The following is a 111,918-nucleotide window of genomic DNA, read 5'->3' on the forward strand; positions in this document are numbered from 1 at the left end:
TCGCTGGCCATAACCGCGCCGTCGGCGTCCTTGCCGTCGGCGTCGCGGTCGGCTTTCATTGTGGCGATTTCAACGGCGTCCACGCGACTGACCTGTCCCGCGCCGATGCCGACGGTTTCGGTGCCTTTGGCGAACAGGATGGCGTTGGACTTGACGTGCTTGATGGTCTGCCACGCGAAGAGTAGGGAATCGAGTTGTTCGTCCGTGGGTTCGCGTTCGGTGACGATTTCGAGGTCGTCGCGGGAGGGTGCTTGGAGGTCGCGCTCCTGTACGAGTCGGCCGCCGACGAGGTCCTTTTCCTTGTGGCTCTCCGTGATCTCGCCGATTTCTTCGACATCGAGCACACGGAGGTTCTTCTTCTCGCAAAGCGTTTCGAGCGCGTCGTCGGTGTAGCCCGGCGCGACGACGACTTCCTTGAACGAGTCCACGATTTGCGTCGCGGTTGCCTCGTCACACTCACGATTGAGGGCGACGATGCCGCCGAACGCGCTCTTCGCGTCGGTGGAGAGCGCGCGCTCGTAGGCTTCGGCGAGTTCTTCCGCGACGGCACAGCCTGCGGGGTTCGTGTGCTTGATGACCGCGGCGGCGGGTTCGTCGAACTCCTTGACGAGGTTGAGCGCGCCGTTCGCGTCGTTGTAGTTGTTGTAGCCCATCCCCTTCGCGCCCTCGTTCAACTGGGGCGCGTGGACCACGCTGGCCTCCTCACAGGTCGCGTCGGCGTACAGTGCGGCGTCCTGGTGCGGGTTCTCCCCGTAGCGGAGGTCCGCGGCGCGGTCGGCGGTTTCGACCTTCCGGACGGGCAGTTCCTCGGCCGTATCGTCGGCGACGTGCACCTCGTTCGCTTCGAAATCGACGTCGACCTCGCCCTCCGCGAACCAACGGACTGCACGCGGGTACGCCTTGAACTCGCCCTGATAGAGGACGCGCTCCTTCAGCGTGTCCGTCGTGTCGCCCTCGTACACCGGAACCGGTTCCTGCGTGAGGATGGGGCCGGAATCGACCTTCGACTCCTCGACTTCGCCAGACTCGTCCGTCGCGTCGGTGACGACGTGGACGGTGCAACCGGTCATGCTCACGCCCGCGTCGAGCGCGTCGCCCCACGCGTCCATTCCGGGGAACGACGGGAGCAGGGACGGGTGGACGTTCAGCGTCGTCGGCGCGTCGTCCAGGAACTCGTCCGTCAGAATTCGCATGTAGCCGTCGAGGCAGACGAGGTCGAAATCGTACGCCGCCAACGCGTCCAGAACGCGGCTCTCGTGTTCTTTGCGCGATTCGTCCTCACCCAGTTCGACGACTTCCGTCGGAATTCCGCGCTTTTCGGCCTCGTCCAACACCGGCGCGTCCGCGCTGTTCGTGAGGACGACCGCCAGTTCGGCCCCGCCCGGCGCGAGGTCCGCGATGTGCATGAGGTTTCGACCACGGTTTCCGGCCATACCCGCAATCCCTGTCATGGGGGAAAGACGGCGCGGCGAGGGCAAAGTAGTTGCGGTCCAGCGACGAATTCTGTGCAACTTCGTGTATATATTTCACAGTGCATTCGTTATTTTTCCGTTTTGTATGCACACTTGTGCGTCACCGGACCGACACGCTTTTGCCGAACCGAACGGCAGGCACAGGTATGGATTCCCTTTATGCCGTCTCACCGATAGACGGGCGCTACGCGGGTCGAACCGCGCCGCTCCGCGAGTACGCGAGCGAGGCCGCACTCATGCGTGCCCGCGTGCGAGTCGAAATCGAGTATCTCATCGCGCTGTCCGACCTCGACGTGACGCCGTTCGAGGTCGCGGCGGACGACCGCGAGGAACTCCGCACCGTCTACGAGGAGTTCGACGAGGAGGACGCCGGGATCGTCAAAGCGCTCGAAACCGAGGGCTACGAGGACTACCCCGCGACGAACCACGACGTGAAGGCGGTCGAGTACTTCGTTCGGCGCTCGCTTCCGGATGGATTGGACCTCGGGTCGTGGATCCACTTCGCGCTGACCAGCGAGGACGTGAACAACCTCGCCCACCGACTGCTCGCTAAACCCGCCGTCGAGGAGGTCCTGCTCCCCGAACTCGCCGCCGTCCGCGACGAACTGGCCGACATGGCCCGCGAGTACCGCGACGTGCCCATGCTCGCGCGGACCCACGGCCAACCCGCGACGCCGACGACGTTCGGCAAGGAGATGGCCGTCTACGCTGCCCGACTCGGCAAAGCTGTCGGCGAAATCGAGCGCGCGGCCGAATCGCTCTCCGGAAAGCTCGCGGGCGCGAGCGGCACCTACGCGGCCCACGTCGCGGCGTACCCCGACGTGGACTGGCAAGAGTTCTCCCGCGAGTTCGTGACGAACCTCGGACTCGACCACACCGCGCTCGCCACGCAGGTCAACCCGTGCGACGACCTCGCGGCGCTGTTCGACGCGCTCGGCCGGGCCAACACCGTCCTCCTCGACATGGACCGCGACATCTGGCTCTACGTCAGCGACCGCTACCTCGGTCAACTGTCCACCGCGAGCGAAACCGGCAGTTCGACCATGCCGCACAAGGTCAACCCCATCGACTTCGAGAACTCGGAGGGAAACCTCTCGAAAGCTAACTCCGACCTGACGTTCCTCGGCGACTACATCACCACCTCTCGACTCCAGCGCGACCTCTCAGATTCGACCGTCAAGCGCAACATCGGGGCCGCGTTCGCCTACTGCCTGCTCGGCTACACTAAGGCACAGGACGGCCTCGGCAAGGTCGTCCCCAACGAGGAGGTCATGCGCGAGGAACTCGAAGCCACGCCAGAAATCATCGGCGAAGCCGTCCAGACCATCCTCCGCAGGGAGGGCCATGGCGACGCCTACGAGCGCGTCAAAGCCCTCACCCGCGGCAAGCGCGTCACCCTTGACGACTTCCGCGACCTCTTCGACGAGTTGGACGTGGACGAGGACGTGCGCGAGGAACTGCACGCCCTGACGCCCGCGGGATACACCGGCATCGCCGACGACCTCGTCGCCGACATCGACTGAACGCGTCGAACCAGCCCGAACGGTTTCCTTTTCGTCCGTCGTTACCGGTTGCATGCCCTCGAAGTACGAACGACGTTCCATCATCGCATCGCTCATCGCAGTCGTAACGATCGTGTACTGGTTGTTCGTTCGGCCGTGGCACCTGCGTTGGGGCACAACCGACGAGGAGGTCGATATGACTCTTCCCGGTGACGACATCCTTCGAACACCCGAGTCGCAGGTCACCCACGCCATCACCATCGATGCTCCGGCCGAGACCGTTTGGCCGTGGCTCGTCCAAATCGGGCAGGGCCGCGCCGGGTTCTACAGCTACGATTGGCTCGAAAACCTCGTCGGCGCGGACATTCACAACGCCGACCGAATTCTCCCCGAACAACAGGACCTCCACGTCGGCGATACCGTTCGACTCGCACCCGAGGAGTATTCGGTGCAGACCCCCGAATCGGCTCCCGAAGTGGCGGTTCTCGACGCCGAGCGGGCACTGGTGCTCCGACCGCCGGGACCTGAACCGCGATGGACATGGGCGTTCGTCCTCCGGCCGATGAACGACGGGACGACACGATTCATCGTTCGGATGCGAACGCAGGGGAAGGAAACCGTTCGAGGCAAGATAACCGACTACCTGTTCTGGGAACCGGCACACTTCGTCATGGAGCGAAAGATGCTCTGCGGCGTGAAGGAGCGAGCGGAAGGAACGGGAGAGACGAAAGGGAGCGAGAACTGAGCACGCTCCGTCTCGATTACTTGTAATAATCGCGCTTGCTGTAGATGTACGCCAATATCAGGATACCGACGACGAGGCTGATGATGGCGCTAAAGTCACCCACGAGCAACTGGAACAGGTCGCCCACGATTCGGAGTCCGTACACGATGATCGTGAGCGTCCACGCCCACGATTGGAGCGTCCATAGCCCCCACGCAACGACGATCTGACCGATGGCGAGGACGATGATGACGAGTCCGATGATGAATCCAAAACCACCCGTCAGTAGCGTCCCAAGCCCGCCAATGAGACTCAGAACACCGACAATTACGCTCAGAAAACACAGAATCTTGATCCCGAGCGGAGCGGTGTTCGGTTTGTTTCCGTACGTGGAATGGTTAGTACCCATAGTAGTCGATGTGAATCGAGGAGTAATAAGTTTCAGTGACGTATCGACCACGAAGTATTTAGTGACTCGCTACACACTCCCCGCTGTATGGACCCCGATACACACGATACCTCTGGCTGCCCGAAATGCGGTCACACCGAAGCCTCCACGGACTCCATCTCGACCACCGGTGGCGGACTGAGCAAGATGTTCGACATCCAGACGAAGAAGTTCACCGTCGTCTCGTGTGACAACTGTGGCTACTCGGAACTGTACAAAGACGTCCGCAATCGCGGAAGCGACGTGGTGGACGTCTTCTTCGGTTGAGAGTACACGCACCGTTTTTTACCGAAACAAATACTACACACATGTCCTCCAACAACACGTTCGTCAACTCGCTCATCGGTGCCGTCGTCACCATCGTCGTCTCGTTCGTCCCGCTATCGCCGATCATCGGCGGTGCCGTGGCGGCGTATCTCAGCGATGTACCAACCGACGAGGGCATCCGAATCGGTGCCATCTCGGGTGCGATCGCCACGGTTCCGATGGCACTTTTCGGATTCTTCGTGGTCAGTATCCTCCTCTTCGGATCCATGCCCGGTGGATTCCTCGTGATCCTCTTGCTGTTCGGCGTGATTGCGCTACTGTACACCGTGGGATTGAGCGCACTGGGCGGGTACCTCGGTGCGTACTTTCGGGCTGAAAGGGAGACGAGGGAAGTGGACAGGTAACGTCCGCGGACCGCCCGTAGGTTCAAATACGAACACGAAACCACCCCATGGCGTGACGCCCGAACCTGTTGCGTCGATACTCGTCCTCATCGCGTTCATCGTGTTCATCTCGTCCATCGCTCCCATCGACGAGCGACGCGATTCATCGCGTCGAACATCGACGCCATCACGGAAATCGGTCGTCACACGGCAACCGGTAGTCCTCTTCGACCGACCGCCTCCCGAATCGATCCACTCGAAGCGACTGCTCGCAATCGATGGGACGACAGTGCCAACAGTATTCCGACTCGCGGACGAGAGGACAAAACTAAAACTACTGGACGAGCGTCCGAAGCGTCCGGGTTACTGCGCTCGCGGCCGCGGTCACCTCGTCGACATCCACGTACTCGCCCGGGGCGTGTGCTACTGCACCCTCGTCGTCGGACAACACGCCCGGTCCGAACACGACCGTCGGCGCGGCTTGCGCGAAATAGGACGCTTCAGTGGCCGCCCCGAACGGCCGTACCTCGCCGCCGCTCGCCTCTCGAAGGGTCCGAACGAGCGTCGAATCGGCAGGGGTCTCGAAGGCTTCGAGAAACGGCGTTTCCCGTTCCGCCAGCGAAACGTCCACCGTGACGGATTCGGATGCCGCCGTCCGAAGATGGGCTTCGAGCGATTCCCGAAACTCGTCCGCGCCTTCCGGCGGGACGCTGCGTCGGTCGATGACGAACGAGCAATCGGCCGGGATCTGGTTCGTCGCCGCTCCGCCGGTAATCGTTGTCGGAGTGAGCGTCGGTGCACCGAGGTCGGGATGCACCTCGTCCGTATCGAACGTGGAAAGTGCCGACAAGATCGGGGCGGCCCCGCGAATCGCATTGACACCGGCCTCGGGATGTGCGGCGTGGGCGTTCTCCCCGTACACGGAGACCGTCCCCTGAAACCGACCCCGTGCGGCGTTGCACACGTCGAGGCCGGTCGGCTCACCGACGATGATAGCGTCGGGGGGCGATAGCGCTTCGTCCGAGAGCAGTTCGAGCGCGGCCGCACCGGTCGAGTCGGTTTCCTCGTCCGGCGTTACGGCGAGCGTCAGCCGACCGCACTCCGGTTCGACGGTCAGAAACGCGTCGAGAAGCACCGCAAGCGGCCCCTTCGCGTCACACGACCCCCGCCCGAAAATTCGGTCGCCGTCACGCGAAAACGGAACGTGCGGCGGGACGGTGTCGATGTGCGTGTTCAACACGACGTGTGGGCCGTCCCCCTCCCCGACGCGCTCGGCGAGGACGTTTCCGGCGTCGTCGACGGACACATCGACGCCCGCCGCTTCGAGGGTTTCGACGAGCAGCGTCCGCATCTCGTCGGGCGATTCGTGCGACGGCGTCCGTACCGCCGATTCGAGGAACGAAATCGGATCGAAGTCGTCCGCGCTCATCGAATCACGCCTCCAAATCGAGGCGTCCCGCGTTCGAGACGTGCATGTCGCCACCGAACTCGCGCTCGACCGGTCCGGTGAGCGTCGCGGTTCGGTCGCCGACTGTCACTTCGAGGTCGCCACCCGGCGGCGACACCGATACCTGGTCGCCGTCCACGAGTCCGAGACGGCGGGCAGCGGCCGCGATAGCGACCGCGCCGGTTCCACAGGACTGAGTTTCGCCTTCGACACCGCGTTCGAACGTCCGCTGGTCGAACCCACCCTCGCAACGTGAAGCGAAGGTCACGTTCGCACCGCGTGGGAACACGTCCGCGTGCCGAATCGGCGGCGCATCGTGTTCGAGGTTCACGTCGTTCACGTCGTCCACGAACGCGACGGCGTGTGGAACGCCGGTGTTCACCGCCGTTACGTCGTAGTCGCCGACGCGCGACTCGACGAGCGGTTCGTCCCCCGCGAGCGGAACGGCGTTCGGGTCGAATTTCGGCGCACCCATCTCGATGGTCGCGCCACCGTCGTGAATGGTTGCGTGGCGCGTCCCGGCGAGGGTGTCTATCATCACTTCGTCCGCGTTCGCCTGCTTGGCAGCCCAGACGGCGGCACAGCGAGCGCCGTTGCCGCACATCTCGGCCGTGCTTCCGTCGGGTTGGACGAGCGTCATGATGACTCGCGGCGGGCGGAAGTTCGGTTCGAGCGACAGAAAGAGGACACCGTCCGCGCCGATTCCCTCCGCCCGGTCACAGACGCTACGGGCGAACCGTGCTCGGTGAGGAACACACGCGTTCTCGTTCACGATGACGAAGTCGTTGCCGGTTCCGTGGTACTTCTCGAACGAGAGGTTCATTCCCACGTCACCTCCGTCTCGGTCGCGGTAACGTCCGCGATGGTTTCGCGTCGATGGGCGACCGCGGTCCGGTCGCCGTCCACGACGACGACCGCCGGGCGTGGTCGGGAGTTGTACTGGCTCGCCATCTCGTAGCCGTACGCTCCAGCGTTACCGATCGCGAGCACGTCGCCGCGCGTCGGGTCGTCGAGCATGTGGGTGCCGAATGTGTCCGAACTCTCACAGATCGGACCGGCGACGGTCGATTCGACGGGGTGGCCGTCCTCCCCGACGGACCTGATGTGATGGTACGAATCGTACAGTGCGGGGCGAGCGAGCGTGGTCATCCCCGCGTCGATGCCGACGAGCGTGGTTTCCGGCGTTTCCTTGACGGTGTTCACCGCCGTCAGGAGGACGCCCGCGTCGGCGACGAGGTAGCGACCGGGTTCCACGACGAGCGTGGCGTCCACGTCACCGAGTGCGTCGCGCGTCGCCGCCGCCACGGAATCGAGGTCGAGCGGCGAGTCGTCGGGATGGTACGGAACGCCGAATCCGCCGCCGACGTCAACGAATTCGAGCGGCAGGTCGATGGTTCGCGCCAGTTCTCCCATCCGCGAGACGAGTTCCCGGTGGTTGCCGAGGTCGTCGCCCGAGATGCCGCTTCCGGCGTGAGCGTGGATGCCGACCACGTCGAAATCGTCAGCAGCGGATTCGAGGAGTGGGGCGGCCCGGTCGTACGGGACGCCGAACTTCGCGTCCGCGCCGGTTCGTACCTTCTCGTGGTGGCCTGCACCGACGCCGGGGTTGACGCGGAGACAGAGTCGCCCGTCGTAGCCGCGCTCGGCCAGTCGGTCGATGGTATCCTCTGCACCGACCGTGATCGTCAAGTCCTGCTGTTCGGCGGCCAGTTCGACGACCCTGTCGAGGTCCCCCCCGGGTGGATTGACGGCGGTGTAGTGGACACGCTCGCCGGAAAAACCGGCATCGAAGGCCCGGACGGTCTCGCCCGCTGACGCGCATTCGATGCTCGCGTCTTCGGCTTCGAGCGTTTCGAGCACCGCCTTCGAGGTGTTGGCCTTCGCGGCGAAGTGAACGTCCGCGTCCGGGAACGCGCGGGAGAGCCGTCGGTAGTTCTGGCGGACACGCTGACAGTCGATGACGTACAGCGGCGTTCCGTGTTCGTCCGCGAGCGCTTCGAGTCGGGCGTCCGACCAGTCGGCGAGTCGCCGTACCGGCGGATTGTCGCTCTCGAGTGCAGGAGTCATCGAAGGGCCTCCTCACGCTCGACCTGTGCGAGCGTATCGTCCTCCACGTCGAGGGCGACGACCGCGGGCTTGTACGCCCCGCCGTCGAACAGGTCGTGATCGCCGAGGCCGGATTCGACGAATCGGGTGAATGCGCGGCGGTTCGGTGGAAGGTGGCCGTAGATGACCTCCTCGTCCACGAGGTCGTAGACGGGGATTCGTGGCGTGAGAAGCGTGTTTTCCGCGACGATACTACCCTCACCGACGACGAACCCGGACGTGACGCGACAGCCAGCGCCGAGGCTTACGTCGTCCTCGACGATGACCGGCGTTCCCTCGACGGGTTCGAGGACGCCGCCGATGAGCGCGTTCGCGCCGAGCTTGACGTTCTCGCCGATCTGTGCACAGGAACCGACCGTATCACAGGAGTCCACGAGCGTCCCGTCGCCGATGGAGACGCCGATATTGACGAAACTCGGGCTCATCAGGATGCAGTTCGACCCGACGTGTGCGCCCCGTCGGAGGACGGTTCCGTCCGGCGTGTTCCGGGTTCCTCTCCCGGGAAGGTCGTCCGTCTCGCGGAGCGGAAGCACGTCGTGGTACGTCACATCGCCGTATTCCCGGCCTTCGATGTTTCGCAGGCCGAAGTTCAGTAAAATGCCGTGTTTGACCCACTCGTTCGCTTCCCACTCCCCGTCGCGCTTTTCGGCGGCGCGAACCTCGCCCGCTTCGAGCGTGTCGAGGAAGGTTTCGAGGACTTCCAGTTCGTTCGCTCCGACACCGTCCGCGTCGATCTCGCCGGAGTCGTATCGTTGCCACAGTTCCCGTACGTCGTGTTCTAAGTCGCTTCGGCTCATGCCGTAATTACCTCGTCAAATCCGTACCAGCCGGGCGTTCGCCCGGCCAGCCATACCGCTGCATCGAGTGCGCCATCGGCGAACACGGCCCTGTCGGCCGCCCGATGGGCGAGTCGCAGTTCCTCGTGGTCGTTCGCCAGCAGCACCTCGTGTTCGCCCGCAATCCCGCCCGCTCGTCGGGCGTGGACACCGATTTCGTTCTCCTGACGCGGGGCGTCTCCCTCGCGTCCGTGAACCCGCTCCTCGGGACCGCCAGCGGCGGTGATACGGTCGAGGACCGTCTTCGCCGTCCCGCTCGGTGCGTCCCGCTTGCCGTTGTGGTGGGTTTCGGTCAGTTCCACGTCGTAACCGGGCAAGTCGCTGACGGCCCCTTCGACGGCGCGGAGCAGTGCTTGCACGCCGCGCGAGAAGTTGCTCGCCACGAGGACGGGCGCGTGTTCGCTCGCTTCGCGGAGGGCGACTTCGTCGTCCTCCGTGAACCCGGTCGTGCCGACGACGCAGGGTACGCCCGCGTCGGCACATTCCGTCACGAACTCGACGCTCGCGTCGGGTACCGAAAAGTCGATCAGTACGTCGGGATCGTACTCCGAAAGCACGCTCCCGAGTGCGTCGGCCGGTTCCACCGGAACCCCGTCGATTTCGCCGGATTCACGGCCCACGCCAGCGACGACGTGCACGTCGTCGCGAGCGCTCGCTTCCGCGATGACGGAACGGCCCATTCGTCCCGTCGCACCCAAAACGAGCACCCGCGTCATGCGGTTTCCTCCAGTTCGTCGAGTATCGCCGCGAGTTCCGCACGGTTGTCGGGGGATATCTCGGACAGCGGGAGTCGCAGTTCGCCCGGTCCGTAGCCGCGGTGTTCCATCGCGGCCTTCACCGGAATCGGGTTCGTCTCGGAGAACAAGGTGCGGAACAGCGGTCCGAGTTCGTACTGGAGCTCCTGTGATCGACCGTAGTCGCCCGAAAGCGCCGACTCGACCAGTTCACAGGTCCGTTCGGGTTCGATGTTCGCCGCGACGCTGATGGTTCCCGCTCCACCGATGGAAAGCACCGGGAGCGTCAGGGCGTCGTCGCCGGAGAGGACCGCGAACGCCTCGTCCTGAGTTCGTTCGATGATTTCGCTGATCTGGCCGAGGTCGCCGCTCGCGGCTTTGTACCCCACGATGTTCTCGTGTTCGGCCAGCGAAACGGTCGTCTCGACCGCGATGTTGCGTCCGGTTCGGGACGGGACGTTGTAGACGATCTGCGGGAGGTCGACCTCGTCCGCGATCGTTCGGTAGTGCGCTTCCATCCCCGCCGGTTCGGGCTTGTTGTAGTACGGAGAGATGAGAAGGAGTCCGTCCGCCCCGGCGTCCGCGGAGCGCCCCGCCAGTTCGAGGGCTTCGTGCGTCGCGTTGCTCCCCGCGCCAGCGATGACGGGGATGTCGACGGCGTCCACGACGGTCTCCACGGCCTCGACGTGTTCGTCGTGGCTCAGGGTCGCGCTCTCGCCGGTCGAACCGACCGGAACGAGGCCGTCGACTCCGGCGCGTTCGAGGCGCTGGGCGTCGTTGTAGAGGAGTTCGTGATCTATGCTTTCGCCCTGGAAGGGCGTTGTCATCGCGGGATAGACCCCGCGAAACGGTGTGTCTGTGTCTGTCATCGGTGTGTGTCGGAAATCGGTTAGCGCGCGGTGCAAAACGAGGATGGCTCGAAACGGGGGTGCCACGCCCGCCACGAACCTCATGCCGCGCGTTTTGTGCGTTTTCCGACGACGCCGGTGCTCATCCGCTCGTAAACGAACGTAGTGAGCGCACCAGCATGTGGCATATCCAATTGGGTGTGGCGTGAGAACTTATGCCTTGCGCCGACGGCAGAGTCTGCGAATCCGAGTAGGGTGGGATATCACCGCGGACGAATTATTATATATACTGACATCATTGATCGGGTATGAACTGGTCGCTCGTGCGGCGTTGTGGCCTGCGCTACACGCTCGTCTATGCTGGACTGACGGTCGTGGTCGTGTTCGCCCTCACGAGGTCGCCGCTCGTTCTCATCGGCCTGTTCGGACTCGGACTTGCCAGCTTGGTGTTCGCACTCGGCGGCACCAAAAAGATCCGGATGGGAACGGCGGTGACGAACGCACAGTCGATCGGTCTCCAAAGTACCATCGCAGACCCTGCTGATGACCGACCGACGGCGTTGGCGAACGACATCAAACTCCTCTTCTACGGTGTCGGACTCGTCGTCTTTGCGACCATCACGCTCGTCGCAACCGGATGACACGAACTGTAACGTCGTGAGAATACGATCCGTCGGTCTTATCACACCTCCGTACATATTTTTCGGAGATGCTCGTCCTCGGAGACGCTCACGCCGACGAACACGCCCACCGTCGCGCGCTCTTTGCGGCCTACCGCGAGGCAGACCCAGACGTAACTCTGCAGTTAGGTGACCTGATGTTCTACGATCTGCCCGCACCGACGTGGTTCATCGGCGGCAACAACGAGGATTTCGACGTCATCGAAGCACTGCGAAACGGATTGGTCTCCAACTCACGCGTGAGAAACGCACATCTCCTCGCCAGCACCGCCGTCGAACTCGATGGCCTCCGAATCGCCGGGCTGTCGGGTAACTTCGCGCCGACACAGTACGACCGCCCGCGTGCGAACCTCGTCGGCGAACGCCGTCGCCACTTCACGTACGAGGACGTAGAGCAAGCGATGGAACTCGGCTCCGTGGACGTACTGATGACCCACGAGGCACCACACGGTCTGCCGGTCGCCGAGGATTACGACGTCGGCTGCTCGCACATCGACGATCTGCTGGAGGCGCTGTCGCCCGACCTCTGTCTCATCGGGCATCACCACCAACACGCGGAGACGACGATCGGCGATACACGGGTGGTCAGCGTCGCGCCGACGTGGGAACGGTATTACATGTTGGACCCGGATTCGATGACGCTTACGTGGCACAAGACACCGACATCGTGACAGTATCGGACAAGCAACTTCTTTATGCCAGTAGTTATCACACTAACGTATGACGGAGATACATCCCTCTCAGCGCGTCACGGTGTTAGCTGACGCGCAAAACCTCTATCACACTGCTCAAAGCGTCTACAGCCGAAATATAGATTACTCCTCTCTCCTCTCGAAAGCGACACAGGAACGGGAGCTAACGCGTGCCATCGCCTATGTCATTCAGGCCGATAGCCCGGACGAGGATCGCTTTTTCGACGCACTCACCGAAATAGGGTTCGAGGCGAAGATCAAGGCGATAAAGACGTTCGGCGACGGGTCGAAGAAAGCCGACTGGGACGTCGGGATCTGTCTCGATGCGATCACGCTCGCCCCGAAAGTGGATACCGTCGTTCTCTGTACCGGCGACGGCGACTTCGCACAGCTCGCCACACACCTCCGTCACGAGGGAGTGCGCGTGGAAGTGATGGGGTTCCAAGAATCGTCCGCCGAAGAACTCATCGAGGCGGCAGACAGCTTTATCGACTTGAGCGAACGAACCGAGACGTTCCTGCTTTAGACCGGACGGCCTTCTTCGCCCGTCCCGTACAGCAGCGCACCGGCAGCGAGTGCGACCGTGGCGAGTGCCGCGAGCGCGTTCCCGACGAAGGTGCCGATCATCGAAATGACGCCGAAGATCACGACACACCCGATGAGGAGGAGTGCGATTCCCAGCATTTCTTTCGTGTTCATACTGCCGCTTTGGGACTGACACCTAATAAATCGTCCTCAAATCGATAGCCAGCATGGTATTCGTCACCATATAACAAAGGTTGCGGCCGCGTGTCGAAGGGCTTTCACCCCCTCGCGCGAAATCCGGCGCAATGACAGAGGATTTGCCCGCACTTCGCACGACGGCGGACTATCAGTTCGGCGCGGGTGCCGGTACCGCGTTGTTCCCACCGGAAGAGGACCTCGAAGTTCGCCACTCGTCGTCCGGGCGACCCCAACAGGTTCACGCCGACGGACGCCGACTCGTCACCTACGCCACCGACGGGCGTTTCACCCTGGGTCTCGCGGGGGGACACCGCATCGCCGACGCGCTCGACGCGCCTGATGGTCGCGTCATCGTCGGCGACGAGAGCGAACCGTTCGTCCGCGACGGCAAGAACGTCTTCGCCAAGTTCGTCGCCGACGTCGATTCCGACGTTCGCTCCGGTGACGAAGTGCTCGTAACGCACGAAAACGGCGACCTGCTCGCCGTCGGCCGTGCGGAACTCGACGCCGACGCGATGTTCGATTTCGACAGCGGAATGGCCGTGAAGGTTCGGGACGGCGCGGGCGAGTAATCGAAAAGCGACGTCCGACGGCCACTCGCAAAATAGATTTTCACGCATTGCTCGTTCCGGGAACGAAGACGAGTGAGCGGACCGTTTGCGTCACGTTTTTGCCTCTTCGTTCCGACGGTTCGAGTATGTTTGGAGGAGGCGGCGGCGGCGGTGGGCTCGACCCACGCAAGATGCAACAGATGATGAAGCAGATGGGTATCGATGTGGACGACATCGATGCCGAAGAAGTGATCATCCGCACAGCGGACGGCGAGGAACTGGTTTTCGACAGTCCGGACGTCACGCGGATGGATGCTCGCGGACAGCACACGTACCAAATCGTCGGCGACGCCGAGACGCGCGAAGCGTCCGGTTCGTCCGAAACGGCCGGTGCGGTCGAATCCGGATCCGGCGGTGCCGAAGAGATTCCGGACTCCGACGTGGAAATCGTCGTCCAGCAGTCGGGCGCGACGGAAGACGAGGCCCGCGAGGCGCTGGAAGCGGAGAACGGCGACCTCGCGGCGGCGGTAAACCGACTGAAGTGACGGTTTTACTCGTTCACGGCGACCGCGAGTATCTACGCGACCCTGGCGAGGAACTCCAGACCGACCTCGGCGTCCTCACCGTTCCCGAGGACGTCGAACCCGGAGACGTCCTCGCCACCCACTTGGACGAGGAGTTCACGGTGCGGCGACTTCGCGGCCCGGACCTGTTCCACCACTTCGATCGAACCGGCGCACCGATGCTCCCGCGGGATATCGGCCTCGTCGTCGGGGAGACGGGTGTCTCCGCGGGCGACCGAGTGCTCGATGCAGGGACCGGAACCGGCGTTCTCGCCGGTTACCTCGGCCGAATCGGCGCGGAGGTCGTCACCTTCGAGCGGAAGGCCGACTTCGCCGAGGTGGCCCGCGACAACATCGAGATGGCCGACGTGGCCGAGTCGGTGGACGTTCGGACGGGCGACATCACCGAGAACCTCGACGACCTCGGCGAGTTCGACGTCCTCACCCTCGACACCCCGGACGCGGCGGAGGTCGTCGCACACGCGCCCGACCTGCTCGCGGACGGCGGATCGCTCGGCGTTTACGCGCCGTTCGTGGAGAGCGCCCGGGAGACCGAACTGGCCGCACGCGAGGTGGGCTTGGAGAACGTCCGAACGATGGAAACCATCCAACGCGAGATGGACTTCGACGAGCGCGGCACGCGCCCGTCTACGAGTCCCGTCGGGCACACCGGCTATCTCGTCTTCGCGCGAAAAGCGTAGACTCCCGGCGACTGCCGGACGATCTTTTACTTTCGAGGAATCGAAGCGACCGCTACCGTCTGGTGTCGTACTTGTATGTCGCCTCGTCGGGGTCGATACCGAACTCCTCGGCCATCTCATCGACATCCTCGACCGGTTCTTCCGCCGCGTCGTGCGGCCCGGCCTCTTTGAATTGTTCGCGCAGGTGTGGAGGCACCTCGAAGGAGCCGATGTCGAGCACCATCGGCATCGCGTCGGTTTCGATGGTTTCGCGTTTCGTGCCGAGGCGGTGGCGAAGGTCCGGCGGTAGTTCTTCGGTATCGATGTGCTCGAATCCGAACTGGGCGAGGTACTCGGGCACGCCGACGAGCGCGTACACCCGTTCGAAACCGTCGTCGCTCGCCTTGTCGATGAGGCGTTCGATGACGTGTGCACCGACGCCCTGCCCCCGCCACGATTCGACCACGCCGATGCTCGTCAGCTCACAGATTTCGGGGGCATCCTCGGGCTTGTGAATTCGAACCCGCCCGAACCCGGCTTTTTCGCCCGACGTTTCATCCACGACGACGACGTAATCCCGGGATCGGAAGGCGGTCCCGTCGAGTCCCATTGCCTCGATATTATCGAGCAACCAGACCTCCTCACGGTTTTTGGCATCCCGGACGTACATGCTGGGAGATACGTTCGGGAGCCACAAAAAGTCATCCGTGGTCGGGACGTTAAAGTGAGCCGTCGAGAAACGGCAACCATTCAATGGATTGGTCGAAGGGCGGAGAACGGTGGGAAATAACCCTCCTGATGGTGCTGCTCGTGGTGCAGCTAGTTCTCGAAGGGTACGGGATGGTAACGAACAACGGAACGGCCGGGTTCATCGGTCATCTCGTGTTTTCCACCCTTTGGATCGTTTTCGGTTACGCGACGTTTCGCCACTACGGGACGACCCCGCGGTCGATGCTTACGGTGACGCTACTGATCGGCGGCGGACTGCTGAACGGGTACGCCCTCCTCGCCTCGAATCCGATGGCGGGAGAAGGGATAGCCGAGATTCTGGAGGGGTCAGGTGCCCTGCTGTACGCGTCTCGCCTGCGGGAGACGTCCTCAGAGCCCTTCCAGCGAACGTAGCTTCTGTTCGACGTCCGGCGGTGCGGCGCTCGGACCGTCGCGGACGCGATGGTCGGGCACCAGAATCGGCGCGGGGTTCGCGTCGAGTGCGGTCCTGACGAGTTCCAAATCGGCCTCCTCCGTGTGGTCGATACCGGAAGTCATCCGGGCGACCGTTTCGACGTTCACCTGGTCGCCGTAAGGGATGTTTCGCACGGCCTCCAACACGCCGCGCTGGTCGGTCGGAACGGTCAGTGCGACCTGTACGTCCGAGAAGTCGTCCTCGACACCTTCCAGATACGCCATGATTCGGTCGAGTACGGCGTGTTCGGGAAGTGCGTCGTCCTCCGCCTCGTTCGGAAACGTCACGCGCAACACGCGCCCGCTGGCGACGCCGACCTGAACGAATCGCTCCAAGTACGGCGACTCCTGCGCGTAGATTCCGGCAGTCTCGTCCATACGGACGCGAACGAACCTCACGACCTTCAAGATTCGTCCCCCGGACGCAAGTCTTATGTACAAACTAGTCCGTTGATGTACTACAATGAACGTAGATGGTGCGCTCGCACCCGCGGTCGAGTCCATCCTCCGGACCGCTCGGGAGCGGGTACCGGACGAGGAGACCGAACGGGTGTCCGTGACTCCCCGTTCGTTTCCGGACGCGCTCGCGGCGGCGGCGGACGACGAACGGGTGCCGCTGATCGCGGAGGTAAAGCCGACCAGTCCGACGACGGAGGGCGAACGAAGCGACGACCCCGTCGAACTGGCCGAAACGATGGTCGAAAACGGGGCGGCCGCCCTGTCGGTGTTGACCGAACCGGACCACTTCGGTGGCGATCCGGAAAACCTCCGGCGAATCCGCGAGGCGGTCGACGTTCCCGTTCTCCGCAAGGATTTCATCGTTCGGGAGGAGCAACTGGACGTCGTGGAGGCCGACCTCGTCCTCCTCATCGTGCGATTCGTTGACGATTTGGCGGGTCTGCTTTCGGCCGCCGAAGAGCGCGGCTTTCAGGTGCTCGTCGAAGTTCACAGCGGGGAGGAGTTGGCGGAAGCGCTCGACGCCGGTGCGGACATCGTCGGCGTGAACAACCGTGACCTCGCACGACTGGAAGTCGATCTGGACACCTTCGAGTCGGTATCGCCCGCGGTACCGAACGACGTAACCCTCGTCGCCGAAAGCGGTATCACCACGACGGAGGACGCCCGTCGAATGCGGGATGCGGGCGCGGACGGCCTGCTTGTCGGAAGCGCGATCATGGACGGCGACGTGGCCGAGAACACGCGGAGGTTGGTCAACGCATGAGTGAGACGAACGAAGCGAACGAGAGGAACGCGATGAACGAAGCGAACGAAACGAAATTCGGCGAATACGGCGGCCAGTACGTTCCGGAAGTGCTGATGCCCGCCATCGAGGAGTTGCAATCGGCCTACGAACGCTACGTCCTCAATAACGAGGACGGTTTCATGGACGAGTTCCGCCGCCACATGCGGGACTTCGGCGGACGACCGACGCCGCTCCAGCGTGCGGACGCGCTGAGCGAGCGCTACGGGAAGGAAATCTACCTCAAACGGGAGGACCTGGTCCACGGCGGCGCGCACAAACTGAACAACGCGCTCGGTCAGGTCCTGCTGGCGAAGTACATGGGCAAGGAGCGAATCGTCGCCGAAACGGGCGCGGGCCAGCACGGCACCGCGACCGCGATGGCCGCCGCCTACCTCGATATCGACTGTGAGGTGTTCATGGGCAGAACCGACATCAACCGCCAGCGCCCGAACGTCTTCCGGATGCGAACCCACGACGCCGATGTCATCCCCGTCGATGTCGGGTCGGGGACGCTGAAGGAGGCCATCAACGAGACCATGCGCGACTGGGCGACCAACGTCGAGGACACCCACTACGTCATCGGGAGCGTCGTCGGCCCACACCCGTTCCCGAAGATGGTCCGTGACTTCCAGTCGGTCATCAGCGAGGAGTCCCGCGAACAGATCCGGGAACAGGCCGGACGACTGCCCGACAGCGTCGTCGCCTGCGCTGGCGGCGGGTCGAACACAATGGGCGCGTTCCACAACTTCGTTCCCGATGAGGACGTTTCCCTGTTCGCCGTCGAAGCGGGCGGGTCGGGACTGACTATCGACGAGGACGAGGGCGTCGCACCGAATTCGGCCTCGCTTTCGACCGGCGAGGACGGCGTGCTCCACGGGGCGCGGACGAAACTGCTCCAGAGCGAGGACGGACAGATACTCGAATCCCACAGCGTGAGTGCAGGACTCGACTACTCCGGCGTCGGCCCGGAACTCGCTCACCTCGTCGAAACCGGCCGCGTGACGCCGGTCAACGTCGACGACGACGCGGCGCTCGAAGCGTTCCACCGACTCTCGAAGTTGGAGGGGATCATTCCCGCGCTGGAATCGAGTCACGCGGTTGCTTTCCTCGAAGAGGTAACGGACTTGGACGAGTTGGGCGACCTCGTGATCGTCAACGTCTCCGGACGCGGCGACAAGGACCTCGACACGGTCATCGAGGAGAGCGAGAAACGTGGCATCGACGCGGCACCGAGCATGGAGGTTTTTGAATGAGCCACTCGAAATCAGACCTCGAATCGGCCTTTGCGGACGAACCGGCCCTGATTCCGTACGTCGTCGCTGGCGACCCGGGTATCGAGGAGACGAAGGAGTACGTCCGGGCACTCGTCCGCGGCGGCGCGGATGTGATCGAACTCGGCCTGCCGTTCTCGGAACCCATCGCGGACGGCCCGACGATTCAGAACGCCATCCAGCGCGCGTTGGACGGCGGGATGACCCCGCAAAAATATCTCGGCCTCGTTTCGGAGTTGGACGTGGACGTTCCCATCGTCTGCATGACCTACTACAATCTGATTTATCAGTATGGTTCCGAGGAGGGCGTCGAAGCGTTCGTCTCCGCCGCCGCCGATGCCGGTATCGCGGGACTCATCGTTCCGGACCTCCCCGTGGAGGAGAGCGGTCCGCTCCGACTGGCGTGTGACGAATACGGACTCGATCTCGTGTTCATCGTCGCGCCGACGACGACCGACAGGCGCAAGCGACGCATCTCCACGCAAGCGTCCGGATTCGTCTACGTGCAGGCTCGGATGGGAACGACGGGCGCACAGGCGGACGTGAGCGGCGATACGCACGAGAGCCTCCAACGACTGGCTGGAAGCGACTTGCCGAAGGCGGTCGGGTTCGGCGTGAGCGAAGGCGAACACGCCCGGGAGATCGTCTCGGCGGGCGCGGACGGCGTCGTCGTCGGGAGCGCGCTCGTCGACATCGTCGCCTCCGGTGAGGACGTCGCGGAACGCCTCGAAACCAAAGCCGCTGAACTCAAATCCGGGGCACGCGAAGGGAGACAGGATATACCGGAACCGGAACGAACTTCAAACTAGATTGGGACTCTTTAACATACTATGGACACAGGAATCACAGCACGACTCGACCGAATCGGGTCCGACGGGCGCTACGTTATCGTCCCGATGGACCACGGCATCACACTGGGCGCGGTAAAGGGACTGAAAGACATCGAATCGACCATCGACGCGGTGACACGGGGCGGTGCCGACGCCGTCCTCACCCAGAAGGGAATCGCATCGCGCGTCCACGACCACAAGAACGACGCGGGGTACATCGTCCATCTGAACGCTTCTACCGTTATCGGCCCGGACTCGAACGACAAACGAATGACCGGAACGGTACAGGAGGCCATCGCGGCCGGGGCCGACGCCGTGTCCCTCCACCTCAACGTCGGCAGCAACTACGAACCCAAACAGATCACCGACCTTGCGGAGGTCTGCGATACGGCGAGCAAATTCGGGATTCCCGTCCTCGCCATGTCCTACGCTCGCGGACCGGGGATCGACGAACACGACGCCGAAAGCCTCGGCCACGCGGTACGATTGGCGGAGGAACTCGGCGCTGACGTGGTGAAGACGGCCTACAGCGGTGACCCCGAAAGCTTCGAGCACGTCGTGGAATCGACGCGCCTCCCCGTCGTCATCGCCGGTGGTGCGCCCGAGGGCGACAAGGCGACCCTCGAAGCGGTTCGCGGCGCGATGGACGCCGGGGGCGCGGGCGTCTCCATCGGCCGGTCGGTCTTCCAGCACGACGATCCGGAAGCCATCGCACGGGCGGTTTCGGGCGTCGTCCACGACGACCTCTCCGCCGAGGACGCGCTGGACGAAGCGGGGCTGTCGGTCGAAGTCTGATTTCTACAGGATAGTCGGAAATTCCGCGAGCGACGGGAGCGTGTACGTCGGTTCGGGGGTTGGATTCGTGACCCGTTCTTCGTAGGGGACCCACACGGAGTCGATACCGAAAGCGTTCGCCCCGGCCACGTCCGCGCGGAGTGAATCGCCGACATGGATCGTGTTTTCCGCGTTCACATCGAGTTCGCTCAGGGCGCGCTCGAACGGCGTCGGGTCCGGTTTCGGCGGAACCCCGCCACGAGGGTCGACGAATACGTGCGTGTCGAAGACGTCGGTAATTCCGAGCGCCTCCAATTTGACGGTCTGGGTCTCCTCGTCCCCGTTCGTCACGAGGGCGACGTTCGTCTCGCTGGCCGCTTCCAGCGCCGCTTTCGCGCCGGGGCGAAACGAAACCGCGGAATGGTCGAGACACGCCTCGTACGCGGAGGCGAGTTCCGAAGCGTGTGCGTCCTCGACACCCGCGTTTCGAGCGGTGGCGTCGAAACAGAATTCGTAGAACTCGTGTGGCGTTTCGGCGGTCGGGATGCCGTCCACTGCCGCGACGATATCGTCGAGCGTACAGTACTGTTCGACGGAAACGCGGTCGAACGCCTCCGCGACGAGTGCCTCCTCGTCTTGGTCCGAGACGCACAGCGTCGAATCGAGGTCGAAGAGAATCGCGTCGAAATCGGTCATTTGGTAGTGATATTCGAGGCGGAAGAAAAACCTACTGAGTACGAACTTGCGACGACAGCGATAGCGAGAAGTTGCGGATTCCGCCACGTTCAAGCCATACGACTGCGAGCGATTCAGCATGACACGCTCCGTATGGTTGAAAGCCGACGACAGCGTCGGCGATTGGGAGACTCGACGCAAACGCATCACGGCCGGTTTGGAAGCCGGTGTGGACTGGATTTTGGTCGACGATGACGATGTCGAGCGCGTTCGAGAACTCGGTGACGTGAACGTGGCGGCGTTCCATAGCGATGGGGACATCCACGTCTTCGACGCGGAGGAGGACGGAGGCGAGCGCGAGCGCGCTGACGCCCGAATCGTCGGAAAGAACGGCGAAGGAGATGGGACGGTAGACCTCCCCTCGGATTTCTCCGGCTCCGCCGACCTCTCGACGCTCAGGCGTGAGGACGAGGCGGAAGGTGCCTACGTCCGAATTCTGGGCGAGGAGTACGAATCGTTCGCCCAAGCCGCGGCGGAGGACGCCGACTATACCGTCATCGTCGGCGAGGACTGGACCATCATCCCGCTCGAAAACCTCATTGCGCGCATCGGCGAGGAGACGGAACTCGTCGCGGGTGTCACGAACGCCGAGGAGGCACGGACCGCCTTCGAGACGCTGGAACTCGGCGCTGACGCCGTGCTGTTGGACAGCGACAACCCGGACGAAATTCGCTCGACGGTGGAGGTGCGCGACGCCGCCGAACGCGAGACACTGGAGTTGGAGTGGGGTGAAGTCCTCGCCATCGAACAGACCGGCAGCGCGGACCGCGTCTGTGTGGATACCGGATCGTTGATGGAACACGACGAGGGGATGCTCGTCGGATCGATGTCCCGCGGTCTCTTCTTCGTTCACGCCGAGACGGCCGAATCGCCCTACGTCGCCTCGCGCCCCTTCCGGGTAAACGCGGGCGCGGTTCACGCCTACGTCCGCGTCCCCGACGGCGGGACGAAATACCTCGCTGAACTCCAAAGCGGCGACGAGGTCCAGTTGGTGGATACCGACGGCAACACCCGCGAAGCGGTGGTCGGTCGGGTGAAGATAGAGAAACGGCCCATGTTCCGGGTGCAGGTGGAAACGAAGGACGGCGACCGGGTGGAGACGCTACTGCAGAACGCCGAAACCATCAAAGTCGCCACGCCGGACGGGAGAAAGGCCGTGACGGACCTCGACGTCGGCGACGAGGTCAAACTTTTCTTGGAGGGCGGCGCACGGCACTTCGGCGAGAGCGTCGAAGAGAGTATTATCGAGCAGTAGATTCGGCGTCTATCGACGACGAACACCACTGACAGAAGTCGAACTCCGGATCCACTTTCCGGCCGCAGTTGGGACAGCGTACCGTCCCGTCCACCGCCTCTTGGACGACGCGGTTGTTCCGAACAGCGGACCAGTACGCGTCGACGATGTTGCAGACCGATACGAACAGGAGCGGGAGGGAGACATCGAGGCCGAGGTTCTGGGTCGCCTGTGAGTAGGCGGCCATGTCGTTGTTCTGAATCGCGACGGATAGTTCGTTAGCCACCGCTGGAGGGATGAAGAAGTAGGCAGTGAGCAACATGAATCCGAACCAGAGGAACCCGCGAAGCCACTGACGGAGGTAGAAATGCCCCAATCCCGGATAGACGAAGGAACCGAGGGCGGCGAGCCATGGGCGTTTTTTCTTCCGTGTCACTAGTCGTTGATAGCTGACGGAGTGTGTTAAACTCTTCCGATGTGGTGAGTTGCCCAAGTATTCCCTCGAAAAACGGAGTCAACGAACGTAGTGAGGGGTGGTCGGTTCAGTGAAAGTGCCGTCCGGCGGCCTCGCCGAACTCGCGGAACGTCCTCCTGACGGCGCTCAGGCCGAAGAGGTTCGCGAGTCCGAAGACCACGAAAAGGAGGCCGCCGAACGCATAACTCGGGTCCGCAGGTTGGGCGAGGGTCGTCCAGAGGAGAACCATCACACCGGTCGCCGCGAAGGGGAGCGAAACCGCGCCACGATAGCGAGACGTGTGGCGAACTTCGAGGAACGCGACGCCGATAGCTGCGAGGAGGGAGACGAGTCCGACGTTCGATGCGTGGAGTCCGGCGGCCGCACCGAGGAAAACGCCGAACCCGCCGACGAGGGTGGCGACTCCGCTCAGGTGGGAGCGACGCCGTTCGATGGTATGAGCAGGGACCATATGTTCGGGTACGATTCAGTTCATTATCATTTTTTCCCTCGATGGCCGGCGTGTGACAATCGATTCGTCGCGCGCGACGGTCACGGATAGGGAGCAGGCGTCTCCCGAGCTATTTCCCTCCCAACTCGTCCACAAGCCGCGACAGGGTGGCCAAATCGTACTGTCCCGGCGCGGTCGCGTCGGCCAGGTCGAGGGGTGCGTAGCCGATTTTCGACCCGTAGATGGGGGCGACTGCCCGCGAGTGGCGACCGGATTCGCCCATGGCGAGGGTGGCGACGGTTCGGCCGTATTCCGTGAGGAGGTTCGTCACGCGGAGTACGTCGAGCACGTCCGAACGGGAGTGGGCGGTGACGGCGAGTTTTCCCACGTCGGCGTGGTCGGTGCAGTTTTCGAGCAGTTCGCGCATCCGTTTCTGGGAGGGTGTCGCCTCGAAATCGTGGACCGAAGCGACGACGTGCGCGTCGTTGTCGCGTGCGTGGGCGGCGGCTTCCTTGCCCTGCTCCGTGAGCAGAGTTTCGAGTTCGACGTCCACCGCGACGACTGACGGATGTTCGGCGGCTATAGCCAGGTCGTCCAGTCGCTCGTCACCGGTGGCCTCGCCGCCCTCCCACGCGGCGCGGTTGGTGGCGATAATGGGGAGTTCACCGTCGTAGGCGGACAGCGACGGGAGCGGGTCGTCCGCGAGGTCCATTCGAAACTCCACGAGATCGGCGTGGTCGCGGGCAGGAGGTTCGTCGCCGAGGTCGGCCGTGCTCACGGCGAGCGAAAAGGAATCGAAGTTCATGGCTTCGAATTCGCGTCGATGAATAAAAGATTACTCGGAGTACGGTTCGTGTGTGGCGAAAAATCGCGTCCCGTCGCGTTCCACGCCGCTCACCTCGTACAGCAAAATATCCCGTTCCTGGGCGGTCTTGACGGGGAAGTCGTAGTTACGGGCGTCATATTTGAGCTGTCCGTCGTGGTCGGAAACGAACTCGCGGTGGTCGTCGAGTCGTTCGCCGACGATTTCGCGTGAGAGTTCCTCGACGGCGGCGACCCGCTCCGCGAACAGTTCCGTGAAGTCGGCTTCGAGTTCGTAGCCGACGGAATTTCGCCCGGCGACCATCGCGGCGAGCGAGGTGGTTCCAGTCCCCCAAAACGGGTCGAAAACCGTGTCGCCGTAGACGGAAAACATGGAGATGAGGCGGTACGGGAGTTCGAATGGGAACGCCGCCGAACGCTCGCGGAGGTCGCCGTGGTCCAGCAACTGCTCCTCGCCGCGGACGTTCGTCCAGAGGTCGGAAAACCACTCGTTTCGCTCCTCCCAGAAGTACACCGACTCGTAGCGGTGGTCGATACCGGGTTCGAATTCGCGGGTGTCGCCGTTACGGAAGACGAGGAGGTATTCGTGTTCGAGCGCGGTGTACGCGTTCGGCGGGAGCATCCCCGACCCCATGAACTTCGTCAGGCGGTTCGACGGCTTGCGCCAGAGGATGTCGGGGAGGGGTTTGAGTCCCCGCTCGCGGAGATGGCGGAGCACTCGGGCGTGGTTGGGAAACGACTGGAAGGTTCCGTCCACCTTTCGCGTCGCATCGCCGACGTTTACCACCGCGATTCCGCCGGGCTTCAACACGCGAGTGACTTCGGCCCAGACGGCGTCGATTTCGTCGTGCATCAACTCGAATGCGGTATCGCCGTCGCCTCGCTCCAGCGCGGTTTCGATGGCGGAGTTCACCTCGCCGAACAGGTCGTCCCACATCTCGATCATCGGATAGGGGGGCGACGTGACGACGAGATCCATCGAATCGTCGGGAAGCGAGTTGTCGCGTGCATCACCGACGTGAATCTCGTGCTCGGTTTCCATTGCAGTAGCTTCCTGAATGTATCGGCGCGGCGTAAAAACCTCTTTTCAAACTCGTCTACAGCGCAACGGTTCCTTCTTCGGCTTCGAGCAACTCGTGGTAGCGGTTTCGGATGGTGACTTCGCTGATGTCGGCCACGTCGCTGACCTCGGCCTGCGTGGTCTTCTCGTTGGTCAACAGCGCGGCGGCGTAGACGGCGGCGGCCGCGAGTCCGACGGGCGATTTCCCGCTGTGAACGCCCTGTTCCTTCGCGTTGCGGAGGAGTTCACGGGCGCGATGTTCTGCCTCGTCCGAGAGTTCGAGTCCGGACGCGAATCGTGGGACGTAGCTCTCGGGGTCGGCGGGTTTGACTTCGAGGCTGAGTTCGCGCACGACGTAGCGGTAGGTTCGTGCGACTTCGCTCTTCTCGACGCGGCTGACCTCGGTGATCTCGTCCAAACTGCGCGGCACACCGGCCTGTCGGGCGGCGGCGTACACGCACGAGGTCGAAACGCCCTCGATGGAACGGCCCGGTAGGAGGTCCTCGTTCAGTGCACGGCGGTAGATGACGCTGGCCATTTCGCGGACGTTGTCCGGGAGGCCGAGCGCGCTCGCCATGCGGTCGATTTCGCCGAGTGCCTGCTTGAGGTTGCGTTCCTTGCTGTCGCGGGTGCGGAAGCGCTCGTTCCACTTGCGGAGGCGCTGCATCTTCTCGCGCTGGCGGGAACCGAGCGAATTACCGTAGGCGTCCTTGTTTCGCCAGTCGATGTTGGTCGAGAGCCCCTTGTCGTGCATCGTGTTCGTCGTCGGCGCGCCGACGCGGGACTTCTCGTTTTTCTCCTTGGCGTCGAATGCGCGCCACTCCGGTCCGCGGTCGACGTTGTCCACTTCGACGACCAGACCACAGTCCTGACAGATGGTTTCGCCGTGGCCGGAGTCGGCGATGAGCTTACCGCTACATTCGGGGCAGGTTTGGCCTTTCTGCCCGCTTTTCTCTACTTCGGATTCGTTGCTTCTCGTTCGAATACTCGTGTTTTGCATGTGCAGTACCTCCTCAGAGGGAGCGTCGGCTACCGGGCAGGTTAATCCCGAAAAACCCGGATACCGCAGTCTTAACTCGTGGTTATGACGAAAGGTACTTAAAGAATTCGTTTTTGACGCCCCGTGTGTTCGTGAAACAGTCACACGGGGCGTGAAGTCGCCGTTTGGCGTCAACCGAGCGAAATGTTTAAGAAGGGATTACCGGCCGGTAACGAACTGTTTACCCACAACGGAACGAATCGATTCCCATGGAGTCAACCCGCGTCGTGTCGCTCGCACCGAGTGTCACCGAAATCGTACGGGAACTCGACGCGACAGACATGCTCGTCGGCGTCACGCACCACTGCCGAGTCGATTCGGACGACGTTCCCGCGGTCGGCGGGTGGCTGAACCCGAATTACGAGGCTATCCGAGCGTGTGACCCGGACCTCGTCGTTACGACCGACTCGTTACAAGCGGACGTGCGCGACGAACTCCGTGACCGTGACCAGCGCGTCGTCCACGTCGACCCGCGAACGCTCGGCGACGTCATCGACTCGTTCGCGACGGTCGGCCGGGCACTCGGGAAACCGCAAGCGGGACACGACCTCGCGTGGCGTGCCCGGAGTCGTATCGAACGTGTTCGCCGATTGGTGCGCGGGCGGCCGAGACCGACCGTCTACTGCGAGGAGTGGTCCGAGCCACCGACCGCCGCCGGAAACTGGGTTCCCGACGCGGTGCGGGCCGCTGGCGGGGAGTATCCGTTTCTGCCAGCGGGGGAGCGCTCCCGCGAAGTGGATTCGGCGGACGTCGAGGCGGCGAACCCGGAACACGTGTTCCTCCACGTCTGCGGACGAGGGGAGCGAAGCGACCCCGAGGCCGTCCTCGACCGTGAGTGGGAAATTCCAGCGGTCGAGAACGATGCCGTCCACGTCCTCGACGACTCGCTGTTGAACCAGCCGAGTCCGCGACTGCTCGATGGCATCGAGACGATGGCCCGGATACTGCACCCGGACGCCATCGAGCCAGCCGACGACTGAGTAGCAATCACCAAGTCGGCGGACGAGAGACGACGACCATGCGAATCGGAGTCGGCAGTGGAAACCCAGTGAAAGTGGCCGCAGTGGAAGCCGCCCTCGGTGGGCGATTCGACGCTCGCGTCGAATCCCTCCCCGTCGAGTCGGGGGTCGCGGAACAACCGTTCGGAGAAGGAGAGACCGTCGAGGGAGCGGAGAATCGCGCCCGGCGAGTCGTCCGTTCCGGGGAGTACGACCTCGGCGTCGGTTTGGAAGGCGGCGTCGCCGAGGTTTCGGGAACGGACGGATTGTATCTCGTCATGTGGGCCGCCGTGACGGACGGCGAGACGATGGGCCACGGTGCCGGACCGCGACTACAGCTTCCGGAATCGATCGCCGAACGGATACGGGACGGCGAGGAACTCGGCCCGGTGATGGACGACACCCTCGGCGAGGACGACGTGGCGAAAAAGCAGGGTGCGGCGGGAGCGCTCACGGACGGAATCATCGACAGACAGGAAGCGTTGGAACACGCGGTGGCGGGGGCGCTCGCCCCGTTCGTCACCGAATTCTATTAATCGTCGAGCGAGGCCGGTTCCTCGACCGACACGTCACGACCCTCCTCGACCGCTTGGGTCAGCGAGACGTTGAGCGAGAACATCGACCCGACGCCGCCGACGAGCGTGACGACGTTCTTCACCGCGTGGTCGACGATGGCCGCGCCGAGTGCGACCTCCCACGGAATCGGGGTCAGACCCGCGACGAAGACCGTGAACGCGGCCTCGTACAGGCCAACGCCGCCGGGTGACAGCGGAAGGACCTTGGCGAGGTTGCCGACGCTGACGGCGAAGAAGCCGATGGCGACCAGCGTGACGAGGGTCAGCGACACGTCGCGGAACGCGGTCAGCACGAGGATGGCCGTCAGCACGTCGAGCGACCAGATCGCGAGACTGCTCAGACCGACGCTCGCGAAGGCTTCACGGTCGTTTGCGACCATCTGCACGTCGCCGGTGAAGCGCTCCACGATGCCCGCGATGTGGTTCGCGTACGAGTCGGAACTGACCCGCGTGACGAACGAACGGACGAGGTTGCTGTCCGAACGCGCGCTGGCGATGATGACGGCGACTGCCGCGATTGCGAGGACGCCGACACCGGCGGCGACGTACACCGCGGTTCGTGCCGCTTCCGCGTGTTTCGCACCGGTGACGGCCTGTACGATGGTGGCCGCCTGTCCCGTCACGGTCAGTCCGATGAGGACGACACCGGCGAGGACGGTTATCGTCAGCAGGTCGAACACCCGTTCGACCGCGAGCGACGCAAAGCCGGACGGGTACGGGATGCTGCGCCGAGCCTTCATCACGTAGGCACGGACGCCGTCACCGAGTCGGGCGGGGAACACGAGGTTCCCGGTCTGGCTGATGAATATCGCGCCGGTGAGGAAACCGGTGCTTTCGGTGTAACCGAGTTTTTCGAGGATGTTCTTGTACCGAACGCCGCGGAGCGGCCACGAGAACACGTACACCACGGCCGCGAGAGCGACCAGTGCGAGGTTCGCGTGCTCCATCTGGTCGAGCACCTTCCCGAGCGGGAGGTATCGACCCATCAGCGCGACGGCGATGATGGTCAACAGGACCCCGACGGCCATGGAGACGCCGCGGGTGATTCGCGGTGCGACGGTGAACTCCCACCAGCAGCGACCGATCTGGCTCCCCATGCCGAACACGTCGCGGACGAGGTCCACCTTCGTGTCGCCCTTCGGCGTCCAGTCCACGGAGAACTCCTTGATTTTGTAGCCCTTGCGCTGTGCCCGAACGAGGACTTCCGTGTCCCAGAACCAGTGGTTGTCCCCGACGTCCGCAAGCACGTCGAACAGGGCGGTCCGGTCGAACGCCTTGAACCCACACTGGTGGTCACGAAGGTCCGAACGGAGGAACAGACGCGTCAACCCGTTGAAACCACGGCTCGCAACGTCACGTTTCGCCGGGCGGTCGGCGACGTTTTCGGGCATCCACCGCGACCCCGTTGCGAAGTCGTACTCGCCGGAACGGACGCTCTCGACCAATTCTTCGAGATGTCGCATGTCCGTCGCGAGGTCGGTGTCGAAGTAGACGAGTGTCTCTCCGTTTGACTCTTCGAATGCGCGATTCAATGCTCCTCCGCGTCCCAACCGTTCGTCACTGTGGAAGTGGCGAACCCGTTTGTCCTGGGCCGCCATTCGATCTGCGATTTCCGGCGTTCGGTCGTCACAGCCATCTTCGGCAACGATCACTTCGAAACTATCTGGAGGGAGAAACGATTCCAATGTGTCGAGGGTTGTCTCGACGGTATTCTCTATGGTCGCCTCCTCGTTGTACGACGGAAGGACGACGCTCACCTCTACAGAACCACCGCTCATTATGGAACTGTCTCACCCTCGCACCGTAAGTAGCTTCTGGGCCACGGTTGTCATGAGTCAGAGCGACACATGCCGCGAAACGTGGCGTTAACCAACCGTACCAACCACCCCCGCGGGAGGAATTATATTCACATATATTTTCACAGAAATCACAAGAGGGCGTGGCGTTAACCGCTCGTACCAAACCCACTAAGGTCGTATCCATCTTCTACAGTAGTATGAGCACCACGACTGCTGGTACGACGACGCTTACTGACAAACAACAGCGAATTCTCCGTTACCTTCGTGAAAACGGCACGACAAAAACCTACTTCAAGTCCCGACTCATCGGCGACGAACTCGGACTGACCGCGAAGGAAGTCGGCACGAACATGACCGCAATCGCGGACGGAAACTTCGACGTGGAAGTCGAGAAGTGGGGCTACTCCTCCTCCACGACGTGGAAAGTCAGCGCATAATCGCGACGCGTCGTCCCAGTCGGTTTTCCGCCCGGCACCGGCCGGGCCCGTCATCCATTCGTCTTCACGAAAGTCGTTACTCCCAAACGAAACGGAAACGACGATGAGATGTCGAGAAACGGCCGATTTTCAGGGATCGAACGAAATCAGATTCGATGCTTCACCGGCGAACTGCTCCGCGTTCGCACCGAACGAATCAGCGTAGCGGACCAGCAGCGTGATGAGCGTTTCCGGGTGTCGAACGGCGTAGCCGTTCTCACGCGAGAGCAGGCCTTTTTCGTCCAAATCGGCGGCGTATTTGCTCACCGTCGGTCGGGAGACGTCGAGCGCGGCCGCGAGGTCACTGCCGGTCGCATCGGGGTTGCGGAGCAGTTCGATCATCATTCCGCGCGGCGTGTCCCGTCGGAGATAGCCCAACGCGACCTGTTCGAACGCCGAAAACTGTTTGGCCGGGAAGAATCGCCGGTAATCGCCATCCCGGTGACTTTCGACCACGCCGAGTTCCACCAGTTGCCGGAGGTGGTGTTGTGTCTCGCCGGTGCCGAGTTGCAGGTCGTCGCGTATCTTCGAGAAATGAGCGCCCGGTGTCGTCGTGACGTAGCCCGCAATCGCGTCGCGGGCTTCGCTCTGCCCGCCGGAATGGTTCCCCTCGGCGAGTTTTGCGAGCGGCGCGGCAGCCCCTAAAACCGCAAAGCGGCGGAGGGTGGCGCGCTTATTTTCATCGACGTTCCCGTGCTTAACCATCTATACATCGGTACAACCGGGGAACGTAAAACAGCTTCGTTTGGGAGACAATTACAATCGAGTGGTTCCGAGCAGGGCGAGAAGTACGATAGGGGTCAAAACATCAGTAATCAAAATCGCGACACGATTGCATTATCCGGACTGCGGTCGTCGTTCACTCGACCGTCACGGCGTGAGCCATATCGGCGTGTGAAAACGGCGTCGCAGTCGATACGCGGAAAAACGGAGGGAGGGCAGTTTACTCGACTTCGGTTTCGAGTTCGGTCTCTTCTTTCGACTCGGAATCCTCGTCTTGATCGGATTCCATCTCGCCGCCCATCTCGGCGTCCATCTCCTCGATGACCTCGTCGGCGCTCTTGATTTGGGCCTTGTCCTCGCCTTCCTTGATGGCCTGTGCCTGTTTCTCCATCTCCTCGACGTCCATCTCGGCTTCCTCGTCGATCTGTCCGAGGATTTCGTCGATGTCGTCGAGACCGAGCAGTTCGCGGGTCTCGCCGTCGAAGTCGAGGCTGTCCAACTGCGACTCTCCTTCTTTCACGTCGCTTCCGGTCAGGTGCTTGCCGTAGCGGCCGACCAGCGAGGAGAGTTCCTGCGGGAGGACGAACGTCGTGGACTCGCCCTCGCCGATGGCTTGGAGCGTCTCCATTCCCTTCTCGATGACGGCGCGTTCACCCATCGACTCGGCGGACTTCGCGCGAAGCACGGTCGAAACCGCGTCACCCTGTGCTTCGAGAATCTGGCTCTGCTTTTCACCTTGCGCGCGGATGATGTTGGACTGCTTGTCACCCTCCGCCGTCTCGATGGCGCTGCGGCGTTCACCCTGCGCTTCGAGAATCATGGCACGGCGTTTCCGTTCGGCGCTGGTCTGTTGCTCCATCGCCTGCTGGACGTCCTTGGACGGGTTGACCTCACGGACCTCGACGCTCTCGACGCGAATTCCCCACTCGTCCGTGGGTTCGTCGAGTTCGCGGCGGATCTTCGCGTTGATCTCCTGTCGCTTGTTGAGCGTGTCGTCGAGTTCCATGTCACCGAGGACGGCACGAAGCGTCGTCTGGGCGAGGTTCGAGACGGCACGCTTGTAGTCCTCGACTTCGAGGAACGCCTTCTTCGCGTCCATCACCTTGATGTAGACGACGGCGTCGGCGGTCACGGGCGAGTTGTCGCGCGTGATGGCCTCCTGTCGCGGCACGTCGAGCGTCTGAGTCCGCATATCGAAGCGGTAGGTCTTGCTGACGAACGGCGGCACGAAGTTGATACCCGGTTCGAGGAGTTTGCGGTACTCCCCGAAGACGGTTAGAGCGCGCTTCTCGGTCGCCTGCACGATTTCGACGGCCTGCCAGACCGTAACGATAACGAGCAGTAACAACAACAGTGCGACGATCATTAGCCCCCCAGTCAGTGGGGCGCTCTGCAGGGGTATTGTGGGCAGCATTACGTCCTGATGTTGGGATACATACTTGTTAAGTATTCTGCTACTTTATCCTATATGATCCGACAATAAAAGGGAAGAGAATTACAGTTCCTCGGTTTCCCGCTCCGCACGGTCCGTCTCGGATCGGTTCGCGTCGGTTCGCCCGCGTGCGAGTTCACGGTCGATAGGGTCCTCGATGAAATCGACGGGTTCGACCGTGACGACGTTCCCGCCGCCGGGGTCCATGACCATCACTTCCGTTCCTTCCGGAATCTCGCCGTCCATGGTTCGGGCGGCGTAGTAGGGGTTGAAGCCGCCGCTGTCCAATTTCACCTGTCCTTCCGAACGCGTCACGCGTTCGGTCACGTGGCCGGTGGTCCCTTTCAAGGAGTCCGAGTCCTTCGTCCTCCCGGACCCCTTGCCGCCGTAGAGGTCGAGGTGACGATAGCCGTAGAACGATATCGCGCCGAACGCGAGGACGAGGAACGAGAGCACGAACGGTTGGGCGAGCGGCGGAAAGAGGAACGCGACCAATCCAGCGAGCAGGAGCGCGATGCCGACGACGATGAAGTGTGCGCCGGGAATGAGCGCTTCCGCAAGCGTGAGCCCCGCGCCCGCGATGACGAGCAAGAGCGCGAGCGAATCGAAGGGCGATGCCATGATTGGGGATTGGTGTCGAACGATTAAGGGTTTGTGGGTTACGCGACCCCGATGGCGTGGAGAAAGACGTACAGAACGGTAAGGGCACCGAGGAGAACGAACAGCACGTTCTCGGCCGATGGGGACCCCGGTTCGAGGGGTTCTTCCTCGGAGAATATGTCGGATGGCGTGTCGTCGGCATCTTCACCGACGTCCTCCACGTCGTACTTCCAGTCGGACATACGTCAAGATACGCGACGGGCAACCAAAAGGCTGGCTACGAAAGGATGGACGACGAAAAAACGGATTACGACCGGTCGGAGGAGCGGACGTCGCCCTCGTACACGACGCCGCGTTCGGCGTCGAGGGTGATCTCGTCGCCGTCGTCGACGGTCGGGCCGAGCGGTGCGCCGCTTATCATCGGGATGTCGAGTTCGCGCGCGACCAGTGCCGGGTAGCCGGTCATCCCCGGGCGGGAGTCCACGATACCAGCGATACGTCCGGTATCGCCGGTGAACTCGCCGTCGAAGTCCGGTTCGAGGACGAGAATCCCGCCGTCGGTGATCTCCGAGAGGTCGCCGGTCGAGGAGCGCGAGACCGGACCGGCGGCCTGGCCGCGAACGACACTGCGTCCGGTGGCGATGGTTTCGGCGGCGACGTGGACCTTCAGCATGTTCGCCGTATCCGAGCCGTCGAGTTCGCTCATCATACCCGTGAGGACGACGACGGTATCGCCGCTTTCGGCGACCCCGGCATCGAGCGCGGCTTGGACGCCGTCCTCGACGATGTTCTCCACGCTGTGACCGAGGTCGGTGTACTGGGCGTTGACACCCCATGACAGGGCGAGCGTGCGTCGAACCCGGTCGTTCGGCGTCGTCGCCACGATGGGCACGCCGGGGCGGAACTTCGCCACCTTCAGCGCGGTGTACCCGGATTCGCTGGCGGCGACCACAGCACTCGCGCCGATGTCACGGGCCAGATAGCGGGCGGAGCGAGCGATGGCGTCCGTTCGTGTCTCGTCACCGGCCGGAACGCGCTGTTCGAGCGTCTCCGCGTACTCGTCGCTCCCTTCGGCTTCGCGGACGATCCTGTCCATCGTCTCCACGACGCGGACGGGGTGCTCGCCGATCGCCGTCTCGCCCGAGAGCATGACGGCGTCGGTGCCGTCGAGGACGGCGTTGGCCACGTCGGAGGCCTCCGCGCGCGTTGGGCGACGGGAGTGAACCATCGAATCCAGCATCTCGGTCGCGGTGATGACGGGGACACCTGCTTGCTGGCACGTCCGGATGATGCGCTTTTGGATCATCGGCACGTCCTCCATCGGGCACTCGACGCCGAGGTCGCCGCGCGCGACCATCACGCCGTAGGCCGCGTCGACAATTTCCTCCAGATTGTCGACCGCGCCGCTCCGCTCGATTTTGGCGATGATGGGGATGTCGGCACCGAACTCCTCCAGCACCTTGCTGATCTCGTAGACGTCGTCCGCGTCACGGACGAAGCTCGCGGCGACGAAGTCCACGCCCTTCTCGGCCGCGAGTTGCAGGTCGTTTCTGTCCTTCTCGGTGACGACGCTCAGCCCCAGTTCGACACCGGGGACGTTGACGCCCTTTCGGCTGCTGAGGTCGCCGCCGCTTACGACGTGCGCGACGACGGCGTCTCCGTCGATCTCCTCGACTTCCGTCTCGATCCGGCCGTCGTCCAGCAGGACGGTGTCCCCCGGTTCGGCGTTCGTGATGGAAACCGAGAGGCCGACTTCCTCCGGCGTCGCGTCCTCACCCTCCACGAACCGAACCGTCGAGCCGGTTTCGAGCGTGATTGGCTCGTCCACTTCCGCCGTTCGAATCTCCGGACCTTGCGTGTCGAGCATGGCCGAAAGCGGATTCTCGGTCGCTTCGTCGACCTTCCGAATCGTGTCGATGATCTCGGCGCGGTCCTCGCGTGAGCCGTGGCTCGCGTTCACCCGCGCGACGGTCATTCCCGCGTTCGAGAGTTCCCGAACCATGCTCCGAGAATCGGAAGCGGGCCCGAGGGTACAGACGATTTTCGCATTTCTCATGAACGGCAATTGGTGTGGACACTCAAAAAAACCCCACAGTTAACTCGCAGACGAGTTTATTCCGTAGCATCCCTGGCCACAATCGATATTTGTGTTGCCTTCGAAACGATGAAATATGTCGAAGTACGCGTCGCTCGTTACTGTCGAGCAGAACTATCAGAACGTTCAAGAGCTGGCGTCGATCTGGGGAGACATCCGAAACGAACTGGAGACGCACGAGACGACCCTCGAATCGACCTACGCGATCCTCGGGGAGTACGACTTCCTGCTCATCATCGACGCCGAGGACCGCGATGCGGCGTATCGAGCATCGCTGTGCATCGAGCGCTACGGGCTCGATATGCAGACGATGGAAATCCTTCCGATGGAGGATTTCGCGGGACTGGTCGAAGACCTCTAAGTTCGGTTACTTGATCTTCGTTCCCGGTTCGGCGTCGGCGTGCGTCGTCAACAGGTCGGCGTCCTCGCCCGCCGCGAGAACCATTCCGTCGCTCTCGACGCCGAACAGTTCGGCCTTTTCGAGGTTGGCGACGACGACGATTTTCGTGCCCGGCAACTCGTCCACGTCGTGGAGTTGTTTGAGACCGGCGACGATCTGTCGCGTCTCGCTGCCGATATCGACTTCGAGTCGCAGGAGTGCGTCGGCACCCTCGATCTCTTCGGCCGACTCGATGCGGCCGACGCGCAGGTCGAGATCCTGGAATTCGTCGAAGCTGATCCTGTCGTCCGAGATGGGTTCTTCGTCGCTCACGGTTTCATCTTCGTCTTCCTCGTCGTCGGTTGTAGCCGCTTCGATACGCGCATCGAGCGTCTCGTTCAGTTCCTCGACGCGCTCGTCCTCGATCTTGGCGAACAGTTCTGTCGGCTCGCCGAAGTCGCCGCGCGGCGCTTCGAGCGCGTCCGCGACCTCGGTTCCGTGGACCGACCCGTCCTCGCCGAGTTGCGTCCAGAGCGCTTCGGCCTTGCCGGGGAGAATCGGCTCGAACAGCACGGCGAGCGCCTTGGAAACCTGTACGCAGTCGTAGATGACCTGTTCGGCCCGCTCGGGGTCCTCGTCGGTCAGCTTCCACGGTTCGTTGCGCTGGATGTACTCGTTGCCGAACCCGGCCAGTGCGGTCGCGGCGTCGCCGAGGTCCTTGAGCGAATAGTCGTTGACGGCCGCGGTGAACTCCTCCACGGCTTCCTCGATTCGCTCCGTCACCTCGTCGCTCGCCTCGGCGTCCGGCGCGCCGTCGTAGTTCCGCGCCGCGAACAGCAGGCTTCGATAGACGAAGTTGCCGACCGTTCCGACGAGTTCGCCGTTGACGCGCTCCTGGAACCGGTCCCACGAGAAGTCCACGTCCTGCTGGAACCCGCCGTTGGTGGCGAGGTAGTAGCGCAGCAGGTCCGGGTCGAAGCCCTCGTCGAGGTAGTCGTCGGCCCAGACGGCGCGGTTGCGACTGGTCGAGAAGCCCTTGCCGTTCAGGTTGACGAAACCGCTCGCCATGACGGCGCGGGGTTCGTTGTACTCCGCGACGTGGAGCATCGCTGGCCAGAAGACGGTGTGGTGCTGGATGATGTCGCGGCCGATGATGTGGACGATTTCGCCTGCGTCCTTCCACGTCTCCTCCCAGTCGTAGGTGTCGGGGCCGACGCGCTCGGTGTACTGTTTCGTGCTGGCGATGTACTCGATGGGTGCGTCCACCCAGACGTAGAGCACGAGGTCTTCCGTCCCATCTTCCTCCCCAGGATAATCGATTCCCCAGTCCATATCGCGGGAGATACACCAGTCCTGGAGTTCGCCCTCGATCCACTCTCGGGGCTGGTTCTTCGCGTTGCTCGTCCCTTCGAGTCGGTCGATGAACTCCTGCAGGTACTCCTGCAGGTCCGAGACGCGGAAGAACTTGTGCGTCCGCTCGCGATACTCCGCCGGGTTTCCGGTGCGGGTGCTCGTCGGGTCCTCGATTTCGCCGGGTTCGAGGTGCCGTCCGCAGCCCTCGTCACACTCGTCCCCGCGCGCGTGGGCACCACAGTACGGGCAGGTCCCCTCGACGTAGCGGTCGGGGAGCGGGTCGTCCTCGATGGGGTCCCACGCGACCTTGATCTCCTTCTCGTAGATGTACCCTTCCTCGTCCAGTTTGCGGACGATTTCCTGGGTGAGTTCCGTGTTCGTCTCGTCGTCCGTATGGCCGTAGTTGTCGAACTCGATGTTGAACTTCGGGAACGTCGCCTCGTACTTCTCGTGGTGGCGAAGCGCGAATTCCCGCGGCGAAACGCCCTCCTTCTCGGCGTTCACGGCGACCGGCGTGCCGTGCATGTCGGACCCCGAAACGAAGGCCGTTTGCTGGCCGAGCGTGTCGAGGGCGCGCGAGTAGACGTCACCGCCGACGTAGGTTCGGAGGTGTCCGATGTGGAGTTCCCCGTTCGCGTAGGGAAGCCCACACGTCACCACCGCCGGTTCCTCGGTGGGAAAACTGTCGTGGCTCATACTATCGTCTCCTTCCTTGCGGGTGTAAAACCCGCCGATTTCGTGTGTTCGTCATTGATGATGTGGTCGCTGCTGCGTGATATTCGTGTAGCGGTCGCTCTCGAAAACCGGAATCGACGGGTTTCACCCCCGAAAACCGACCGTGGCCGGCCCAGAAGGATTCACCCGACGCTATCGGCGCATGCGCATAGCGAATCGGGTGAGGTGGGCCGTCGAACGCATACCACGCAGTAGGTTCGTTATCGTATATAAACACTTGGCCGCGAGGAGGATTTTGGTTTTCCGTGACGACGGAAAGAATCGTCTTCAGCCCCGAATTTACTCTCGAGAAATCACACTCACGATCGCAAAACGCCACCCAATTCGCAACACCCGTTCTCGCCGTTCAGATCGACAGAACGCCTTTGGTGATGAGCAACACCAACACGAGCCGTCCGACGCTGCCCGCAAAGGACGCCAAGGCGAACTTCACGTAATCCGTCTCCAGGATCGAGAAGGCGTAGATGGAGATGGTATCGGGGAAGCCGGGGACACATAGCGCGCCCGCCAGGCCGAAGTAGCCCCAGCGTTGGGCGAGTGCGACGGTCTTCCGTTCGGACCACTCCACGATGTCGATCCGCGAACGGCGGAGTGCGCGGATGACCGGGCCGGACTCCTTGGCCTCCTGGCCGATGTGGAACGCGAACACGCTTCCGGCGGCCTTGCCGAACCCGCTGACGAGAATGATGAGCGAGTACCGTCCGATTTTCCCGATGCCGAGGTCGAGGGGGGCGAGGAGGACGATTTCGCTGGGGAGGGGCAGGAGGAACGAGATGAGAAAGGAGTAGACGGCGATGAAGACGACACCGACCCACCCGGTAGCGGTTTTCACGGCGGCTTCCAACCCGCCGAACGACCCGAGAACGACGCCCCCGGTGAGGGTAGGGGAGAGCGGAATAAGGGTATCGAGCACATCAGTAGGTCGGCAACCGACCGACGTAAAGGTTGAGCTTGAAACCCGGGAGACGACGGGCTGAGCGCCGATAGTGGCAAACAGACTCATGGCGGACGAAAACGAACCGAAACGCGTGAACTCGGACAGAGAATATCGCGTCACGGTTCATCCGACGCTGCAAGCGCGGGTAGCGTACACGGACGACCGCTCGGCGATGACGGTGACGGTCGAGTACCGACGCAACGGGAAGTGGGAGGAATCGGCGGGAGACATCGAACTCCGGGGGCGGCAGATCGCCATCACCCGCGATGGCGAGTCGCTGCTGGAGAAGCAGTTCGACGCCGAACTCATCGAGGAGTACGGCTCATCGGTCGTCGGATTGGTCCGGCGACTTACGAACCGGGGCAAACGGACAGTAGAGTCGGAGGGGAAACGGGACGAAGACGAGAAAAGTTCCGAACCGGACTCGTGGCCCGTCGCGGTCACACAGGACGACGGGAGCGTCGTGGAAGCGCTGCGCCCGCCGGCACAGGCGACGTTTCAAGTGTACAAAGATCACGCCGGGGAGTGGCGCTGGCGGCTCGTCCACCGAAACGGCAACATCATTGCCGACGGCGGCGAGGGCTACTCGTCGAAACGCGCCGCGAAAAACGGAATCAAGAGCGTCAAGCGGAACGCCATCGGCGCACCGATGGAGGAGACGGAGGAACCGGCCGAATCATAGGTTCAGCGAATCTAGGTCGGCGACGAACGTCTCCAGCATCGAACGGGTGACGTGCGGCATGCAAACGATTCGGAGTTCGCCCGACCCTGTCGGAGAGACGCGCCAGCCACGCTCCTGGAGTGCCTCGACGGTCTTTCGGGGCACGTCGATGGCGACCAGCGGGAGCACCGGGTCGACCACATCGTAGCCGCGGGATTCGAAGGCGTCGGCCACCCACTCGGCGTTGGCTTGAGAGCGTTCGTACTGCTTTCGGTAGCCGTCGGACCACAGTTCGTCCATCGCGGCCCACGCGCTGGCTACCCCTGCACCGCTCCGCGTTCCGGTCAGCGTGGCTTGCGAAGTCGATTCGAGGTACGGCGTTTCGACGGCCAGCGCATCGAGCACGCGGGATTCGCGGGCCACGAAGCCACCCGCCGGAACCGCCGCCTGTCCCATCTTGTGTGGGTCGATACCCATCGTATCGACCGCGGCGTGGTCGAAGTTCCACTCGTGGTCCGTGAACGGGAGGACGAACCCACCCCACGCGGCATCGACGTGGAGCAACGCTCCGGCGTCGTGTGCGATTTCGGACAGCGCCGGAATCGGATCGACGCGCCCGTATTCGGTCGTCCCAGCGATGCCGACGACGAGAACGGTATCGTCGTCAACCAGTTCCGCCATCGTATCGGGGTCGGCGCGCCGGTCCCCGTCCACCGAACCGAGTCTGAGTTCGACGCCCAGTACGTCCGCCGCCTTCTGGAAGCTGAAATGTGCGCTCTCGGGGGCGACGACGTTCGGGTCGTCGCTCTCGGCGATGTTCCGCGCGGCGCGGACGGCTTGGATGTTGGCTTCGGTCCCGCCGCTCGCTATGTAGCCGTGCGGGTTCGACAGCCCGGTTATTTCGCCGAGCAGCGAGACGGCTTCGTCTTCGAGCGCGGAAACGGTCGGGTACGTCGTCGGGTCGCCCGGGTTCGACGCCAGAAACCGTTCGGCGGCGTCACGGGCCGCTGGATGGGGTTCGGTGCACATCGACGAAAGGACCCGGCGGAACGACTGACTCGCGGCCACCTGCATACCGAAAAATTCGACGGGACGGGTTTATCGGTTCCGTTATGCACTGCCCACGCGGTTGTACCCCTCGATCTCCTCGATCTGTGACTGGAGTTGGCGCATCGCCGCCTCGGGCATCATTCCGCCCGAATACGCCTCGTGGACGAGTTCTGCTATCTTCGTCGATTCCTGTGTCCACGCGACCGTCACCGGCCGCGGAATCGCGTTGGCTCCGGCGATTCTGAGCGTGTCGACGTGATCGCCGACGACGGGAACCTGCCGGGCCGCCTTCGACTCCAGCACGCTGACCTCCGGCGGGAGGAGTCCGATGTTCTCGAACAGCATCAACTGAATCCGCTCGTCGGTCATCGCCTCCATAATCCGGAGCACCGCATCCAATTTCTCCGTGTTCGGGTTGACCGCCATGTGCCATCCGCCGAGGGCCGACGTCGAACCGCCGATGCCGGGGTATTCGGATTCCTTCTCGCTCACCGCGTACGGTATCGGCATCACGCCGAGTCGGTCGCCGAGCACGCCCTCGGCCCCCGCGCTGGCGATGGCGTACGGCCAGTTGCGGTGCATCACGGCGTCGCCCGCCGTAAACGGACCGAGCGAGGAATCCTCGATCCACTGGAGGACGCCGGTCGGCGAGATTTTCCCGGCGTAGCCGTCGAGCGCGGCGGGGTCGCCCTGCCCCCAGATGAACGTCCGAATCATCCGAATCGAATTCATCACGCCGGGGTCGTCGATGGTCACCGGGCGCTCGCCGATGGGACCGAAGAGGTCCTTTCGCCCGCCGAAGTACGCACCGCCCCACGAGGTCATGAACTCGTTGAAATCACAGCATGACAACCCCTCGTAGAGGTCGGCTTGAAACGTGTAGCCGTACGGCACTCCCGACTTGTCCATCGCGTCCTTCGTCGCGTGCGAGAACTTCCGCCACGAGATGGGGTTTTCCGCCCAGTTCTCCGCCTCCGGTTCGTATCCCGCCTTCTCGACCAAGTCCTTCCGATACAGCATCACCCCGAAATCCGGATACAGCGGAATCGCGTACAGGTCGCCGTTCGGTCCCGTCGCGGTCGAAACGCTCGCCTCGAAGTAGCCGTTTTTCACCCGGTTCACCAGCGATTTCGGCAGGTGCTGATCGAGGTTCAGCAGTTGGTCGCGGACGACGAAGTTCAGCGTCCATCCACTGTCGGTGAGCAGCATATCCGGGTTGGCGAGGTTCCCCGACAGCCATCGCGTGTACTGTTCCTCGCGGATGTCCGTCTCCTCGGTTCCGGCGATGACGTCGATGTTGATATTTCTCGGCAGGCCGACCTCCCACAACAGTTCCTGAAGCGGTCCGGCGACCGACGCCAAATCCGAGTCCGCACCCCACTGGACGGATATCGGCGCGCGTTGTGCGCTCGCCGTTCCACCGGTAATCGCGACGGTTGCGCCGCCCGCACCGACCGCTTTCAGCACGTCGCGGCGCGAGACGGTCCGTTCTTCGTGTCCCCCGTGTTCCCCCCTCATCGTGTTCCCCAACGAAATACGCCGTCAGTGCTTCTTAGCGTTGCGGCGGGGTATCTCCTCGCTGTGTGTCCGTCGGGATGGGAGGAGGGACCCCGGCGGTCCTCTTCGCCCCGCCTGAAAACGAATCGGATCGTTGAGGTAACTCACACCCGCGCGTTCCATTCGGACTGGAGCCAGTGGATACCGCGCCAGAGGTAAAGGAGAAGGCCGAGAACGACGAAAATTCCGGTGGTGAGCAACAGTGCATGTCCGAGCAGCGGTGATTCGATGAGATGGAGTTGGTATGCCACCGACGCCGCTCCCCAGAGGATCACAAACCCGAGATAGACGATAGAGAGGAATAGCAACAATCGTCGTCGCATGAGTTAGTGTTCCGTCATTACCCTACCGAATACAATAATCGTTTCGCTCGACATCGTTCAAACACAGCCGTTGAGACTGAAAACAGCGGAAGACGACCGAAAACGACCGAAAAACGAAATTCGCGTTACCGAACCGAATCCAGCATCAGTTTCTGCTCGACGCGTTTGACCTCGTGTTGTACGTCGCGCACGGCGTCGATGTTCGCCGAGATGGACGAGACGCCGCGGTTGACGAGGAAGCGAACCATCTCCGGTTTCGATCCGGCCTGTCCGCAGATGCTCGTGTTGATGTCGTGTTCGCGGCAGCAATCGATGGTCTGGCCGATGAGTTGGAGGACGGCGGGGTGGAGTTCGTCGAACCGATTGGCGACGTTCTCGTTGTTCCGGTCCACCGCGAGGGTGTACTGGGTGAGGTCGTTCGTGCCGAAACTGGCGAACTTGATGCCCGCGTTCGCCATCTCCTCGATTTGGAGCGCACTGGCTGGCGTCTCTATCATCACGCCCCACGCACGCTTGTCGGGGTCGATGCCCGTGTCGGCCATCAACCTGCGGGCGCGGTACACGTCCTCCGCGTCGTTGACGAGCGGGAACATGATCTGGACGTTGTCGTAGCCCATCTGATACAGTTCGTGGAAGGCGTCGAGTTCGTGTTGGAAGACGCCGGGCTTGTCGAGGCTTCGGCGGATGCCGCGCCAGCCGAGCATCGGGTTGTGCTCGTTGGGTTCGCTCTCGCCGCCCTGGAGTTGTTTGAACTCGTCGGTCGGTGCGTCGAGCGTGCGAACGCGGACTGGCCGGGGATAGAACTCCTCGGCGACGCCGCGGATTCCCTCCACGATTTCGTCCACGTAGGCGTCGACGCCGTGGTCCTCGATGTAGCGCTCCGGCGTCTTGTTGGTCGAGAGGATCATGTGCTCCATCCGGAGCAGGCCGACGCCGTCGGCACCCGTCGCGGCGGCGCGTTCGGCGGCCTCGGGAATGGAGACGTTCACCTTGACTTCCGTCGCCGTCATCGGTTTGACGGGCGTCTTCGGTCGGGCGTCCTCGATGGGTTCGCGTTGTGCTTCGCGCTCGCGTTGTCGCTCCGGTTCGCCCTCCCGGACGGTCCCCTTGTCGCCGTCCAGCGTGACCATCTGGCCGTCTTCGAGGGAGTCGGTCGCGTTCGAACAGCCGACGACCGCCGGGACGCCGAGTTCACGCGAGACGATGGCGGCGTGACTGGTCATCCCGCCTTCGTCCGTGATGATACCCGCGGCGCGCTTCATCGCGGGCACCATGTCGGGCGTCGTCATCTCCGTGACGATGATGTCGCCGTCGCCGACCTTGTCGAGTTGGTCGAGTTTCGAGACGATTCGCACCGCGCCGCTGGCGATACCGGGACTGGCACCGAGACCGTCCACGAGGATTTCGTGGCTTTCGGTCGCTTGGGCGGCCCCACTGCCGTCGGCGACGCCTTCGGATCCCTCGGTTTCGATGGCCCCGCCTTCGTTGATCGTCGTTATCGGCCGCGACTGGAGCATGAAGACCTCCCCGTCCACGATGGCCCACTCCACGTCCTGCGGGGTACCGTAGTGGTCCTCGACTTCCTCGCCGAGTTCGATGAGGCGGTCGATGTCGGCTTCCGTGAGGACGCGGGCGTTCCGTTTGTCGTCGGGAACGCTTCGCTCGACGGTCTCGCCGGTGTCCACGTCCTTCGTGTGCATCACCTTCTTGTCGGCGATGGTGATGTCCTCGGCCGCGCCGGTCTCGCGGTCGATGACGTAGTTGTCCGGGGAGACCGACCCCGAGACGACCGCTTCGCCGAGACCCCACGCGGCCTCGATGATGATCTTCGCGTCGCCGGTCGATGGGTGGCTGGTGAACATGACGCCGCTCTTTTGGGCGTCCACCATGCGCTGGACGACGACGGCAATGTCCACTTTGCGGTGGTCGAAGTCCTTCTCCTGTCGATAGTAGATGGCTCGCTGGGTGAACAGCGACGCCCAGCATTCTTTCACCCGTTCGACCAGGTCGTCGCGGGTGATGTTGAGAAACGTCTCCTGTTGGCCCGCGAACGATGCGTCCGGGAGGTCCTCGGCCGTCGCGGAGGAGCGAACGGCGACGAACGCCTTTCCGTCGTCCAGTCCGTCGTAGGCGGCGAGAATTCCTTCGCGCATATCGTCGGGAATCTCGGTACCGAGAATGAGTTCCTCCGCCCGCGATTCGGCAGCCGCCAGTGCAGAAGAATCCTCGGTATCGACGTCGACGGCCTCGAACAACTCCTCGTCGATTCCGGTTTCCTCGATGAACCGACGGTAGGTCTTGGCGGTCACGACGAATCCCGGGGGAACGGGGAGGTCCGCGCCCGTGAGTTCACCGAGCGAGGCACCTTTGCCACCGACCAGTTCGAGGTCGTTTGCACTGATTTCATCCAGCCAGAGTACAACCATTGCGTATGGGGGGGAACAAGCAGATAGATTAAGAATGTTCCGACCGAGGCGCTGAAGGAAAGTAACTCACAATCGAATATGGATTTCGAAAGCCAGGCAAAACAGCGTCCGAATCACCCATTATTTCAGAATTAGCTCGCATAATTTACCGACATCCTCACGACGACTGACGACGCCACGCGTCCTGTCGTAGTCGACGAGCCCGACATCCGCCAGTTTCGGCAGGTGGTGATGATACAGCGAGGATTCGATGGACTCACGTTTTCAAGATCGGTCGTTACGCCTCGATGATATCGTCGTCCTCGGCGTCCGGAACGACCAAATCACCGTCCAGTGCCGTCGCCGCCCGCCCGCCGACCCGCACCGCTTCGTCGTCAACCCGCACGCGCACGTAGCCCGGCCGGTCCACGAAGTGGCCCTGTTCCAATCGCAGTTCGTCGGGGAATCCGTCGGATTTCTCGTTCCCGTTCTCCTTCCCGTCCCCGCTTTCGTTCCCGTTCTCCTTCCCGTCCCCGCTTTCGTTCTCGTTCTCCTTCCCGTCCCCGCTTTCGTTCTCGTTCTCCTCCCCGTCCTCGTCCTCGAACGCACCGAACGCCCGCAGATACGCGCCGACCGACCCGCTCGCCGTTCCGGTGACGGGGTCCTCCGGAATCCCGACGGCAGGGGCGAACATCCGTCCGTGGAGCGTCGATTCCGCCTCGACGGCGTCGAAGGTGAGGACGTAGATTCCCATGGCCCCGACTTCCTCGCCGATTTCTACGAGGGCATCCATGTCGGGGTCCGCACTGCCGACGTGTGAGAGGAAGTTGACCGGGACCACGAGAACCGGGAAACCGGTCGAGGAGACCGCCAGCGGGAGGTCTTCGCCCACGTCGCGGAGCGCCGCCGGGTCGATACCCAGCGCGTCGCCCAGTCGGTCGTACTCCAGGTCGACGCTCTCGACTTCGGGGTCGTCTTGGGTCATCCAGACCGTGCCATCGTCCGTTACGTCGATGTCCAACACGCCGACGTTCGTCTCCAGCGTGTGCGTCCCCGGTTCGATATCCCCCGCTTCGAACAGGTGGACGTGCGATGCGATGGTCGCGTGTCCACAGAGGTCGACTTCCGTCGTCGGCGTGAAGTACCGGACCCGACGGTCGGCCTCCTCGCTTTCGACGAAAAACGCCGTCTCGCTGACGGACAGTTCTCGGGCGATGGCTTGCATCTGGTCGGCCGATAAGTCGTCCGCCGCCGGAACCACCCCGGCCGCGTTTCCGGACAGCGGTTCGTCCGTAAACGCATCCACCAGCAAGGTTCGACAGGTGTGCATGTTCTGTCAGTGGGGACGGGGTGCTGTTTAAGCCTCGGGTCATCACCCTCTCGGTTCTCGATTACGGTCGCAGGTAGCTAGTCAGACACGAAATGTCGTTCCGAAGCTGTTTTAGCCGGGAGTTCTGAAAGGCATCCTATGACTGCGCCTTGGGACGACTGGAACCATATAACCAAGCTCGACCCCGACAAGAGCCTCGCGGGCGACGATACGTTTGCCGACGTGTGTGCGACCGGTACCGACGCGCTTGAGATCGGTGGAACGCTCGATATCACGGCGGAGAAGATGCAACGAGTCATCGACGCCTGTTCCGAGTACGACGTGCCGCTCTATCAGGAACCGAGCAACCCTGCCGTCGTCGTGGACAGCGATGCGCTGGACGGCTACCTCGTTCCGACCGTGCTGAACACGCGGGACGTCGCGTGGATCGCCGGACTGCACAAGGAGTGGGTTCGGATGTCGGAGATCGATTGGTCCAAAACCCACACCGAGGGATACATCATACTGAACCCGGAGGCGAGCGTCGCCCAGTACACCGATGCGAACTGCGACCAAACGCCCGAAGACGTGGCGGCCTACGCCGAACTCGCCGAACGAATGCTCGGCCAACAGATAATCTACATCGAGTGTTCCGGTATGTTCGGCGACCCGGAGACCGTGAGGATGGCACAGGAAGCGTTGGACGAGGCGACGCTGTTCTACGGCGGCGGCATTCACGACTACGAATCGGCGAACACGATGGCCCAATACGCCGATACGGTCGTCGTCGGCGACCTCGTTCACGACCAGGGTGCGGACGCGGTCCGCGAGACGGTCAAGGGCGCACGGGACGCCAAAAAGGCGCGCGCGGAATCGGCGTAAGCCGGAATCTATCGGCAGTAGTTTTTCCTCCAACTGGTTCGAATCGATCGTGAGCTATTGGCTAGCCTAGTTGCCGTTTATCGTTCCGAGAGCAACTGGGACAACAAAATCCCCCGCTCAAAAATATGTGAAGCAAATATTCATATATTCATAGTTCCAATATGCAGGGGACTATGACCGCACTCGAAACAACTGGGTTGACGAAATACTACGGCGAGACGCGGGGAATCGAAGACCTCTCGCTCGCCGTGACTGAGGGCGAAGTGTTCGGCTACCTCGGGCCGAACGGGGCCGGGAAGACGACGACGATTCGAACGCTCCTCGGACTCATCGCCCCGACCGGCGGGGACGCGACCGTACTGGGGTACGACGTTCGGGACGAGCGCGCGCTCATCGAGGCGAAGCGGCACATCGGCTACCTTCCAAGCGACCCGGGATTCGACGAGGACGCGACCGGAACCGAATTCCTCGACTATCAGGCGTCGCTGAAGGGCGACGACCGACGGGAGGAGTTACTCGAACTGTTCGACGCGCCGGTCGAGCGGAAGATCGAGGAGTTCTCGCGAGGGAACAAACAGAAACTCGCCATCGTCTCGGCGTTCATGCACGACCCCGACCTGGTCATCATGGACGAACCGACCTCGGGTCTCGACCCGCTGATGCAGGAGCGGTTTTACGACTTCCTCGACGACGAACAGGAGCGAGGTGTAACGATCTTCTTCTCCAGTCACGTCCTGAGCGAGGTTCGGAAGGTGTGTGACCGCGTCGGCATCATCCGCGACGGGAAACTCGTGACGACCGAGGACGTGGAGACGCTGCTCGACAGGAGCGGGAAACGCGTGCGGATGCGAACGTCGGACCCGATCGACCGCGAGGATTTCGACATCGACGGCGTCCACGACCTCACCCTCGACGGTGCGGTGCAGTTCACCTTCACCGGCGAGTACGACACCCTGCTCGACCACCTTTCGCGGTACCACATCGTGGACGTCGATATCGAGGAAGCGCCGCTCGACGAGGTGTTCATGCGGTTCTACGGCGACGAGATTGCTGGAAGCGAGCACGAAGATGGGGTAACTACCGACGTGGCGGACGACGTTCCCGTCAGCGACGGAGGTAAAAGCCATGTTTGAAATCACGCGCTACGAATCCTCGCGGCGGGTCAAGGGGACGATCGCACTGGCGGTCCTGATGAGCCTGATGGCGGTGCTGTACGCCGCCCTCTTCCCGTCCATCAAATCCTCCGGCGCGAGCATCGATACCTACTGGAACAACCTGCCACCCGCGATGAAGGCGGCGTTCGGTGCGAGCGGCGGCGGGTTCTCGTTGACGACGATGTCGGGATTCCTCGCCATCGAGATGTACCAGTTCTTCTGGCTGCTCCTGCTCGGCATCTACGTCGCGTACATCGCCGGAAACCTCATCGCTGGCGACGTGGAACGCGACCGAATGGACATCCTGCTCGCCACGCCGATTTCGCGCTCGAAGGTGCTGGTCGAGAAGTTCCTCTCCATCGTGCCGGTCATACTCGTCCTCAACGTCGTCGTCGGCGTGGTCGTGTACGCGAGCGTCGTCGCCATCGGCGAGTCGGTGTCGCTCGCCGATTTGGCCGTGGTTCACCTGCTCTCGATTCCGTACCTGCTCGCGTGCGGCGCGATCGGACTGCTCCTCTCCGTGCTGTTCGACCGCGCGGACATCGCCCAGCGAGGAGGACTCGGTGCCGTGTTCGTCCTGTTCCTGCTCAATTCGGTGGGCGAGTCGGCGGACATGGGCTGGATCGGTGCCCTCAGCCCGATGCACTACTACGACCCGACGGCGATCCTGGTCTCCGGGAACTACGACTGGGCGGGCGCTGGAATCCTGCTCGTCGGCACCGCCGCACTGGTGCTCGTCAGCCGCGCGGTCTTCCAGCGGAGGGACATCGCGTGAAAGGGTTCAGCGACACCGAACGCGACCGAATTCGAGAGGAGTTGCTGGAGACGGGGGCCGAACTGTTCGCACAGTACGGCCTACAGAAGACGACCATCGCGGACCTCACCGGCCCGGTCGGCATCGCCAACGGCACGTTCTACCAGTTCTTCGACTCCAAGGAGCGACTGTATCTCGAAGTTCTACAACGGGAGGGGGACGTGGTGGCCGACGAAATCGTCGCCAACTCGTTCGAAGTCGAAGACGACCCCGAATCAGCGATTCGGCGCTTCATGACACTGCTCGCCGAGGAGATGGAGGAGAACCCGCTGTTCATGCAGTTGGTCGCTGGCGACGAGTTAGATAGAGTGATACGAGCGATAGACGAGTTCTCGGAGGAGGAGATGGAATCGTTGCGCGGGGAGTCGTTTGCACACATGCTTCCGTACATCGAAACGTGGCAATCGGAGGGTCGTCTCCGAGAAGGTGACCCGTTCGTTATCGGCGGCATGTTCGGAATGGTGGAGTACCTGACCATGTACCGCGAACAGATCGGGGAGGAGTACTACCCCGCCATGCGCGACATGCTCATCGAGACGATCGCCGCCGGGTTGACGTGCACGACGGACTAACACGTCCGAATCGGACGCTTCCGTGAAGCGAAACGAACGCGTTTAAGCCCGTCCCGGGTGAATTGCGGCGTATGCAGAACCGAACCTACACCGCTGATGCCGAACCCGGCGACACCGTCACGGTGGCTGGCTGGGTTCACGAGATCCGCGATCTCGGTGGAATCGCGTTCCTCATCGTCCGCGACACGACGGGGAAGATCCAGGTCAAGTTCGAGAAAGAGGACATGGACGAGGACCTCGTCGAGACCGGCCTCGGCGTCAACCGCGAGAGCGTCGTGAAGATCACGGGCGACGTGAAGGAGGAACCCCGCGCGCCGACGGACGTCGAAATCGTCCCGACGGACGTGGCAGTCATCGCGGAAGCGGAACCCGAACTCCCGCTCGACCCCAGCGGCAAGGTCGACGCCGACCTCTCGACTCGTCTCGACAACCGAACGCTCGACGCGCGCAAGCCCGAGGTTGAAGCCGTCTTCAAGATCCGCGGCGAGGTGCTCCGTGCCGTGCGCGAGAAGTTCAGCGAACTCGGTTGTAGCGAAATCAACACGCCGAAAATCGTGGCGACGGGGACGGAAGGCGGAACGGAGCTGTTCCCCATCACCTACTTCGGCGAGGAAGCGTTCATGAACCAGTCGCCCCAGCTGTTCAAACAGCTCATGGTCGGCTCCGGACTGGAGCGCGTGTTCGAAATCGGCCCCATCTTCCGCGCCGAGGAACACAACACGCCCCGACACCTGAACGAGGCGACCAGCATCGACTTCGAGAGCGCCTTCTACGACCACCACGAAGCGATGGACGCCTGTGAAGCGGTCGTCAAGGCCGCCTACGAGGGCGTCGCCGAGAACTGCGGGGACGAACTCGACGCGCTCGACATCGAGTTCGAAGTCCCCGAAGGCGAGTTCCCGCGACTCACCTACGAGGAGGCCATCGAGCGAATCAACGCCACGGGGGCGCTAGACGAGATGCTCGTCTGGGGCGACGACCTCCCGACCGAGGGTGAGAAGGCGCTCGGCGAGGACGTCGGCAGCCACTACTTCATCACCGACTGGCCCAGCGAGATCAAGCCGTTCTACATCATGGACCAGGACGAGGACGACGAGCTTTCGACCGGTTTCGACATGATGCACCCGCGCATGGAACTGGTTTCGGGCGGGCAGCGTGAACACCGCTACGACCGCCTCGTCGAAGGGTTCGAACAGCAGGGCCTCGACCCCGAAGCGTTCGACTACTACACGAAGATGTTCAAATACGGCATGCCCCCGCACGCCGGGTGGGGCCTCGGCGGCGAGCGCCTCGTCATGACCATGCTCGATCTGGACAACATTCGTGAGGCCGTTCTCTTCCCGCGAGACCGCCAACGTCTGAGCCCATAGGCGAAGACGGTGCGAGATCGAGCGGATTTTTCTTCGTTTTCGTTGCGAGAATAGAGCGACCGTCGTCGTTTGCTGGGGGACGAACTTGGTGTTGTGATTTCAGTCAGTACGAAGAAGGCCCGACCGCGTTGGTAATTGAATAGATGAACAACGATTCAACTATCTGTCGCTCGAAATCGAGTCCACGAACCCCAAAACCAGCCAGTCGTGGCGTAACACGAACCCGTGTCGTTTAGGTGCGTACCGCGACGAGTACCGGTCATGATTGGCTTCATCGGCGGAAGCGGAATTTACGACGCACTGCCCCTCGAAAACACGCGGGAAGAGGAAGTGACGACCCCCTTCGGCGAACCGAGCGCGCCGGTCACCATCGGCGAAATCGCCGGGAAGGAAGTCGCGTTCCTGCCGCGACACGGCCCGAAACACCAGAAGACGCCGACGGAAGCGCCGTACCGGGCGAACATCTACGCGCTGAAGGAGTTGGGCGTGGAGCGGATCCTGGCGAGCAACGCCGTCGGGAGCCTCCGCGAGGAACTGCCGCCCCAGACGCTCGTGATTCCTGATCAGATCTTCGACCGCACGAAACACCGAACGCCGACGTTCTTCGGCGACGGCATGGTCGTCCACATGCCATTCGCCGACCCGTACTGCCCGCACATGGTCTCGCACCTCTCGGACGCGAGCGCCGAGGCGACGGACGCGGACCACCACTCCGGCGGCACGTACGTCTGTATCGAAGGCCCGCAGTACTCGACGCGCGCCGAGAGCGAGTTCTACCGCGCACAGGGCTTCGAGATCATCGGCATGACGGCGATTCCGGAGGCGAAACTCGCCCGCGAGGCCGAGATGTGTTACGCGACAGTGGCGGGCGTCACGGACTACGACGTGTGGAAGGAGGACAGCGAAGTCACGCTGGAGGAAGTGCTCGACAACGCCGCGAAGAACGAGGACGCCATCAAGGAGGTCGTCGAACACGCGATTCGGTCGATGCCGGACGAGCGCGAGTGTGACTGTGCCCACGCGCTCGAAGGCACGGTCAACACCCCGACGGAAGCGATTCCGGAAGAAACGCGGGAAGAAGTCGATCTGCTGGCGGGACAGTATCTCGACTGAGTCGGTCAGGTCGGTTCCCAGTCCCGTTCAGTCCAGTCAGTTCAGTCAGTTCAGTTCGGGTTCCCGTTCCTCGTTCCGATTTTGCTGACTGGAGAATTTCGCCTCGGAAGTCTCGTCGAGACAGGACGAACAGTAGTCGTTTTCTCCCCCGTCGATCGTCCAGAGCGGAACGCCGAACAGCACCGCCTGTTTCGTGTACGTCCGTCGCTGTCCGGTCTCGACGGTCGAATCACAGACGCTACAGTCGGTCCCTTCGTCCACCGGTTCCGTGTCCACTCGACGTTCGATACCGACCGTAGAGCGCGGATACTGGACGAGATTCGAATCGAGCACGAAAAATATGAGGGTGAAATAGAGTCCCAGCAGCACCAGGTTTGGGACCGGCCAATCCATCCCGAAAAAGAGGTATGCCAGCAGTATGGGGACGCCGATTTTTCTCACGGCCCGGCGGATACGGGCAACCAGCGTCGAAGGGGAGACATCCCGTGAAAATGAGTTGTGCTGACAGTTAATCGTTCACATGATCCGACACGAGTTCGGAGCCGATGAGCCTCAATCGGCGTTCTCGGCCGTTTCCCCGCTCGCGTCGGCGTACTTCCCGCTCGTGCCGCCGCGCAGATCGGCTTCGATCTCTTCGAGCGAGCGGCCCTTCGTCTCCGGAACCTTCCAGTAGACGAACAGCAGGGAGAACAGGCTCAAGACGGCGTACAGCCCGAACGTCCCCGTCTGTCCGATGCCGCCGAACTCGACACCGGAGAACGTCCCGCCGTTGATGAGCGTGAGGAACGTCAGCGAGACGAGGAGGTTCGCGGCCCAGTTGGCGACGGTGACGACGCCCATGGCCGATCCACGGACTTGAAGCGGGTAGATTTCGGAGATGAGCAACCAGAACACCGGTCCCATTCCGATGGCGAAAAAGCCGACGTAGAACATGAGGCTTCCCACGGCGGCCCAGCCGACGACACCCGACAGGCCGGGGAGGAAGAACACGGCGCTCAACCCGCCGAGCGCGAGCACCATTCCGGTCAGTCCGACGAGCAGGAGCGGACGACGGCCGACGCGGTCGACGAGGAGCACCGCACAGATCGTCGCGCCGACGTTGACCAGCCCGACGCCGACGGTGGCGAGCAGGGATGCGGACGCCCCGAATCCGGTCGACTTGAAGATGGTCGGCGCGTAGTAGATGACGGTGTTGATACCGGTCACTTGCTGAAGGACGGCGAGACCGACGCCCACGATGAGCGCTGGACGAATCCAGGATTCGAGCAGGGTCGAGGCGTCGTTCTCTTCGACCTGAGCCGTCTCCTCTATGTTCTCGATTTCCTCCTCGATACGATCCTCCGAACGTGTTCGTGAGAGGACCGACCGGGCTTCGTCCAGACGTCCGTTCTCGACCAACCAACGCGGACTCTCCGGCATGAAGAGCATCCCGAGCGCGAGCGCCGCCGCCGGAACGACGCCGGACCCGAGCATCCAGCGCCAACCGCCCGGTCCCTTGAAAACGTAGTTGACGAGATACGCGAGCAGGATACCGGACGTCACCGCGAGTTGGTTGAGCGAGACCAGCGACCCACGGATTTTCGGCGGCGCGATTTCGGAGTTGTAGAGCGGTCCGACCATCGATGCGACCCCGATAGCGAACCCGACCACGAGACGCCCGACCACGAGCGCTGGCACGTTGGGTGCGAACGCCATCACGACCGATCCGACGAAGAACACGCACGCTCCGGCGACCATGAGCCGTCGTCGTCCCAATCGGTCCGCCAACCGCCCACCGGCGGCCGCTCCGACTATCGCGCCGACGAGCGTGGCGCTGACGATGATTTCCTGCATGAGATGGGTGAGACCGAAACTGTTGTCGATGTACAACAGCGCTCCCGAGATGACGCCCGTATCGAAGCCGAACAACAACCCGTTCAGCGCCGCGATCGCGGCGGTTATGTAGATAAATCGATTCGTTCCGGTATCTTTAGTAGCGTTTTCCAAGACGAGTGCCTCCTGTCTGGATGTCCCTGACGAATAACTACATTCTTTTTGCTTACGAGTGAGAGGTTAGATAATAATTATAAACATCGTTAATTCTGTTCGGGAGGTGAATATTGTCGCACATCTGCATAACCGGACGCCGGTCCGTGAAACGGGAACGGTTTATCCGACCGCGAACGCAGAGGAACCATATGGACGAGAACACGCTCACAATGACGCCGGGTCCGACTGCGGTCCCCGAGGACGTTCGGGAAGCGATGGCGAAACCGGCGATGAACCCCGACGTAAATCCCGAGTTCGCGTCGTACTACGAAACCCTCCTCGACAAACTGGCGCGCGTGTACGGCACGGACGACGACATGGTCGTCCTCGGCGGCGAAGGAATCCTCGGTCTGGAAACCGCCGTCGAGTCACTGGTCGCGCCGGGTGACGACGTGCTCTGTCTCGCCAACGGCCTGTACGGCGACGGCTTCGCCGATTTCGTCGAGATGGCCGGTGGCAACCCGGTCGTCCACGATATCGACTACACCGAGGCGTTCGATCCCGACCACGTCGCCGAACTCGTCGAATCCGGCGAGTTCGCCACCGCGACGATGGTGCACTGCGAGACGCCGACCGGCCTGCTGAACGATTTCGACGAAATTCTCCAAACGCTCCAAGATGCGGGCGTCCTCACCATCGTCGATGCCGTCTCGTCGCTCGGCGGGACGGCTGTCCCGGTCGAGAACATCGACGTCTGTCTCGGCGCGTCCCAGAAGTGTTTCAGTTCACCGCCCGGCCTGACCACCATGTCGGTCAGCGACGCCGCGTGGGAGAAAGTCGAGGCGACTGAACAGGACGGTTTCTACACCAGTTTGGCTCCGTGGCAGGACGCGGATTTCTCGTTCCTCCCGTACACCCATCTCGTCTCGAACCTCTACGCGCTGGAGGCGTCGCTCGACCGAATTCTGGACGAGGGCAGGGAGAACGTCTTCGCGCGGCACGAATCCGCGGCCGACCTGTGCCGGAAACGGGGCGAGGAACTCGGACTCTCCCCCTTCCCCGGTTCCGAGTCCTTGTGCTCGCCCACCGTCACCGCCTTCGAAATCGAGGGGCAGGCGACGGACGTACAGCGACAGTTGTACGACGACCACGATATCCTCGTGACGACCGGACTCGGAGACCTGGAGGACGACATCCTCCGCGTCGGGCACATGGGCTACAACGCGACGGAGACGAACGTCGAAACGACGATGGACGCGCTCGAATCCGTGCTCGATTGAGCGAGCACCGATCAATCAGCTAGCAGTTCCGGCGGTTCTTCATCCTCGGCATCGCGGGCGTCCTGCACCCAGAGGTCGCCGAACAGGTCGTCCTGGTCGAGCATGAGCGTCCCACGGTGGGCCAAAAACAGCAGGGCGAGATACGTCATCACGCGCGTCGAACCGACCATCTCTATTTCCGCGTACAGCACTTCCGTCCGTCCCGCTTCGTACTGGTCGAACAGCGCCTCCCGCACGTCCTCGATGACCGTCTCGATGTGCTCGTCGTGGGTCGTCCCCGTCACCTCCGACTCCGTCGGTTCGTCGTCGAACCGCATGTCGTCGCCCGAGTGGTAATCGAGGGTTTGGGTTCCCCGCCGGAAGCCCTGCGGCGAATCGCTGGTGTCGTACGTCCGTGATTCCTTCCACCACGACCCGCGTTCGTGCTCGCGCAGGTCGCGCACGAGTTCGTCCAGCGTCTCCGGCGTTCCGCGGGCACTCTTCCGGTCGAGACGACGCTCCATCTCGTCTTCGAGCGACGCGATGGGGTCGAAACCGTCCGACTCGTCCATCGCCATCGGCGCTTCCCACGGTTCCAGTTCCTCCTCCTCGGGTTCGTCGTCCGCGAGGAGCGCGTCGCTCTTCATCCGCAGGAGCACGCTGGCGTAAAACAGCGCCCGGCCGGACGTTCGGAGGTCCGTCCCGTCCAACCGTGCGAGGAACTTGTCGGTCACGTCCACGATGTCGATGTCCCACGGTTCGATTTCGCCCTCCTCCGCCAATTGAACGAGGAGTTCGACCGGTTCGACTTCGTCGTCATCGAAGTCACTGGGGTCGTCGGGTTTCAGGTCCGAAAGCATCCCCGACTCGTCCCGCTCCCGGTCCTCGTGACCGGTGATGTTCAGCGGGATGTCGTCGTTTTCGTTTCGATTCTCCTCCGGAGAATCGCCGCTCACGGCGTTGCCATTCGCGTCTGGAGATTCCTCTGGAATCTCCTCAGTCATCCGCAGGCACCTCCTGCTCCCCGTCCAACCGAATACCCGTCACGCTGCTCACGTTGTCGCCCTGCATCGTCACCCCGATTGCGCGCTCCGAACGGTCGAGCATCGCGGAGCGATGCGAGACCACGACGAACTGGGCGTCGCCCGCGAGTTCGTCCACCATCTCGCCCACGCGTTCGGCGTTCACGGCGTCGAGGAAGGCGTCCACCTCGTCCAGCGCGTAGAACGGCGCGGGGTTGTAGCGTTGGATGGCGAAGATGAACGCCAGCGCGGTCAACGACTTCTCCCCGCCGCTCATCGCGTCGAGACGCTGGACGGGTTTGTCGGCCGGTTGTGCCTTCATCGTCAGGCCGCCGTCGAACGGGTCGTCCTCGTCTTCGAGGAACAGTTCGCCCGACCCGGCCGACAGGCGCGTGAAGATGTCTTGGAAGTGTTCGTCGATGGCGTCGAACGCCTCCATAAACGTCTCCTTCTTCTGGGCTTCGTAGGAGTCGATGCGCTCCCGGATGCCGTCCCGCTCCTCCACCAGCGTTGCCTTGCGCTCCTTGAGGTCGTCCAACTCGTCGTCGACTTCGTCGTACTCGTCGATGGCGAGCATGTTGACGGGTTCGAGCGCCTCCATCGCCCGGGTGAGTCGGTCGATGTTCTCCTGCACCTCGTCGTGATCCGGCACGTCCTCGGGGTCGTACTCGCCGACCTCCTCACGGAGTTCGGCGACCTCCTCTTCGAGGCGATTTGCGCTTCGTTGGAGGCTTTCGAGGCGGTTCTCGACGGCTTCGACCTTCGACTGCTGTGAGTCGCGCTCGGACTTCGCCTCCTGCAGTTCCTCCTTCTGCTCGGCGCGCTCCTCCTTGAGTTCGGAGAGTTCCTCTTCGAGTTCGGAGACCGCTTCGCGCTTCGCTTCGAGGGTTTCTTCTTTCTCCTCGATGTCCGCTTCGAATTCCGCGATGCGCTCTTCCTGCTCTGCCTTGCGATTCTGCGCGGATTCCACGTCGTCGTGGAGGTCGTCGATGGCGTCCTCAGCGTACTGTTTTTCGAGTTGCAGTTCGTTGAGTTTGCCGTCGAGCGAATCCATCCGGTCGGAAAGCGAATCGATTTCGGCCTGTACCTCGTCGGCCTGGCTGGTCAACTCCGGAATCTGCGAATCCGCGAGTTCGCTCTCCAACTCCGAGATGTCGTCCTCGATGTCCGCGATGGTCTCGTCGTGAGCGGTCACCTCGGCGTCGAGTTCCTCCATACGCGCGGTTACGTCCTCGCGTTCCTCCTGTAGGTCATCGATCTCCGACTGGAGCGAACCGATGCGCTCCTCGATGGATTCGAGTTCGGATTCCTTCTGCTCGATGTCGTTCTCGATGGTTCGGACCTGGTCGGTTGCGTCCGTCTGCCGGTCGCGGGCGTCGTCCAACCGCTCTTCGACGTCGTTGATCGAACTCCGGATGGACTGGCGTTCGTCCTCCAACTCGTTGATTTTCCGTGCCACGCGCTCGATCTTCCCCTTTCCGGAGGCCGAAAAGGAGTACCGCGACCCGCTGGTCGAACCGCCTGTCATCGCCCCGCTCTTCTCCACGAGTTCGCCCGAGAGCGTGACGAGGCGGAAGTCGCCCATCAGGTCGCGGGCCGTCTCCATGTCCTCCACGACGAGCGTGTCGCCGACGACGTAGGAGAACACCGACGCGTACTGCGAATCGAAGTCGATGAGGTTGTACGCGAAATCGACCACCCCTGGCGTGTTCGGCACGGATGGAAGACGGCGCTTGTTCATCTTCGAAATCGGCAGGAACGTCGCCCGTCCGGCGTTTCGCTGTTTCAGGTACTCGATACAGCGCTGCCCGACGCTGTCGTCGTCGACGACGACCTGCGCCAGTCGGCCACCGGCGGCCGTCTCACACGCCGTCGCGTACTGCTGGTCCACGCTGCCGAGTTGGGCCACCGCCCCGTGAACGCCGTCCTGCCCGCTGTTCAGAATCGTGGAGACGGCGCGGCCGAACGAGGAATCACCGCTCTCGTTCGCCCGTGCGTCGAGTTTCGCGTACTCCTGCTGTTTCGACTGGATTTTCCCCTCGACCGAATCCAAATCCGACTGGAGTTCGGACTTTTCGTCCTTGAGGTCCGACACCACGTCCTCTATCTGCCCGGCGTTCCGTTCGGCCTTCGTCAGTTCGTCGGCCAAATCGCCGAGTTCGGTTTCGAGTTGGGGGATTCGGTCGCGCGCTTCGGCGAGTTCGTTCTGTTTCTCGTTGACCGCGTCGGAACGCCGTCGCGCCTCGTCTAGTAATCGATCCTTCTCGCGCTGGCGCTCGTTCTTCTCGCTCTTCTCGGCTTCGAGCGCGTCCTTCTTCTCGGCGAGGTCGGCTTTCACCTCGTCGTACTCGGTGTCGACGTTCTCGATCTCCTCCTCGATCTCGGCGAGTTTCGACTCCTTCGTGCCGATCTCACCCTTGACCGAGGCCTTCTCGATTTTGATGTCGCGGATGTCGCCGTTCAGTTCGTCGACCGTCTCCTGCTTGCGGTCGATCTCCACGAACGCCTGTCGTCTTCGGCTTTCCGCATCCGAAATCTTCTCCTCGGCCGTCTCGGTTTTGTCTTCGAGGCGGGAGATATCGCCTTTGACCTCCTCGATCTCGCTCTTGATGGCGAGTTGTTCGTCCTCGCCCTTGCGCTCGATCTCGGCGTTGAGTTCCTCCAACTTGTCTTCCAGTCGAACGACTTTGCCCTGCTTTTCGTCCAAATCGCGCTGGAGGGTGACGAGTTCCTCCTTTCGGGAGTCGATGTCCGCGCGAGTGGCGTCCAAATCCGACTGCTTCTCCTCCAACTCGGCGGCCTTCAGATAGCCCTCGTACTCCTCTTTTTCCTCCCGAAGCCCCTGATATTCGAGCGCCGTCTCGCGCTCGTCGCGCAGTTGGTCGAGGCGGTCCTCCTTCTCCTCGATCCTGAGTTCGGCCTCCTCGACGCGGTCCTTGACCACTTCGAGTTCCTCCAAGGCGGCGTCCCGTTTCGCGTCGAACTCCGCCACTCCGGCGATTTCGTCGATGATTTCGCGCCGCTCGTACGGCGTCATGTTGATGATGCCGGTCACGTCGCCCTGCATGACGACGTTGTACCCCTCCGGCGTCACGCCCGCTTGCGCGAGCAAATCCTGAATGTCCGAGAGGTTGACCGAGCGACCGTTCAGATAGTAGTACGAATAGTAGTTGTCCTCGGTCTGCTTGACCCGCCGCTTGATGGTGATTTCGTCTACGTCACCGACGTTGTCGGTTCCGGCGGCGTTGACGACCTGTGCCCGGTCGAGGGTTCCGTCGGAGTTGTCGAGAATCACTTCGACCGAGGCTTCGAGCGGTCCGTTGCTCGTCCCCTCGTCTCCATCGTGGCCGGGATTGTAAATGAGGTCGGTCAGTTTCTCGGCGCGGATACCCCGCGTTCGGGCCAACCCGAGCGCGAAGAGCACGCTGTCGATGATGTTACTCTTGCCGGAGCCGTTCGGGCCGGTAACCACGGTGAAATCCTCGTAAAACGGGATTTCGGTCTTCCGGCCGAAGCTCTTGAACTTGTCGAGGACGAGCGTCTTGATGTGCATGGATTGCTCGTGGGGGGGAGCTCCTACGCGACGATGATATCGTCACCGGATTCGGATCCGGAGGACTCCTCGTTGTCTGTTTCGTCCTTAGACTCGTCTGATTTAGCCTCTTCGGCCTGCGACGATTCCTCCTCCTCCTCCGCTTCCCGTGCCTGCTCCAGTTCGCGGATACGCTGGTTTGCGTCCACGAGTTCCTCCGTCAGGCCGCGAATCGTCGCTTCCAGTTCCTCCATCCGCGATTCGAGCGAACCGATCCGGTCGCGCTGGCTAGTCATAATAACGTATGCGTGATGGTTTCACTATAAATGTGCGTCAGACAAATGTAAGAAATCCGGTCGTTATTCGTCGCGGTTGACTATCATTTACCGTCCCGTTCACTGCCGAATATGTGGAATAAGTGTCAGAAAGGGAGAGAAGCCGGAAAATATTCTCGTCTGGATCCAAGCGCGCGATTTACAACAGGTATTGTTATAATACCTGACAAGTCTTATAGCCACGGGTCATCAATCCCCATTCGATGGGCCTTCCAAGCGACATCTCGGAGACACCTCGCCGTGCCCGCATCGCCGATTCCATCGTGTTCGGTGTGCTGGGTATCGTTTTTGCGACGTGGGCGGTTCGGATTCCAGCGGTTCGATCCAAGATCGGAGCATCGTCAGGCGACATCGGACTCGCACTCCTCGGATTGGCGTGTGGGAGCATCGTCGGATTGGTCGCGGGCGGATGGCTCGTCTCTCATCACGGCGGCAGACGGATAATCCGGATCGGACTCCCCGTGTACTGCCTGTCGCTCCTCTCGATTACGCTCGCCAACAGACTCGACGTCCTCGTCACCACGCTCGTCGTTTTCGGGGTCGGAAAGGGGTTGACCGACGTCGCCGCGAACGCCCAAGGGATGCGTATCGAACACGGTTACTCGGGACAGATAATGGGCAGTTTTCACGCGCTGTTCAGCGGCGGCGGGTTGGTCGGTGCGGGTATCGGCGCAGTCGCAACGACGCTCGGACTCTCGGTTCGAACGCACTTCCTGATCGTCGGCCTCGCCTTGCTCGCCGGTGGACTCGCCGCGAGTGCCTGGCTCCTCCCGAAGAACGGCGACTCCGGCGCAGAACCCTCTTTCTCCCTCCCATCTCGAAAGCTCGCCGGGTTTTGCGCCATCGGGTTCTGTGCGCTCTTTATCGAGGGCGTCGGAAACGATTGGAGCGCCGTGTTCCTCAAGAGCAGCGTGGGTACCACTGCAACCGTTGCCGCACTGGGATTCGGCGCGTTCTCCCTCACGATGATGCTCGGTCGATTCCTCTCCGACTACATCGTCGTGCGACTCGGCTCACAGCGGTTCATTCGAACCACTGCCATCGTCGCCGCCCTCGGTCTCGCGTTGACGCTCGTCGCCCAAACGATCGTTTCGCTGGTCGGCTTGGCGTTGCTCGGTTTCGGCCTCGCCGGTCTCATGCCCGTCGCGATGAGCATGGCGGGGAATTACGACCCCGAGGCACCGGCCGAACCGGCGATTGCCGCCGTTTCGACGACCGGTTACGGCGGGTTCGCCATCGGACCGGTCATCATCGGCGTCATCGCCGACGCGACGACGTTACGGACCGCGTTGGTTCCGGCCCTGATTCTCGCCCTCCTCGTGGCGGTCTTCACCGGAATCCTTCCGACGGTTTCCCACCTCTCCCACGAACGGGAAACATCGACGTGACATCTCCTTCCGCTGATGACGGAGGTATCCTGATCGTCGAGATAGGAGGTATGGTGACTTCCCGTTCTCCCAACTTCCCGTCCCTCCAACTTCCTGCCCTTTCAGTACGATTCGGCCGCTCTCGCGGCCGAACTGGAAAACTTCGAGTGTACCGGCTAGACGATCACAATGTGCCAGCGATGGAACGATACCGATTCAGTCGTCGGAGTCGGGGGCTTGCCTTGCGCGTTGCTGAACCGTCGACTGCATCGGTGCGGTTTCGATGTCATCGGTATCGTCGATGTCGTCCTCGGTAAGGATGGGGAATTCTCGTTCGAATTCGAGAAGCATGCCGACCATAGTGACAGCACAGAGGATAGCAGTCGGCAACCCGACGAGGATGGTAAACGACTGGAGAACGGGCATACCGCCAGCGAGGCTCAGTGAGACGGTGAGAAGCACCATCATCAATCCCCAGATGACGCGGTTGAGTGAGGACGGCGATTCGTCGCCTTTCACGATGACCATGGCGATGCTGAGCGTAGAGGAGTCCAAAGTGGTGATAAGGAAGCTGATGACGAGTGCCAGTAAAATGGCCGAGAACACGCCGGGGTACGGGAAGAGTTGTTCAAACAGTGCGAATCCGACAGCTTCGAGGCCCGATTTCGAGTAGATGCCGAGTAGGTCTGTGGCACCCGAGGTCTGTAGCAGGAGCGCGGAGCCGCCGGTAGCGACGTACCAGGGGACGGTAAGCCCAAACGAACCGAAGAGCCCCGCGAAGACGAGTTGGCGGAGCGTCCGCCCTTGGGAGATACGCGCCATGAAGATACCGACCATCGGTGCGAACGTGAGCCACCACGGCCAGAAGAACAGCGTCCAAGAGCCGAGCCAGTCGGTGGCCTTCGGGCTATAGTAGAGGCTCATGCCGACGAAGTCGGTCACGTACCCGGAGAGCGCTTCCGTACCGAGGTTGACCAGCGATGCGGGCTGGCTAAACACGAACGTGACGGCCATCAGTCCGAGTAGCAACACGATGTTGAGGTCGGCGAATCGACGGATACCCTTCTCAATTCCGGTAACGACGGAGAGTAAGAACAAGGCACCGACCAGCAGGATAAGCCCGATACGGCCAGTGTCGCCGAGATGGATGCCCCACTTGTATCCGAGGCCAGCCGTGAACTGGCTGATGCCGAGGCCGAAGGAGACGGTGATGCCGCTGATGGTGATGATGACGACCATCGCGTCAACCAGTTTAGCGACCCAGCCGCCTACGTTATCGGCACCGACGAACGGGGCGAGAATGATAGCGGGTCGGAACGACGTATCCTTCCGATAGACGAAGTACGAGATGGAGACGGCGAATACGAGGTAGGTGGCCCACGCGGACATGCCATAGTGGAAGATGGCATACTGGAGTGCGTCGACCATCCGCGCCCACGTACCGACATGGGAACTGAAGTACGGCGGCCGAGTGTTGTAGTGGACGAGCGGTTCGACCGGCCCCCAAAATTCCAGGCCACCCGACGAGAGACCAGCAGTAAACGTCAATACGAGGTACTGCCAGAACGAGAAATCGGGTTCGGTGTCCGGTCCGCCGAGTTTGATACGTCCCCACGGGCTGAACAGGATGTACAGTATGAAGACGAACGAGAGGAACACGACTAAAAGGTAGAACCATCCGAGATTGGAGATGATAAACGTATTCGCAGTCGCCAGTTTTGACGCAGCGGCATCTGGCCACGCGACGATGCTAACGATGATTCCGATCAGGGGAACGAGTGAAAGTGCGAATATGAACGGATCGGATTCGCGCCGGAACTCCTCGATTGCAGTCATGAATGACGCAGTATACGGTCGTTCACAACGGATTCCAGTTTTGCGCCGTTCTCGGGTACGTTCTTGTCGGAGTGAGATCGAACTTCGCTGATTGCGTGCATCTGGACGCTGTTCAATGTTTAGGCAAGGAAGTATCTGTTGACTCTAAATAATTCCACCCGGCTATTGGTTCGAATCTGGTATCGTATTTATCATTCTTTCTGGATATACTGTCCGAAAGTCGGCGAGCCCGGACCGTCTGGTAGAAACTCGAAGTGCGTGGCATTGACCTCCGTTTTTCGGGGCGGAATGCTACGCTCCGAGTGCGGTGATTCACTCACGCTGGATTGTCACCCACCGTACCAACTGCACCACCCACCGAAAAGCGTGAATCCGCCTTGGAGCCTCCATACTTCCGGTTGGAAGACGACGATCAGGGGCCGTCGATTCGTTCGACGGTAAACCGTTTCGCGGCGATGTCCTCCCTCTCGGCTCCCCGTCCGCCGATCGTGTATCGTTTCTCCTCCGTTTGGAAGTGAATCGTCGCTTCCGCGGCCAGTTCTATGAGCGAAGCGGGCGTCCCTCCCGTTCTGGTACCGGTATATTCCACGTCAACGAACTGCCCCGAGAGCGTGCGATCTCGCCCCGTTCTCACCAACTCCCCTTCGACGCGTCCGAATATCTCGGCTCCATCGTCCAGAAGGGGCTCTATCCCGCGAATACAGTCCGTTATCTCCACGAACGAGTACGGAGGCCGTTCGTTGCGTCCGTCGTATATCGTCTCGTACACCTCCCAGAGTCGCGTCAGGTAGTACCAGTGGAACACGTACGTCGTCGTGTAGTCGTCCACGAGCACGCCGTACTCCCGTGAGCTGTTCGTCGCGTAGCAGGCGCGCTGGCGGTCGACCAACAGGAGGAACGGTCCGGCGAGGTCACGTCGGCGGACTTCGGTACACACTCCCTCGAACTCCGAACGGTCGAACGGGAGTTCGTCGTCGGGCGGGAGGTGGAGCGAGAGTTGAACGTACACGCCGCGTTCGTGGGCATCCCGCAACAGCGGTTGGAGCGTGGTGAACTGATCGGCGGTAACCGCCAGTTGGATGTGCTCGTTCGCCATCCCGATCGATTCACGAGCGTGGTCCAACACCGTTCGAAATCGCTGGACGAGACTCACGTCACCTTCCCGCACTTCGGGTGCTTGGTATCGCGTCTCGATTTCGTCGATGGCGAATTCGTACCGCTCGATTGCCGTCTTGAGCCCTGACAGGGCTTCTGACGGGTGGGTTGCTTGGGCGTATAGTCGGTCGCGCTCGTAGACGGTAACGTAGCCCTCGTCGTCCAGCGTCCGAAGCACGTCGTAGATTCGCGGTTGTGGCACTCCGCTCATTGACGCGATTTCGCTCGCCGACGCCGATCCGAGTTCGAGCAGCGTGACGTACGCATCCGCCTGATATGGGGAGAGACCTGCCTCTTCGAGCACGGCATTCAGTTCGGTCGGTTCCATCTTACCGACGGATTCGACCTCGACCCACTTAGAGAGGGGATTATCACCGGTACCTTGCCTGCAAGCGTGCCGATCACTCGCTCGACAACGGAACTCCCGAACCCCGTCAAAGACGGGAAATCGTCGTGGCTCGGCACGTCCCGCAGGATTTTAACACTCACCCGACCAACCAGTGAGCAATGACTGCTCAGGCTGTCCAAGAGGGCGAACTCGTGGCCGTCATCGGCCTCGAAATCCACGTCCAACTGGAGACGGACACGAAGATCTTCTGCGGGTGTTCGACCGATCAAGACGACGCCGAACCGAACACCTACACGTGCCCGGTCTGTCTCGGACTGCCGGGAGCGCTCCCGGTATTGAACGAGGCGGCCGTCGAATACGCCGTCAAGGTCGGCAAGGCCATCGACGCCGATATCCCCGAAGAGACGACCTTCCACCGGAAGAACTACTTCTACCCCGACCTCCCGAAGGGATTCCAGATCACCCAGTACGACGCGCCGATCTGTCAGGACGGCACGCTGGAGTTCAGCTTCGAGGGCGACACCCGAGCCGTCGGCATTCACCGCGCCCACCTCGAAGAGGACCCCGGGAGCCTCCGTCACGTTCGTGATGGAACCGGGGACATCGAAACCCGTACCGTCGGCATCGACCGCGCCGACTACACGCTCGTCAACTACAACCGTGCCGGGACGCCGTTGATGGAAATCGTCACGGAACCCGATTTCCGCGAACCCGGCGAAGTCGTCTCGTTCCTCGAAAAACTGGAGGAAGTGCTCGAATACCTCGGCGCGTTCGACTCCACCCGAGACGGCAGCCTGCGTATCGACGCGAACCTCTCCATCATCCCGACCGAGGACGTGAACGACGACGGATCGATCTCCGACGAGGTGCTCGCGGACGCCAACCGAACCGAGGTCAAGAACATCTCCAGCCACAAGGGCGCGGAAAGCGCACTCGCGTACGAGGAGAGCCGTCAGAGGAACCTCATCCGGCGCGGGAAGGCGATCGAACAGGAGACTCGCCACTTCAACGAGACGCACGGCTCGACCGTCTCGATGCGTTCCAAGGAAGCCGAGAAAGATTACCGCTACTTCCGCGAGGAGGACTTGCCGCCGTTGCAGGTCAGCGACTGGAAGCAGAAGCTCGAAATCCCGGAACTCCCCGACGCTCGCCGCGAACGGTTCCGCGAGGAGTACGGCCTGAACAAGGAGGCCGCCAGCAAGCTAACGTCGAGCAAGCAGGTCGCGGACTTCTACGAGGACGTTGCGGAGGAGTTCGACCCCGACCTCGCGGCGGCGTGGGTCGCCGACAGTCTCCTCGGCGAACTCAACTACCGCGACATGGAAATCACGGATGTCGAGGAACGACTCGGCGAGTTCAAGGACCTCATCCGTCTCGTGGCAGAGGACGAGATTACGGCCAAGAACGCGGAAGAGACGGTTCTCCGCGAGATGCTGGACGAGGGCGACGACCCGGAGACCGTCATCGACCGCGAGGGTCTCGGCAAGGCCGACTCGGGCGAAGTCGAGCAAGCCGTCGAAGAAGCAATCGAGGAGAACCCTGACACAGTGGAGGACTACCACGCAGGCGAAGGCGGCGCTATCAACTTCCTCGTCGGGCAGGTCATGCAGAAGACCGGCGGCAGTGCCGACCCCGGAAGCGTGAACGGCATGCTCCGCGAGCGACTGGACGAATAGGGACGAACAGGCGGCAGAATCGACCGCGAGGGGCGTGCCACACACCAGCCTCGACCCAATCGCGGCAGTCGGTTAGGGCATACCGCCGTTTGGTCGCGTTTTTGGACTTAAATCTACGGATGATTTTGGCGTGGGGTGTGACGGCCATGGACACTAATCCCGTTCCAGTCGTGGGTGTGCTATGGCTGATCCCGTGGGAACCACGAACTCGTTCATCCAGCAGTACGGCCTGCTCGCGGTGTTCATCTACATGTTCCTCGAATCGGGGCTGCTGTTGCATTTCGTGCCGAGCGAGGTCGTCCTGCCGTTTGCGGCCGCGCTGTTGGTTCACGGACCGGTCGGCTTCGTCGTGTTCGTCGCCGTGGCGACGGCCGGCGGAACTGCGGGAAGCGTTTTCGTCTACTACGTGTTCGGGCGTGGTGGCGAGTACGTGCTGGAACGATACGGGACGTATCTCCATCTGACTCCGGCGGATCTCGAACGCGGGCGGCGTGTCTTCCATCGGTGGGGTGAGGGAACCGTCTTTTTCTGTCGATTTCTTCCCGTTCTCCGGGCGCTCATCAGTATTCCTGCGGGAATCGCGGAGATGGACGTTCGCCGATTCGTGCTCTACACGGCCTCTGGAACCGCCGTGTTCGTGGCTGCGCTGACGTACCTGGCGTACGCCGGAACGCAAGCAGGGACCCCCGTTCATCGAGCGCTCGCGGCACTCGTTGCAGTTCTGACGCTGGACGTGCAGTACGTGCGGAGTCACTTTCCCGTGGTTCTGGTGGGGGTCGTGGCGTCGGTCGTCGTACTCGTCGTCGTTTGGACCCACCGCGAGTGGATTCGCGCGAATCCACTCGCCGCGAAAGCGGCGTTGCTCCGTGTCGTCGGTATCGTCGGGACCGTCCTCGGGTTGTTGTTCATCACGAGCGCGATGAGCGTTCCCGTGGCCGCTTATTCGCTCGTCACGTGGATTTGGGACGATCCTCGGTTTTTCGTAACCTCCCTCGGGCTCTCCCCCCAGGGAGCGCTGGTCGTGACCGGCGTGGGGGTGCTGTTCGTGACCCTCGTCGTCTACGAGGGTGGAAAGCGGATTCCGGTGGACGTGGTGTCCCGGATTGGTGCACGGGACTGAACATGTTCCCCAAATCGTGATACCATTCTTACCGGTACGGGTCGTTCACCGGTGTGTGGATGAATCGGGTCGGATTCGAAACGAACGGGTGGAACAGGGAGATGGGGAGATGGATGCAAGAGGCGCGCAGTTGAACGTTCGGTCGGTGGTTCTCGGCCTTCTCGCGTCGCTCGTCGTGATCGTCGTCATCGTCTCGCTCGTGGGTGCCTCGTCGGTCGTGGCCGCCTTCAAGGCCGCGAGGCCGAGCGCTATCTTCGCCATCGTCGTTGCCGTGGCCTGCTGGCAGGTCGCGTGGAGTTCGGCGTTGCACGTCGTCCTGTCGCTGCTGGAGTATCCACAGTCACGTCCTCGGACGATGCTGATCTATCTGAGCATCGTCTTCGCCAACAGCATCACCCCGTTCGCACAGGCCGGGGCGGAACCCCTCGCCGCGTTGTTCGTCTCGCGGGCGACGGATGCGGAGTACGAAACGGGGCTGTCAGCCGTCGTGAGCGTCGATACGATCAATTTCCTCCCCTCCATCGGTTTTGCGATGCTCGGGTTCGCGTACTTTACCGTTCGAGCGACGCTCAATCCACGGCTCAAACTCGCACTGGTGTTGTTCCTGGTCGTCGCCCTCGTGGTCGCCGTGGTCGCGGTGTTCGCGTGGCGGTCGAGGGAGACGCTCGCGGCATCGCTCGTGAGTGGGTTGTCTCGGTTGGGAGCGTTCCTCAGCCGGAAAACGCCGCTGAACGTCGACGTTCCGGAGCAAGAACTCGAACGACGGGTGACGCTGTTTCTCTCGAATTTGGAGCAGATCGCACGGACACCGCATCGACTCGCCGTCGGACTGTTCTTCTCGGCGGTGGGCTGGTTCTTTCTGGCGGTTTGCCTTTGGCTCTCGCTCTACTCGCTCGGCTACGCGATTCCGGTCGAAGCACCGCTGTTCATCGTCCCATTGGCGATGACGGCGAGTGTGACGCCGCTCCCCGGCGGCTTTGGCGGTATCGATGCCGCGTACATCCTGTTACTCGTGAGCCTGACGAACGTTCCGCTTCCGGTGATCACGGCGGCGCTTCTCGTCTTCCGAGCGGGAACCTATCTGCTTCCGGTCATCGCCGGTGGGGCTGCCGTGACGATGCTGGAGGCGAACCGACGGTGAACGGATGTCTATGGAAAACACATCAGCTCTCCAGAAGAGTATAGTTATCTATCAATTATATTGATGGTCTCCTGCATGAAAAAATTGATGGTGGAGAACAGTGAACGCTATCTTGAATGTTCGACTGGTTAGCCAGTACCACACTTTCGTTCGTCACCAAATACGGCTACCTGGCTGTCTTCCTCTATCTGGCACTCGAAACGGCGTTCATTCTCCATTTCGCGCCGAGCGAAATCGTCGTCCCGTTTGCGGCGGTACAACTCGTCCACGACCCGCTATCGTTCGCGTTCTTCGTCGTCGTCACGACCGCTGGAGCGACGGTAGGGAGCCTCCTCGGCTATTACGTGTTCGGTAAAAACGGGAAGGAGGCGCTTCATCGGTACGGACACATCCTTCACGTCTCCGAGTCGGATTTGGAACGAAGTCAGGGCTGGTTTCAGCAATGGGGTCGGAGCTCGGTCTTCTGGGGCCGAATGCTTCCGTTCGTACGCGCGGCCATCTCGATTCCCGCCGGACTCGCCGAAATGGACCTGCGGAGGTTCGTCGTCTACTCCGCGGGCGGATCGCTCGTTTTCAACGTATTTTTGACGTACCTCGTTTACGAAGGATCAGGCGAAACGTCCCCGCTCGGGTGGATGATCGAAACGATTTCCACGACACTGCTCCCCTACACCACGTCGATGGGTGGGAGCCTGCTCCTCCTCGCGAGCCTCGTCGTCGTTCTCTGTCTCGGTCTCGGCGTCATCTGGGTCGCCCGTGAACAGTTGAACCGAAAAACCGCCCCACATCGGTGAGGGAGGCGGTATTGAGGCTGCGGGCTGTTTTTCAAGCTGTATTCCGATTCACCGTCAGTCCGCGGTCGAGGGCACTTTCTCCTCGTCCAGCACGCCCTGTCGCCAGTGGCCGAGGCTGAACCAGAGCACGCCGACGACGAACGCCCCGACCGCCGACAACGACCACGACCACCAGAGACCGTTGACGCCCCACGCCATGCCCGAGAGCGTGAGCGGCCCGAGTTGGTACGTCCACCCGTACGCCAGCAGGACGGCCATCGGAATGCGGAGTATCCACCGCGAGAGGAACGACAGGGCCATCGCAACCCCGGTACTGCCCGCGCCGCGGAAGCCACCTTGGATCACCATCAGACCGCCGAAGAAGGAGAGGAACGGTCCGATGACTCGGAGGAAGTGGGCACCGACGCGAACGACGGCGGGGTCGTCCGTGAACACCCGCATGGCGACGCCCGGGAAGGCCATCATCAACCCGCCCGCACCGAACAGTACCAGCATCGTTCCGACGGTCGCTTTCCACGTCACCTCCGAAGCGCGGTCGGGCGTCTTCGCTCCGAGGTTCTGCCCGACGCCGGTCGCGGCGGCCTGTCCGACCGCGCCCGACACCGTCCACGAGACGGACATCATCCTGATGCCGACACCGTACGCCGCCGTCGGGACCGCGCCGAACCGGGCGACCAACGCGACCATCGCCACCGAGGCGAAACTCCGCGCCGCACCGTCGATGGTTGCGGGATAGCCGAGCGTGGCGAGTCGTTTCAACACCGGCCAGTCCGGACGGAGGTCCTCCAGTCGAAGCTGAATTCCCCAATCGCCGCGCAGGAGGACGTAGACGCCGACGGCGGCCGCGAACACGCGAGAGATGAGCGTGGCGACCGCCGCGCCCTGCGTTCCCATCGGACCGAACGGGCCGTATCCGAGGATGAGTATCGGGTCGAGGACGACGTTCATCCCGGCCGAGAGCACCATCAGCCACATCGCAGTGCGGGTGTCACCCGCGCCGCGAAGCACCGCCCGGAAGACGAAGAAGAGGAACGTGAACGGAATGGAGAAGAACAGCACTTCGATGTACCCGAGTGCTTGCACGTAGACGGGTCCTTTCGCCCCGACGAGCGTGAGGAGTTGACGACGGAACGCGAAGCCGAACGCCGCGAGGACGACCCCGATAACGACGGTCATGAGGGTCGTCTGTGCGACGACGTTGTCCGCCGCGCGGTCGTCACCCGCGCCGACGTGCTGTGAGACGAGCGCGACCGACGACGCCGTGAGTCCCATCGCCAACGAGACGAACAACCACGAGGTCGGGAACATGAGCGAAACGGCGGCGACGGCGTTAGTGCCGACGCGTCCGACCCAAAACATGTCCGCGAGGTTGTAGAACGTCTGCAGGAGGTTGCCGACGACCAGCGGCCACGCCAGCGTCACCAACTTCGGCGAGATGGCTCCCGTCGTCATATCGACACGATCCGCTCTTCGTCCAGCCATTTCCGTCCGAGTACAACGAGCGAACCGCGCTTAAACGGACGTGTTCCGCCCCCTCTCTGCCGGTTCCCTATCCCCTCGTCACTGAATTTCGCGGAGGGTATGCTGAAATTCCCGGTGATCGTTGACTTCGAGCGAGGAATCGAGCGTGCGACGAACGTCGTCGATTTCGGCTTCGAGGGAGACGAACTCGTCGTTTTCCTGTAGTTCGTCGGGGGAGTATTCGGCCAGTAGGTTCGCGTGGGTCGAAACCAACGAGTAGTAGTGTGTCAGCGTCTCCGCGTACTCCGCACGGTTGTATAGCGACTCGACCGTCCCCTGGAGTGAGCTCCTATCGACAGGTTTCGTTACGTACTCGTCGAATTTCATGTCGATGATGTCGTAACTCGGCGCGACCGCGGTGATCATGGCGACACGGCAGTCGTACCCATCGATTCGGATTCGTTCGAGAACCTCGGGGCCGCTCAACGACGGCATCTTTCGGTCGAGGAGTACGACGTCTATCTCCGTCGCCCGTTCGTCGAGTATCGAGAGTGCTTCCGTTCCGTCGTGTGCGACGTACGTTCGGTGGTCCGAGAGCCACTTCTCGTAGAGGACCGTCACCTCCGGTTCGTCGTCCACTAGTAGCACGCCGATAGTACCTGCTGTCGTCATGTTCGGGGTCGGTATTGATAGAGATAATCAATCAATTACTCATATATCTTTGGTTTTTTAGGTAGTATTTATTCACTGTTGTGCTTTTTGATATATGTCTCTCCCGGTCGGTCGTGCTGCGGGAACGTAAGGACGGCAACCGTCCCACGCGGTTCCGCGTCTTCGAACCACACCGCACCGCCGTACTGATCCATCATGACGGAAACGAAGTAGAGACCGAACCCGATGGAGCCAGTCGCCTCGGACGTGACGTTGCGGTCGAACACCTGTGTTTTCATCCCGTCCGAAATTCCAGGTCCGTCGTCCTCGATTTCGACTCGAACCGAACCTTCGGAACGCCGCGCTCGAACCGTGAGGGAGGGTGATCGGCCGTCGTGATGCTCGATGGCATTCAACAGCACGTTCTCCACGACCTCACCGAGCAGTTCGTTGCCCGCCACGGTCAGTCCGTCCTCGATGTCGGTCTCGACGCTCACGTTCGGATACGTGTCCTTGACTTTCGTGACCCGCCTCGTCACGGCTGCCGGGAGGGAAACGGTTTCCAGCGACACCGATTCGGAATCGGTGACGGTCTGGCTGACCGACCGCACCTTTTCGGTCAACGCGCCGATGTCCTCGCTCCACTTCCGAACCGTGTCGAAATACGACGTTCCGGACGCTTTGACGTGGGGTTCGAGGAGTTCGAGGTTGCCGTTCACGACCGTGATTCCGTTCAGGATGTCGTGGCGGAGAACGCCGTTGAAGAACTCGATTTGTTCGGTTCGTTCCTCGACCATCGCCTGGCTCTCCCGTAGTTCCCGCTCCCGACGTGCGCGGTCGAGCGCTGTTTCCGTCGTGCTCGCCAAAACCCGTGCGAAGCGGCGCTCGTTCTCCGTGAACGTCCGTTTTCTCGTGTCACTGCCGACCCCCAGAACGCCGTGTTCGCCAAGCGGGAGCAACAACAGACAACCGACCGGGAGATACCCGTATTTGGAACTCGGTAGAAGGTCGAAGGATTCGTAAACGACGGGCGTTCCCGATTCGAACACCAACCATATCGATTCGATGTCACGCGAAAACGCCAACTCCTCGTCGAGACCGCGTTCCAGGAGGGACGTCATCGCAACCGACCGAAGGATCGTTTCGTCATCGTCCGGAAAGAGGATGGCCGAGTAGGGGTGGTCCAACACTTCGTCGGCGGTTTGCACGGCGACATTGGCGATCGCTTCCGGCCGTTCCACGTCCATGAATCGACGCGTCGCGGACTGAAGCGCACGAAGCGTCTCCTCCCGTCGTTTCTGTTCGGTTATCTCTCGAAGGACGAAGATGTCCCCACGATGGGCGTCGTGGTGGTCACGGATCGGTGTCGAACGGGGGTCGTAGACGGGCGTCTCCCCCATACTACCGTCTGTTCGGACGGCAGGGGTGAACGAATGTCCGCACGATACGGCATCGAGCAGGCCGGGAACGGCTGTTTCGAGTTGGCTCCCGACGATGCTGTCGACCTGAAACAGCGGTTCCGCCGCCGAGTTGTACTCGACGATTCGTCCGTCGGTGACGACGATCACCGGGTCGTCCATCTCGGAGAGGACGACTTCCGAGGCGAGCGGCGCGACGTCGAGGAAGTTGTAGCGGAACAGCGCGAGGCTGTCCAGGATGCCGCTGGCGGCGAAGAAGACGGGCGTCAACCCGAAGGCGACGTTCAAATCGACGAAGGAGAAGACCGAGATGCCGAAAAAGGGGACCAATCCCGCGAGAATGATCGCGACCGTCTGTTTCCGGTAGAGTCGGTCGGCCTGCACCACGAAGGATGTGAGAAAACCGAACCCGGTGACGAGGACGACGAACAGGTAGACGAGATGGAAGTAAAACGACCCGGTATGCACGACCGACAAGGCGGTGAGGCTGTCGCTCGTCGTCAGCCGCGCGGTTTCGTTTGCAAACCCGTGGGCGGGATTCACGAGCGCGAAGACGGTGTAGCAGACCGGCTCCGCCCAGATGAGCGGGAGCGTCGTTCTCGTGACCCAATCCTCCCGGCCGGTGTATTCGAGCGCGAAGGTCAGCCAGAGGATGGGAATCGCGGTGACACAGATTCCTATGAGCGCCGTCCAGCGACGAGCGGAAACGAGCGAGGAACTCGTCAGGACGAACAGCGAAAAGACGCACCATCCGGCGACGGCGAGCATGAGCGAGGCGAACGACACCGCGCCGGGAACGTCACGATTCGACCACGCGTGACGTGCGAGTACGACTCCGACACCGCCGCCGAGGGCAGTGCCGGTGAGAACGACACCGCCCGAGAAAGAGAGAGAACCGAACATATCAGAATACGTTCCTGTACTGGGAGGGTGCACATAGCCGTTTCTTCCATTATCACTGCGGATAATCGGAGATCCGGATCCGTTCTTTTCGCTGGCGAAACGTTTACCAGCGCCATACCCGTAGCGACGGGCGATGACCGACGCGAACAGGGGTGGTGCGTGAGTGGAACTCATCATTACCGAGAAGGACAACGCCGCACGTCGAATCGCCGACATCCTCTCCGGCGAGAGTGCGGAGACCGACCGGCAAAACGGCGTCAACGTGTACAAGTGGGGCGGCAAGCGATGCATCGGGCTGTCGGGCCACGTCGTCGGGGTGGATTTCCCCCCGGAGTACAACGATTGGCGCGACGTGGAACCCGTCGAACTCATCGACGCGAACGTCGAGAAACAGCCGACGAAGGAGAACATCGTCCGCACGCTCCGCTTGCTGGCGCGCGATGCGACCCAAGTGACGATCGCGACCGACTACGACCGCGAGGGTGAACTCATCGGGAAGGAAGCCTGGGAACTCGTCCGCGACGTGAACGAGGATGCGCCCATCAACCGTGTCCGATTCTCTTCGATTACGCAGAACGAAGTCACCTCGGCCTTCGAGAATCCGGACGAACTCGACTTCGACCTCGCGGCGGCGGGTGAAGCACGCCAGATAATCGACCTCATCTGGGGTGCCGCGCTGACGCGCTTCCTCTCGCTTTCGTCCCGGCAACTCGGCAACGACTTCATCAGCGTCGGCCGCGTGCAGAGTCCGACGCTGAAACTCATCGTGGACCGCGAACGCGAGATACAGGCGTTCGACCCCGAGGAGTACTGGGAGATGTTTGCCGACCTCCGAAAGGACGACGAGGAGTTCGAGTCCCAGTACTTCTACCGCGACGAGGACGGCAACGAAGCCGAGCGCGTCTGGGACGAGGAGACGGCCGAAAAAGCCTACGAGACGATTCGAAAGGCCACGGAGGCCACCGTCGATAGCGTCTCGCGGCGCACCCGTACCGACACGCCACCCACGCCGTTCAACACGACCCAGTTCATCCGGGCGGCGGGCAGTCTCGGCTACTCCGCCCAGCGGGCGATGAGCATCGCCGAAGACCTCTACACCGCCGGGTACATGACGTACCCCCGGACGGACAACACGGTCTACCCGGACGATTTGGACCCCGAGGAACTGCTCGACACCTTTGCCGGAGATTACACCTTCGGAGAGGATGCCGAGAGCCTCCTCGAACAGGAGGACATCGAACCGACGGAAGGTGACGAGGAGACGACCGACCACCCGCCGATTCACCCGACCGAGGACATCCCGACCAAGGGCGAGTTGAGCGACGACGAGTGGGACGTGTACGAACTCGTCGTTCGCCGCTTCTTCGCCACCGTCGCGGAGTCGGCGAAGTGGGAACACCTCAAGGTGGTCTCCATGGTGGACGACCTGACCCTCAAGGCCAACGGCAAGCGCCTGCTCGAAGAGGGCTATCACGCTGTCTACCCGTACTTCAACACCAGCGAGAACTACGTGCCCAACGTCGAGGAGGGCGAGGAGTTGGCCGTCACCGACACGCGCATCGAGGACAAGGAGACCCAACCGCCGCGCCGGTACGGCCAGTCCAGACTCATCGAGAAGATGGAGAAGATGGGAATCGGGACGAAATCGACCCGTCACAACACCATCCAGAAACTGTACGACCGCGGCTATCTGGAGAGCGACCCGCCGCGCCCGACTCGCCTCGCGCAGGCGGTCGTGACGGCCGCCGAGGACTACGCCGACCTCGTCGTCAGCGAGACGATGACCCGCGAACTGGAGGAGGACATGACCGCCATCGCCGAGGGCGAGGCCGACTTGGACGACGTGGCCGACTCCTCGCGGGAACTCCTCGCCACGGTGTTCGACGAGTTGGAGGAGTCACGCGAGGAGATCGGCGAACAGCTTCAGCAGTCGTTGAAGGAGGACAAGACGCTCGGACCGTGTCCCGAGTGCGGCGAGGACCTCCTCGTGCGCCAGAGCAGGCGCGGCTCGTACTTCGTCGGCTGTGACGGCTATCCGGACTGCACGTACACGCTGCCGCTCCCGAACAAGGGTAAACCGCTCATCCTGGAAGACCGCTGTGAGGAACACGGCCTGCGGGAAGTGAAGATCCTCGCCGGACGTGGCACCTTCGTCCACGGCTGTCCGCTCTGCAAGGCCGAGGAGGCCGAGGAGGCCGAGGATCGAATCATCGGCGACTGTCCCGACTGCGGTGAAGAGCACGGCGGCGAACTCGCCATCAAGAAGCTTCAGACAGGTTCCCGACTCGTCGGCTGTACGCGTTACCCCGACTGTGATTACTCGCTGCCGCTCCCGCGCCGGGGTGACATCGAAGTGACCGACGAGCGATGTGACGAACACGACCTGCCGGAACTCGTCGTGCACAACGGGGACGAACCGTGGGAACTCGGCTGTCCCATCTGCAACTACGAGGAGTTCAAACAGCGCGAACAGAAGAGTGGACTGGAAATCATCGACGGCATCGGCGCGAAGACCGCCGAAAAGCTCGCCGAGGCCGGTATCGACACCATCGACGACCTGAAGGACGCCGAAGTCGAGACGGTCGCCGACCAAGTCAACGGTGTCAGCGAAGATAGATTGCGAAGCTGGCAGGCGAAAGCGGACTAGTCGGTCGCCGCGTCGTCTATCAGGTCGAACGCTTTTTCCCGAAGTTCGCCGGTCATGTGGAGCCCGTGACCGTCTACGTCTCGAACGATTTCTTTGCCCACCTCTGCGGAAAGTTCCGCATCCACTGCTCGGACGATGACGCCGATGGTTCCCGTGACGGTTGCGCCGAGACCGCGAGAGACGGTTCTGACTCGTTGGTCGTCGGAAACGACCCCTATCGGGAGGTCAACGTCCGTTCGTGCCAACACGCTGGCAACGATGTCGACATCGCCGTTCCGCTCCTGTTCGCCGAGAATCTCTCGTGCCGGTGAGTCGAACTCGTCAGTTGATGGATCGGTCGTCATCGGAAGCCAAACATCGGTTTCGACGCCCTCATTCGAGACGAGTCGGTCGACGTTCGTCCGTTCGGGTTCGGTCGTGATTTCGCCTCGAACCGTCGGGAGCACGACGGGAATCCCGTCGAAGTGCGTCACCAAATCGAGTTCGCCGACGGTCCCGAGCGCGATGAGCGTCGTCGCATCGAGAAGGAGTGGCGTCGAAGTCATAGACTGCGGGCCGAATCCGCATCCCGTTCGAGGTCATCGGGCGACAATTGCGAGGTGAGGTTTCGTTCGCGGGCGATTTCGAGCCATTCACCGAGACTGACGCCTGCGATTCTGGCGGCTTCGTTGACCGAGATATCGCCGGACTGGTATCGTTCGACCGCCGTTCTGATCCGAAGCTCCGAGAGTCCCTCACCGAGTGCTTTTCGGATGGTCGTACTACGGTCTTCTCCGAGCAACTCGGCCACTTCGTCCAACTGGTCGGCTTCGTCGTCCGGGAGTCGTGCACTGACGGATGGCATGTATACATAGTATTACAGCGTATTCAGCCATAAAGGTGTGGTCGAAAGCAGCGGTTCTCCACGAACGGGTTACGAAGTTGTCAGCGACGGTAGTCGGCTTGTATAAACAAAACGAGCACATGAAGGAGCCTCCGCCGCATCGACTACCGTTTTCGGCACCAATCTTCATTGACCTGAATATTCAGTTTCAGAAACATTCATCGCCATACATGCAGTAGCTAGCCAGCGGGGAGGGATGAGATGGCACAAACCACTGCAAACACGGAAATCGTTCGGGAGTTCGTGGAGCAAGCGTTCAACAATGGGAACCTCGAGGTGGCCGATGAGTATCTCGCTGAAGATTTCGTTCGCCACGACCCGGACATGGGGGAGGTTCGAGGACGGGAGAAGTACAAGGAATTTATCGAGATGAACCGGACTGCGTTCCCGGACTATCACGAAACCATCGAGAACATCATTACGCAAGGCGATACCGTGATGTATCGATGGACGTTGCGCGGTACGCAGGAAGGCGAGTTCATGGGAGTCGCCCCAACTGGTAACGAGATAGAGGTGACGGGAATGATCGATATGCGCCTCGAAAACGGGCGAATCACCGAGCTGTGGGGGAATTTCGATGCCCTCGGACTGCTCAAAGAACTCGACGCCGTTCCCGAGGGAGTTTGAACGACCGAGAACTCGACTCACTGCTACTTTTTGGTTGCCAATTCGACGAACTCCCTCATGATCCGCCCTTCGGCCCGGTGAAGTAGCCTGCTCGCCGCCGATTTGTGAACCTCGAACTCCTCGGCCAACTCCGTGAGCGTACACCCCCGCGGCGTGTCGTAGTACCCCCGCTGGACCGCTCCGGTGACGAACTCCCACTGCCGCTCGGTGAGCAGTTCACCGGAGTCGTAGGACTGAGTCAGCGACGAGACCTGATACGGAATCCCCGCCTTTCCCAACTCGTCGGCGTAGTTCGACAACCGTTCGTGTGACGCGGTCAGGGTAACCGAAAATCGGCCGTTTCGGAGGACGGTCGGATAGAGCGAGACGTTGTCCGACCCGCGAAGCGCGTCGTACAGTTCGGTTACGACGGTCGTGAACTGGACTAACACCAGCCTGTCGTCGTGATAGACGACGTCGGACGAGAGCACCTCCGGCGTGGCTTCGAACCGCCGGACGAACCGCTCGCCCTCTTTCGTCCGTGCTTCGAGGAGCGCGAGCGGGTGCTCCTCCCTCGACTGCGTCGCCAGCAGTCGGAACTCGTCGTCCGGAAACTCGGTCGACAGGTCGGCCAGCCAGTCGTCCACGGCCGCGCCATCTATCCGTAACTCCACCTTCGGCATACCCGGACGTCGGTCGGCGAGGCTAATAAACACGACAACATGTTGACCCGCGAACGCAGGCCGTTTCGTGAACTACTGCCGGTGTGGTTGCGATGTACCTGAATCACGAACGTACGGAGGAATCGAGATGACGAACGAAACACCCGAAACGAACGAACGAATCGCCCGACGCATTCCGGAAGAGGTGTTCGCCGAGGGAAACTTCGATTTGTTGGACGAACTGTACGCCGAGGACGCAATCGAGCACAATCCGTTCGGTGACCTGCGAGGGAGGACGGCGATTCGTGAATCCTACGAGGGATTCGTGGCCGCGTTCCCGGATATCACCCAGAAAGTCGAAGATATCGTCGCGGAGGGTGACACGGTCGCCATGCGACTCACGGCCCGCGGAACCCACGAGGGACCGATGGGTGCACTCGAACCGACCGGACGGGAAATCGAGGTCCAGCAGACGGTCTTCACCCGCATCGAAGACGGCGAAATCGTCGAGCGATGGCTCCATCCGGACAACCTCACCATGCTCCAACAACTCGACGTCGTTGACGCCGAGTTAGTGTAGTCGTTCGCCACCAAAAACGCGGAATAGAAACCGCCGTCTGAACGTTACGACGAGTTGACGACGTACCCGCCGGAGACGTCCACGTCGAACGACTCCGGCGACGAATCGGGCACGTCGAGGGTAACGGAAACGTCCCGGACGAAGCTGTCGTCGCGTGCGTGTTCGGCGGTGAGTTCGAAGGTGGTGCGGTTGCCTTGGGCGGCGAGCCACCCGGTTCCGGTGGCGGTGCCGGACACCGTCGCGACGGCATTCACGCGGTCGTCCGAGTCGGCCGGACCGGTGACGGAGAAGGATTCGAGCGACAGTTCTGCCCCGTCGGTCGAAACGGAAACCGTCGTGTCGAACGTCTTGTGGTAGGTCGGTGATCCGCCGCTTCCACCGCCGGAGCCACCACGACCGCCGCTTCCGCCGCGACCCCCGTCTCCACCGCTTCCGCCATCGCCATCACCGCTGCCACCATCTCCACCACTGCCACCGCTCCCGGGTTCTTCGGTCAGCAGTTCGACGCCGAGTTCGGATTCGACGGAGCCGATCTTACAGAAGATGGTCTGTCGTTCGGACCCGGCAAACAGCAGGCCGACGAGTTCGCCGGACGAGTCGAGGAAGACGGGTGACCCGCTGTCGCCGCCCTTCGACATCGGTCCCGCGATGCACTGGTCGCGGAGTTTGATGGCTCCCGCGTCGCCGTAGTTCACGCGGACGGTCGCGCCGGTGGCCTTCACGTCGCCGCTCGTGACGCCGGTGGTTCGTCCCGATTTCGTTACGGTCTGGCCTTTGAGCGAGCGGTACTCGTCGCGCCGGATGCTCGTCGGCCACGAGTCGTCCAGTTTGTGGTATTCCGTGGATTCCTGCTCGGGGGTGACCGAGCGCGCCGCCACGTCCACCAGCGCACCGTCCTCGACGGTGACGTAGCCGCGTAGTTCGCCGGTCTTGTCGTCCGGCATGCTCCCGCCGTCCATCGGTGACGGCTGGATGACGGGTTCGCCGAAGTCGGCCTCGTTGACTCGGGCGTAGACGTGGTTGTTCGAGAGGCGCACGAGGTCGCCCTCGGAGACCGAATCACCCCAGTTCGCCTTCGAGGTGTCGGTCACGCGGGCGGGGTACGGCCCGGCGGTCGCGGCCGTCGATTTCGCGTTGATTTCGCTGATGCCGCCGACGACGGGTCGATGGCGGTCCTTGCGGTCGCCCTCCGCCTCGGGAATGGGTTGGAGGAACGCGAGCGCGTCGAAGCCATCGCGTTCGTCGCCGTACCCCGCGTCCTCGACGTGGAGCGTGACGCCGGAGACGCGCTTTTTCACGTTGTCCTCGTCCGCGAGTTCCGTGTCCGGGAGTTTCTGCGAGACGAAGACGGTGAGCGTGTCGGTGTCCTCGTCGTAATCGACGCCGAGAACGTTTTTGCAATCGAGGAGGTGTTCGAACTCTTGTGTGTGTGTCATGGGTAGGGGTTCTGGAGGTGGTCGTCGGGAGACCATCCGTGTATTTTCACTGCTCGATTCAAGAATATTAAGTCGTGAATCGTAATATAGTTCATGGTGGTAACGAAAGTATAATTCCCGTCTTCGGCCGTCCGATCCTGCGCGCACCTGTAAACCGTTAAGTGCCACGGCGCGCGAGTTTCGGATAGAATGAGCGATATCCCGGACGATTTCAAATGTACCATCACCAACTGGGATTACATCTACAGTCTCTGCCGTGACGTGAGCGAACAGGTGAAAGAGTCCGAGTTCGAGCCAGACGTCATCGTCGCCCTCGCGCGCGGTGGCTGGTTCGCGGGGCGGTGTATCTGTGACTTCCTCGGCTTGGACGACCTGACGAGCCTGAAGATGGAACACTACGTCGGCGCGGCCCAGAAGTCCAACGAACCCGAAGTCCGCTACCCGATGCCGGAGGGAAGCGTCGAGGGCAAGGACGTGCTCATCATCGACGACATCGCCGACACCGGCGGGTCGATCAAACACGCCGCCGAGTACGTCAGCGAGCGCGACGCGGGCGAAATCCGGACCGCGACCCTCCAACTCCTCCAGACCAGCGAGTTCGACCCCGATTACATCGGCGAGCGCCTCGAAGAGTGGGCGTGGATCGTCTACCCGTGGAACTTCATCGAGGACATGATCGACATCACCAGCGGCGCGCTCGACCGCGCCGACGAGGACGTGTTCACGAAGGACGACATCCGCCACTACCTCAACGAGTACCACGACGTGGAGCGAATCCAGATGGAAATCGCCCAACCCGACCGTCTGAGCGAAGTCCTCGACGAGATGGTCCGACGCGACGTCCTCGAACCCGAGGACGACGGCTGGCGACTCCTGAAGAACGCGACCGGCGTTCAGTAACGGGGACGAGGGGGTTCGTGCGTGTGACGAAACGACTGTTCTGGTTTTGCGATTTCAGCGACGATGAAAGATCAGCAGTATCGCCCGGCCCGTCCAACCGAGTGGCGCGCGCTGACGGGACAACGTGGCCGAACTGCTGGTTCGCGATTACACCGCTCACCCAGAGGTTTCTTCGAAACCTCGCTGGCCGCGTCGTCCCGGCAAATCCGTGCGAGGTCTTCGCGAGCCGAGCGGGACCTTCGGTCCCGTGAGCGTGCGAACGGGAGCACGGAAGAGCTTGCTCTTCCGGAGCGAGCGAACGGCTCGTCAGAGCAGAGCTCTGACGGTGGATGAGCGACGACGTGAACGAAGTGAGCGTCGGAGCGAATCGGTTGGGGAGGCGTGTGGTGCGGTAGACGAGGTTGCTCTGCAACCTCGCAAGCGAATAGCGCGGAACGCCGTTCCACGGACCATTCGAGCGGCACGCCCCGCGAGAAGGTGACGGAGCCGTGAGCAGACGATGCGGTATTCGTGTGGCTTGATCTTGCAATCGCAACGAAACTAGCGTCCTCTCGTCGCAGGTGGAGTAGAACCGCCCACTAACCCGCTATCCCAGCAGTTTCGCTTCGGCTTTCCGCAGGTGTTCGAGCAGCGTGGTCTTCGACACGTCCATCTCTTCGGCGAGTTCCGACGCGGTGACCTTCCGAGGCCACTGGTAGTACCCTCGCCGTCGGGCGAGTTCGAAGGCCTCGCGCTGTCGTTCCGAGAGGTCGTCGGTTCGGAGGACGCCAGCCCCGGTTTCGGCGGTTGCGACGTGACGAACGCGGACGTCGGCGTCCATCTCCTCGCACACGTCCTCGATTCGCTCGTGGAGTTCGTCCCGCTCTGCTTCTACGATGACGGTCCAGTACTCGCGTCCGCCGTACATTCGGACGGGTTCGTCGGGGATGAACCCGCGAGAGACGAGCGCGTCGTTGATGCTGTTTTGCAGATCGTAGTGGACGACGATGCCGCGACTCGCGCTTCCGAACGCGACCGAGTCCTCGGTCGCGTGCGGGTGGTCGGTTTCCCACACCGAATCCGTCAACTCGGAGTCCCGAACCGCTTCGACGAGGTCGTCCACCTCCTCCAGCGTGTTGCCGTAGGCCGTGAACCGTCCGGTCGCCATGCCGTCGATGGTGTGGACGCCGTGGCCGAGCAGTCCCGCGACCCGGCCTTCGGTCACTTCGAGCGTCCAGCAGTTGGGGTGCCAGATGTCGAGCGTCACTCGGAGTCCGGCGCGCTCCGCTGTGGTCATCTATCGGGATAGAGGAATGAAGCTGGCAAAAGTGTATGGCAGGGAGAATGACATTTGTTAGCACGGGTGACAAAAGTGAGGGGTCCCCGAACCGACACCCGTGCATGAAAGGGGGGAAGGCTTTCAATGGTTGTGAGTCAGTGTATCATATGAACCTCCGCGATTCGTTCGACGCCCCTGCCCCGGCACTCGTTCTCGCCGAGGGGGCGTTCGGAACGATGGATGGAAAAACGGCTAACGGGGTCGTCATGCACAGCGAACTGTTCGACGCACGAGCCGTCATCGACTCGACGCACGCCGGTGACCCCACGAGCGAGGTACTGGGTCGCCCCGACACGCGCGACGTGCCGATCGTCTCCTCGACGGGCGACGCGCTCGACCGCGCGCCCGAGTCCGAGGCGCTCGTCATCGGCGTCGCACCCGCCGGTGGCAAACTGCCCGACGAGTGGGTCGAAGACATCGAGGAAGCCATCCGGGCCGGACTCGACATCGTCTCCGGACTGCACGTCTTTCTCTCCGAGCAGGAGCACTGGCAAAGTCTCGCCGACGAACACGGCGTTACCCTGTTCGACGTGCGGAAACCACCGGGAGAAGACGACCTACGGGTGGGCGACGGGTCGGTGGACGACGCCGATGCCGACGTCATACTGACCGCCGGGACCGACTGTGCGGTCGGCAAGCGCACGACGACGTTCGAACTGTATCGTGCGGCGAAACGCGCCGGGTTGAACGCGGGCTGGGTCGCGACCGGCCAGACCGGCATCATGGTCGGTGCACACCGCGGCGTCGTCATCGACCGCGTTCCGGCGGACTTCACGGCTGGCGTCGTCGAGGACCTCGTATCCGCCGTCGCGGAGGACCACGACATCGTCTTCGTCGAGGGTCAAGCGTCGCTCACCCACCGCGCCTATTCGAGCGTCACGCTGGGCGTCCTTCACGGCTCGTGGCCGGACGCGGTCGTGCTGGTGGACGACCCGAACCGCGAGAACAGGACCCACTTCGACCAGTGGCCGCTCGCGGGCGTGGAAGCCGAGCGCCACCTCGTGGAGGAACTCTCGGACGCGACAGTCGCCGGCGTCTCGACGTGGGGTGACCCCTCAGATGTCGAATACTCCGTCCCGGCCGCGAACGTCTACGACGAGGGCGGCCCGGAGGACCTCCTCGGCATGGTCCGAGAGGCGCTGTAAATGGAAATCGAACGGGCGTCGGTCGAACCCCTGGACCTGCCCCTGCGCGAACCGTTCGAAATCTCGCTCGGGACACAACACAGCGCGACGAACGTCCTCGTGACGGTCGAAACGGAGACCGTGACCGGATACGGCGAAGGCTCCCCGCTCACGCCCGTCACGGGGGAAACACAGGAGGCGGCGCTCGCCACCGCTCGCGCCGCCACGGAGTTGCTCGAAGGGAAGTCGCTCGCCGACTATCGAAGCCTCATCGGGGAGGTTCGAAGCACGTTTCCGGGCATGGTCTCCGCGCTCTTCGCCGTCGAAACCGCAATTCTCGACGCCTACTGCCGGGAGCGGGAGATGGCCCTCTCGGAACTGTTCGGGAGGTCGCCGGAGCCGGTGACGACGGATTTCACCATCTCCATCATGCCGCCCGAGGATGCGGAGCAGGGGGCAGCGCGGGCGGCGGCGGAGGGTTTCGACTGCCTGAAGGTGAAGACCGGAACGACCGTCGCGGACGACGTCGCCCGCGTCGCAGCGGTTCACGAGGGAGCGCCCGACGCGGAACTGACGGTGGACGCGAACCAGGGCTGGACGCCGAAGGAGACCGCGGAGTTCGCCAGCGAGATCGAATCGCGGGAAATCGATCTCTCGCTCATCGAACAACCCACGCCCGCGGCGGACGTGGTCGGACTGGCGCGGGCGCGGGACACCGTGTCGGTTCCGGTCGCGGCCGACGAGGCCGTCTTCACGCCCGAAGACGCGATTCGGATCGTCCGCGAGGACGCGGCGGACGTGATCAACGTGAAGTTGGGGAAGTCGGGATTGCTCGCCGCGCGGGACATCGCGTCGATAGCGGAGGCCGCGAACGTCGAACTGATGGTCGGGTGCATGCTCGAAAGCGCGCTCGGGATCCACACCAGCGCGCACCTCGTCGCCGGAATCGGGTCGTTCTCGCATGTCGATTTGGACGGCAACCTGCTCATCGCGGAGGACGTGATTACGGGGACCGGCGGGCCGACCATCGGCATCGGTGGCCCGGGCCACGGAATCGACCCCACGTTCCCCGAGTGAGCACGCGAGCCGAGCCATTCGGTATCATTCGACAGCCGTCCCGTCGTTTGAAAACGCCTTTAGCCTCGAATCTCCCAATCCGGCCTAATGAGTTACAAAATCGGACTGGTCGGGAAACCCTCCGTGGGTAAATCGACCTTTTTCAACGCCGCGACGATGAACGACGTGCCGGAGGGTGCCTACCCCTTCACGACCATCGACCCGTCCATCGGCGAGGCGTACGCCCGCGTGGAGTGTGCCGCACCCGAATTCGACGAGAGTTGCACCCCCAGCGTCGGGTTTTGTGAGGAAGGGACGCGCTACGTCCCGACGAAACTCGTGGACGTGGCGGGACTCATCCCCGGCGCACACGAGGGCAAGGGGTTGGGCAACCAGTTCCTCAGCGACCTGAACGAGGCCGACGTGCTCGTCCACGTGGTGGACTTCTCGGGGAAGACCGACATCGAAGGCGAGAAGACCGAGGGCCACGACCCGCGCGACGACATCGCCTTCCTCGAAAACGAACTCGACATGTGGTACCTCGAAGTCCTCGAAAAGGGTATCGAGCGCTTCCGCTCGGGCTACGCCGGTGAGGAGAAACACATCGAGGAGGACCTCGCCGAGCAGATGTCGGCGTTCAAAACGAACAAGGACGAGATAAAACAGATCATCCTCTCGCTCGGCCTCGATTTGGACCCCGAGGTGTGGGAGGACGAGGACCGCGAGGAACTCGCCCGCGAAATCCGCAAGCGGACCAAACCGATGGTCATCGCGGCGAACAAGATGGACACGCCCGAAGCCCAAGCGAACTACGAGGACATCACCTCCGACCCCGACTACGAGCACTTGACCATCATCCCCGCCAGCGCCCACGCCGAGAAGGCGCTCAAGAACGCCGCCGAACAGGGCGTCATCGACTACGACGCCGGAGACGCGGACTTCGAAATCACGGGCGACATCAGCGAGGAACAGGAACAGGGTCTCGACCAGATTCGGCAGTTCACGAACGAGTTCGACGGCACCGGCGTCCAGCGCGCCCTCGAAGCCGCGCTGTTCGACGAACTCGATCTCATCGCCATCTTCCCTGGCTCCGCCAACGGTAGCGCCAGCGAGAAGGGCGTCTTCCGCGACTGCTTCCTCCTCCCCGGTGGCTCGACGGCCGAGGACTTCGCGTACCACCTGCACAGCGACATCGGCGACGGGTTCCTCCACGGCATCGACTGCCGGAGCAAGCGCCAGATCGGTTCGAGTTCGGAACTCGATCACCGGTCCGTCGTGGAAATCGTTTCCACGAATTAGAGACGGCGAAGTCGGGGAGTGGGGTTTCTTCTTCGCGTTATTCTTCTTGGTGGGTTGATGTGGTTGCTTCGTCACCACGAGGTCGGTAGCGTGCAGTCCAACCAACCGCCGCGGCGCGCGGGCCAGCAGGACCGAGGCCACTCCGGCCGAGGTCCTCGAAAATCGGAGATTTTCGGGATGTGACGAACGCTTTGCGTTCGTAACCAGCCTGCTGGCTATCGCGCGAGGGATGAGTATCGCAGCGAACGAATGTGAGCGAGAAACGCAGTCGGTTGGGGAGGATGTGGCGCGGTGCGGAAGCAGTGTGGAAGCGGTGCTTGGGTGGGTTGAAAGGGGCCGGGCGGTTCCGCGAGCCTGCGAGCGGGACGTTGTCGGAGCTTGCCTCCGACTGTATTCGCGCTTGTGTAGTCGCCTCAGCGACCCCTCTCGGCGTGCGGTTTTCTCGTGAGCGACGGAGGAGCGAACGAGAGCAGGCAAGAGCTGCGCTCTTGCCGTGTGCGCCGAGATGTCGCTGAGCGACCGCGAACTGGCGGGGGCTTTCGGGGCTGTCTTCTCAGTAACTGCAATCGCAAAACCAGAATCAACTCAGTTGCGTAGCGAACGAGCGGGGGCTTTCTGGGTCGTCATCCCAGTCGCTGTAATCTCCCTGGCGACTACGCCGCTGTCGAAGCACAAATTCTTTCTACTCCATCTCACTGTCGTCACCCCGCACATGGGAGGGACGGGGACTAAGCCCCCGCCTAGTTGTGTGTCATCATATGTCATCATCACACGGCAAGGACAGTAACAGCCTTTCACGGGATATGGGGCTGTTCGGTGCGATGAGTACGGTGGTCGCGGGGACGCTTGGGGCCGGGTTGTTCGTCACGCTGGGTACGGCGAGTTCGACGACTGGACCGAGCGTCATCCTCGTGGTTGTCCTCTCGGGAATACTGGCGATGGCAATCGCGGTGAACTACAGTTGGATGGCGACCATCTTCCCGGCCGCCGCCGGGTCGTACGCGTACATCTCGCGGACGTTCGACAGTCGGCTCCCCGGCTTCATCGTCACGTGGTCGAAGTGGTTGGGGTACATGGCCGCCGACGCCGTGCTCGCGCTCGGCTTCGGCAACTATTTACAGGTGTTTTATCCCGGTATCGACGCGACAATCGCGGGCTTCGTGCTCCTCACCGTCCTCTTTCTGGTCAACCTCGTCGGGACGAAGGAGTACAGCCTCTCGCAGAACGCCATCATGGCCGTGCTGATGGTGGCCATCCTCATCCTCGTGATTCCGGGGTCGTTCCATGTGAACGCCGCGAACTACCATCCGTTCTTCACCGGCGGCATGGACGGGTTCATCGGGGCCGCCGTCCCGCTGTTCTACGCCTACATCGGCATCGCCGTCGCGGGACAGATGGGCGCGGAAGTCAAGAACCCGTCCAAAAACCTCCCGTTGGCGATGGTCGGCGGCACCGCGCTCCTCATCGTTCTCTACGTCTGGACGGCCGTCGTCATCTACGGCGTCGTCGGCGACTACACCGTGCTGGCGAACTCGGACCGACCGCTGGCGACGGCGGCGGAGGCGTTCCTGGGTAACAGCGCGACCGCAATCGTCGCGTTCGGCGGTCTCCTCGCTACTGCTTCCAGCGTCCACGCAGTGATGGCCGCGGGCATCAAGATGCCCTACTCGTGGTCGTGGGACGAGGTGTTCCCGAAGCAGTTCTCCGCGGTGAGTCAGCGGTTCGGCACGCCCCACTACTCGCTCGTCACGCTGTACGCCGTGGCGGCGGCGTTGACGTTCTGGAGCGACGGCCTCAACGAAGCCATCATCATCGCGACGTTCAGCTACCTCATCGCCTATTCGACGGTCTCCCTGACCCTGCTGTACGTTCGGCTCTCCCGCCCCGATCTCGCCGAGAAGGCGGGCTTCGACTACGGATGGCTCACGCCCATTACGGGTGTCGTCGCCTCCGTCGGGGCCGCCGGACTGCTGACGAAGGCCGCGAACTTCGGCGGTCTTCCGAGCGCGTTCGCGGACTTCTTTGGGTCGCCGTTGGCCGGAAACATCCCGCTCGCCAGCGCGTACTGGACCGCGTTCGAGGCCACGCCGACGCTCCGCATCTACCTCCCGTGGATGGTCGTCGGACTCGGTATCTTCACCGTCTACTGGCGACTCGGCAACCGGCGCGGCACCGACGTCGGCGCGATTCTCGACACCCTTCCGGGCGTGGCGAGCGACGAGCGCGAGACGAGTGGGCCGGAGGTCGTCTCGGATGACTGAATCCGCGGAAGCGACTAAAACAGCGACCCCCGCAATCGACCCCGAGGAAACCATCTCCCTCCTGCAGGAGATGGTGCGTATCCCCTCGCCGTACTTCGAGGAGCACGAACTGAGCGAGTTCGTCTACGACTGGTTGGATTCCCGAGGGCTCGACCCCGAGTACCACCACGTCAGCGAGCCGAAAATCACTGAATACGAGGGCGACAATGTCCTTGCACGCTTGGACGGTAACGACCCGGACGCCCCGACGCTCCTCCTGAATGCGCACATGGACACCGTCCTGCTGGTGGAGGACTGGGAGGAAGACCCCTGCTCCGGCCGAATCGAGGACGGCAAACTGTACGGACAGGGGGCATGCGACATGAAGGGCGGACTGGCCGCCGTGATGGTCGCGTTCGAAGCGCTGGCCGAATCGGAGGCCGAACTCGCGGGTGACGTCGTTCTCTCCGCAGTCGTGGACGAGGAAGGTCCGTACGGCCTCGGCACCGACCGCCTCATCCGCGACGGCTACACCGACGACTACGACGCCGCCATCGTCACCGAACCCGGCCCCATCCTCGCACAGGAGGAGGACATCCAAAACCCCGCGCTCCTCCTCGGCGCTCGCGGGCGATTCCTCTACGACATCGAGGTCAAGGGCCACGCCGCCCACGGTTCGCAACCGCACAAGGGAATCAACGCCGTCGTGGACGCCGGAAAGGTCGCCGACGCGCTCTCGAATCTCGATACCGGAAGTCACCCGAAACTCGGCGACGGGTCGGTCTGCCCGCTCCTGCTGGAGGGTGGCAGTCAGACGCTTTCGGTGCCCGAGCGCGCCCACCTCATGGTGGACCGCCACGTCGTTCTGGGGGAAAATGAGGACTTGGTGCGCCAACAGGCCGAGGACGCGATTGACGAGTTGGACATCGAAAGCGAGGTGGAAATCGGGTTTCGCGAGTCGCCCGACCCCGGCATCAAATACGGCCCGTACGTCACGCCCGAGGACCACGACCTCGTGAAGTCGCTCGTCGGCGCGACAGAATCCGTCGCGGGCGTCGAACCCGAGTTCGGCTACTTCGCCAGCGTCGGGGACTTCAACTACCTCGGCGACCGTGCGGAGTTGCCGACCGTCATCGTCGGCCCCGACGGCGAGAACATCCACGGCGCGGGCGAGTTCGTCTACACCAACGAGGTGGTCGAAGTCGCGCGAATCGTCGCCGAGGGTGCGATGCGATTTGTAGGAACGTGAGTGAACGGCGGGCTTTGAATCACCCGATTCCCTTCGTTACGAGAAGAACTTGAACAGGTCGTCGCGCTTCTCCTCGTGCAGATGGGTCTTCACGGCCTCGTTCAGCGTGCCGATACTGCCGCGTTTCGCGCTGATCGGGGCGATGGTGTCCTGCCACTGCTTCCACGGCGGATGCAGTCCGAGGCGGTCACAGAGGTCGTTCAGGCGTTCGTCCTCGTCGTCCACTTTGTCCATCTTGTTCACGGCGACGACGACCGGGATGCCGACCTCCTGGAGGAAGTAGAACATCTCCACGTCGTGCGGGATTTCGTCCTCGCCCGAGTGACGGTCGATGATGTCGATGACGCTCTTCCCATCGACGACCAGCACGCCGAGCAGGATCTTCTCGGCGTTCTCCTCGATGTACTGGACGATGTCGGTCTTGATTTGCTCCCTGTACTCCTCCTCGACGCCGGACATGAACCCGAAGCCGGGCAGGTCGGTGAGCATGAAATCCTCGCTGGCCCAGTCGAAGTGGTTCGGTTGGCGCGTGACGCCGGGTTTGCCACCGGTCTCGAACTTGTGGCCCGTCAACTCACGCATCAGCGTGGATTTGCCGACGTTCGAGCGCCCGACGAACACGATTTCCGCATCTCGGCCGGGTCGATTTTCGAACATAGTGGTTCGTACGCCGCTCGACGTTTAACCGCCGTGGTTTTCCGCCGTCTCCCGCGTCGAGACTTATTGTCCTCTGGGTCGTGCTCGGCATGTGCGTCTCGTGGAAATCGCCATCCCGGTGGGGGAACGGGAGCTAGTAATCGAAACGCTGGAAGCGAGGAACATCGACTACTACATCACCGAGGAGACGAGCGGACGGGGCGGTGCGGAGGACTACGCCGCGATCATCACGTTTCCGCTCCCGCAGAACGCGGTGCAACCGGTCATCGACGAACTCCGCGATGCGGGGCTGAGCGAGGTTGCTCACGTCATCGTCATCGACGCCGAGGTCGACGTCTCGAATCGCTTCGAGCGACTCGTGGAACGCTACAGGGAGGAGCGAGGGCGACGAATTCGCATCGCCCGCGAGGAGATTCGCATTCGCGCCCGTGAACTCTCTCCAAGCCTCCGGACGTTCGTCACGATGACCGTGGTGAGCGCCGTCGTGGCGACTGCCGGACTCCTGCTCGATTCGGCCGCCGTCGTCGTCGGGTCGATGGTCATCGCGCCGCTGGTCGGCCCCGCGCTGTCGGCGAGCATCGGGACGGTTCTCGACGACCGTGACCTGTTTCGACGGGGCGTACGGTTACAGGCCCTCGGCGTCATCGTCGCGGTCGCAAGCGCCGCCCTCTTCGCCGCGTTGATTCGGTCGATTCCGCTGTTCCCGCCCGGAGCGGACGTGACGAAAATACCCGAGGTCGCGATTCGAATCTCCCCCGATTTCCTCTCGCTCATCATCGCACTCGGCGCGGGTATCGCCGGAATCATCAGTTTGTCAGCCGGTGCTTCGACTGCCCTCGTCGGCGTCATGATCGCCGTTGCGCTCATCCCGCCCGCCGCGACGGTCGGCATCGGCCTCGCGTGGGGCGAACCGGCCGTCACCGTGAGCGCCGGTATCCTCGTACTGGTCAACCTTCTGGCCATCAACCTCTCGGCACTGATCACGCTCCGATACATGGGCTATCGACCACGAGGGTGGTTGAAACGACGACATTCGAGAGGAGAGATGCTCAAGCGTGCATCGGTCCTCTTCGTCGTCATCGTCCTCCTCTCGGTTTTTCTCGGCGGGGTGACGTACTCCTCGGTACAGGACGCACAGTACAAGCATACCGTCCGAGAAACGACCGATTCACTGCTCGAACGACCGCGATACGCGGGGGGAGAGCGACTCGAAACGGTCGTTCGATACGGACCTTCCCTTTCGCTCCCCCGAAAGTATCGGGACCCGACGCTCCCGTTTCATCAGCCGCGTGAAGTGATCATCACTGTCGGTAGGCCCACGGACCGAACCTATCCCGGACTGGCCGAGCGCATTCGAACCCGTCTCTACCGGCGCACGGGACGGAACGTCTCCGTTCAAATTCGCTACGTCGACATCGATAGGGCACCCTGACGGACAGTAGCAGTTGACGGAGAAATCGGATGAACCAACGGCATATCGGCCCGCGATTATATCAATCTGTGAACCGCATCGGAGGACGTGCGACTCGTACAGGTATCAATCCCGACGGGCGAGCGACAAACCGTCATCGACACGCTCGAATCCGAGGGAATCGACTTCTTCGTCACCGACGAGACTGGTGGCCGTCGGTACGCCGCTATCGCGACGTTTCCGCTCCCGCAGAACGCGGTGCAACCGGTCATCGACAAGCTTCACGACGCCGGGTTGAGCGACGAAGCCCACACGGTAATCATCGACGCCGAGACGGACACGTCCCGCGAGTTCGAGCAACTCGCGAAACGCTACGAAGCGGAAAACGGCGGCAACAGGATCGCTCGTGACGAAATCCTCACGCAAGCGCGGGAGCTGTCCCCCCGGTTCCAGACCTTCGTCTTCATGACCGTGGTGAGCGCCGTCGTGGCGACTGCCGGACTCCTGCTCGACTCCCCGGCCGTCGTCGTCGGATCGATGGTCATCGCGCCACTGCTCGGTCCCGCGCTGTCCGCGTCAGTAGGTACCGTGTTGAACGAACCCGATATGTTTCGCCGTGGCGTCAAACTCCAACTGCTCGGCGTCGCCGTCGCCATCGGCAGCGCGACGATTTTCGCGTTCCTCATCAGGAACCTCTTTCTCTTCCCACCGAGCACGGACATCACCCAGATATCCCAGATCAGCGGGCGACTGTCGCCCGATTTTCTCTCGCTCATCGTGGCGCTCGGCGCAGGTGCGGCGGGCGTCGTCAGCCTCGCCGCTGGCGTGTCGGTCGCCCTCGTCGGCGTCATGATCGCGGCGGCACTCATCCCGCCCGCCGCGGCGGTCGGTATCGGTATCGCGTGGCAAAAGCCGATGGTCGCGCTGGGAGCGTTCGTCCTCGTCCTCGTGAACGTCCTCTCGATCAATCTCGCCGCCCTCGTAACGCTCCAGTACATGGGGTATCGGCCGAAGAACTGGTTCAGACTGGAAGCATCCCGCGAGGAGACCGTCAAACGGATCGGAGTCCTCGTCATCGGGATCGCAGTCCTGTCGGTGTTCCTCGGTGGAGTCACGTATTTTACCTACCAGAGTTCGCAGTTCGAACAGGGATCCAGTATCGCGACAAACCACGTCTTTCAGGAACCGCGGTATCAGCAGGCCGAAAAGTTGCGGATGCAGGTAGAGTACAGTCAAACGTTCCCGCTCGGGAAGAACGACTACACGCGAAACCTGCCGTTCCGCGAACCGGACCGAGTCGTCGTCACTGTTGGGAAGCCGAAAGGGGAACAGTATCCACAACTCACGAGGCGGATTCACGACCGAATCGCACAGCGGACGGGAAAAAGCGTCGCGGTTCAGATCCGATACGTGGAGACTAGCGAAGTTCCGGCGTGAGGCGGCGTCCGGAAAATCGGTCTATCCGTCGAACGGCAGTTCGGGTTCGTAGCCGATGGCGTCCACGGCGGCGTCGAGGGTTTCCGTAACGTTGTCGTCCTCCTCGATGCTCATGTACATATCCGCCTCCACGTCGGTCGAGAGGTCGGACTTGTTGCAGACGGTGAGGACGGGCACGTCGCCGAACTCCGCTTCGACCGAGTCACGGAGTTCCAGTTGTGCGTCGAGCGGGTAGCCACAGTAGGCGCTCGCGTCCACGAAGAACAGGATACAGTCGGCGAGGTGGGTGATCGCCGACACCGCCTGCGTTTCGATGGCGTTTCGCTCGTCCGCCGGACGGTCGAGCAGTCCGGGGGTATCAACTATCTGATATCGGATGTGCTGGCGGTCGAAGTGACCGACGTGGATACCCTTCGTGGTGAACGGGTACTCCGCGATTTCGTTGCGGGCGTTCGTGATGGTGTTGACGAACGACGACTTCCCGACGTTGGGGTAGCCCGCGACGACGACGGTCGGGGCCGACGGGTCGATGTCGGGAAGCGTGCGCAGGTCGTTTCGCGCCTCGCCGATTCGGGCGAGGTCGTCCTCGACTTCCTCCACGATGGACGCGAGGCGGGCGAACCCCTGTTTTCGCACCTTGCGAGCGTAGTTGATGTCGCCGCGCAGTTTACCTTGGTACTCGCGGCCGATGTCCTTCGTCTTCCGGGAGGCCCACTGGATCTCCGAAAGGCTCTTTCTGACTTCGTCGACGTCCACGACGGCGTCCGCGAGTTCGTAGTAGAACGGGTCTACTTCCTGGAAATCCGGCCACGCGGTGACGACGTTTTGCATGTTGTCCGAGAGGATGTTCGAAGCGGTCTGGAGCATGGACTGCTGAGCCTGAATACCGCTTTTGGCCCGGCCTGCCCGTGTCGCCCGCGAGAACGCCTTGTCGATGAGTTCCTCCGACGTGGGCGTTGTCGGAAGGGTCTCGAAAATCATGGACGTTCGTATGCCCTCCCACCTTAAAAGGGCGTTCATACCGTTCTGCCAGCCGATTTTGGCGAGAGGCTTTTGTTTTCCCACTCCCAACCTATTTACTCATGACTAACTGGTACGCGGTTTTCGTCGGCTTCGTCGTGTCGGTCCTCGCCGGAATCGTGGCGTTCGCCCTCCCCGGAATCGGTCACGTCGGTGCCGGACTGATCGGCGGCTTTGCGGCGGGCTACGTCGCCGGCGGTGGTCTCGGGAGTGGTTTCTGGCACGGCCTCCTCTCCGGGGCGCTCGGCGGAATCGTCGTCGCCCTGTTCGTCGGACTGGCCGGAACCGTCTTCGGCGGACTCGTCGGCGGTCCGGCCGGGTCGCTGTTCGGCGGCATGGGCCTGTTCCTCATCGCCATCTTCGTCGCGTTTCTGCTGGCGCTCAACAACGCCATCGGTGGCGCAATCGGCGGCGTGCTGAAAGGCTGAACGGTCGAAGGGCAGTCGTTTTTTCGGTGGAGGACGAAGGACGGGTATGTCGAAAATCGACGCCGACACGCTACTCCCGTCGGAGCACGTTCAGCGAGCGGTCACGGCCGGTCAGGTGTCACAGCTTCATCGTGGCAACCCGTACGCCGAGGAGGGTGACACCTTCGACATCGATGGCGAAACGTTCGAGGTCGTGGCGGTAACCGAACGGACGTTGGGCGATTTGACCGACGAGGACGCACGGGCGGAAGGCTCGGAGGATTTGGACGCCTACCGCGAGCGACTGGACCGCGCCCACGATGACTTCGAGTGGGACGACGACGCGACGGTGTTCCGACATCGGTTCGAGCGCGTCGAATGATCCGAGACGGGCGAACTTTTTAGCGACGGCTACGAACGCACGACCGATGCTGGATTTGGCGGTTGCGTACCGACAGGAGACGTTCGAGCGAATCCGCGAACCGCTCGCGGAGCGGGGGATTCGAGTTCGGCACGTTCGGAGCGAACAACGGACGTTCGACCTCGAATCCCCGCCGTGGACGCCCGACGAGTTCGACGTAGGATTCGTCTATCCGTCACGGATGATGGAGGGCGGCGTGGTCGATGGGTTGCTCTCGGTCCCGTGGGTGAACGGCCGCGAGGCGGTCCTCACCTCCCGAAACAAGGGCGGCGTCATCGCGCGACTCGGGAGGGCAGGAATTCCCGTCCCGAAGACGGTCGTGGTCTCGAATCCCGTCGATGAGGGTGATCTCCGCAACGTATTCGGGCAGTTCGATTCGCCGGTCGTGGTGAAACCCAACTCGACGACGCGCGGGACGGGTATCGCAAAAGTGGACGACTTGGACTCGTTCCTCGGAGTGATCGATTACCTGAATCTCGTTCACGACTACCGGGCGACGGGGGACAAATCGTTTCTCGTGCAGGAGTATCTCCCGAACGCCGTCGATTATCGGGCGATGATCGTCGATGGAGAGTACGTCGGCGCCGTCGAGCGCCGACTCCCGAAGCAGGCGCTGGATGCCGGACGCTGGAAACACAACGTCCACCGAGGGGCACAAGCACGCGGCGTCTCCCTACCGGACGAGTATCGTGAGATCGCTGAACAGGCGGCGGAGACGCTCGGGATTCGGTTCTCTGGTGTCGATTTGCTCGCCCTCGACGACCGTGTCGTCGTCAACGAGACGAACGCACGACCGACGATAGACGAAGAAACGAAGTACGAAAATGGGTTGTACGACCGCCTCGCCGAACTCGTCCGAACTACTCGACGCTGATGTTCGCGGATTCGTCGGTTTTCTCGAACGTGACTTCGAGGACGCCGTTGTTGTAGGTTGCTTTTGCGGAACTCTCGTCCACACGGGCCGGGAGCGTGATTCGCTCGTCGTACTCGCGGTGGTCGCTGACGGCGCTGATGGTCATCGCTTCGCCGTCGCATTTGAGGTTGATGTCGTCCTTCTCGACGCCGGGTAGGTCCGCGATGACGCGGACCAACTCTTCGTCCTCGTGGATATCGACGTGCGTGTCGGCACCGAATCCGGTCGTTCCGGTGTCGACTTGCATGTCGACGTTGCCGCCCATCATATCGTTCATCATGCGCTCGATTTCGCGGAAGAGGTCGTCGAAGGGGTCGTCGCGATCGTCTCGTCGCATACCTGAGGGTAAGTCCCTCCCGGGGAAAAGGTTTTGGACAGCCGTCAGACGTGCCGTTTTTCGGACGACAAAATGGCAGAGAGCGGGTTCTGTATCGAAACGTCGTCTTCGTGATTTTAGTAAAAAATTCAGCGTCGGTTGAAAGTACCGATTATCTCCACGGACTGTGGCCGTCCTCTTGGCTCTGGTGGTTGAAGTTCTGAGCGTTCGAGTACGCGGATTGTGAGTTCTTGTTGCTCTGGTAGTTGGCCTGAACGGCGTACGCGTTACCGGATTCAGCGTCGTGGCCGAGCGCGGCCGAGACTGCGACGTTGTCGTCCTGATAGTTGCTGTTGCCCTGTGCGACGTACTGTTCTTGGTCAACGTGCGAGCTCGCCCATTGATGGCTGGACTGTGAGTCCGCTGCGGCGTTACCCGCGAAGCCGATTGCGAACACACTGGCGACCATGCTCATGACGAGCAGGATTTTGAGTGACTTTCTCATGATTTTCTCTCCGGGCGGGAGAGACCGTTTCTGGACAGCATCTGACCGCTCTGCCGTCCACCCCACCCGTTGCGCCACATCGGGGTGATGGTAAATGAACGCCGGGTATCGTTGAGTCCGTTCGCACCATTTTCGAAGCGCTGAATTCGGGACTAATCGCCGGTAACGAAGGAAATAGGAGACGGGAGCGCCGAGCGTCACTCCATTCGCGTCGGAATCGCTCGTTCGACTCCGTTCGTAAACGGTCGAACCGGCCGATACCGAACGGCAATTTCGAATTCGATTGAGACATGATATCGATGCTCACGAAGGTAGCCACTGCGTACTGGCGACGCACGGCGGCGATATCCACGTTACTCGGTTCGCCGGGTGGGAGAATGACTACTCGTGTCTCCGAAAAAAGTCGAAGTCGAAAGAGTCGGCTTAGAAGCCGATTCCGAGCGCGTCGTTGGTCGTCTCGATGCTCTCTTCGGCGTCCGCCGTGTTCGTCACCGCACGGATCGCGTCCACGTTCTCCGGTACGACGTCGCTCTCCTGGTGGATGGCTTGGAAGAGATAGAGGTCGTTGCCTTCCATCGAGACGGACTCGCCCCAAACACAGTTCTCCCAGAAGTCGCCACGCGGGCGGCCCCTGTCCATGGCGTACTCCTTGAGCTTTCCAGCGCCGTCGATATCCATGTGTTCGGGGACGACGAACAGCCGCGACTGGCTTTCGAGCAGTTCGCGTACGTCCTCGGCGTCGGGTTCGGATTCGAGTGAGACGTTGATGCTGTGCATGTGCATCAGCGTCGCCGGAACCTTCAGGCCGAGCGTATCGATGGCGAGGTCCGGGAAGATCGTTTTCACGTCCGGGCCGTGGTGGGACGGCAGCGACACCGGGTTCGGAACGATGTCGTTGATGGGACCGCGACCGGTCTGGGCCGGGTCGCCACCGCGACGGACGAGGGTCGCCCGAACCTTCTCGACGCCGTACTCCTCGCGAAGCGGCGCGACGAGTCGGGAGAGACCGGTCGTGTTGCACGACACGACGCGAACGTGCTGTGCGCCGATCGATTCGTCGTAGTTGGCGCGGGCGTTGAAGCTCGTCTCGCCGACGCTCGCGTCCTCGCCGCCCTGATACAGCGCGGGCGTGTCGTACTCGTCGTACAGCGATTTGTTCTCCGCGCCGATACCGGACGGGCAAGCGTCCACGACGACGTCGGCCGCTTCGACCATCTCGTCCACCATTCCCGCGAGTTCGATGCCCGCGTCGTCGAACTGGTCCGCCCGCTCCTCGATCGCGGCGTAGAGCGGATAACCCTTCTCGACGGCACTTTCGGCCTCGAAATTGGGCCGGGTCTTCGCGACACCGACGATTTCCATGTCCGGTTGTGCGCGGACGGCGTCAGCGACTCGCTTCCCGATAGTCCCGTACCCGTTAATGCCGACCTGTAGCATGTACGTGGGCCTGCTACCCCCGCCATTAAAACCGTTTCGAGCGAATCCGGCAGAACACAACTCGAAAGTGAGTAATTCGGCGGTTTCGAGGTCGTCGATATCGGGACGAAATTCCGACCCAAACGCCACGAAAGGGAACACCTAACCGCTCCCGAACGCAACCGCCATTTATGAGTCTGGACGACGCCGCGAAGACCGCCGTCGAGCAGTGTATGGCACTCGAAGCCGACGAGTCGTGTGCGATAATCACCGACGACAAGCGCTGGGACATCGGCAAGGCGCTGTACGACACCGCCAGCGAAATCACCGACGACGTGACGATCACGCGCTATCCCGTCGGAAACCAGCACGGCGAGGAGCCACCGGCCGCCGTCGCCGCCGCGATGGCCGCCACGGACGTCGTCCTCGCGCCGACGACGAAGAGTTTGAGCCACACCCGCGCACGCGGAAACGCGAACGACGAGGGCGCACGAATCGCCACCCTCCCCGGTATCACGGAGGAAGTGATGGTGACGGGCCTCGCCGCCGACTACGAGAACATCGACGGGCACTGCACGGACGTGCTCGCGCAGGTCGAGGGCGCGGAGGAGATTCGCGTCACGACAGAGAAGGGAACGGACATCACCTTCGAACCCGGCGACCGCGAGTGGTACGACGACACCGGTCTCTGTCACGAACCCGGCGACTTCACCAACCTCCCCGCAGGCGAGGTGTTCGTCAGCCCCGAGAACGTGAACGGCAAGTACGTCGTGGACGGCACCATGCGCCCGCACGGCCTCCTCGAAGACGGCCAGACCCTCGAATTCGAAGTCGAGGACGGCTACGTCACGAGTATCAGCGACGACGAAATCCGCGAGCAGGTCGAAACTGCATCGGAGGAAGTCGGCCAGGACGCCTACAACCTCGCCGAACTCGGCATCGGCACCAACGTCGCGGTCACCGAACTCGTCGGCTCCGTCCTCCTCGACGAGAAGGCGGGCGGCACGGTCCACATCGCCATCGGCGACGACGCGGGCATCGGCGGCGACACGGACGCTCCGCTCCACCTCGACGGCATCATTCGAGAGCCGACGGTCTACGCGGACGGCGAGGAAGTCGAACTGCCACAGCCATAAAATCGACCAGCAGATGCGAACCATCCACGGAATCGACGTCCACGGCATCGATGTAGACGCCGAAACGCGGTGTGCGCACTACGACACCGAGTGTGACGTGATCGCGATTCGGTTCTCGTGCTGTAACGAGTACTATCCCTGTTTTCGGTGCCACGACGCGGTTGCTGACCATCCACGCGAAACGTGGGCGAAAGACGAACGTGACACCGAGGCGGTGCTGTGCGGCGTCTGCGGTTCGGAACTGACGATTTCGGAGTATCTCGGTTGTGAGTCGCAGTGTCCGGAGTGTGACGCGGAATTCAATCCGGGCTGTGCGAACCACTACGAGTTGTACTTCGACGGGTGAGATTCACCCGGATTTCGACGGGAGAATTTGGATACCGTCGTCCGCGGTGAGGTAAATCTCCGCCGAGGTCGCATCCCAGAACGGACCACCACCCTTCGAAAATCCGGTCGGGAATTCGACGGTTACGCTGTTGTTCGCGCCGATAGTGGCGATTCGAATCCGGCTTCCAGCGGGAACGGTAACCGTTTTTCGCCCTCGTTCTCCATCGTCGGCGCGCCAAATCGCGGTGAGTGGCCGGTCCATCCCGTCGTAGTTCGTGACGAAGAGCGGAATCGTGACTTCGTTTTCCCCGCCGACGAACTCGCTACAACCGGAGACGCCGAGCGACAGCGCCACGGCACCGACACCGATTTTCTCGACGAACCTCCGCCGTCTCATTTCGGCTCTACGAGTACGGCCGGATTCCATGAGTGTTCCGTTTGCCGCACTCTCCCACAACTCCACGCACTTTTACGGCCTGACTTCCTACACCGCTCCATGAGCGATACAGCGGAACGTGTGGCAGTCGTCTGCCCATCCTGTTCCCCCGATTTGGAGACGGTTCACGAAGTCCTCAAACCGGGCGGACAGGCGACGGTACGATGCACCGAGTGCGACCACGTCCACAAGACGAAAATCGAGGAGGAGAAGACCGAGGAAATCGACGTCGTCGTCTCGCAGGAAGGCGAGTCGTTCACCGCGAAGGCGGACGTTCCCGTGGAGGAGACGCTGGCGGTCGGCGAGGAGTTCGTCCTCGAAACCGACGAGGCCATCTTCGTCGTCCGAATCACCAGCCTCGAACAGGAGGACGACCGCCGCGTCGAGGAGTCGGTGGCCCCCGACGTGGAGACCATCTGGACGCGCGCCGTGGACAACGTGAGCGTCAACGTCACGATTCACCCCAACGACGGCCGCCGGGACAACTCCCGAAGCGTCAAAGTGAACATTCCGGGGGATTACGAGTTCGTCGTCGGCGAACGGGAAGAACTCGCCAAGGAGGAGTTCACCATCGACGGCATCCTCGTCACGGACGACGCGTCGGGCTACGACCACGACCGACTGGATTTCGACGGCGACGCCGTCCTCGCCAAGGACGTGAAACGGATTTACGCCGAGGACGAGGGTTCGACGGCGTGGTCCGCGTGGTAAGCGGACGGGCAGAAACTTCTGACACGTAGCTTTTTTCGACTCGCCGCCGTCGGTTTGGCATGGACTATCGCGAGTTGTGTTTGCTGTGGGCCGCCCGCGAGACAGGCATCATCGACGCCGTCATGTTTCACGCGGGAACACCGGTCGAAATCGCCGCGGAAACGGGCGTCACCGAGCGTGCCGCACGAATCACGCTCGCCGCGATGGCCGAACTGGGCTACCTCGAAACCGTCGATGGCGAATACGAGGCGACCAATCGAGCACTCGGACTGTTCGCCAAGACTGACGTGCGTTCCATCGGTCGGACCCCCCACTACATGGACTGTCTGGAGGGCTGGCTCGCGCTCCCGGAGACAATGCTAACTGGAGACTCGCCCGACCCGTCCGAGGAATGGACGGCCAACTTCATGGGCGCGATGGCGACCATCGACGAGACGACGGTCCGCACCTGCGTCACGGAAGCCGTTCACGAGAACCCCCACGCGGAGCGCGTCCTCGACATCGGCGGCGGGCCGGGTGAGTTCTCGAAGGAGTTCGCCCGTCGTGGCTTCGACGTGACGCTGTTGGACCGACCAGACGTCATCGAGGCCGACCGCAAGTTCCTCGAACACGAACCCGTCGAACTCGTCCCCGGCGATGCGACCGACGACCTTCCGACCGGATTCGACCTCGCGTTCTGCTCGCGGGTCGCCCACGCGCTCGGCCCGGACGAGAACCGGGCACTTCTCGAAAACACGTTCGATGCGCTTTCCCCCGGCGGCGTGGCCATCTTCACCGACAAGGTCCGAGGGTGGGCCGACGACGCGGCGCTGTTCGGGGCGCACATGCTCGCGGTGACCGAAAACGGCGATACCTACGACGAAGCCCAGTTTCGGGAGTGGTTCGAGGGTGCTGGCTTCGAATCCATCGACGTGCGCGACATCCCGGGCACGCAACAGCAAGCAATTATCGGGCACAGGCCGCGCCATTGAAGAACATCGGAACCCAAGCCGAACCATGGAACCGTCGGCGCTGCGCGACGATATGGTCGCCAGCCTCGAACACGAGATGAAAGGACTCGTTCGGAGCGAGTACGTCGGTCTCGCACTTCGGACCGTCCCCCGCCACGAGTTCGTCCCCCTCGAAGCACACGAAGGTGCCTACACCGACCAGTCGTTCGACCACCGAGGGACGAAAATACTGTCGCCGAGCACCGTCGCCCAACTGCTGGAAGCCCTCGACGTTCGGGAGACCGATTCCGTTCTCGTCGTCGGGGCTGGCGTCGGCTACACCTCCGCCGTACTCGCGGAAATCGTCGGTGAGGAGAACGTCCACGCGGTCGATATCACGCGAACCGTCGTATACGAGGCTCGGCAGAACCTCGCATCCGCGGGCTACGGCGGTGTCTTCGTGGACTGCCGCGACGGTGCGGACGGACTCCCCGAGTACGCACCGTTCGACCGAATCGTCGTGGAAGCAGCGTCCATCCGACCGCCGCGCGCGCTCGTCGAACAACTGACGCCCGACGGCCGGTTGGTCGTCCCGTTGGGCGGCGGCACACAGCGGTTGGCCGCCGTCGAGCGCACCCGTGATGGGACCCCCGAAGTCGCGGATGAGTTCGGCACCGTCGCGTTCTCGCCGCTCCTCGTTGACGGCGAACAGGCCGATACCATCGAACGGAACCGAACCGACCGCGAGGACCGCGAGTTCGCGGAACGCCACTTCCAGACCCGTCGTGGCTGGGAACACGAATGGATCGACTGGGACGGCGACGGATTGTAGCTCCCGAGAAGCGGCGAATATTCGTTATTTCACGGCGCGTCGAACCACCGTGAGCCACGCTTCGACGCTCTCGTCGTTGGACGGTGAGACGTCCTCACCCTGCGCGTTGACTTCGAACCGTGCAGGGTCGATTTTCACGATTTCCCACCCGTCCTCGAACGCCGTCCGGAGTTCCTCCTCGCTGATTCGTCGCGGTCCCCACTCACCGGGTTCCTGGTCGCTGAAACAGAGGATGACGACGTACCCGTCCGGCGCGACGGCGCTCGCCAGCGACGAGACGTACGTTCGTCGGGTTTCGTCATCGAAGACGTGAAACAGGCCGCAGTCGACGACGACGCCGAAATCATCCTCGACGCCATCCAGTGAAAGTGCATCCTCGATCCGGAAGTCGATATCCCCGGCGACGTCACGGGTTTCCGCCTTCGTTTTCGCTTGCTCGATGGCTCGTGGGGACGCATCGGCGCCGAGAACGGTGTATCCGCGGTCGGCGAGGAAGAGCGAATTTTCTCCGGTTCCACAACCGAGGTCGAGAATCGGTCCCTCGAACGGGATTTCGTCCCGCTCGAACAGCGAGCGGATGGCCGACTGCGGGCGACCGATGTCCCACGGTGGTGTTCCGGTGTACGCTTCGTCGAATCCGTCTTCGGGGGAACTCATTACAGGAATCGAGGCACGGGAGTTCCATAGGCTTCTAGGCCGTCGTCCGTCACTCCGCCCCGGCATCCAACCGCGCGGCGACCGCATCGGAGACGTTCGACAGGTGCGTCGCCCCCCAGACGGCCACGATGACACCCCCAACGGTGTCGAACACCAAGTCGAGCATCGTGTTTTCGAGCGAGTACTGCGACAGGACGCTCCCCGTTCCCGTCATCGTCGCCAACCCGCCGAGTCCGAACTCCAGCAGTTCCCAGAGCACGCCGAACGCGAGCGTGAAGAGGAGGATGAACAGCAGCATGAACTTCCGCGGAAGGTAGATGGAATCGGCGTGAACGTCGAGCGCCCGCACCGTCGTGTAGCCCGCCGCCGCGACGAGCGACGAGGAGAGGGTGTGGGTCAACTGGTCCCACAAGCCGACGGACTCGTACAGACCGACGGTCCCGACCGCGTGCAGAAAGACCGGGACGACGATCCAAAGCGTTAGGCCGGTATCGACTGGCAAGTGGTAATCCCGTTCGAGCACCGCCGGTAACTCCATCAGCGCGAGCGCGACTGCCGTGTTGACGACGATGCCGACGTTCGCTCGGTACAGGCCGTACGCCAGTACGCCGACGAGGACCACCTGAAGCGACCGCACCAGCAACCGTTGTTGCTCATCCGAGAGCCACCCGTCCGACGACTGGACGGCCGTCGTCTCCTCCGAGTCGCGTCGCTTGCCGCCATCCCGAAAGCCGAACCGGCGCGAATCGATGTGCCGGAAGTACGTCGCAAACACGATTCCGGCCGCGAGACCGGCGAGGGTCGCGGCGAGCAGCGACCACATCAGGCTTTGGAGTCCGTGCAAGTCGTGCATACCGAGCGTCCGGTCGGCGACCCACTGGACGACTGCCCACAGACCGGCGATCGCCATGGTCGTGATGACGACGAACAGGACCGCGAACCACGGGGAGAGTTCGACTTCGGTGAACGCGTCCAATTCCACCGCCAGCACCAGCGCAAGCCCCGCGACGGTCAGAAACGTCGCGACGGAGCGCGGAAGAATCGAACCGAACGGGACACTCAGGAGGGGGATCGCGACGAAACAGAGCGCTTCCCACGGCACCATCGTCGTCGGGCGGTGGTACGCTCCGACGGGAACCAGCGCGAGCGCGAGGGCGACGAGACCGAGACCAGCCCAGAGGAAATCCCCGCCGAGAACGCTCGCGAGAACGGTGATACCGATCACGGCGACGAGAATCCACGCGGCGAGCGCGTTTCGGGTTCCACGCTCGATTCCCTCGTTCCGGGACATACGTCTACTACGGCCATCACGAGTTAAAAACGAAAAGGCCGACAGGGTCGAAACGAGGGACGGATTTACCGCGCCAACTCGTGTACCCTGGTAACCACGTTCCACGTGCGTCGCGTCGCGGGTATACCGAGAACATCCCCGACATCGGTGAACTGGCCGCTTTTCCGCTCGTCCGTTCGAATACGGCTGTACACTTCGCGGTTCATAGTTTCGAACTCCTCGGCGTCGTTCCCGGCGGCCGAAAGTGTTCGAATCTGTTCGTCATCGGGGCAATCGTTCAAAAACGCGACGTACAGCTTCGTCGTCTCGTCCTCCGGTTGCGCGAACGGACATCGGCCGATAATTTCGTGGAGTTCATCGCGTGTCCTGACCATGACCGAGATATCGTACCCGAACGACGCTTCGACGGCATCCACGAGTTCGTCTTCGAGTTCGTTCGCGGCCGAATCGTCCGTCTCGAACACGACATTCCCGCTCTGGATGTACGTTCGAACGTGCTCGAATCCGAGCGATCGGCAGAGGTCGCGAAGGGCATCCATCTTCATTCGATTGTGCGCGCCGACGTTGATGCCGCGTAGAAAAGCGATGTACGTCGTCATGGGGTATCACTCCATGATGGTGGGGAATCGTCATAAAGAACGTACTTTTCGCCGGTAGACGGGGTACTCGATTGGGAACCGTTCGAGTGTTCGCCGGACGACACGATAGAATGGTCTCCTTAATCGAGATGCCTCCCCACGAACGGAGGAAGAACAGCGATTCAGATCGCAGTCATCGAGTCAAACTATGCGCGCAGCCACGCCTTCGGATGTTCGTCGCGGAGATGGTCGTGATACCACTTCGTCGCTACAGGGTAAGACGTGCCGATCATCTGCAGACCGCAGTGTCGACAACGAGCCATTGCCATATGGAACACGGTAGAAGGAGGGGGTTGATAGCTGTTACTATTTGAATTGAGCTGTTTCTTTGAACCTACTGCGCGGGAAACAACCGCCTAACGATCCGGAGTCCCGAGCGGATTCACGGTCCATCACCCGTTTCCTATCCGGACACGACCAGGATTTTCGTGTTCCCTTGCTTGTCCTCGAACTTGCTTCCCGCGGGTGGTTTAATGTCGATTTCGAGCGTGCCATCGTCCTGATTTGGTCCCAATCCGGGACGTATCGACAGTGTCGCTTTCCCATCGTCGCCCGTCGTCGCGGTCTGGATGTGTTTCAACGTGGCCGAATCGCTCTTCACGACGACTGTCGCCCCTGTGACGGGGTTGCCGTCCGAATCGATGACCGAGATATCGACCGAGTGATAGCCCGGGTGGACCACCTCGGGCGACGGTTTCGCGTCGAGTTCGCTCACCGTCAACCCGTGAAGCCCCGACAACATGTTCATCATCACCCCGAGACTTGCGACGCCGACGACGAGCGCGATGACCAACCGAATGGGAAGTCCCTCGATGGCCCGCTCGTCCGACCGAAACGCCCGAATCCCACGGCGATGCTTCACCTGCTGTAGCCGCTGACGCACTGACATGGCCCGGAGTGGTTCCGGTTCGAGATATAAACTTTCGGACGAAGGTTTATACCGGAGGTCGAAACCAACACCCGACATGACCGACGTTTTGGGGCGAACGGGCGACACGGGTGTTTCGGGAGGTCTCGGCACCTATCGCGCCCGAGACGGTAGTGCAGGTGCGCCGGTTCGGATCGATTTGGACGGACCACACGCCACGCTGGTCGTCGGCAAGCGCGGGTACGGAAAATCCTACACGCTCGGCGTGCTGATCGAGGAACTCGCGGAGACGGCGGGCGTCACCCCCGTCGTCGCCGACCCGATGGGGGCGTTCCGGACGTTTGCAGACGTCTCCGGATTCGACGTGGTCGAGAACCCTCGCGTGTCGGCGGACGCACTTTCCCCGCGTGCGTGGTGTGAGTTGCTCGGACTCGATCACGAGGATTCGGCCGGGTCGCTGGTGTGGCAGGCCGCCGCGAAGACGGGGTCGCTGGCCGGGATGCACGAATACGTCTTGGACGCGGACGTCGCGCGGACTACCCGCCGCACCGCCCGAAACCATCTCGCGCTCGCCGACTCGTGGGACGTGTTTTCGCCCGATGGACTCACCGCGACGGATTGTGTGGCGTCGACGACGATACTCGACTGCTCGGGATACGACGACGCGCCGATGAACGCCGTCGTTCGGGCGATTGCCGACGACCTGTATCGTGCCCGGATTACGGAATCGGTAGCGACACTTCCGTGGTTGGTCGTCGACGAGGCGCACGCGTTCTTCGATGGAATCGCCCGGGCGGCGCTCGAAACCATCCTGACTCGGGGGCGACGACCGGGCGTCAGTTTCGTCGCCGCGACCCAGCGTCCCGCGGCGCTTCCGGACGTGGCGGTTTCCCAGTCGGACCTGCTCGTGGCCCACCGACTGACTTCACGGGCCGACCGCGAGGCGTTGGCCCGTGCTCGCCCGACGTACATGCACGGGTCGTTCGCCGACCGAATGCCCGAAACACCGGGGGCAGCCCTCGTCGTGGACGACGCGACCGAAAACGTCCACGAGATACGGATTCGGGAGCGACACGTCGAACACGGCGGCGGGAGTCCGAGCGCGAGCGAATTCGCAAACCGGTAATATCCGGCTCCTTTCGAGTTCGTTAAGTGGATTCGGGAGGGAACAGTGACTAACCGGGCGATGGAGTCCGCCTCCCCCAACCGCCGAACACGTCGGCTGATGACTCCTTTTCGAGAGCGACAGATATGGGACGTACACATCCACTACACACGTTAGAAGTTCTGCTATTGGTTGGCGTCGGCGGGTTTGCGGGGTCGAACCTCCGCTACTTCGTCAGCCTCGTCCAACCCGGCTTGACGGGGACGCTCATCGCGAACGTCGCCGGCAGTTTCGCGCTGGGATTCATCCTGTACGAGGCCATCTACATGGGGTATCTGGCCGACCAAACCCACGTCGTGGTCGGCACCGGGTTCCTCTCATCGTTTACGACCTACAGCACGTTCGCAGTGCAGACGACGCAAGCGGCGTCGCCGCTCTGGATGATCGGCAACGTCGCGGCGAACTACGGGTTAGGACTGATGGGCGTCCTGCTCGGCCGGACGCTCGCCCGTAACGTCAACGGGAGGAGCAAGGAAGCGGAGAAGATGGCAGAGCAGGAAACGACGGAAACGGAGGTGCCGGAATGAGTTCGCTCGATCCCGCCCACATCGTCGGGACGGGCGGTGCGATAGGCGCGCTGTGCCGCCATTTCGTCAGCGAACGGATCGATGCCGACGAGTTCCCGATCGGAACGCTCACCGTGAACGTCGTGGGGAGTTTCGTTCTGGGTCTCGTGACGTTCCTCTCCCTCGGAAATCAACTCGCGCTCCTGCTCGGCACCGGTGCGTGTGGCTCGTTCACGACGTTCTCGTCGTTCTCCTTCGAGACGTTTCGGTTGTGGGAGACCGGCGAGCGATTCCGCGCGGCGACCAACGCCCTCGGCAACCTCGTCGGTGCCATGCTCGCTATCGCCCTCGCGTGGGGCGTCGCCCAACTGCTCGGCTAAGCTACGCTGTCACTCGAATCACGAGTACCGGCAGGTCGGTATTGCGGATGACTTTCTCGGTGACGCTCCCGTTCAGGAAGTGTTCGAGACCGGTTCGGGCGTGGGTCCCCATCACGATGACGTCGATTCCGTGTTCGTCCGCGTAGGTAAGTATTTCCTCGTGGGGAATTCCGCGCAGGAGTTCCGTTGCTAGCGGTACGTCCCGTTCGTCCGCCACCCGTGTTACGTCCGAAATCGCCGCTTCTCCCAGTTCCGTTCGGTCGCGCTCTATGGTGAGCCATTTCGTGTCAGAGAGCGTGTTGTAATCCCGCGTATCGACGACGTACACCGAATGAACCCTCCCACCCGTAAACGACGCGAGGTCGAGTGCTTCCGTGATGGCGTCGGTAACCTCTGAACTACCATCGGTCGGGACGAGTATCTCGTCGTACATCCCGTTCTACCTTCGGCGGGCAGGGAAATAACTGTTCTACAGGAAGTAGCGATACCAGACGACGATGACGGATGGCGTCAACAGGATCGCCGTGAGATACGAGTAGAAGATGCTCAACGCCGTCACGAGACCGAACTGACCGAGAACTGGCGTGATGGCGAGAACGAGAATTCCCGTCCCGGCAACCGTCGTTAGCATACTGCCGGTCAGCGCACCGCCAGTGCCGCGGACGGTTCGGGTGAGGGCGTCGAACACGTCGTCGTCCGTCGGGCGTTCGGACGCGTCCGTTCCCTGCTCGAACTCGTCGGTAAACCGATGCACGACGTGGGCGGAGTAGTCGGTTCCCAACCCGAGTGCAATCGCGAGAACGGTTGCGGTAAGCGCGTTGAACGGGATGCCGAACAGCCGCATCGTTCCGGCGAGAAGTGCGACGGCGACGACGATGGGAAGCAGGTTGATCACACCGAAGGCCGCCCGCCCGACGAGCACGCGATAGACGAACGCGAGAAAGACGGCAGTCGCGATGAGCGCGGTGATGAGGCTCCTGAGAGCCGAGGCGAAGATGATCGACGCGATGGATTGGAACACGACGGTTTCGCCCGTCGCCGTCGCGTGAAGACGATATCGCTCCGCGAGGGTTCGGGCATCACGAGCGACCGCATCCTGCGACGCACCGCTTTTCGTCGAGTAGACGACCTGTGCGTGCCGCTGGTCCGCCGTGATGTACTGGAGCGCCTCGTCCCGTACGGGCGACGACAGCAACCGATCGTAAATCGTGCCGAGGTTATCGTCCGGAACGCCGTCGCGATCGATGTCGTTCCGTTGAACGAGTCGGCGGAATTCGGGTGATTGAGCGCTGTAGTTCCGGATGACGGTGATGATGCTCTCGGAACTCGCCTGTCGATCCCTCTGGACGAACGCCTTCGGCGGGTTGTGGTTCGCGTGCTGAATCGATTCCAGCGCGTAATCCTCGCGTAACGGTCCCTGAACGTACACCGTCACGGTGTCGCCCTGAACGGCGGCGAACTTCTCGTCCAGGAAGTTCGTCGTTTGGGTGACGGTGTACGTCCCCGGCGCGAACGGTTCCGGCAGCGATTGCAGATAGCTCGGCGTCTGTTCCGGCGGGAGGAAATCCTCGTTCGAGAAGGACGTGCTGATGCCGGTGGCGTAGTACCCCGAAACGACCGTCACGAGCAGCGCGAACGCGAGAACGAACGGTGCACCACGCCGAGCGAGCGTGACGCTGACTTGCAGGAGTCGCCCGAGTGCGGACCCTTCTTCGCCGAGCGGTCGTAGGCCGAACACGGGAAGGTCGTACCGGAATCGAAGTCGGTCGGTTTCGACCTTGGCCGCCGGGAGGAAGATACCGAAGATGAGCGCCGTGACGAAGATGCCGATCGCGGCGACCAATCCGAACTCACGAATCGGTTGCAGGCGACTCGTGAGGTTCGACCCGAACCCCATCACGGTCGTCCCCGTAACGATGAAGAAGGCGACGAGCAGTTGGTCGGTCGTTCGCCGCATCGACCTCCCGATTCCCAGTCCGGTGACACGCTCCTCCCGGTAGCGGTTGATGGCGTGTATGCCGTAGTCGATACCGACCGCGAGGAGCAAGGGCGGCACGGCGACGAGCAACTGTGTGAACGGAATCCCGATCCAGCCCATGAACCCCAGCGTCCAGATGACGGTCATCACCAGCGAGACGACCCCGAGCAGGAGGTCCAAGGGGTCACGATAGGCGAAGATCAAGAAGACGAGTATCAGGATCGCGGCCGCGGGCGTGACGATGATGAGCGAATCGAACGTGACGCTCGACAGTTCCGAGGAGATGATGCCGCTACCGAACACGCGGATGTCGCTATCGACGCTCCCGACGACGGATTCCGAGCGGAGTTGAATCCGCGTGAGCGGGTCGTTCGCGCTCGATTCGGCACCCGCTTGCTGTGAGAGTCCACGCGGAATACGATGATCGACGACGGCGATCGTCGCCGAGGCCGAGGCCGCCCGTGGGTTGAAGTCTTTGCTCAAGAGGGTTCGAAAACCGGGCGTTCCCGAGGCCCGCCGAACGGCGATTTCGATCTCCGTCGGCGTCGCCTGCCGAACGGTTCGCACCTGTGCTTCGAGCGTCGTCGCGTTCGGGTCGATGGTTCGTGCCACGATGCTCGCGGCGCTCGTCGTCGAGGAAACCCGGAGGTCGGTCCGCTGTTCGAGGCGGTATTGAGCCTCCAGCATCGCCAATAGTTCGGGTTTCGAGAGCACGTTCCGGCCGGTCTGGATGAGCTGTGTGCTCCCGTTTTCCGCCGCGAACGGTGGCGTGAACTCGCGGTTGACGGCGTCGAACGCCTCCTGTGCGGGGCTGTTTTCGGTGAACTGGCTCGTCCCGGATTCGGTCGAGATGCGAACGAGTCCGACACCAAAGACGGCGGTCAGGACGAGAAAGACGAGCAGAACGGTCTTCGACCGCTCGGCGATCCACACGTCGAGCCAGTCGATAACGCGTTGATAGTCCACCATTGGGGGTCACCGCCTGCGCAGGACGAACACGGCCACGAGAACGAGGAGTACCGCGATGCCGAGGAGGACGAGAATCCCGTTCGAACCGCTCACGAACGACAGGACGCCACCGCGTTCCGGTGACGTCACTCGAACGGGAACCGAGTACGTGTCGGTGAGTTTCGTCTCACCGTCCGGCGTGTCGTACTGGAAATCGACCGACGCCGGGTACGTGTTCGGGAGCGTCCCACCATCGGCACCGATGTCGAACCGGATCGTCGCCGACTGATTCGGTTCCAGTTTCGGGATGAACGCCTCGTTGTCGTTGACGGTCAACGGACTGTCCACGAACGCCTGTGCGTCGATGTTCCGCAGGGTTTCGTTCCGGTTGTTCGTGACGACGAGCGACACCGTCCCCGTCGAACCGGCCTCGACCGACGCCCGGTTCGCATCGATCCGGAACTCGTCCTTCCGGGGGTGGACATCGATCCGTGCGTCGAGCGATTTGCTCTGCCTCGGGTCGCCGTCCTGATTCTGATAGCGCACGACGAACGAGAGCTGTCGCGGACCGCGGTCGGCGGTGTCGCTCACGTCGATACGGAAGTCGAACGGTTTCGATTCGCCGCTATCGAGCGTTCCGAGCGCGTACTCCGTCTCGGTCGGTGAGAACGTGGTGTTCCCGCGCTGGGGCGCGAGAACGAGGACGGCGTTCGGGGCGCGCTGTGGTCCTTCGTTGGTCACGGTGCCGGAGACGAACCCCTGCTGTCCCACCCGTAAGGTGCTGTGCAAGTCACCTACCGAAAACGATTGTTCTGGGTCGGGAATGATGCCGACGAGATGGGGATTCGTTTGATTCCGACTTCCGTTCTCCCGATAGGAGATCGAGAGGCTGAACGGGTAGTTACCGCCGACCGTGTCGTTGCTCGCCGTGACGCGATACTGGAACGTTCGCCGCTCGTTGGACGACCACCGACTGACGAACTGGCTGGCGTTCGGCGACCGCCCCAAACTGAGTTGCTCGTTCGACGACTGTAGCGAGACGACGGCGTCGTGAACGTCCCGTCCGGTGTTCTCGACGGTCAGCGAAACCGTCCCCGTGTCGCCAGCCTGCACGTTCGAGGATATCGCTGTCACCTCGAACCGCTCCAAACGAACCCGCTCGGTCGGCCGCACGTCGAACGTGTACGGGTCCGTTCGCTCGCGAGAACCGTTCGCGGTCGTGTACGACACCGTCGCCCGAAACGGGTAGTTCTCGGATTGTGCGAACTCCTCCGCGAGTAGGCCGAACTTCACCGTTTTTCGCTCGCCCTTCGACCAGTTACCGACGAACTTGCTGGCGGTCTGTGACGGGCCGAACCGAACGCTCTCGTTCGGCGAACGCACTCGAACACTCGCGTTGGAAACGTCGCGTCCGGTGTTGACGAACGTGATCGAGAGGTTTCCCGACCCGTTTATCGGCACGTTCGACGCGGTCGAGACGATACTGAACGATCCCGTCGGGTTCGGCGTCCCCTGTTGACTGGCCGCCGTATCTGCCGTGCGTCCCATAACCGTCCACCCGCC

113 protein-coding genes and 1 riboswitch (1 of these 114 running past the window's edge) are annotated in these 111,918 nt (G+C 62.3%); of the genes, 55 read left to right on the plus strand and 58 right to left on the minus strand.

Annotated elements, in window-relative coordinates; all coding sequences use genetic code 11:
• Positions 1-1,451, minus strand: partial view of a bifunctional phosphoribosylaminoimidazolecarboxamide formyltransferase/IMP cyclohydrolase gene (gene purH, locus NKF25_RS10400; protein WP_253226607.1) — the 5' portion only. The gene continues 166 nt to the left of window position 1, outside the view; only the first 1,451 of its 1,617 coding nucleotides appear in the window; the start codon lies at positions 1,449-1,451; its stop codon lies beyond the left edge, outside the window.
• Between the two features lie 167 nt (positions 1,452-1,618).
• On the opposite strand from purH, the gene purB reads away from it, so the two are divergent.
• Positions 1,619-2,995: an adenylosuccinate lyase gene (purB, locus tag NKF25_RS10405; protein ID WP_253226608.1), complete on the plus strand. Its 1,377-nt coding sequence runs from the start codon at positions 1,619-1,621 to the stop codon at positions 2,993-2,995.
• 52 nt (positions 2,996-3,047) lie between these two features.
• On the plus strand, positions 3,048-3,719 hold the full coding sequence (locus tag NKF25_RS10410; RefSeq protein ID WP_253226609.1) for a hypothetical protein: 672 nt from the start codon (positions 3,048-3,050) through the stop codon (positions 3,717-3,719).
• Between the two features lie 16 nt (positions 3,720-3,735).
• On the opposite strand, the gene NKF25_RS10415 is transcribed toward NKF25_RS10410, so the two are convergent.
• A complete protein-coding gene (locus tag NKF25_RS10415) occupies positions 3,736-4,107 on the minus strand; it encodes a hypothetical protein (RefSeq protein WP_253226610.1) in 372 nt (123 codons plus the stop codon).
• An 87-nt stretch (positions 4,108-4,194) separates the two neighbouring features.
• Here NKF25_RS10415 and NKF25_RS10420 point away from each other — a divergent pair, with 87 nt between their 5' ends.
• Positions 4,195-4,413, plus strand: coding sequence for a zinc ribbon domain-containing protein (locus tag NKF25_RS10420; RefSeq protein WP_253226611.1), 219 nt, complete (start codon positions 4,195-4,197; stop codon positions 4,411-4,413).
• A gap of 41 nt (positions 4,414-4,454) precedes the next feature.
• Positions 4,455-4,817 carry a DUF5518 domain-containing protein gene (locus NKF25_RS10425; protein ID WP_253226612.1) on the plus strand — a complete coding sequence of 121 codons (363 nt, stop codon included), beginning with the start codon at positions 4,455-4,457 and terminating at the stop codon, positions 4,815-4,817.
• A 313-nt stretch (positions 4,818-5,130) separates the two neighbouring features.
• On the opposite strand, the gene NKF25_RS10430 is transcribed toward NKF25_RS10425, so the two are convergent.
• Genes NKF25_RS10430 through dapA form a run of 6 tightly spaced genes read right to left on the minus strand, consistent with a single transcriptional unit; the run spans position 5,131 to position 10,788 of the window.
• Entirely contained in the window at positions 5,131-6,225 is a 1,095-nt protein-coding gene (locus NKF25_RS10430; RefSeq protein WP_253226613.1) for a M20 family metallopeptidase, read from the minus strand.
• Between the two features lie 4 nt (positions 6,226-6,229).
• On the minus strand, positions 6,230-7,066 hold the full coding sequence (gene dapF / locus NKF25_RS10435) for a diaminopimelate epimerase (RefSeq protein ID WP_253226614.1): 837 nt from the start codon (positions 7,064-7,066) through the stop codon (positions 6,230-6,232).
• Positions 7,063-8,310, minus strand: a complete 1,248-nt coding sequence (gene lysA / locus NKF25_RS10440; RefSeq protein ID WP_253226615.1) for a diaminopimelate decarboxylase — start codon at positions 8,308-8,310, stop codon at positions 7,063-7,065. Before lysA ends, dapF begins: the two co-directional genes overlap by 4 nt.
• The gene (locus NKF25_RS10445) at positions 8,307-9,146 is read right to left on the minus strand and encodes a 2,3,4,5-tetrahydropyridine-2,6-dicarboxylate N-succinyltransferase (RefSeq protein ID WP_253226616.1); all 840 of its coding nucleotides are present in this window, start codon (positions 9,144-9,146) and stop codon (positions 8,307-8,309) included. The genes lysA and NKF25_RS10445 overlap by 4 nt, the downstream gene beginning before the upstream one ends.
• On the minus strand, positions 9,143-9,901 hold the full coding sequence (gene dapB / locus NKF25_RS10450) for a 4-hydroxy-tetrahydrodipicolinate reductase (RefSeq protein WP_253226617.1): 759 nt from the start codon (positions 9,899-9,901) through the stop codon (positions 9,143-9,145). The genes NKF25_RS10445 and dapB overlap by 4 nt, the downstream gene beginning before the upstream one ends.
• A complete protein-coding gene (dapA, locus tag NKF25_RS10455; RefSeq protein ID WP_253226618.1) occupies positions 9,898-10,788 on the minus strand; it encodes a 4-hydroxy-tetrahydrodipicolinate synthase in 891 nt (296 codons plus the stop codon). Before dapA ends, dapB begins: the two co-directional genes overlap by 4 nt.
• A gap of 287 nt (positions 10,789-11,075) precedes the next feature.
• Between dapA and NKF25_RS10460 the strand changes: the two genes are divergently transcribed.
• The 3 genes from NKF25_RS10460 (at position 11,076) to NKF25_RS10470 (ending at position 12,665) form a co-directional block, all read left to right on the plus strand.
• Entirely contained in the window at positions 11,076-11,408 is a 333-nt protein-coding gene (locus tag NKF25_RS10460) for a hypothetical protein (protein ID WP_253226619.1), read from the plus strand.
• A gap of 68 nt (positions 11,409-11,476) precedes the next feature.
• Positions 11,477-12,118 carry a metallophosphoesterase family protein gene (locus NKF25_RS10465; protein WP_253226620.1) on the plus strand — a complete coding sequence of 214 codons (642 nt, stop codon included), beginning with the start codon at positions 11,477-11,479 and terminating at the stop codon, positions 12,116-12,118.
• Between the two features lie 49 nt (positions 12,119-12,167).
• The gene (locus NKF25_RS10470; RefSeq protein WP_066144171.1) at positions 12,168-12,665 is read left to right on the plus strand and encodes an NYN domain-containing protein; all 498 of its coding nucleotides are present in this window, start codon (positions 12,168-12,170) and stop codon (positions 12,663-12,665) included.
• On the opposite strand, the gene NKF25_RS10475 is transcribed toward NKF25_RS10470, so the two are convergent.
• Entirely contained in the window at positions 12,662-12,838 is a 177-nt protein-coding gene (locus NKF25_RS10475; RefSeq protein ID WP_253226621.1) for a hypothetical protein, read from the minus strand. The genes NKF25_RS10470 and NKF25_RS10475 overlap by 4 nt on opposite strands.
• Positions 12,839-12,969: 131 nt before the next feature.
• On the opposite strand from NKF25_RS10475, the gene NKF25_RS10480 reads away from it, so the two are divergent.
• From NKF25_RS10480 to NKF25_RS10490, 3 genes are all read left to right on the plus strand, one after another.
• The gene (locus NKF25_RS10480; RefSeq protein ID WP_253226622.1) at positions 12,970-13,434 is read left to right on the plus strand and encodes a PUA domain-containing protein; all 465 of its coding nucleotides are present in this window, start codon (positions 12,970-12,972) and stop codon (positions 13,432-13,434) included.
• A 125-nt stretch (positions 13,435-13,559) separates the two neighbouring features.
• Complete coding sequence (locus tag NKF25_RS10485) at positions 13,560-13,958, plus strand: nascent polypeptide-associated complex protein (protein ID WP_253226623.1); 399 nt, start codon at positions 13,560-13,562, stop codon at positions 13,956-13,958.
• Positions 13,955-14,677, plus strand: coding sequence for a methyltransferase domain-containing protein (locus tag NKF25_RS10490; RefSeq protein ID WP_253226624.1), 723 nt, complete (start codon positions 13,955-13,957; stop codon positions 14,675-14,677). The genes NKF25_RS10485 and NKF25_RS10490 overlap by 4 nt, the downstream gene beginning before the upstream one ends.
• A gap of 52 nt (positions 14,678-14,729) precedes the next feature.
• Here NKF25_RS10490 and NKF25_RS10495 read toward each other — a convergent pair whose 3' ends face one another.
• Complete coding sequence (locus NKF25_RS10495) at positions 14,730-15,326, minus strand: GNAT family N-acetyltransferase (RefSeq protein WP_253226625.1); 597 nt, start codon at positions 15,324-15,326, stop codon at positions 14,730-14,732.
• 83 nt (positions 15,327-15,409) lie between these two features.
• On the opposite strand from NKF25_RS10495, the gene NKF25_RS10500 reads away from it, so the two are divergent.
• Entirely contained in the window at positions 15,410-15,778 is a 369-nt protein-coding gene (locus NKF25_RS10500; RefSeq protein WP_253226626.1) for a hypothetical protein, read from the plus strand.
• Here the strand turns inward: NKF25_RS10500 and NKF25_RS10505 are convergent.
• Complete coding sequence (locus NKF25_RS10505; protein WP_253226627.1) at positions 15,755-16,216, minus strand: MGMT family protein; 462 nt, start codon at positions 16,214-16,216, stop codon at positions 15,755-15,757. The two genes, NKF25_RS10500 and NKF25_RS10505, sit on opposite strands and share 24 nt — an antisense overlap.
• 85 nt (positions 16,217-16,301) lie before the next feature.
• On the opposite strand from NKF25_RS10505, the gene trpC reads away from it, so the two are divergent.
• The 4 genes from trpC to NKF25_RS10525 are packed head-to-tail and all read left to right on the plus strand — an operon-like array spanning position 16,302 to position 19,977.
• Entirely contained in the window at positions 16,302-17,060 is a 759-nt protein-coding gene (gene trpC / locus NKF25_RS10510) for an indole-3-glycerol phosphate synthase (RefSeq protein WP_066144188.1), read from the plus strand.
• Positions 17,057-18,334 (plus strand): tryptophan synthase subunit beta, encoded by a 1,278-nt coding sequence (gene trpB, locus NKF25_RS10515; protein ID WP_253226628.1) that lies wholly within the window; start codon positions 17,057-17,059, stop codon positions 18,332-18,334. The genes trpC and trpB overlap by 4 nt, the downstream gene beginning before the upstream one ends.
• Entirely contained in the window at positions 18,331-19,161 is an 831-nt protein-coding gene (gene trpA, locus NKF25_RS10520) for a tryptophan synthase subunit alpha (RefSeq protein WP_253226629.1), read from the plus strand. The genes trpB and trpA overlap by 4 nt, the downstream gene beginning before the upstream one ends.
• 21 nt (positions 19,162-19,182) lie before the next feature.
• On the plus strand, positions 19,183-19,977 hold the full coding sequence (locus NKF25_RS10525) for a 2-amino-3,7-dideoxy-D-threo-hept-6-ulosonate synthase (protein WP_066144194.1): 795 nt from the start codon (positions 19,183-19,185) through the stop codon (positions 19,975-19,977).
• 3 nt (positions 19,978-19,980) lie between these two features.
• Here NKF25_RS10525 and NKF25_RS10530 read toward each other — a convergent pair whose 3' ends face one another.
• A complete protein-coding gene (locus tag NKF25_RS10530) occupies positions 19,981-20,652 on the minus strand; it encodes an HAD family hydrolase (RefSeq protein ID WP_253226630.1) in 672 nt (223 codons plus the stop codon).
• A gap of 118 nt (positions 20,653-20,770) precedes the next feature.
• Between NKF25_RS10530 and NKF25_RS10535 the strand changes: the two genes are divergently transcribed.
• Positions 20,771-21,946 (plus strand): 3-dehydroquinate synthase II, encoded by a 1,176-nt coding sequence (locus NKF25_RS10535; RefSeq protein ID WP_253226631.1) that lies wholly within the window; start codon positions 20,771-20,773, stop codon positions 21,944-21,946.
• On the opposite strand, the gene NKF25_RS10540 is transcribed toward NKF25_RS10535, so the two are convergent.
• The 5 genes from NKF25_RS10540 to NKF25_RS10560 all read right to left on the minus strand — a co-directional run bounded on the left by NKF25_RS10540 (position 21,933) and on the right by NKF25_RS10560 (position 25,712).
• On the minus strand, positions 21,933-22,361 hold the full coding sequence (locus NKF25_RS10540; protein ID WP_253226632.1) for a zinc ribbon domain-containing protein: 429 nt from the start codon (positions 22,359-22,361) through the stop codon (positions 21,933-21,935). The two genes, NKF25_RS10535 and NKF25_RS10540, sit on opposite strands and share 14 nt — an antisense overlap.
• A 106-nt stretch (positions 22,362-22,467) precedes the next feature.
• The gene (locus NKF25_RS10545) at positions 22,468-22,851 is read right to left on the minus strand and encodes a hypothetical protein (protein ID WP_253226633.1); all 384 of its coding nucleotides are present in this window, start codon (positions 22,849-22,851) and stop codon (positions 22,468-22,470) included.
• Positions 22,852-22,960: 109 nt separating this feature from the next.
• Complete coding sequence (locus tag NKF25_RS10550; RefSeq protein WP_253226634.1) at positions 22,961-23,635, minus strand: type I 3-dehydroquinate dehydratase; 675 nt, start codon at positions 23,633-23,635, stop codon at positions 22,961-22,963.
• Positions 23,636-23,665: 30 nt separating this feature from the next.
• Positions 23,666-24,694 carry a site-specific DNA-methyltransferase gene (locus NKF25_RS10555; protein WP_253226635.1) on the minus strand — a complete coding sequence of 343 codons (1,029 nt, stop codon included), beginning with the start codon at positions 24,692-24,694 and terminating at the stop codon, positions 23,666-23,668.
• Between the two features lie 55 nt (positions 24,695-24,749).
• Entirely contained in the window at positions 24,750-25,712 is a 963-nt protein-coding gene (locus NKF25_RS10560) for a transcription initiation factor IIB (protein ID WP_253226636.1), read from the minus strand.
• A 248-nt stretch (positions 25,713-25,960) separates the two neighbouring features.
• Here NKF25_RS10560 and NKF25_RS10565 point away from each other — a divergent pair, with 248 nt between their 5' ends.
• Positions 25,961-26,731 (plus strand): cobalamin-binding protein, encoded by a 771-nt coding sequence (locus NKF25_RS10565; protein WP_253226637.1) that lies wholly within the window; start codon positions 25,961-25,963, stop codon positions 26,729-26,731.
• 38 nt (positions 26,732-26,769) lie between these two features.
• Positions 26,770-27,285 carry an inosine/xanthosine triphosphatase gene (gene yjjX / locus NKF25_RS10570; protein ID WP_253226638.1) on the plus strand — a complete coding sequence of 172 codons (516 nt, stop codon included), beginning with the start codon at positions 26,770-26,772 and terminating at the stop codon, positions 27,283-27,285.
• Here yjjX and NKF25_RS10575 read toward each other — a convergent pair.
• Positions 27,282-29,102, minus strand: a complete 1,821-nt coding sequence (locus NKF25_RS10575; RefSeq protein ID WP_253226639.1) for a flippase-like domain-containing protein — start codon at positions 29,100-29,102, stop codon at positions 27,282-27,284. The two genes, yjjX and NKF25_RS10575, sit on opposite strands and share 4 nt — an antisense overlap.
• A gap of 218 nt (positions 29,103-29,320) precedes the next feature.
• On the opposite strand from NKF25_RS10575, the gene NKF25_RS10580 reads away from it, so the two are divergent.
• A complete protein-coding gene (locus tag NKF25_RS10580; protein ID WP_066145204.1) occupies positions 29,321-29,560 on the plus strand; it encodes a hypothetical protein in 240 nt (79 codons plus the stop codon).
• A 129-nt stretch (positions 29,561-29,689) separates the two neighbouring features.
• On the opposite strand, the gene NKF25_RS10585 is transcribed toward NKF25_RS10580, so the two are convergent.
• From NKF25_RS10585 to pyk, 5 genes are all read right to left on the minus strand, one after another.
• The gene (locus tag NKF25_RS10585) at positions 29,690-30,304 is read right to left on the minus strand and encodes a MarR family transcriptional regulator (protein WP_253226640.1); all 615 of its coding nucleotides are present in this window, start codon (positions 30,302-30,304) and stop codon (positions 29,690-29,692) included.
• Between the two features lie 238 nt (positions 30,305-30,542).
• The gene (locus NKF25_RS10590) at positions 30,543-31,736 is read right to left on the minus strand and encodes an SPFH domain-containing protein (protein ID WP_253226641.1); all 1,194 of its coding nucleotides are present in this window, start codon (positions 31,734-31,736) and stop codon (positions 30,543-30,545) included.
• An 81-nt stretch (positions 31,737-31,817) separates the two neighbouring features.
• Positions 31,818-32,375: an NfeD family protein gene (locus NKF25_RS10595; protein WP_253226642.1), complete on the minus strand. Its 558-nt coding sequence runs from the start codon at positions 32,373-32,375 to the stop codon at positions 31,818-31,820.
• Between the two features lie 38 nt (positions 32,376-32,413).
• Complete coding sequence (locus NKF25_RS10600) at positions 32,414-32,596, minus strand: hypothetical protein (RefSeq protein ID WP_253226643.1); 183 nt, start codon at positions 32,594-32,596, stop codon at positions 32,414-32,416.
• 65 nt (positions 32,597-32,661) lie between these two features.
• Positions 32,662-34,410, minus strand: a complete 1,749-nt coding sequence (pyk, locus tag NKF25_RS10605) for a pyruvate kinase (RefSeq protein WP_253226644.1) — start codon at positions 34,408-34,410, stop codon at positions 32,662-32,664.
• Between the two features lie 115 nt (positions 34,411-34,525).
• Between pyk and NKF25_RS10610 the strand changes: the two genes are divergently transcribed.
• Complete coding sequence (locus NKF25_RS10610; RefSeq protein ID WP_253226645.1) at positions 34,526-34,810, plus strand: GYD domain-containing protein; 285 nt, start codon at positions 34,526-34,528, stop codon at positions 34,808-34,810.
• Between the two features lie 6 nt (positions 34,811-34,816).
• Here the strand turns inward: NKF25_RS10610 and metG are convergent, their stop codons facing one another.
• Both metG and NKF25_RS10620 read right to left on the minus strand, forming a co-directional pair.
• A complete protein-coding gene (metG, locus tag NKF25_RS10615) occupies positions 34,817-36,877 on the minus strand; it encodes a methionine--tRNA ligase (RefSeq protein ID WP_253226646.1) in 2,061 nt (686 codons plus the stop codon).
• Positions 36,878-37,262: 385 nt separating this feature from the next.
• Entirely contained in the window at positions 37,263-37,814 is a 552-nt protein-coding gene (locus NKF25_RS10620) for a VTT domain-containing protein (protein WP_253226798.1), read from the minus strand.
• A gap of 88 nt (positions 37,815-37,902) precedes the next feature.
• Here NKF25_RS10620 and NKF25_RS10625 point away from each other — a divergent pair, with 88 nt between their 5' ends.
• Positions 37,903-38,535 (plus strand): HVO_2922 family protein, encoded by a 633-nt coding sequence (locus NKF25_RS10625; RefSeq protein WP_253226647.1) that lies wholly within the window; start codon positions 37,903-37,905, stop codon positions 38,533-38,535.
• Here the strand turns inward: NKF25_RS10625 and mfnA are convergent.
• From mfnA to NKF25_RS10650, 5 genes are all read right to left on the minus strand, one after another.
• Positions 38,530-39,588 carry a tyrosine decarboxylase MfnA gene (mfnA, locus tag NKF25_RS10630; protein WP_253226648.1) on the minus strand — a complete coding sequence of 353 codons (1,059 nt, stop codon included), beginning with the start codon at positions 39,586-39,588 and terminating at the stop codon, positions 38,530-38,532. The genes NKF25_RS10625 and mfnA overlap by 6 nt on opposite strands.
• 36 nt (positions 39,589-39,624) lie before the next feature.
• The gene (locus NKF25_RS10635) at positions 39,625-41,082 is read right to left on the minus strand and encodes an extracellular solute-binding protein (protein ID WP_253226649.1); all 1,458 of its coding nucleotides are present in this window, start codon (positions 41,080-41,082) and stop codon (positions 39,625-39,627) included.
• Between the two features lie 143 nt (positions 41,083-41,225).
• Positions 41,226-41,444: a hypothetical protein gene (locus tag NKF25_RS10640; RefSeq protein ID WP_253226650.1), complete on the minus strand. Its 219-nt coding sequence runs from the start codon at positions 41,442-41,444 to the stop codon at positions 41,226-41,228.
• 125 nt (positions 41,445-41,569) lie between these two features.
• The gene (gene ppsA / locus NKF25_RS10645) at positions 41,570-43,870 is read right to left on the minus strand and encodes a phosphoenolpyruvate synthase (protein WP_253226651.1); all 2,301 of its coding nucleotides are present in this window, start codon (positions 43,868-43,870) and stop codon (positions 41,570-41,572) included.
• 277 nt (positions 43,871-44,147) lie between these two features.
• Positions 44,148-45,179, minus strand: coding sequence for a PhzF family phenazine biosynthesis protein (locus NKF25_RS10650; RefSeq protein ID WP_253226652.1), 1,032 nt, complete (start codon positions 45,177-45,179; stop codon positions 44,148-44,150).
• A 138-nt stretch (positions 45,180-45,317) separates the two neighbouring features.
• Between NKF25_RS10650 and NKF25_RS10655 the strand changes: the two genes are divergently transcribed.
• The 6 genes from NKF25_RS10655 (at position 45,318) to mtnP (ending at position 51,063) form a co-directional block, all read left to right on the plus strand.
• Positions 45,318-46,040, plus strand: coding sequence for a phosphoglycerol geranylgeranyltransferase (locus tag NKF25_RS10655; RefSeq protein ID WP_253226653.1), 723 nt, complete (start codon positions 45,318-45,320; stop codon positions 46,038-46,040).
• Between the two features lie 173 nt (positions 46,041-46,213).
• A complete protein-coding gene (locus NKF25_RS10660) occupies positions 46,214-47,173 on the plus strand; it encodes an ABC transporter ATP-binding protein (protein ID WP_253226654.1) in 960 nt (319 codons plus the stop codon).
• A complete protein-coding gene (locus NKF25_RS10665; RefSeq protein ID WP_253226655.1) occupies positions 47,166-47,969 on the plus strand; it encodes an ABC transporter permease subunit in 804 nt (267 codons plus the stop codon). The genes NKF25_RS10660 and NKF25_RS10665 overlap by 8 nt, the downstream gene beginning before the upstream one ends.
• On the plus strand, positions 47,966-48,580 hold the full coding sequence (locus NKF25_RS10670; protein WP_253226656.1) for a TetR family transcriptional regulator: 615 nt from the start codon (positions 47,966-47,968) through the stop codon (positions 48,578-48,580). Before NKF25_RS10665 ends, NKF25_RS10670 begins: the two co-directional genes overlap by 4 nt.
• 71 nt (positions 48,581-48,651) lie before the next feature.
• Positions 48,652-49,950: an aspartate--tRNA(Asn) ligase gene (gene aspS, locus NKF25_RS10675; RefSeq protein ID WP_253226657.1), complete on the plus strand. Its 1,299-nt coding sequence runs from the start codon at positions 48,652-48,654 to the stop codon at positions 49,948-49,950.
• Positions 49,951-50,211: 261 nt separating this feature from the next.
• Positions 50,212-51,063 (plus strand): S-methyl-5'-thioadenosine phosphorylase, encoded by an 852-nt coding sequence (mtnP, locus tag NKF25_RS10680; protein WP_253226658.1) that lies wholly within the window; start codon positions 50,212-50,214, stop codon positions 51,061-51,063.
• A gap of 45 nt (positions 51,064-51,108) precedes the next feature.
• On the opposite strand, the gene NKF25_RS10685 is transcribed toward mtnP, so the two are convergent.
• Together NKF25_RS10685 and NKF25_RS10690 are read right to left on the minus strand one after the other, a co-directional pair.
• Positions 51,109-51,432, minus strand: a complete 324-nt coding sequence (locus NKF25_RS10685) for a hypothetical protein (RefSeq protein ID WP_253226659.1) — start codon at positions 51,430-51,432, stop codon at positions 51,109-51,111.
• A 183-nt stretch (positions 51,433-51,615) separates the two neighbouring features.
• Positions 51,616-53,049, minus strand: a complete 1,434-nt coding sequence (locus NKF25_RS10690) for a sugar porter family MFS transporter (RefSeq protein ID WP_253226660.1) — start codon at positions 53,047-53,049, stop codon at positions 51,616-51,618.
• A gap of 191 nt (positions 53,050-53,240) precedes the next feature.
• On the opposite strand from NKF25_RS10690, the gene NKF25_RS10695 reads away from it, so the two are divergent.
• Positions 53,241-54,311 (plus strand): alanine--glyoxylate aminotransferase family protein, encoded by a 1,071-nt coding sequence (locus NKF25_RS10695; protein ID WP_253226661.1) that lies wholly within the window; start codon positions 53,241-53,243, stop codon positions 54,309-54,311.
• A gap of 11 nt (positions 54,312-54,322) precedes the next feature.
• Here NKF25_RS10695 and NKF25_RS10700 read toward each other — a convergent pair whose 3' ends face one another.
• The 3 genes from NKF25_RS10700 to NKF25_RS10710 are packed head-to-tail and all read right to left on the minus strand — an operon-like array spanning position 54,323 to position 59,140.
• Positions 54,323-55,294, minus strand: a complete 972-nt coding sequence (locus tag NKF25_RS10700) for a ScpA family protein (protein WP_253226662.1) — start codon at positions 55,292-55,294, stop codon at positions 54,323-54,325.
• Positions 55,287-58,865 carry a chromosome segregation protein SMC gene (gene smc, locus NKF25_RS10705; RefSeq protein ID WP_253226663.1) on the minus strand — a complete coding sequence of 1,193 codons (3,579 nt, stop codon included), beginning with the start codon at positions 58,863-58,865 and terminating at the stop codon, positions 55,287-55,289. Before smc ends, NKF25_RS10700 begins: the two co-directional genes overlap by 8 nt.
• A 23-nt stretch (positions 58,866-58,888) precedes the next feature.
• On the minus strand, positions 58,889-59,140 hold the full coding sequence (locus tag NKF25_RS10710) for a hypothetical protein (RefSeq protein WP_253226664.1): 252 nt from the start codon (positions 59,138-59,140) through the stop codon (positions 58,889-58,891).
• A 242-nt stretch (positions 59,141-59,382) separates the two neighbouring features.
• Between NKF25_RS10710 and NKF25_RS10715 the strand changes: the two genes are divergently transcribed.
• Positions 59,383-60,567: an MFS transporter gene (locus NKF25_RS10715; RefSeq protein ID WP_253226665.1), complete on the plus strand. Its 1,185-nt coding sequence runs from the start codon at positions 59,383-59,385 to the stop codon at positions 60,565-60,567.
• A gap of 195 nt (positions 60,568-60,762) precedes the next feature.
• Here NKF25_RS10715 and NKF25_RS10720 read toward each other — a convergent pair whose 3' ends face one another.
• Complete coding sequence (locus tag NKF25_RS10720; protein WP_253226666.1) at positions 60,763-62,382, minus strand: BCCT family transporter; 1,620 nt, start codon at positions 62,380-62,382, stop codon at positions 60,763-60,765.
• 412 nt (positions 62,383-62,794) lie between these two features.
• Positions 62,795-63,865 carry a TrmB family transcriptional regulator gene (locus tag NKF25_RS10725; RefSeq protein ID WP_253226667.1) on the minus strand — a complete coding sequence of 357 codons (1,071 nt, stop codon included), beginning with the start codon at positions 63,863-63,865 and terminating at the stop codon, positions 62,795-62,797.
• A 179-nt stretch (positions 63,866-64,044) separates the two neighbouring features.
• Here NKF25_RS10725 and gatB point away from each other — a divergent pair, with 179 nt between their 5' ends.
• The 4 genes from gatB (at position 64,045) to NKF25_RS10745 (ending at position 68,617) form a co-directional block, all read left to right on the plus strand.
• The gene (gene gatB / locus NKF25_RS10730; RefSeq protein WP_253226668.1) at positions 64,045-65,562 is read left to right on the plus strand and encodes an Asp-tRNA(Asn)/Glu-tRNA(Gln) amidotransferase subunit GatB; all 1,518 of its coding nucleotides are present in this window, start codon (positions 64,045-64,047) and stop codon (positions 65,560-65,562) included.
• 181 nt (positions 65,563-65,743) lie between these two features.
• Positions 65,744-66,682, plus strand: coding sequence for a DedA family protein (locus NKF25_RS10735; protein ID WP_253226669.1), 939 nt, complete (start codon positions 65,744-65,746; stop codon positions 66,680-66,682).
• Positions 66,683-66,737: 55 nt separating this feature from the next.
• Positions 66,738-67,823 (plus strand): flippase-like domain-containing protein, encoded by a 1,086-nt coding sequence (locus NKF25_RS10740; protein ID WP_253226670.1) that lies wholly within the window; start codon positions 66,738-66,740, stop codon positions 67,821-67,823.
• Between the two features lie 116 nt (positions 67,824-67,939).
• Positions 67,940-68,617 (plus strand): DedA family protein, encoded by a 678-nt coding sequence (locus tag NKF25_RS10745; RefSeq protein ID WP_253226671.1) that lies wholly within the window; start codon positions 67,940-67,942, stop codon positions 68,615-68,617.
• A 54-nt stretch (positions 68,618-68,671) separates the two neighbouring features.
• On the opposite strand, the gene NKF25_RS10750 is transcribed toward NKF25_RS10745, so the two are convergent.
• The 3 genes from NKF25_RS10750 to NKF25_RS10760 all read right to left on the minus strand — a co-directional run bounded on the left by NKF25_RS10750 (position 68,672) and on the right by NKF25_RS10760 (position 73,050).
• Positions 68,672-70,099: an MATE family efflux transporter gene (locus NKF25_RS10750; RefSeq protein ID WP_253226672.1), complete on the minus strand. Its 1,428-nt coding sequence runs from the start codon at positions 70,097-70,099 to the stop codon at positions 68,672-68,674.
• A gap of 78 nt (positions 70,100-70,177) precedes the next feature.
• Entirely contained in the window at positions 70,178-70,750 is a 573-nt protein-coding gene (locus NKF25_RS10755) for a HalX domain-containing protein (protein ID WP_253226673.1), read from the minus strand.
• Positions 70,751-70,818: 68 nt separating this feature from the next.
• Positions 70,819-73,050, minus strand: coding sequence for a histidine kinase N-terminal 7TM domain-containing protein (locus NKF25_RS10760; RefSeq protein WP_253226674.1), 2,232 nt, complete (start codon positions 73,048-73,050; stop codon positions 70,819-70,821).
• A 163-nt stretch (positions 73,051-73,213) separates the two neighbouring features.
• On the opposite strand from NKF25_RS10760, the gene NKF25_RS10765 reads away from it, so the two are divergent.
• A complete protein-coding gene (locus tag NKF25_RS10765) occupies positions 73,214-75,697 on the plus strand; it encodes a DNA topoisomerase I (RefSeq protein ID WP_253226675.1) in 2,484 nt (827 codons plus the stop codon).
• Here NKF25_RS10765 and NKF25_RS10770 read toward each other — a convergent pair.
• Together NKF25_RS10770 and NKF25_RS10775 are read right to left on the minus strand one after the other, a co-directional pair.
• Positions 75,694-76,242, minus strand: coding sequence for a hypothetical protein (locus NKF25_RS10770; protein ID WP_253226676.1), 549 nt, complete (start codon positions 76,240-76,242; stop codon positions 75,694-75,696). The two genes, NKF25_RS10765 and NKF25_RS10770, sit on opposite strands and share 4 nt — an antisense overlap.
• A complete protein-coding gene (locus tag NKF25_RS10775) occupies positions 76,239-76,541 on the minus strand; it encodes a UPF0175 family protein (protein WP_253226677.1) in 303 nt (100 codons plus the stop codon). The genes NKF25_RS10770 and NKF25_RS10775 overlap by 4 nt, the downstream gene beginning before the upstream one ends.
• A gap of 240 nt (positions 76,542-76,781) precedes the next feature.
• Between NKF25_RS10775 and NKF25_RS10780 the strand changes: the two genes are divergently transcribed.
• Positions 76,782-77,207: an ester cyclase gene (locus tag NKF25_RS10780; RefSeq protein ID WP_253226678.1), complete on the plus strand. Its 426-nt coding sequence runs from the start codon at positions 76,782-76,784 to the stop codon at positions 77,205-77,207.
• 23 nt (positions 77,208-77,230) lie between these two features.
• Here NKF25_RS10780 and NKF25_RS10785 read toward each other — a convergent pair whose 3' ends face one another.
• Positions 77,231-77,869 (minus strand): helix-turn-helix domain-containing protein, encoded by a 639-nt coding sequence (locus NKF25_RS10785; protein WP_253226679.1) that lies wholly within the window; start codon positions 77,867-77,869, stop codon positions 77,231-77,233.
• A 127-nt stretch (positions 77,870-77,996) separates the two neighbouring features.
• Here NKF25_RS10785 and NKF25_RS10790 point away from each other — a divergent pair, with 127 nt between their 5' ends.
• The gene (locus tag NKF25_RS10790; protein ID WP_253226680.1) at positions 77,997-78,428 is read left to right on the plus strand and encodes an ester cyclase; all 432 of its coding nucleotides are present in this window, start codon (positions 77,997-77,999) and stop codon (positions 78,426-78,428) included.
• A 44-nt stretch (positions 78,429-78,472) separates the two neighbouring features.
• On the opposite strand, the gene NKF25_RS10795 is transcribed toward NKF25_RS10790, so the two are convergent.
• Positions 78,473-79,864: a S1 family peptidase gene (locus NKF25_RS10795; RefSeq protein ID WP_253226681.1), complete on the minus strand. Its 1,392-nt coding sequence runs from the start codon at positions 79,862-79,864 to the stop codon at positions 78,473-78,475.
• 189 nt (positions 79,865-80,053) lie between these two features.
• On the opposite strand from NKF25_RS10795, the gene NKF25_RS10800 reads away from it, so the two are divergent.
• Positions 80,054-80,764, plus strand: coding sequence for a phosphoribosyltransferase (locus NKF25_RS10800; protein WP_253226682.1), 711 nt, complete (start codon positions 80,054-80,056; stop codon positions 80,762-80,764).
• A gap of 586 nt (positions 80,765-81,350) precedes the next feature.
• Here the strand turns inward: NKF25_RS10800 and NKF25_RS10805 are convergent.
• Complete coding sequence (locus NKF25_RS10805) at positions 81,351-82,040, minus strand: helix-turn-helix domain-containing protein (protein WP_066144319.1); 690 nt, start codon at positions 82,038-82,040, stop codon at positions 81,351-81,353.
• Positions 82,041-82,189: 149 nt separating this feature from the next.
• Here NKF25_RS10805 and NKF25_RS10810 point away from each other — a divergent pair, with 149 nt between their 5' ends.
• The 5 genes from NKF25_RS10810 (at position 82,190) to NKF25_RS10830 (ending at position 89,050) form a co-directional block, all read left to right on the plus strand.
• Positions 82,190-83,227, plus strand: coding sequence for a DUF1611 domain-containing protein (locus tag NKF25_RS10810; RefSeq protein ID WP_253226683.1), 1,038 nt, complete (start codon positions 82,190-82,192; stop codon positions 83,225-83,227).
• Positions 83,228-84,283 carry a dipeptide epimerase gene (locus tag NKF25_RS10815; RefSeq protein ID WP_253226684.1) on the plus strand — a complete coding sequence of 352 codons (1,056 nt, stop codon included), beginning with the start codon at positions 83,228-83,230 and terminating at the stop codon, positions 84,281-84,283. It abuts the gene before it with no gap.
• 87 nt (positions 84,284-84,370) lie between these two features.
• On the plus strand, positions 84,371-85,561 hold the full coding sequence (locus tag NKF25_RS10820) for a redox-regulated ATPase YchF (RefSeq protein ID WP_253226685.1): 1,191 nt from the start codon (positions 84,371-84,373) through the stop codon (positions 85,559-85,561).
• Between the two features lie 758 nt (positions 85,562-86,319).
• The gene (locus NKF25_RS10825; RefSeq protein ID WP_253226686.1) at positions 86,320-87,822 is read left to right on the plus strand and encodes an APC family permease; all 1,503 of its coding nucleotides are present in this window, start codon (positions 86,320-86,322) and stop codon (positions 87,820-87,822) included.
• Complete coding sequence (locus NKF25_RS10830) at positions 87,815-89,050, plus strand: M20/M25/M40 family metallo-hydrolase (RefSeq protein ID WP_253226687.1); 1,236 nt, start codon at positions 87,815-87,817, stop codon at positions 89,048-89,050. Before NKF25_RS10825 ends, NKF25_RS10830 begins: the two co-directional genes overlap by 8 nt.
• 36 nt (positions 89,051-89,086) lie before the next feature.
• Here the strand turns inward: NKF25_RS10830 and engB are convergent, their stop codons facing one another.
• Positions 89,087-89,707 (minus strand): GTP-binding protein EngB, encoded by a 621-nt coding sequence (engB, locus tag NKF25_RS10835; protein ID WP_253226688.1) that lies wholly within the window; start codon positions 89,705-89,707, stop codon positions 89,087-89,089.
• 91 nt (positions 89,708-89,798) lie between these two features.
• On the opposite strand from engB, the gene NKF25_RS10840 reads away from it, so the two are divergent.
• Both NKF25_RS10840 and NKF25_RS10845 read left to right on the plus strand, forming a co-directional pair.
• Positions 89,799-91,139, plus strand: a complete 1,341-nt coding sequence (locus NKF25_RS10840; RefSeq protein ID WP_253226689.1) for a TIGR00341 family protein — start codon at positions 89,799-89,801, stop codon at positions 91,137-91,139.
• An 87-nt stretch (positions 91,140-91,226) separates the two neighbouring features.
• Positions 91,227-92,555: a TIGR00341 family protein gene (locus NKF25_RS10845; RefSeq protein ID WP_253226690.1), complete on the plus strand. Its 1,329-nt coding sequence runs from the start codon at positions 91,227-91,229 to the stop codon at positions 92,553-92,555.
• Positions 92,556-92,576: 21 nt separating this feature from the next.
• Here NKF25_RS10845 and NKF25_RS10850 read toward each other — a convergent pair whose 3' ends face one another.
• On the minus strand, positions 92,577-93,536 hold the full coding sequence (locus NKF25_RS10850) for an NOG1 family protein (RefSeq protein ID WP_253226691.1): 960 nt from the start codon (positions 93,534-93,536) through the stop codon (positions 92,577-92,579).
• Positions 93,537-93,637: 101 nt separating this feature from the next.
• Between NKF25_RS10850 and NKF25_RS10855 the strand changes: the two genes are divergently transcribed.
• The 3 genes from NKF25_RS10855 to NKF25_RS10865 are packed head-to-tail and all read left to right on the plus strand — an operon-like array spanning position 93,638 to position 95,277.
• Positions 93,638-94,003, plus strand: a complete 366-nt coding sequence (locus tag NKF25_RS10855) for a DUF5518 domain-containing protein (RefSeq protein WP_253226692.1) — start codon at positions 93,638-93,640, stop codon at positions 94,001-94,003.
• Positions 94,004-94,049: 46 nt separating this feature from the next.
• Positions 94,050-94,364: an ASCH domain-containing protein gene (locus tag NKF25_RS10860; RefSeq protein WP_253226693.1), complete on the plus strand. Its 315-nt coding sequence runs from the start codon at positions 94,050-94,052 to the stop codon at positions 94,362-94,364.
• 46 nt (positions 94,365-94,410) lie between these two features.
• The gene (locus NKF25_RS10865) at positions 94,411-95,277 is read left to right on the plus strand and encodes a RimK family alpha-L-glutamate ligase (protein ID WP_253226694.1); all 867 of its coding nucleotides are present in this window, start codon (positions 94,411-94,413) and stop codon (positions 95,275-95,277) included.
• On the opposite strand, the gene NKF25_RS10870 is transcribed toward NKF25_RS10865, so the two are convergent.
• From NKF25_RS10870 to NKF25_RS10880, 3 genes are all read right to left on the minus strand, one after another.
• Positions 95,264-95,653 carry an Hsp20/alpha crystallin family protein gene (locus tag NKF25_RS10870; RefSeq protein WP_253226695.1) on the minus strand — a complete coding sequence of 130 codons (390 nt, stop codon included), beginning with the start codon at positions 95,651-95,653 and terminating at the stop codon, positions 95,264-95,266. The genes NKF25_RS10865 and NKF25_RS10870 overlap by 14 nt on opposite strands.
• 151 nt (positions 95,654-95,804) lie before the next feature.
• Positions 95,805-96,137 carry a hypothetical protein gene (locus NKF25_RS10875; RefSeq protein ID WP_253226696.1) on the minus strand — a complete coding sequence of 111 codons (333 nt, stop codon included), beginning with the start codon at positions 96,135-96,137 and terminating at the stop codon, positions 95,805-95,807.
• A 423-nt stretch (positions 96,138-96,560) separates the two neighbouring features.
• Complete coding sequence (locus NKF25_RS10880; protein ID WP_253226697.1) at positions 96,561-97,574, minus strand: type II glyceraldehyde-3-phosphate dehydrogenase; 1,014 nt, start codon at positions 97,572-97,574, stop codon at positions 96,561-96,563.
• Positions 97,575-97,744: 170 nt separating this feature from the next.
• Here NKF25_RS10880 and NKF25_RS10885 point away from each other — a divergent pair, with 170 nt between their 5' ends.
• Both NKF25_RS10885 and NKF25_RS10890 read left to right on the plus strand, forming a co-directional pair.
• Positions 97,745-98,689 (plus strand): aminopeptidase, encoded by a 945-nt coding sequence (locus NKF25_RS10885; RefSeq protein ID WP_253226698.1) that lies wholly within the window; start codon positions 97,745-97,747, stop codon positions 98,687-98,689.
• 13 nt (positions 98,690-98,702) lie between these two features.
• Positions 98,703-99,035: a CHY zinc finger protein gene (locus NKF25_RS10890; RefSeq protein WP_253226699.1), complete on the plus strand. Its 333-nt coding sequence runs from the start codon at positions 98,703-98,705 to the stop codon at positions 99,033-99,035.
• A gap of 3 nt (positions 99,036-99,038) precedes the next feature.
• On the opposite strand, the gene NKF25_RS10895 is transcribed toward NKF25_RS10890, so the two are convergent.
• Complete coding sequence (locus tag NKF25_RS10895; protein ID WP_253226700.1) at positions 99,039-99,413, minus strand: hypothetical protein; 375 nt, start codon at positions 99,411-99,413, stop codon at positions 99,039-99,041.
• Positions 99,414-99,512: 99 nt separating this feature from the next.
• On the opposite strand from NKF25_RS10895, the gene NKF25_RS10900 reads away from it, so the two are divergent.
• Genes NKF25_RS10900 through NKF25_RS10910 form a run of 3 tightly spaced genes read left to right on the plus strand, consistent with a single transcriptional unit; the run spans position 99,513 to position 101,924 of the window.
• Positions 99,513-100,163, plus strand: coding sequence for an HVO_0476 family zinc finger protein (locus NKF25_RS10900; RefSeq protein WP_253226701.1), 651 nt, complete (start codon positions 99,513-99,515; stop codon positions 100,161-100,163).
• A 59-nt stretch (positions 100,164-100,222) separates the two neighbouring features.
• A complete protein-coding gene (locus NKF25_RS10905) occupies positions 100,223-101,134 on the plus strand; it encodes a class I SAM-dependent methyltransferase (RefSeq protein WP_253226702.1) in 912 nt (303 codons plus the stop codon).
• Positions 101,135-101,159: 25 nt separating this feature from the next.
• Positions 101,160-101,924 (plus strand): protein-L-isoaspartate O-methyltransferase, encoded by a 765-nt coding sequence (locus tag NKF25_RS10910; protein ID WP_253226703.1) that lies wholly within the window; start codon positions 101,160-101,162, stop codon positions 101,922-101,924.
• Between the two features lie 24 nt (positions 101,925-101,948).
• Here the strand turns inward: NKF25_RS10910 and NKF25_RS10915 are convergent, their stop codons facing one another.
• The 4 genes from NKF25_RS10915 to NKF25_RS10930 form a co-directional block, all read right to left on the minus strand.
• The gene (locus NKF25_RS10915; RefSeq protein WP_253226704.1) at positions 101,949-102,581 is read right to left on the minus strand and encodes a class I SAM-dependent methyltransferase; all 633 of its coding nucleotides are present in this window, start codon (positions 102,579-102,581) and stop codon (positions 101,949-101,951) included.
• A gap of 49 nt (positions 102,582-102,630) precedes the next feature.
• Positions 102,631-103,872 (minus strand): hypothetical protein, encoded by a 1,242-nt coding sequence (locus NKF25_RS24460; protein WP_342766322.1) that lies wholly within the window; start codon positions 103,870-103,872, stop codon positions 102,631-102,633.
• A 65-nt stretch (positions 103,873-103,937) separates the two neighbouring features.
• On the minus strand, positions 103,938-104,471 hold the full coding sequence (locus NKF25_RS10925; protein WP_253226705.1) for a DUF1697 domain-containing protein: 534 nt from the start codon (positions 104,469-104,471) through the stop codon (positions 103,938-103,940).
• 442 nt (positions 104,472-104,913) lie between these two features.
• The gene (locus NKF25_RS10930) at positions 104,914-105,399 is read right to left on the minus strand and encodes an Ig-like domain-containing protein (protein WP_253226706.1); all 486 of its coding nucleotides are present in this window, start codon (positions 105,397-105,399) and stop codon (positions 104,914-104,916) included.
• A gap of 76 nt (positions 105,400-105,475) precedes the next feature.
• On the opposite strand from NKF25_RS10930, the gene NKF25_RS10935 reads away from it, so the two are divergent.
• The 3 genes from NKF25_RS10935 to crcB (NKF25_RS10945) all read left to right on the plus strand — a co-directional run bounded on the left by NKF25_RS10935 (position 105,476) and on the right by crcB (NKF25_RS10945) (position 107,429).
• Positions 105,476-106,504 carry a DUF87 domain-containing protein gene (locus NKF25_RS10935; RefSeq protein WP_253226707.1) on the plus strand — a complete coding sequence of 343 codons (1,029 nt, stop codon included), beginning with the start codon at positions 105,476-105,478 and terminating at the stop codon, positions 106,502-106,504.
• A 47-nt stretch (positions 106,505-106,551) separates the two neighbouring features.
• A riboswitch (Fluoride riboswitch) is annotated at positions 106,552-106,620 on the plus strand.
• A gap of 9 nt (positions 106,621-106,629) precedes the next feature.
• Complete coding sequence (crcB, locus tag NKF25_RS10940; RefSeq protein WP_253226708.1) at positions 106,630-107,070, plus strand: fluoride efflux transporter CrcB; 441 nt, start codon at positions 106,630-106,632, stop codon at positions 107,068-107,070.
• A complete protein-coding gene (gene crcB / locus NKF25_RS10945) occupies positions 107,067-107,429 on the plus strand; it encodes a fluoride efflux transporter CrcB (protein ID WP_253226709.1) in 363 nt (120 codons plus the stop codon). Before crcB (NKF25_RS10940) ends, crcB (NKF25_RS10945) begins: the two co-directional genes overlap by 4 nt.
• Position 107,430: 1 nt before the next feature.
• Here crcB (NKF25_RS10945) and NKF25_RS10950 read toward each other — a convergent pair whose 3' ends face one another.
• From NKF25_RS10950 to NKF25_RS10960, 3 genes are read right to left on the minus strand one after another with little or no spacing between them, the layout of a single operon-like run.
• Positions 107,431-107,862, minus strand: coding sequence for a universal stress protein (locus NKF25_RS10950; protein ID WP_253226710.1), 432 nt, complete (start codon positions 107,860-107,862; stop codon positions 107,431-107,433).
• A 36-nt stretch (positions 107,863-107,898) separates the two neighbouring features.
• Positions 107,899-110,376 carry an MMPL family transporter gene (locus NKF25_RS10955; protein ID WP_253226711.1) on the minus strand — a complete coding sequence of 826 codons (2,478 nt, stop codon included), beginning with the start codon at positions 110,374-110,376 and terminating at the stop codon, positions 107,899-107,901.
• 6 nt (positions 110,377-110,382) lie between these two features.
• The gene (locus NKF25_RS10960; RefSeq protein ID WP_253226712.1) at positions 110,383-111,903 is read right to left on the minus strand and encodes a COG1361 S-layer family protein; all 1,521 of its coding nucleotides are present in this window, start codon (positions 111,901-111,903) and stop codon (positions 110,383-110,385) included.
• Positions 111,904-111,918 lie beyond the last annotated feature (15 nt).

Source organism: Haladaptatus sp. AB643, from assembly GCF_024136975.1.
Taxonomy (GTDB): domain Archaea; phylum Halobacteriota; class Halobacteria; order Halobacteriales; family Haladaptataceae; genus Haladaptatus.

Excerpts from the sequence above, each read along its gene's own strand:
- NKF25_RS10535 (WP_253226631.1), top strand. The coding sequence starts at position 20,771 with ATGACACGCTCCGTATGGTTGAAAGCCGACGACAGCGTCGGCGATTGG.
- NKF25_RS10525 (WP_066144194.1), top strand. The coding sequence starts at position 19,183 with ATGGACACAGGAATCACAGCACGACTCGACCGAATCGGGTCCGACGGG.
- NKF25_RS10780 (WP_253226678.1), top strand. The coding sequence starts at position 76,782 with ATGGCACAAACCACTGCAAACACGGAAATCGTTCGGGAGTTCGTGGAG.
- dapB (WP_253226617.1), bottom strand. The coding sequence starts at position 9,901 with ATGACGCGGGTGCTCGTTTTGGGTGCGACGGGACGAATGGGCCGTTCC.
- NKF25_RS10500 (WP_253226626.1), top strand. The coding sequence starts at position 15,410 with ATGGATTGGTCGAAGGGCGGAGAACGGTGGGAAATAACCCTCCTGATG.
- trpA (WP_253226629.1), top strand. The coding sequence starts at position 18,331 with ATGAGCCACTCGAAATCAGACCTCGAATCGGCCTTTGCGGACGAACCG.
- NKF25_RS10550 (WP_253226634.1), bottom strand. The coding sequence starts at position 23,635 with ATGAACTTCGATTCCTTTTCGCTCGCCGTGAGCACGGCCGACCTCGGC.
- trpC (WP_066144188.1), top strand. The coding sequence starts at position 16,302 with ATGAACGTAGATGGTGCGCTCGCACCCGCGGTCGAGTCCATCCTCCGG.
- NKF25_RS10660 (WP_253226654.1), top strand. The coding sequence starts at position 46,214 with ATGACCGCACTCGAAACAACTGGGTTGACGAAATACTACGGCGAGACG.
- NKF25_RS10960 (WP_253226712.1), bottom strand. The coding sequence starts at position 111,903 with ATGGGACGCACGGCAGATACGGCGGCCAGTCAACAGGGGACGCCGAAC.
- NKF25_RS10865 (WP_253226694.1), top strand. The coding sequence starts at position 94,411 with ATGCTGGATTTGGCGGTTGCGTACCGACAGGAGACGTTCGAGCGAATC.
- NKF25_RS10565 (WP_253226637.1), top strand. The coding sequence starts at position 25,961 with ATGGAGTCAACCCGCGTCGTGTCGCTCGCACCGAGTGTCACCGAAATC.
- metG (WP_253226646.1), bottom strand. The coding sequence starts at position 36,877 with ATGAGCCACGACAGTTTTCCCACCGAGGAACCGGCGGTGGTGACGTGT.
- NKF25_RS10760 (WP_253226674.1), bottom strand. The coding sequence starts at position 73,050 with ATGTTCGGTTCTCTCTCTTTCTCGGGCGGTGTCGTTCTCACCGGCACT.
- NKF25_RS10665 (WP_253226655.1), top strand. The coding sequence starts at position 47,166 with ATGTTTGAAATCACGCGCTACGAATCCTCGCGGCGGGTCAAGGGGACG.
- NKF25_RS10640 (WP_253226650.1), bottom strand. The coding sequence starts at position 41,444 with ATGCGACGACGATTGTTGCTATTCCTCTCTATCGTCTATCTCGGGTTT.
- NKF25_RS10855 (WP_253226692.1), top strand. The coding sequence starts at position 93,638 with ATGACTAACTGGTACGCGGTTTTCGTCGGCTTCGTCGTGTCGGTCCTC.
- gatB (WP_253226668.1), top strand. The coding sequence starts at position 64,045 with ATGACTGCTCAGGCTGTCCAAGAGGGCGAACTCGTGGCCGTCATCGGC.
- NKF25_RS10505 (WP_253226627.1), bottom strand. The coding sequence starts at position 16,216 with ATGGACGAGACTGCCGGAATCTACGCGCAGGAGTCGCCGTACTTGGAG.
- NKF25_RS10910 (WP_253226703.1), top strand. The coding sequence starts at position 101,160 with ATGGAACCGTCGGCGCTGCGCGACGATATGGTCGCCAGCCTCGAACAC.
- NKF25_RS10610 (WP_253226645.1), top strand. The coding sequence starts at position 34,526 with ATGTCGAAGTACGCGTCGCTCGTTACTGTCGAGCAGAACTATCAGAAC.
- NKF25_RS10425 (WP_253226612.1), top strand. The coding sequence starts at position 4,455 with ATGTCCTCCAACAACACGTTCGTCAACTCGCTCATCGGTGCCGTCGTC.
- ppsA (WP_253226651.1), bottom strand. The coding sequence starts at position 43,870 with ATGGTTGTACTCTGGCTGGATGAAATCAGTGCAAACGACCTCGAACTG.
- NKF25_RS10800 (WP_253226682.1), top strand. The coding sequence starts at position 80,054 with ATGAGCGATATCCCGGACGATTTCAAATGTACCATCACCAACTGGGAT.
- NKF25_RS10950 (WP_253226710.1), bottom strand. The coding sequence starts at position 107,862 with ATGTACGACGAGATACTCGTCCCGACCGATGGTAGTTCAGAGGTTACC.
- NKF25_RS10575 (WP_253226639.1), bottom strand. The coding sequence starts at position 29,102 with ATGAGCGGTGGTTCTGTAGAGGTGAGCGTCGTCCTTCCGTCGTACAAC.
- NKF25_RS10560 (WP_253226636.1), bottom strand. The coding sequence starts at position 25,712 with ATGCAAAACACGAGTATTCGAACGAGAAGCAACGAATCCGAAGTAGAG.
- NKF25_RS10725 (WP_253226667.1), bottom strand. The coding sequence starts at position 63,865 with ATGGAACCGACCGAACTGAATGCCGTGCTCGAAGAGGCAGGTCTCTCC.
- NKF25_RS10775 (WP_253226677.1), bottom strand. The coding sequence starts at position 76,541 with ATGCCATCCGTCAGTGCACGACTCCCGGACGACGAAGCCGACCAGTTG.
- NKF25_RS10710 (WP_253226664.1), bottom strand. The coding sequence starts at position 59,140 with ATGACTAGCCAGCGCGACCGGATCGGTTCGCTCGAATCGCGGATGGAG.
- pyk (WP_253226644.1), bottom strand. The coding sequence starts at position 34,410 with ATGAGAAATGCGAAAATCGTCTGTACCCTCGGGCCCGCTTCCGATTCT.
- dapA (WP_253226618.1), bottom strand. The coding sequence starts at position 10,788 with ATGACAGACACAGACACACCGTTTCGCGGGGTCTATCCCGCGATGACA.
- NKF25_RS10935 (WP_253226707.1), top strand. The coding sequence starts at position 105,476 with ATGACCGACGTTTTGGGGCGAACGGGCGACACGGGTGTTTCGGGAGGT.
- NKF25_RS10650 (WP_253226652.1), bottom strand. The coding sequence starts at position 45,179 with ATGCACACCTGTCGAACCTTGCTGGTGGATGCGTTTACGGACGAACCG.
- NKF25_RS10415 (WP_253226610.1), bottom strand. The coding sequence starts at position 4,107 with ATGGGTACTAACCATTCCACGTACGGAAACAAACCGAACACCGCTCCG.
- NKF25_RS10830 (WP_253226687.1), top strand. The coding sequence starts at position 87,815 with ATGACTGAATCCGCGGAAGCGACTAAAACAGCGACCCCCGCAATCGAC.
- NKF25_RS10430 (WP_253226613.1), bottom strand. The coding sequence starts at position 6,225 with ATGAGCGCGGACGACTTCGATCCGATTTCGTTCCTCGAATCGGCGGTA.
- NKF25_RS10805 (WP_066144319.1), bottom strand. The coding sequence starts at position 82,040 with ATGACCACAGCGGAGCGCGCCGGACTCCGAGTGACGCTCGACATCTGG.
- NKF25_RS10870 (WP_253226695.1), bottom strand. The coding sequence starts at position 95,653 with ATGCGACGAGACGATCGCGACGACCCCTTCGACGACCTCTTCCGCGAA.
- NKF25_RS10555 (WP_253226635.1), bottom strand. The coding sequence starts at position 24,694 with ATGGAAACCGAGCACGAGATTCACGTCGGTGATGCACGCGACAACTCG.
- NKF25_RS10735 (WP_253226669.1), top strand. The coding sequence starts at position 65,744 with ATGGCTGATCCCGTGGGAACCACGAACTCGTTCATCCAGCAGTACGGC.
- NKF25_RS10410 (WP_253226609.1), top strand. The coding sequence starts at position 3,048 with ATGCCCTCGAAGTACGAACGACGTTCCATCATCGCATCGCTCATCGCA.
- NKF25_RS10635 (WP_253226649.1), bottom strand. The coding sequence starts at position 41,082 with ATGAGGGGGGAACACGGGGGACACGAAGAACGGACCGTCTCGCGCCGC.
- NKF25_RS10885 (WP_253226698.1), top strand. The coding sequence starts at position 97,745 with ATGAGTCTGGACGACGCCGCGAAGACCGCCGTCGAGCAGTGTATGGCA.
- NKF25_RS24460 (WP_342766322.1), bottom strand. The coding sequence starts at position 103,872 with ATGTCCCGGAACGAGGGAATCGAGCGTGGAACCCGAAACGCGCTCGCC.
- NKF25_RS10955 (WP_253226711.1), bottom strand. The coding sequence starts at position 110,376 with ATGGTGGACTATCAACGCGTTATCGACTGGCTCGACGTGTGGATCGCC.
- NKF25_RS10720 (WP_253226666.1), bottom strand. The coding sequence starts at position 62,382 with ATGACTGCAATCGAGGAGTTCCGGCGCGAATCCGATCCGTTCATATTC.
- NKF25_RS10880 (WP_253226697.1), bottom strand. The coding sequence starts at position 97,574 with ATGCTACAGGTCGGCATTAACGGGTACGGGACTATCGGGAAGCGAGTC.
- crcB (WP_253226708.1), top strand. The coding sequence starts at position 106,630 with ATGGGACGTACACATCCACTACACACGTTAGAAGTTCTGCTATTGGTT.
- NKF25_RS10655 (WP_253226653.1), top strand. The coding sequence starts at position 45,318 with ATGACTGCGCCTTGGGACGACTGGAACCATATAACCAAGCTCGACCCC.
- NKF25_RS10755 (WP_253226673.1), bottom strand. The coding sequence starts at position 70,750 with ATGACGACAGCAGGTACTATCGGCGTGCTACTAGTGGACGACGAACCG.
- NKF25_RS10590 (WP_253226641.1), bottom strand. The coding sequence starts at position 31,736 with ATGCTGCCCACAATACCCCTGCAGAGCGCCCCACTGACTGGGGGGCTA.
- NKF25_RS10825 (WP_253226686.1), top strand. The coding sequence starts at position 86,320 with ATGTCATCATCACACGGCAAGGACAGTAACAGCCTTTCACGGGATATG.
- NKF25_RS10480 (WP_253226622.1), top strand. The coding sequence starts at position 12,970 with ATGACAGAGGATTTGCCCGCACTTCGCACGACGGCGGACTATCAGTTC.
- NKF25_RS10890 (WP_253226699.1), top strand. The coding sequence starts at position 98,703 with ATGCGAACCATCCACGGAATCGACGTCCACGGCATCGATGTAGACGCC.
- yjjX (WP_253226638.1), top strand. The coding sequence starts at position 26,770 with ATGCGAATCGGAGTCGGCAGTGGAAACCCAGTGAAAGTGGCCGCAGTG.
- NKF25_RS10420 (WP_253226611.1), top strand. The coding sequence starts at position 4,195 with ATGGACCCCGATACACACGATACCTCTGGCTGCCCGAAATGCGGTCAC.
- NKF25_RS10905 (WP_253226702.1), top strand. The coding sequence starts at position 100,223 with ATGGACTATCGCGAGTTGTGTTTGCTGTGGGCCGCCCGCGAGACAGGC.
- NKF25_RS10915 (WP_253226704.1), bottom strand. The coding sequence starts at position 102,581 with ATGAGTTCCCCCGAAGACGGATTCGACGAAGCGTACACCGGAACACCA.
- NKF25_RS10770 (WP_253226676.1), bottom strand. The coding sequence starts at position 76,242 with ATGACTTCGACGCCACTCCTTCTCGATGCGACGACGCTCATCGCGCTC.
- NKF25_RS10875 (WP_253226696.1), bottom strand. The coding sequence starts at position 96,137 with ATGAGAAAGTCACTCAAAATCCTGCTCGTCATGAGCATGGTCGCCAGT.
- NKF25_RS10850 (WP_253226691.1), bottom strand. The coding sequence starts at position 93,536 with ATGATTTTCGAGACCCTTCCGACAACGCCCACGTCGGAGGAACTCATC.
- NKF25_RS10790 (WP_253226680.1), top strand. The coding sequence starts at position 77,997 with ATGACGAACGAAACACCCGAAACGAACGAACGAATCGCCCGACGCATT.
- NKF25_RS10695 (WP_253226661.1), top strand. The coding sequence starts at position 53,241 with ATGGACGAGAACACGCTCACAATGACGCCGGGTCCGACTGCGGTCCCC.
- NKF25_RS10475 (WP_253226621.1), bottom strand. The coding sequence starts at position 12,838 with ATGAACACGAAAGAAATGCTGGGAATCGCACTCCTCCTCATCGGGTGT.
- NKF25_RS10470 (WP_066144171.1), top strand. The coding sequence starts at position 12,168 with ATGACGGAGATACATCCCTCTCAGCGCGTCACGGTGTTAGCTGACGCG.
- mtnP (WP_253226658.1), top strand. The coding sequence starts at position 50,212 with ATGATTGGCTTCATCGGCGGAAGCGGAATTTACGACGCACTGCCCCTC.
- NKF25_RS10485 (WP_253226623.1), top strand. The coding sequence starts at position 13,560 with ATGTTTGGAGGAGGCGGCGGCGGCGGTGGGCTCGACCCACGCAAGATG.
- NKF25_RS10545 (WP_253226633.1), bottom strand. The coding sequence starts at position 22,851 with ATGGTCCCTGCTCATACCATCGAACGGCGTCGCTCCCACCTGAGCGGA.
- NKF25_RS10810 (WP_253226683.1), top strand. The coding sequence starts at position 82,190 with ATGAACCTCCGCGATTCGTTCGACGCCCCTGCCCCGGCACTCGTTCTC.
- aspS (WP_253226657.1), top strand. The coding sequence starts at position 48,652 with ATGCAGAACCGAACCTACACCGCTGATGCCGAACCCGGCGACACCGTC.
- NKF25_RS10530 (WP_253226630.1), bottom strand. The coding sequence starts at position 20,652 with ATGACCGATTTCGACGCGATTCTCTTCGACCTCGATTCGACGCTGTGC.
- NKF25_RS10750 (WP_253226672.1), bottom strand. The coding sequence starts at position 70,099 with ATGGCTGGACGAAGAGCGGATCGTGTCGATATGACGACGGGAGCCATC.
- NKF25_RS10820 (WP_253226685.1), top strand. The coding sequence starts at position 84,371 with ATGAGTTACAAAATCGGACTGGTCGGGAAACCCTCCGTGGGTAAATCG.
- NKF25_RS10925 (WP_253226705.1), bottom strand. The coding sequence starts at position 104,471 with ATGACGACGTACATCGCTTTTCTACGCGGCATCAACGTCGGCGCGCAC.
- crcB (WP_253226709.1), top strand. The coding sequence starts at position 107,067 with ATGAGTTCGCTCGATCCCGCCCACATCGTCGGGACGGGCGGTGCGATA.
- dapF (WP_253226614.1), bottom strand. The coding sequence starts at position 7,066 with ATGAACCTCTCGTTCGAGAAGTACCACGGAACCGGCAACGACTTCGTC.
- NKF25_RS10815 (WP_253226684.1), top strand. The coding sequence starts at position 83,228 with ATGGAAATCGAACGGGCGTCGGTCGAACCCCTGGACCTGCCCCTGCGC.
- NKF25_RS10465 (WP_253226620.1), top strand. The coding sequence starts at position 11,477 with ATGCTCGTCCTCGGAGACGCTCACGCCGACGAACACGCCCACCGTCGC.
- NKF25_RS10930 (WP_253226706.1), bottom strand. The coding sequence starts at position 105,399 with ATGTCAGTGCGTCAGCGGCTACAGCAGGTGAAGCATCGCCGTGGGATT.
- NKF25_RS10900 (WP_253226701.1), top strand. The coding sequence starts at position 99,513 with ATGAGCGATACAGCGGAACGTGTGGCAGTCGTCTGCCCATCCTGTTCC.
- NKF25_RS10595 (WP_253226642.1), bottom strand. The coding sequence starts at position 32,375 with ATGGCATCGCCCTTCGATTCGCTCGCGCTCTTGCTCGTCATCGCGGGC.
- NKF25_RS10745 (WP_253226671.1), top strand. The coding sequence starts at position 67,940 with ATGTTCGACTGGTTAGCCAGTACCACACTTTCGTTCGTCACCAAATAC.
- NKF25_RS10600 (WP_253226643.1), bottom strand. The coding sequence starts at position 32,596 with ATGTCCGACTGGAAGTACGACGTGGAGGACGTCGGTGAAGATGCCGAC.
- NKF25_RS10580 (WP_066145204.1), top strand. The coding sequence starts at position 29,321 with ATGAGCACCACGACTGCTGGTACGACGACGCTTACTGACAAACAACAG.
- NKF25_RS10585 (WP_253226640.1), bottom strand. The coding sequence starts at position 30,304 with ATGGTTAAGCACGGGAACGTCGATGAAAATAAGCGCGCCACCCTCCGC.
- NKF25_RS10895 (WP_253226700.1), bottom strand. The coding sequence starts at position 99,413 with ATGAGACGGCGGAGGTTCGTCGAGAAAATCGGTGTCGGTGCCGTGGCG.
- NKF25_RS10460 (WP_253226619.1), top strand. The coding sequence starts at position 11,076 with ATGAACTGGTCGCTCGTGCGGCGTTGTGGCCTGCGCTACACGCTCGTC.
- NKF25_RS10715 (WP_253226665.1), top strand. The coding sequence starts at position 59,383 with ATGGGCCTTCCAAGCGACATCTCGGAGACACCTCGCCGTGCCCGCATC.
- NKF25_RS10445 (WP_253226616.1), bottom strand. The coding sequence starts at position 9,146 with ATGAGCCGAAGCGACTTAGAACACGACGTACGGGAACTGTGGCAACGA.
- engB (WP_253226688.1), bottom strand. The coding sequence starts at position 89,707 with ATGTTCGAAAATCGACCCGGCCGAGATGCGGAAATCGTGTTCGTCGGG.
- lysA (WP_253226615.1), bottom strand. The coding sequence starts at position 8,310 with ATGACTCCTGCACTCGAGAGCGACAATCCGCCGGTACGGCGACTCGCC.
- smc (WP_253226663.1), bottom strand. The coding sequence starts at position 58,865 with ATGCACATCAAGACGCTCGTCCTCGACAAGTTCAAGAGCTTCGGCCGG.
- NKF25_RS10700 (WP_253226662.1), bottom strand. The coding sequence starts at position 55,294 with ATGACTGAGGAGATTCCAGAGGAATCTCCAGACGCGAATGGCAACGCC.
- NKF25_RS10795 (WP_253226681.1), bottom strand. The coding sequence starts at position 79,864 with ATGACACACACACAAGAGTTCGAACACCTCCTCGATTGCAAAAACGTT.
- NKF25_RS10495 (WP_253226625.1), bottom strand. The coding sequence starts at position 15,326 with ATGTACGTCCGGGATGCCAAAAACCGTGAGGAGGTCTGGTTGCTCGAT.
- trpB (WP_253226628.1), top strand. The coding sequence starts at position 17,057 with ATGAGTGAGACGAACGAAGCGAACGAGAGGAACGCGATGAACGAAGCG.
- mfnA (WP_253226648.1), bottom strand. The coding sequence starts at position 39,588 with ATGCAGGTGGCCGCGAGTCAGTCGTTCCGCCGGGTCCTTTCGTCGATG.
- NKF25_RS10785 (WP_253226679.1), bottom strand. The coding sequence starts at position 77,869 with ATGCCGAAGGTGGAGTTACGGATAGATGGCGCGGCCGTGGACGACTGG.
- NKF25_RS10860 (WP_253226693.1), top strand. The coding sequence starts at position 94,050 with ATGTCGAAAATCGACGCCGACACGCTACTCCCGTCGGAGCACGTTCAG.
- purB (WP_253226608.1), top strand. The coding sequence starts at position 1,619 with ATGGATTCCCTTTATGCCGTCTCACCGATAGACGGGCGCTACGCGGGT.